Here is a 112,839-nt window from a genome sequence, read left to right as displayed (position 1 = left end):
ACCAGTTCCACGGCGATCAGCACAAAGAAGAACGGCACGGCCAGCAGTATCAGGTCCATGGGTACGGCCTCAGGCGTTATCCACCAAGATTAGGCTGCGCCCGCAGCAACCCCTATGGCGACATCTGCCAAACTAGAGGACATTTAGCGCCTCGACACTGGAGTAGTGAACATGACAAAAAATGTAGCGGTGATTCTTTCCGGCTGTGGCGTGTATGACGGCGCCGAAATCCACGAAAGCGTGATCACCCTGCTGCGCCTCGACCAGCGCGGTGCGCAGGTGCAGTGCTTCGCGCCGAACATTGCGCAGATGCATGTCATCAACCACCTGACCGGCGAGGAAATGCCGGAGTCGCGCAATGTGCTGGTGGAATCGGCGCGCATTGCCCGCGGCGAGGTCAAGGACATCCGCGAAGCCAAGGCAGAAGACTTCGATGCGTTGATCGTGCCGGGTGGTTTCGGGGCGGCGAAAAACCTGTCCAACTTTGCAGTGGAGGGCGCCAATTGCAGCGTCAACCCGGACGTACTGGCCCTGGCTGAAGCCTTTGCCGACGCCTGCAAGCCGGTGGGCCTGATTTGCATCTCGCCGGCGCTGGCGGCAAAGATCTACGGGCCGGGCGTGGTTTGCACCATCGGTAACGACGCAGGCACTGCAGCGGCTGTGGTGAAAATGGGTGGCACCCATGAAGAGTGCGATGTACACGACATTGTCGAAGACACCCAGCGCAAGCTGGTGACGACACCGGCGTACATGGAGGCCAAGTCGATCAGCGAGGCGGCTGGCGGGATCTACAAGCTGGTCGATCGGGTGCTGGAGCTGACCCACGAGTAAGGTTTCAGCCTTACACAACTACCTGACTCTGACGCGCCGCCCTGTGGGAGCGGCCTTGCGTCGCGATAGGGCCGCGAAGCGGCCCCGGGTTTTCAGCTACGCAGCATAAATTGCTGGGGCCGCTTTGCGGCCCTATCGCGACACAAGGCCGCTCCCACAAGTTCTGTGTCTCCTGCAAGGTCAGGGTTTTGACAGCCGGGCAATGATCCGGTCCAGCGCATTGGCAAACGCCTGCTTGTCGCGCTCGCCATAGGCCGCCTGCCCTCCCCCCACCTGGCCTTGCTCACGCAGCTCGGTGAACAGGTTGCGCGCCGCCAGGCGGTCGCCCATGTTGCGCTCGTCGAACTCGCGGCCGCGTGGGTCCAGTGCCGCCACGCCCTTTTTCACCAGCCGGTCAGCCAGCGGCACATCACTGCAGATCACCAGTTCGCCAGGCACGGCGTGTTCCACCAGGTAATCGTCAGCCGCATCCATGCCACTGGGCACAACGATCAGGCGCACAATCGCGAACGCCGGCTTGGCCACGGCCTGGCCCGCCACCATCACCACTTCGAACTTGCGCTTGAGGGCAAACTTGACGATCAGATCCTTGGCCGCCTTGGGACAGGCATCGGCATCGATCCATACACGCATCGGGTTATCTCTTGGTGAACTCAAGGCCCCATCATGCCTCAAGCCAGGTAAAAGCTGGAGCCACCAGGCAGCGCTGGTAAAATGGCGCCAATAATTCAATTACCGCTTATCCGACCCCGCCACTCAGGCTAAACTCGCCACAGCTTTACTGGCCTGCCCGAGCGCGCAATGAACCACCCCCACGAAATCCGCCCAGACCTGGAAGAAGGCATCGATCGCAAGGTGCTGTCGACACTGCGTGCGCGCTTCCTGCAGCTGAACCAAGGGCGACTGCAGCGGGCAATGGAAGGCCTGTCGACGCGCCAGCAACAGGTTCTGACGCTGCTGCCGCTGCTGTTCCACGTGAACCACCCGCTGTTGCCAGGTTACGTCTCGGGCAGCACCCCAGCCGGTGTATCGGGCTACGAGCCAAGTGCCGAGCTGGTTATCGAGGCCCAGCGCCTGGCCCGCTCGTTCACCTACAAGGCCCGCCACGGCAACCCACCGCGCCCGATCCACGGCCTGTTCCTGATGGGCAGCCTGGGTTCGCTGGCCCAGGCCGAGCACAGCGACATGGACCTGTGGGTGTGCCACGCGCCCGGCTTGCCTGAGTTGTTGCTGGACGAGCTGCGCCGCAAATGCCAATTGCTGGAGGACTGGGCGGCCAGCCTGGGTGCCGAGGCGCACTTCTTCCTGATCGACACGCAAGGTTTTGCCCAGGGCCATCGCGATGGCCAGCTGGGCTCCGACGACTGCGGCACCACCCAGCACTACCTGCTGCTGGACGAGTTCTACCGCACCACCCTCTGGCTGGCCGGACGCACCCCGCTCTGGTGGCTGGTCCCCGCCTACCAGGAACACAATTACCACGCCTACACCCAGACCCTGCTGACCAAACGCTTCATCCGCAGCCAGGACGCCCTCGACCTCGGCAACCTGGCGCACATACCGCCGGGCGAGTTCGTCGGTGCGGGCCTGTGGCAACTGTTCAAGGGCATCGATTCACCCTACAAATCGCTGCTCAAGCTGCTGCTGACCGAAGCCTACGCCAGCGAACACCCCGCCGTGCAGTGCCTGAGCCTGGACTACAAGCAGGCAGTGTTTGCCAACCAGCTCGACCTCGACGAGCTGGACCCGTATGTGATGGTGTACCGGCGCATCGAGCGCTACTTGCTGCAACGTGGTGAGCACGCGCGCCTTGAGCTGGTTCGGCGCAGCCTGTACCTGAAGGTGAACAAGAAACTCAGCGATCAGGGCCGTAATCAGGGCTGGCAGCGCCGCCTGTTGCAGCGCCTGGCTGACGAATGGGGCTGGGACGAACGTCAGCTGGCGCTGCTGGACAGCCGCAGCCAATGGAAAGTGCAGCAGGTGGCAGCCGAACGCCGCGAACTGGTGGCCGAGCTGAACCATAGCTACCGCTTCCTCTGCGAGTTTGCGCGCACCCAGAACGCCAGCAGCCGCGCCGACCAACGCGACCTCAATGTGTTGGGCCGGCGCCTGTATGCCGCCTTCGAGCGCCGTGCAGGCAAGGTCGAAGTGATCAACCCCGGCATTGCCCCGGACCTTGCCGAAGGCACCCTCACCCTGGTCCAGGCCCCCAACCGCAAGGAACCCGGCGGTTACCACTGGGAGCTCTACACCGGCAACCTGAATACCCACGAGGTGGACCACTTCAGCCCGGTCAAACGCTGCCGCGAGCTGCTCGAACTGCTGGCCTGGGCACATCGCAATGGCGTGATCGACAGCAGCACGCGCCTGGCGCTGCACCCGGGCATCAGCGACCTCACCGAGTACGAGCTGTTCAACCTGCTGGGCTGCCTGCAACAAAGCATCCCCCTGCCCTTGCCGATCGTCAGCGAAGTGCGCCTGCTGCAGCCCAGTGTTGCCGACGAGGTGCTGTTGCTGGTCAATGTCGCCGTCGACCCACTGCGCCACCACCGCGACCTGAACATCCTGATGACCACCGAGCGTACCGACGCGCTGAGCTATGCCGGCGTGCGCGATAACCTGGTGCTGACCCTGGACCAGGTCACGCTGAACAGTTGGAACGAGGTGCTGGTGCAGCGTTACGACGGCGAGCACGCGCTGCTGCGTTGCCTGCGCGACTTCCTCAACGGCCCGGTACTGCGCGGCCACCGCCCCCGGGTGCGGGTGAGTTGCTTCTGCCAGAGTCGCGCCCAGGCCATCGGCCAGCGCGTCGAGGAAATCTTCGACACCGTGCAGCTGCTGCTGGACCAGGGCCTGAACCACCGCTACCTGTTGCAGGTGGCCCAGCACACGCATGTGCTGGAGCTATTGGCCGGGCATGTCAGCCTGACCACCCTGGCCGACCATGACGCGCTGCTGGAGCACCTGGGCGAAGAGCGCATGGCCTATAGCCCACTTTACCTGGATGCCAACGCCCTGCTGGACCACGACCTGCGCCTGGTCCTGGAGCAAGGCCGCCCGGCGTGCATCCAGGTGTTCTATCGCCTGCAGGGTGGCTGGGCCGAACTGTATGTGCTGGATGAGTACAATGCCCTGTGGCAGCAGCGCCTGCCCCTGCATGACGAAGCGCACCTGCTGCTGCCGCTGCAGCGTTTCCTGCGCTCGGTGGTGATGCGCCGTGATGCCCGGTTGCCGCTGGACAACCAGCGCGCGGCCTCACTGGACATCCATTACGCGCAGCTGGTGCCATCCGGCCCTGGCAAGGCCCGCAGCATCGAGCCGTGCCTGGCCCCGGTCGAGGGTAGCAACCAGCCTTACTACGAGGTGCAGGCCATTGTTCAGGCCGGTGTGGCGGGTGCGGCACATGTGACGCTGTACTGCGACCAGCAGGAGTATTCCGAACTGGAGCATGGTGAGCAGCTGTACGCGGTGGTGGCCCGGCAGATCATCGGCCAGCGGCGTGGTGCCGGGCGGTACCGGTGCTACATCACCGACCTGGACTTGTCCGAACTGCTGGATGACCGGCTGGGGGCGACGCAGGTGTACCTGAGCTACAAGCGGGTGCTGGAACAGGCGTTGAATGAGGGGTTGCAGCAGGTTCTGGCGGAAGGGTCCTGAATTGCCGGAGGTGCTTTGCACCTCATCGCTGGCAAGCCAGCTCCCACATGGATTGCACAAGGCCCAAGGGCAACGCTGTACCTGTGGGAGCTGGCTTGCCGGCGATGGGCCGCAATGCGGCCCCAAAATTTTACAGGTCGAAATCGCCAGCGGCTTCCGGCTGGTATTCAACTTCCAGCAGCTTCAGCTTGAGGGTCTTGCCCCCCGGTGCCGGCCAGTCGATCTGCTCGCCCACCGACAGCCCCAACAGTGCACAACCAATCGGCGCCAAAATCGAAACCTTGCCTTCCGGCCCGGCATCCTTCGGGTACACCAACGTCAGGTGGTAGTCCTTGCCGCTGGCTTCCTCGCGGCAATGCACGCGCGAATTCATGGTCACCACGCCCGCTGGCACTTCCTCGTGACCCACTACCTGCCCGGCGCGGTCCAGCTCCTCCTGCAAGGCGAGCACACCCGGCGTACTCTCGTCGAGGCTGTCGATCAGACGCTCCAGACGCTGTACGTCCAATCGGGTGAGGATGAGGGAAGGCTTGGTGCTCATGATCCAGTCAGACTCCTTTGAACAGGCGGTTTTCGTCGTGCAGATAAAGCAAAACCCCGCCCAAGGGCGGGGTTTGTGAAGGCTTTGGCGTCACCGACGCAGAACCCGACACTACCACAGCCGGGCAAATACTCAAGCCCCTGCGCTTAGTGTGCCTTAGCCTGATCGCGCAGGGCCTGGGCCTCGCGGCAGATCTGCCGGCGCCGCTCGTCATCGGCCGACCGCCATTCGCGGATATGCTCCACATGCCGGTGGCAGCCGGTGCATACCCGCTGCTCGTCCAGCCGGCAAATGCTGATGCACGGCGATGGCACGGCTGGGCTGACATTGCTGTAGAGCGGCTTGGGTGGCCGGACCTGTGCGCTGCTCATGTCAGATGTCGTCGAAGTCCAGCTTCTCGCCGGCCCGCTCCCAGACGATGCGCTCAAGCATTTCGCCCAGCAGTTCTTCGCTCTTCTCGCACACCCACTTATTGATTTCTTCGTCGTAGTCGAAGTGGAAACCACCGGAACGGTCGGCCAGCCACAGTTGGCGCAGCGGCTCCTGACGGCTGAAGATCAGCTGGGCGCCGCCTTCGAACTTGACGGTGAGGACGCCGGCGGAGTTCTCCATGTCCAGGTCCAGGCCGCTCTCGTCGAACAGGTCTTCCAGGGCCTGTTGGGTCGCGTCGACCCGATCATGGAAACGCGCTTCACTCAAACTCATTGCAGGAACCTCGAAATTGGCTGCGTTACAGGCAAGCCGGGCAAGATACGGGCGCAAAGCGCCAGCCGCAAGCTGCTAGCTACAAGCCGCAAGAAAAAGCCCAGCCTACACCCGATAGCTTTTTCTTGCCGCTTGAAGCTTGAAGCTTGCCGCTTCTGCTGCCCCGCCCGGCGGACCGGCCGTTGCATAGGCAAGCCGCCGGTCGCTCGGTATACTCGGGCGCAATACTGCATTTTTCTAAGGATTTCACCCATGAAGCGCCTGATTTCCTCCTTCGCGGCGCTGGTCGCTGTTGCCTGCCTCGTTTCTGCCTGCGGCCAGAAAGGCCCGCTGTATCTGCCTGAAGACGGCGATAACGGTAAAGCGCACAAGGCTCACCAGCACCAGCCAAAAGCCAAGCCGGCCCCGGTACAAGAGCAGCAGCCCGAGCTGCAGACCGAGCCCGGGCAATCGCCTGCGCAGTAAGGAAACCAGATGAACGCTTTCAACTACCGCGACGGTGAGCTGTTCGCGGAGGGCGTGGCCCTGTCGGCTATCGCCGAACAGTTCGGCACCCCGACCTACGTGTACTCGCGCGCCCACATCGAGGCCCAGTACCGCAGCTATACCGACGCCCTGCAAGGCACCGAGCACCTGGTGTGCTTCGCGGTCAAGGCCAACTCCAACCTGGGTGTGCTGAACGTACTGGCACGCCTTGGCGCAGGCTTCGACATTGTCTCCGGCGGTGAGTTGGAGCGTGTGCTGGCCGCTGGCGGGCGCGCCGACCGCGTGGTGTTCTCCGGCGTCGGCAAAACCCGCGAAGACATGCGCCGCGCCCTGGAAGTGGGTGTGCACTGCTTCAACGTCGAATCCAGCGACGAACTGGAGCGCCTGCAAGTCGTGGCCGCCGAGATGGGCAAGGTGGCCCCGGTGTCACTGCGGGTCAACCCGGACGTTGACGCGGGTACCCACCCCTACATCTCCACCGGCCTTAAAGAAAACAAGTTCGGCATCGCCATCGCCGACGCCGAGGCCATCTACGTGCGCGCCGCGCAGTTGCCGAACCTGGAAGTGGTCGGCGTCGATTGCCACATCGGCTCGCAGCTGACCACCGTCGAGCCATTCCTCGATGCTCTCGACCGCCTGCTGGACCTGGTCGACCGCCTCGCCGACTGCGGCATCCACCTGCGCCACCTGGACCTGGGTGGCGGGGTTGGCGTGCGCTACCGCGATGAAGAACCACCGCTGGTGGCCGATTACATCAAGGCCATCCGCGAGCGGGTAGGCAAGCGCGACCTGGCCCTGGTGTTCGAGCCAGGCCGCTACATCGTGGCCAACGCCGGCGTGCTGCTGACCCGCGTGGAATACCTCAAGCACACCGAACACAAAGACTTCGCCATCATCGATGCGGCCATGAACGACCTGATCCGCCCGGCCCTGTACCAGGCCTGGATGGGTGTCAGCGCGGTAACGCCCCGCGAGGGCGAAGGCCGTGCCTACGACCTGGTCGGCCCCATCTGCGAGACCGGCGACTTCCTGGGCAAAGACCGCGTGCTGAACCTGGCCGAAGGTGATCTGCTGGCCGTAGCGTCTGCGGGCGCCTATGGTTTTGTCATGAGCTCCAACTACAACACCCGTGGCCGTTGCGCTGAAATCCTGGTCGACGGCGACCAGGCGTTCGAAGTACGCCGCCGCGAGACCATCGCCGAACTGTACGCTGGCGAAAGCCTGCTGCCGGAGTAAGCCCATGCTGCTGCGTTTTACCAAGATGCATGGGCTGGGCAACGACTTCATGGTCCTCGACCTGGTCAGCCAGCACGCGCACATCCAGCCTAAACACGCCAAGCAATGGGGTGACCGGCACACCGGTATCGGCTTCGACCAGTTGCTGATCGTCGAGGCGCCGAACAACCCGGAAGTGGACTTCCGCTACCGCATCTTCAACGCCGACGGCTCTGAAGTGGAGCAGTGCGGCAACGGTGCGCGCTGCTTCGCCCGCTTCGTGCTGGACAAACGCCTGACCGCGAAAAAGCGCATCCGCGTGGAAACCAAGAGCGGCATCATCGTGCTGGACGTGCAGAACGACGGCCAGGTGAGTGTCGACATGGGCCCACCGCGCTTCATTCCTGCCGAAATCCCCTTCATCGCTGACCAGCAGGCGCTGAACTACCCACTGGAAGTCGACGGCCAGCTGCATTCGATTGCCGCCGTGTCCATGGGTAACCCGCATGCCGTGCTGCGCGTCGACGATGTGCATACTGCACCCGTGCATGCGCTGGGCCCGAAGATCGAAAACCACCCACGTTTCCCGCAGCGGGTGAATGCCGGCTTCCTCCAGGTCATCGACCGCCACCGCGCCAACCTGCGGGTGTGGGAACGCGGCGCGGGCGAAACCCAGGCCTGCGGCACCGGCGCCTGCGCCGCGGCCGTGGCAGCGATCAGCCAGGGCTGGATGGATTCCCCGGTATCCCTCGACCTGCCCGGTGGCCGCCTGCACATCGAATGGGCCGGCCCCGGCAAGCCCGTGGTGATGACCGGCCCGGCCGTACGCGTCTATGAAGGACAGGTTCGTCTCTAAGCGAGTAACCGCCATGACCGATCAGCCCAAGGTTGTACCCCAGCAGTCTGCCGAGCTCGATGCCGAAGCGGTGGTCGCCTACCTGCGCGCCCACCCCACCTTCTTCGCCGAGCACGACGAGTTGCTGCTTGAACAGCGCATCCCGCATCAGCGTGGCGACAGCGTGTCGCTGGTGGAGCGCCAGCTCAAGCTGCTGCGGGACCGCAACATCGAGATGCGCCATCGCCTGTCGCAACTGATGGATGTGGCCCGCGACAACGACCGGCTGTTCGACAAGACCCGGCGGCTGATCCTCGACCTGCTCGATGCCGGCAGCCTGGAAGAGGTGGTGATGGCGGTCGAAGACAGCCTGCGCCAGGAATTCCAGGTGCCCTTCGTCAGCCTGATCCTGTTCGGCGACAACGTCGCACCGGTCGGGCGCTGGGTCAGCAACAGCGAGGCGCAACAAGCCATCGGTGCCCTGCTGGGTGGCGGCAAGACGGTCAGCGGCAACTTGCGCGAACACGAACTGGCCTTCCTGTTCGGTGAAGAACAACGCCGGGAAGTGGGCTCCAGCGCCGTGGCCACCCTTGAGTACCAAGGGCTGCATGGGGTACTGGCGATTGGCAGCCGCGACCCGCAACATTACAAGAGCAGCGTCGGCACCCTGTTCCTCGGCTACATCGCCGAAGTGCTCGGCCGCGTTGTGCCACGCGTTACCCAGACCCTGCGCTCGGTGCGCTGATGGAAGGCCAGCTGGAGGCTTATTGCGCGCACCTGCGCAACGAGCGCCAGGTGTCGGAGCACACCTTGCTGGGTTACCGTCGAGACCTGGACAAGGTCGTCGCCTACTGCAAGGAACACAATATCGCCAGTTGGCAGGCGCTGCAGATCCAGCAGCTGCGCCAGCTGATCGCCCGCCTGCACCACCACGGCCAGTCCTCCCGTAGCCTGGCAAGGCTGCTGTCGGCGGTGCGTGGCCTGTACCGTTACCTCGTCCGCGAAGGCCTGTGCCAACACGACCCGGCCAACGGCCTGAGTGCGCCCAAGGGCGAACGACGGCTGCCCAAGGTGCTGGACACAGACCGCGCCTTGCAGCTGCTCGATGGCGGCGTCGACGACGACTTCATCGCCCGCCGCGACCAGGCGATTCTGGAGCTGTTCTACTCCTCAGGCCTGCGCCTGTCCGAGCTGACCAACCTCGACCTCGATCACCTCGACCTCGCCGCCGGCCTGGTGCAGGTGCTGGGCAAAGGCGGCAAGGCACGCGTGCTGCCGGTTGGCCGCAAGGCCCGCGAGGCACTGCAGGCCTGGTACCGCTTGCGCGGCATCGGCAACCCGCGTGACCGTGCAGTGTTCATTACCCGCCAGGGCAACCGCATCAGCCCGCGGACCGTTCAGCAGCGGGTAAAGGCTGCCGGTGAGCGCGAGCTGGGCCAGCACCTGCACCCGCACATGCTTCGCCATTCCTTCGCCAGCCATGTGCTGGAATCGTCCCAGGACCTGCGCGCCGTGCAAGAGCTGCTCGGCCATGCCGACATCAGCACCACGCAGATCTACACCCACCTGGACTTCCAGCACCTGGCCGCGGTGTACGACAGCGCCCACCCCCGGGCCAAACGCAGCAAAGGCACAGACTCATGAGCATCAAGCTGATCACCTTCGACCTCGACGACACCCTGTGGGACACCGCGCCGGTCATTGCCAGCGCAGAAGTCGTGCTGCGCGACTGGCTCGAAGCCAACGCCCCGGTCCTCGGCGGCGTGCCGGTGGAGCACCTGTTCGCCATCCGCGAACGCCTGGTACAGGCCGAGCCCGGCCTCAAGCACCGCATCAGCGCCCTGCGCCGGCGCGTGCTGTTCCATGCCCTGGAAGAAGTGGGCTACAGCGAGAAACAAGCGCAGGACCTAGCCAACGAAGGTTTCGAGGTGTTCCTGCATGCCCGCCACCAGGTGGAGATCTTCCCCGAGGTACAGCCGGTGCTGGAGATCTTGCGCCATCACTACACCCTGGGTGTGGTCACCAATGGCAATGCCGACGTGAGCCGTCTGGGGCTGGCGGACTACTTCCGCTTTGCCCTGTGCGCCGAAGACCTCGGCATCGGCAAGCCGGACCCGGCCCCCTTCCTGGAAGCCCTGCGCCGCGGTGATGTGGACGCCAGCGCGGCGGTGCACATTGGTGACCACCCCGGCGACGACATTGCCGGCGCCCAGCGCGCCGGGTTGCGGGCCGTGTGGTTCAACCCGCAGGGCAAGCCCTGGGCGGGCGAACAGGCGCCGGATGCCGAGATCCAGCGCCTGTCGCAGCTGCCCGGCGTGCTCGCGCGCTGGCGCTGACAGGGCCGCTTCGCGGCCCATTCGCGGGCACGCCCGCTCCCACAGTGACCGTGCAGGGCTCAGGCCTGCGGTGATCCTGTGGGAGCGGGCATGCCCGCGAAGAGGCCGGCTAGAGCAACCTAAAGCAAACCCGCAGCGACGGGGTACTACTTTGCTTAGCCGCCAGCAAACCTGCGCTGCATGTTTTGACGACGCAGCAACCAAATCAATATGCCGCCTTTGATGAACTCTGAAATAACAATCAAACCGAGCATCAGCCAGGGATTGTAGTCAGGTACCAAGCTGGCCCATACCAACAGTACCGAGAACGACGGAGCAGCGAACAGCAGCCGCCAGGGTATTTGCGCTAATCCGAAATAAATTCCCGCCTTTCGAGCTCCTAGCAGAAGCGCCGCGCTGAAAATGATCGACGCCTGCATAACCAGGTTGATCACCATAAGTACCACAGTGAGCAAGCCTTGCTCGCTCCAAATGCCCAGCATGTTCTGCAGATCCGTAACTACCGGGAAATGCCCACGCCGAATGCTACCTACGACGTAGAGCAATAGATAAAGGGCGTCTAGCCCTCCCCAAAACCGCAATACCCACCCCTCTACTTTTCGTCCGGCGGGCATCATTTCTTTTCTCGGTGCTCATAGGTTTCAAACGGAAGAACTGGTTGCCAGTGCCAGGACTTTCCACTGATCTGCCACTTGTCTTCCCCTTCGAAGAACCGCTGGGTAATAGCACGCAACTCGCCATAGCGATGAATGACAGATCGCGATGCCAAATGATCATCGTGGCTATCAAGGGGAACCCACTGCAGGGTCACGACGCGCGAAGTGTTGTCATAGTCCTTGCCTTCCGAACCGAAAATACGACCCTCGTCACCTAGGGAGCCAAGGCGGTTCTGCAGCATCGCGAATGTATTTTTCAATCCGTCATAATCGATGTCGATGGTGCGCCACTTGCCGGGACCTTTTTCGTTTTCAGCCAGCCTATTGCTCTGGTCAGGCATAGGGAAGCATTGCGCCGCACCTAAGTGACCATCAAGCCTCATAGGCCTGGTTGGATCGTTGGTCAAAAACAGCCACCTGCCGTCTCTGATCTTTTTTGCTGCCCTTTCCAGATCTGGCTCAGAGAGCACTTCCCCGAGCGTGAAACCGCAATCCCTCAGGAAGTCTGTCTTACCCTGCAAGCATTCCCAGCCTCTGAGCGCACGCTTTACTTTCCCCTCAGCAAAGAAAGGGTCTTCTACCTTAGGCAAGTCTTCCTTGCGAAGCTCGCGACGACGAACCAATTTGTCCATAAGTCCTCCAGGCTTGAAGTGTGATGCTTGCCTGGCATCGCAAAAAAGGTCTATCAGATACACCCTTTGTGCCTGTGGGAAATTTCTCTGATTTCCTGGCGCCCACAAAAAAGCCCGCAGCGACGGCGGGCTTTTTTGCGTTCAGCCACTCAGATAGGGCGGCTGCCGTATTTGTTGTCCGGCTTCTTGGGCGGGTCGGCGACCACGTTGGCCTCGACTTCCTGCACCTTGCCACCGCGCGAAAGGAATTCTTCCATCGCCTTGGCCAGCGCATCACGCTCTTTCTGCTTGGCTTCCATGCTCGGCATCTCGTCTACCGAGACAGCCGCCTTGGATTTGCCCTTGGCCGCAGGTGCCGGGCTGCTGTCGTCATCGCCAGCGTCTTCAGCGCCGTCGTCAGCTGCCGCTTCGAGGCCTTCATCACCCTCGTCTTCGTCGCCTACTTCGAGGTCGTCGTTTTCCAGATCGTCGTCGCTCATGTTCTACCTCATGACTTGCGAAAAGCAGGTTAGTTATAGACCAGTGCAGCCGTAGACCGGCAGCCACCAGTGAAAATTCAACTGGCCGTGGGTTAGGCCACTGCCCTTGGGTCGGCGCTCCTGATGGGAGGCGGCACCCAGCAGGCCCTGCTCCTGGCAGGACCTGACAAATCCATTAGCCCCTGCTGGCCACACGCTATTGGCAAGCCTAGCAAAGGCTGGAGAAGTGTGTGGACTACTCATGAAACACCCTTCGGCGCGCATTCTAGCGCGCCCGTGGAAAAAGCAAAGCTCCATAAATGCCCCACGACTTGTAAGTTTTCTACCTACGTCGCGAACGTGCCGGATAAACCGTTTGCCGTGCGGGAAATGCTAAAAATCTGGCAAAAAAATGCCCGGCAAGCCGGGCAAGTTTTTACCGCGTCGCAGTTACAGGTTGTAGCCGCGTTCGTTGTGTTGAGCCAGGTCGAGGCCGACCGACTCTTCTTCTTCGTTGACCCGCAGGCCCATGACCACATCCAGCACCTTGAGGATCACGTAGGTGACGATGGCGGTGTAAACCACGGTGAAAATCACGCCCTTGGCCTGGATCCAGACCTGCATGCCGATGTCGGTGACAGCACCGAAACCGCCCAGCGCCGGGGCTGCGAATACACCGGTGAGGATGGCCCCGATGATGCCGCCAACACCGTGTACGCCGAAGGCGTCCAGCGAGTCGTCATAGCCCAGCTTGCGCTTGAGGGTGGTGGCGCAGAAGTAGCAGATCACACCCGAGGCCAGGCCGATTACCAGGGCGCCCATCGGGCCCACGGTGCCTGCTGCCGGGGTAATGGCGACCAGGCCGGCAACCACACCCGAGGCAATGCCCAGGGCACTCGGCTTACCGTGGCCGATCCACTCGGAGAACATCCAGCCCAGGGCTGCTGCTGCGGTGGCGATCTGGGTGACCAGCATGGCCATGCCGGCAGTGCCGTTGGCGGCAGCCGCAGAACCTGCGTTGAAGCCGAACCAGCCGATCCACAGCATGGCGGCGCCCATCAGGGTGTAGCCCAGGTTGTGCGGGGCCATCGGGGTGGTCGGGTAGCCCTTGCGCTTGCCCAGCACCAGGCAGCAGACCAGGCCTGCGATACCGGCATTGATGTGCACCACGGTACCGCCCGCGAAGTCCAGTACGCCCCAGTCCCACATCAGCGCACCGTCACCGCTCCACACCATGTGCGCGATCGGCGCATACACCAGGGTGAACCAGATGCCCATGAACACCAGCATCGCGGAGAACTTCATGCGCTCGGCGAAGGCACCCACGATCAGCGCCGGGGTGATGATGGCGAAGGTCATCTGGAAGGTGATGAACACCGCTTCAGGGAACAGCGCGGTAGCCGACGTCAGGTTCTCGGGCGTAACGCCGCTAAGGAAGGCCTTGGAGAAGCCACCGACGAAGGAATTGAAGTTGAGCACGCCCTTTTCCATACCGGTGGTATCGAAGGCCATGCTGTAGCCGTAGACGACCCAGAGAATGCTCATCAGGCCGGTGATTGCAAAGCACTGCATCATCACCGACAGCACGTTCTTGGAACGCACCATGCCGCCATAGAACAGGGCCAGGCCCGGGATAGTCATGAACAGCACCAGCGCCGTTGCGGTCAGCATCCAGGCGGTGTCGCCGGAGTTCAGCGCTGGGGCAGCTTCCTCTGCCAGGGCAAGCCCGGGCATTACGAGGGACAATAGGGCTCCTAGCCCTGCGATCTTACGCAGAGTCATGTTGTTTTCTCCTGGGGCGTTGGGTTTGGTGAGGCTTTTTTTGCTGCTTAGATCGCGTCGGTATCGGTTTCGCCGGTACGGATACGGATCGCCTGCTCCAGATTCACCACGAAAATCTTGCCGTCACCGATCTTGCCGGTGTTGGCTGCCTTGGTGATGGCTTCGATTACCCGATCAAGGTCCTTGTCATCGATGGCGACATCGATCTTCACCTTGGGCAGGAAATCGACCACATATTCAGCACCGCGATACAGCTCGGTGTGGCCCTTCTGCCGACCGAAGCCTTTCACTTCAGTGACGGTGATGCCCTGCACGCCGATTTCCGACAGCGACTCGCGCACGTCGTCCAGCTTGAACGGCTTGATGATGGCTGTGACTAGCTTCATGAAACTCTCTCCCGATTTGGTGGACTTGCCCCAGGAAAACAAACCCGTCTCAAGTCTAAGCGCAGCGCTTGGCTTTGTAACGCGTCGTCGGCATCCGGCTCCGCATGCGCACTGCCTGGTCACAAGGAACCGCATCAGTGCATGGCTCGTAGTGGTCTTTGCAGAAACCTTGCCAGTTACGGCAAAACGCCAAAAAACAGTGGGTTATGCGAAATACTCGGGATTGGCCAGTCGCCAGCATGGAAAACCTGCACAGTTTCGGTGCGCAACGGCAGGGCGCATTGCGCGAAAAATGTGCAATCACGCGCAGTCTTTGGGGGAACTCAAGCGTCAGGGTTGTGCGTGCTACACTGCCGGCCATTCTCAGTTTCATTGGACAGCCCCATGCTCGCGCCCAAAGCCCTTCTCGATGCCCTGAGCGACCAGGCCTCGCGCCTGTTCAGCAACGATACCGCCCAGCCCCGCGCAGAACTGGAAAGCCAGTTCAAGGTGTTGATGCAAGGTGCCTTCAGCAAGCTGGACCTGGTCAGCCGTGACGAATTCGACAGCCAGATGGTCGTGCTGGCGCGTACCCGTGCACGCCTCGAGGCCCTGGAACAACAAGTAGCCGAGCTGGAAGCACGGCTGGCTCCCACGCAGGAATAACAATCGACACACGGAGCGTTTCCCCATGAAAGTCAGCGCACGCAATGTTTTCGAAGGCAAAGTCAGCAACGTTCAACCCGGTGCGGTCAATGCCGAAGTCGAACTGACCCTGGGTGGCGGTGAAAAGCTGGTGGCAGTGGTCACCATGGCCAGCCTGCACAACCTCAACATCAATGTCGGCAAAGAGGCCGTGGCACTGGTGAAGGCGCCTTGGGTGGTGGTGCTGACTGACGCTGCCGGCTACAAGCTGTCGGCCCGTAACGCACTGGAAGGTGAGGTGGTACGGGTGGGCGACGGTGCCGTAAATGCCGAGGTGGTGCTGCAGCTGGCCGGCGGCACCGAAGTGTATGCCATCGTAACCCGCGAAGCTGTGCAGGAGCTGGGCCTGGCGCCAGGTGTGAAGGCCACTGCGCTGATCAAGGCCTCGCATATCATCCTCGGCGCCAAGCCCTGAGCTTGAAGGTTAACCTGTCGGAGCGGGCATGCCCGCGAACACCGGCGCAGCCGGTGCCATCCACCGCGTTGCCCGCTCCTACAGGGGTTCGCGCAAGCCTGCTAGCTCGCGCAGAGCTGTTTCGGCGGCAACTCGCTGGCATGCAAAGTGCCGCGAAACAGGGCTGCACCACACTGGGTAACCAAGGTTTTTACCCGATTGTGTGAGTTGAGGATTTCGGCCTGGATATCTTCGATAGCCGAATCCCCCGGCTGCAAGGCAACCGCGCGATTGGCCCATTCGATGGCCGCAAACCGGCTCTGCTTGCGGGTGCCGCGCCCCTGCATCCAGGCCAGCCCCAGTTCGGCGCTGGCTCGGGCGGCAATCCACGGGTCGGGGTGCTCGACCAGGCTCGACAGGTAAGCGACCGCCTCGGCCCGTTCCTGCGCTTCGCCAAACTGGCGCAACAGTATCCCCAGGTGCAGGCGCGCACGCGCATTGGTCTGCGCATTACCCAACGCATCGACCAGCAGGTGCCTGACGGCCAGCATGGCACTGCGCTCGCTCAAGTCCTCATCGCCATCCATGCGCAGGCAGGCCAGATTGTACTTGGCCTGTCGGCTGCCCGCTTCTACCGCACGCTGCAGCCAGTGCTCGGCCGCCTCGTCATCCAGGTAGTGCGCCGGGGTGTTGTCCAGGCCGCCGCTGTGCAGCTCGTACAGGCCAAGGGCAGCCCCCGGCAGGTTCAGCTCGGCACAACGCTCATACAGGTAACAGGTCACTTCATGCCGGTTGGCAACCCACAACAGCCGCGCCACCGCAAGCACCTCGAAGCCCGGTGCCTGGCCAGCGCGCTGGCGCGCTACCGCCGCCTGAGCCCATATCCTTGCCTGCTCGGCCGAGCGTGGCAGCCCCCACAGGCCGAAGCGATGGCCAACAGCGCGCATTGCACAGGCGCCAGCATGCGAGCGGCCATCACACAGGCCCTCAATGGCGCTACGCAAGAGCTGCTGCCCATCTGCCATGCCATCGCGCAGTATCAATTCAGCCAGACAACGAAATGGCACGCCCATGACACGGATGGCGCCGTGATCGGCGTTGCACGCCAAGCTCGCAGCGAAGTCGCGCATGGCGCCAGCATGGTCTTGCAAGGCACTGCTGCGCAGCGCACCGCGCCAGGCCAGCACAATGGCACTTTCCCTTGGCCTTAGCGGCCGTTTCAACCAGGCATCGAACAGCTGCTGCCAGTCGGCGACGGCCTGCAACTGGTCAGCGTGGGGCAGCTTCAGCCGGTCCTCGACGGCCATCCAGCGCAACGCATTGCGCAGCGTTTCATCCCAGGCCTCGCACAACGGCCCATTGGCCAACAGTTCCAGCGCATCGAAGCTGGCGCCCCAACGGGGTAGCAGGTAAACGGCCAGGGCCTGAATTGCTTCGAAGCAGCCAGGGCGGGCAACCAGTGCATGGCGCAACCAGTAATAGCGGGGTGCTTCGTTTTCATGGCCGGCCCGCCTGCTCAGGCACGCCGGCAACGCCTGTGGCAACTCGGCGAGGGGCAGCAGCCCATGCTTTACCAACAATGGCGCCGCAGCCTCCTGCACTTCCACATCGGCATGGGCACTGGGCCTGTAGCGTGCGGGCTGCCCCTGGAACAGTTCGGCCAACCAGCCGGGCTCGCGAAACTGCGCGCTGATACGCAGCATGCCAATGGCCGCGGCCACGGGCTGGGCAGAGCGGTCCATGGCGCGTAGCAGGTGCGCAGTGGCACTTTCGCAAATCTGCTCGACGGCCAGCGAGCGTGCAGCATTGCGTTGGCCGCCGCCCTGCACCTGACACGCCCGGTGGAAGCAGTGCAGGCCCATCACCACCTGCGGATGGTAGGCCTTGGGGCAGGCATCGATCCAGGCTTTGAGTACCTGGCTCAGGGCCCTGTCGCCCTGGCAATCCGGGTCGACCAGCAGGTGCCCTTCAATGGCCATCATGTAGGCGGGGAATTCGCCAGGCGGGGCCTGGTGCCATTGTGCCTGGAGGCTATCGAAAAAACGGGTGAGTTCAACGAATGAATTGGCCTGCACCAGTTCGCGGATGACCTGGCGCGTGCGGGCGAGCGTTTGCACGGAGCAATACCTCAAGTCCATTTGAAAGAAGACGCTGTGCCATTCCATGGCAACGGCAGTGGCCCGATAACACTAAGCCATGGCGGGCACCTGCGCAAAGCCAATTGGATCCATTTTTGCCGATTTGCGTGAAAAAGCAGGGAAATACCCTGCACTGAAAAACCCCGACGCATACTTGTTGCGTCTACCTCGCCCGCGCTGGCTATCCTTGGCCTGCCGCAGGAAGCGGCCTTTTTCAGCGACAACGGAGCGTCCATGTCCCTAGCCCTCGTCCATAGCCGCGCCCAGGTAGGCGTACAGGCACCGGCAGTCAGCGTTGAAACCCACCTGGCCAATGGCTTGCCCCACCTCACCCTGGTCGGCCTGCCGGAAACCACAGTCAAGGAAAGCAAGGACCGGGTGCGCAGTGCCATCGTCAACTCCGGGCTGAACTACCCGCAGCGGCGCATTACCCAGAACCTCGCCCCCGCCGACCTGCCCAAGGATGGCGGCCGTTATGACCTGGCCATTGCCTTGGGTATCCTTGCCGCCGACGGCCAGGTGCCCATGGCCACCCTCGCCGAGGTCGAATGCCTGGGCGAACTGGCGCTGTCTGGCAAACTGCGCCCAGTACAGGGGGTGCTGCCAGCGGCGCTGGCGGCGCGCGAGGCAGGCCGGGCGCTGGTGGTGCCACGGGAAAATGCCGAGGAAGCCAGCCTGGCAGGCGGGCTGGTGGTTTATGCGGTGGGGCACCTGCTGGAGCTGGTCGCCCACCTGAATGGCCAGGTACCGCTGCCGCCGTACGCTGCCAATGGCTTGATCCTGCATCAACGCCCGTACCCGGACCTGAGCGAGGTACAAGGCCAACTGGCAGCCAAGCGGGCCTTGTTGCTGGCCGCCGCCGGGGCACACAACCTGCTGTTCACTGGCCCCCCCGGCACCGGAAAGACCTTGCTCGCCAGCCGCCTGCCCGGGCTGCTGCCACCGCTGGACGAACATGAAGCACTGGAGGTGGCGGCCATCCAGTCAGTCAGCGGGCATGCACCCTTGAACAGTTGGCCGCAGCGGCCTTTTCGCCACCCTCACCATTCCGCCTCCGGCCCGGCGCTGGTCGGGGGCAGCAGCCGGCCGCAACCGGGCGAAATCACACTGGCCCACCATGGCGTACTGTTTCTGGATGAGCTGCCAGAGTTCGAACGGCGCGTGCTGGAGGTACTGCGCGAGCCGCTGGAGTCGGGCGAGATCGTGATTGCGCGGGCTCGCGACAAGGTACGCTTCCCGGCACGCTTTCAGCTGGTGGCGGCCATGAACCCCTGCCCCTGTGGCTACCTTGGCGACCCCACGGGCCGCTGCCGGTGCAGCACCGAGCAGATCGCACGCTACCGCAACAAGCTGTCCGGGCCCTTGCTGGACCGGATCGACCTGCACCTGACCGTGGCCCGTGAGAGCACCACGCTGAACAACCAGCCCTGCGGCGAGACCAGTGCCGATGTGGCAGTGCGGGTGGCTGAGGCACGGGAACTGCAACACCGGCGGCAAGGGTGCGCAAATGCGTTTCTCAACCTGGAGGGGTTGCGCCGCCATTGTCCATTGGCCCCGGCGGATCAGGCCTGGCTGGAGGGTGCCTGCGAGCGGCTGACCTTGTCATTGAGGGCAGCGCACCGGTTGTTGAAGGTGGCGCGGACGCTGGCGGACCTGGAAGGTTGTGAGGCCATTGGCCGACCACATCTGGCCGAGGCCCTGCAGTACCGGCCGGGGAGCAGTTAGATTGCCGGGGCTGCCTTGCAGCCCATCGCGACGCAAGGCCGCTCCTACAAGGAACGCGATCGCCTGTAGGAGCGGCCTTGCGTCGCGATGGGCCGCAAAGCGGCCCCCGGATCCATCAGGCAGCCTTGATTTGCCGGATAAGCGCAGACAGTGAATATGATCCCGGCCCGGTCAACGCCAATCCGCCATAAAGCGCCACCAGCAACCAGGCGAACTGCCCCTGCTCCAGCGTCCAGTCCGGGTGCACCACCACCAGCGCCACCAACAACACTGCCAGCACCGGCAGGCAAGCCAGGCGCGCGGCAACACCCAACAGCAGCAACAGCGGGCAAACTACCTCGGCAAAAACCGCCAGCCCCAAGGTCAGCGGTGCGCCCAACCCGAATGGGTCTTCGATGCGCTGCAATTCACCGCTCCAGTCCAGCAGCTTCGGTAGCCCGTGGATACACAGCAGCAGCACAGCTGCCATCACCCGCATGAACAGCAGGCCGGTGGCAGTCAGGTTAGGGGATTGCGGGTCGAGGAAGATTTTCAGGCGGGGCATGGCAAGGGGCTCACTAATCGGTCAACCCGGCGAGCATTGCCCAGCAGCAAACAGATTGATTGCGCAGGTGTGCTGAATTTGCTGTCAATGCTGCTGGCCTCTTCGCGGCGGTTCGACGCCTCGATAAACCCGCTGCTATTTTTAAAACTTGCGCAGGACCTGTGGGAGCGGGCATGCCCGCGAAGAATTCAGCGCGGTGCATGGCACCGGCTGCGCCGGTGTTCGCGGGCTTGCCCGCTCCCACAGCGTCCCTGCTGAATCAGTAACTGATGTGAAGTTCCATTGACAGCGGGTTTGCAAGCGAAAGGGCCAGCACAGGCCGCACATCACTGCCGGCCAGCCAAAGCCTCTTCAACCCCCCTCAACAGCACCTCTTCAGAAAAGGGCTTGCCCAGGCAGGCCAATGCCCCCAGGCTCATCGCAGCATGCACTGCGTCATCATCCCAATGCGCCGACATGCAGATCACCGGTATCAGCCACTGCTGCCGCGCCAGTTCACGTAGCACCGCCAACCCACTCACGCCCGGCATCTTCAGGTCGAGCAGCACACAGCCTGCCTGCCGCGCCAGCTCCGACGCCAGGAACACATCCCCGGCTGCGAACGACAACGTCTCGAACCCGGCCGAACGCAGCAGGTTGGCCAGGCTTTTGCGCACCGAAGCATCGTCGTCGACGATGCACACCCATCTGCTCATGCGCCGCCCAGGCCCTCTGACCGCGCCCCGATAACAGTGTGCATGGCCACCAACTCCACCAACGAGCGGGACTGCATCTTGTTCATGATGTTCTTCTTGTGCACCTTCGTGGTCACCTCGCTGGTGCCGATCTGCCTGGCGATCTGCTTGTGCGACAAGCCGTCAACCACCAGCGAAAACACCTGCCGCTCACGCTGGGTCAGGCGCTGGTACTTTTCCTCAACCTGCCGCGCATGGCGCCATTTGCGGCCATCCGCCACGGCCCGCATACGCACGGCCTGCAGCAGCGTCAGCAACTGGTCTTCATCGAATGGCTTGGTCAGGAACTCCACGGCACCGGCACGCATGGCCTGTACCGTCATCGGGATGGTGCCAAAGCCGGTCATGAACACGATGGGCCAGGGCAGGGCCAGGCGGCGCAGGGCGGCCTGTACCTCCAGGCCGGTGGTATCGGGCAGGTGCATGTCCAGCAGCAGGCAGGCGTAGGGGGTTTCCAGGCGCGCTGCGAACAATGCTTCAGCACTGGCAAACAACTGATGCGGGATATCCTGCGAGCACAGCAGGCGGCCCAACGCCGTGCGCACCGACGGGTCGTCGTCCACCACCAGTACCGGCACGTTCGTGCTGTCGTCCAGGGGCTCAAGGCTTTCGGCCATGGCGCACAGCGGCGAGGGGCCCAGGCAAGGGACATCAAGGCTGATCTCGGCGGCCAGGCGGTAACCCCGACGTGGCACGGTCTGTATCAGCCCCCGATCAGCAAAGGCCTTGCGCAGCAACGACACCTGCACCTGCAGGTTGTTGTCCTCGACCACCGTACCGGCCCATACCTGGCTGAACAGCTCGTCCTTGCCGACCACCCGGCCCTTGGCCTTGATCAGCGTGGCCAGCACCTCGAATGCGCGGCCGCCCAGCGGGATCGGCTTGCCGTCGAGAAACACTTCCCGCCGCTCCAGCGACACCTGGACATTGCCTATTCGGATCATGGCTTCCTCGCACGGGCACGGGCGTTTACGCAGCCCCGGGCAGCCTAGGCCAGCGCACGCGTTGAAACAATTATCCCGAGGGATAGGTTGCCCTGAGGACTATACAAAAGCCCGCCAGCCAGCAGGGTACGATAACGGACAACGGTGTGCCCGTTCCTGCCAACCAGCCTGCAACCCGCATCCTCACTGGGCTTGCTGCGTATACTCGCGCCTCTGGATGTCGCTAGCAGGGGGTGCTTTATGCTCGATGAACGCCTTGCCCACAGGCCCATCGACTTCGACCAGTCGGCCGACGAGGGCTGGCTGAACCGGTGTGACATCAGCGCGCTGGGCCAGGAAGGCGAACTCAGCTACTTCCGCCTGCGCGACCCTGCCACCGACCAGGCCTGGATCGCCGTGCGCGCGCCGCTCGAAGCCCCCGCTGCCTGCCAGCGCCTGGAGCGCGACTACCGCCTGCGACTGGACCCGCAGTGGGCGGTGATCCCCTCGGCGTTGGTACGTTCGGCCGACGGCCCGCTGCTGGTGTACCCGGCCGGCCACTCCATCGCCGACCTGATCGCCGAAGGCCGCGCATGCCTGGCGCCATTTCTCGACATCGCGGTCAACGCGGCCAATGCCCTGGCCCAGGCCCACGAACACAATGTGCTGCATGGCGCGCTGCAGCCCGAACATGTGTGCCTGTACGCCAACCAGCGGGTTCGGATAGGCTGCTTTCGCGCCGACCCCGCCGGACAGATCAGCGAACAGGGCACCCCACTCGGTAACTGGTCGTACCTGGCGCCTGAACAGGTCTGCCCGCATGGCAGCAACACTGACCGGCGCAGTGACGTCTATGCCCTGGGGGCGATCCTGTACCAGTTGCTGCTGGGTGAACTGCCTCTGGCCGGGCGCGACACTCAGCACTGGCGCCAGCTGCATGCCGGCGTGCAACCACGGGCAGCCTGCGAAGTGGACAACAACGTGCCGCAGCCGCTCAGCCGGGTACTGGCCAAAGTCCTGGCCAAGGAGCCCGACGCCCGCTACCAGAGCGCCCACGCCCTGGCAGTAGACCTTGCCCACTGCCAACGGCAATGGGCCGCCAGCAAGGCCATGCAAGCCTTCGAACCAGGCTGCGCCGACCCGGCCGCCCCCAGCCGCGTTCGCCTGTACGGGCGTACTGCCGAGCAAAAGGCCATTGCCTTGCTGCTCAAAGCGTTGCGCCGCGACAGCAAGCCCCAGGCCCTGCTCATCAACGGCGCCGCTGGCATGGGCAAATCGAGCCTCGTACAGGCTGCACTGAAGGCCAGCGCCGAAGGCTACTGGGCCGTCGGCAAGTGCAACAGCCTGGCCCAGCCCGTGCCTTATGCACCCTGGGTGGAAATCCTCGGCGCGCTTACCACCCAGCTGCTGGCCAAGAACAGCCAGGACCTCGACACGCTGCGACGGGAAATTCTGCGCCGCATCAAAGGTCACGGCCGGCTGCTAGGCAAGCTTGCGCCACAACTGCAACTCATCCTCGGCCCCTTGCCCGACCTGCCGGCAAAGCCCACACGGCTGGTATTGCAGAAAGAGCTACGGGCTGTGGTCGAATTTCTTCAGGTGTTCAGCCGCCCGGGGCACCCGTTGGTGCTGTTCCTTGATGACATGCAATGGGCTGACGACGCCACGCAGCACCTGTTGGCGCAACTGCTGGCCCAATCGCCCGACAATTTGCTGCTGATCATTGCCCGGCGCAACGGTGCGCAAACCGGCGGCCCTACGCTGGCCATACCCGCCAGTGTCCGCACGACCACACTGAACCTGCGTCCGCTGGCCGTTGCGGCCGTGACCGAACTGATCAGCGAGCGCTACCACGTCAGCCCCGACCAGGCATTGCCGGTGGCCGAGCTGGTGCATGACAAGACCGTGGGCAACCCGTTCTTCATCAACCAGATCCTCAGGGCCATGGTCGAAGACCAGTTGTTCACCTTCGACACCCAGGCCATGCGTTGGTCGTGGTGCCTGAAAGCCGTGGCCCGGCACCGCTATTCCGACAACGTCGCCGACCTGATGATCCACCGCCTGGCACGCCTGCCAGCCCCCCAGCGCGATGTGATGCGGGTCGCCAGCGCGGCGGGCAACCGCTGTGACGAGCACGTGCTACGCCAGGTGCTGGGCGCACCAGCGGACGATGCGCTGAGGGCCTTGGTTGCCGCGGGCTTCCTGCTGCAAACCGGCAAAGGCCTGGTGTTTGCCCATGGCCGGGTGATGGAGGCCGCTTACGAACTCACGCCCGTGCGCAACCGCACCCAGCTGCACGCGCAGATTGCCTTGGCCCTTTACCAGGCCTGGCAAGAGGACTTGCACGAGGTGACATTTGACGTTGCCAATCAACTGCAAAGCGCCACCCCATACGGGTTTGCAACGAATGACTGCGAACTGTTCCTGCCACTTTTACATGAAGCTGCAGTGCGCGCACGCGACAGCGGCGCCGTAGAGCAGGCCGCAGACTATCTGGAGACTGCCGAACACCTGCTGAGCCAATGTGAAACGCTTGAAAGCCACGCCACACATGGGTTTGCCATGAGTTGCATGGCGGCAGAATGTGCCATGCAACTGTCGCGCATGGCCGAGGCCGAAGCCTGGGTGGTTGCCAGCCGCCAGCGCGCATGCACGGCACTGGACCATGCGCAGGTGGGCAAGTTGCAGGCGCGCCTGCACACCTTGCACTGCGATTACCAGGCGGCCATCACTACCGCCCTGGCCGGCCTCGACCTGCTGGGCATCCGCCTGCCCCCCGGCGTTGACAGCCAGAAAGTCGAGGCCTGCTACGCCAATGTTCAGACGCTGATCGAGCAGAAAGGCCGCCACTGCCTGGAGTCTTTGCCACGCACCGACTCCGAAGAAGTGGCCATCGCCGTAGGGCTGCTGGCAACGCTGTCGTCAGCGTTTTATGTGCGCGACGACATTTGCTTCCTGCACCTGGCCAAGCTCGTGGAGCTGTCGCTGCTGCAGGGGGTCGCGCCGGGCAGTACCTATGGCCTGGCCTGGTTCGGGGTGATGATCGCCGAGCGTTTCGGCGCTTACCACGATGGCCATGCCTTTTGCCTGGCCGCACTGAAGCTGATCGAGCGGCACGGTTTCGAGGCCGACCTTACCAGCGCGCTGCTGGCCCTGGATCAGGTCAGCGCCTGGACCTCGCCGATGGAGTTCGCCCGCCGCACGGCGCTGGAGGCCGTCGACTCGGCACGCCTGAGCGGCGACCTGGCGATGAGCTGCCACGCCTGCAACCACCTGGTTTCCGACTCGCTGTTCATGGGCCGCTACCTCCCGGAGGTAGCCGGTGAAGTGGCACAGGGCCTTGCCACCGTGCGTAGCCATGGCTACAGCGATGTCGAACAGATCCTGCTGGCCCAGCGCGCATTCATCGCCAACGTGAGCGGCGCACCCGGCCCGGCGGCCGTGACCACCCCGGTGAACTCGCCCATCACACTGTTCTTCCGACATCTTTTCAGCGGCATGAGCGCGTTCTACCTGGGCGATATCCCGCAAGCCATGCGCAACCTGGCCCAGGCCGGTGACAACGCCTGGGCGGTACCCGCGCACATCAACCTGGCCGATTACCATCTGTTCCGCGGCCTGGCTTTGGGCAGCCCGGAGGCCACCGGCAGCCTGGCCGGCAAGCTGACCGAACTGCAAGCGCTGCGCGAGCGTTTCGGCCACTGGGCCAGCTTCAACCCCGCCACTTTCCGCAACAAGTTGCTGCTGATCGAAGGCGTCATCGCCAAGCTTGAAGGCGACGGCCTGGCTGCTATCCGCTGCTTCGACCAGGCGCAGATCGCCGCTGCGGCTGCCGGCTTCATCCACGAACAGGCGCTGGCCCACGAACAGCTGGCCGAGGTGTGCATCCCCAGCGGTCTTATCTCCGGGGCCAACCTGCACCTGCGCATTGCCCGCGACTGCTTCCATCTGTGGGGCGCGACCGGCAAGGTGCATCAGCTGGAGGCTTTGCACCCCTTCTTGCGCACCCAGCCCATCCAGGAAACCTGCCACGCCAACCAGCAGGCCAAGCTGGACCTGGAAGCCGGCATAGAAGCGGCGCGCGCATTGTCTGAGGAAGTGCTGCTCGAAGGGCTGATCGAAACCTTGATGGGCCATTTGACCCAGCATTCCGGTGCCGACCACGGCGCCCTGCTGATCGTCAGTGGTGCTGAATTCCAGATGGCCGCCCTCGCCTACATCGACGATGCAGGGCTGCACGTGAGCATGGACAACTGCCAGAAGTTCATGACCCAGGCGCCGCTGTCCGTCATCAACGCCACCATGCGAACCCGCAAGCCGCTGGTGCTCAACGACGCCCAAAGCGATTGCCCCGAAGCCTTCCGCCACGAGCTGCAGGCACGCAACGCCCGTTCGGTGCTGTGCCTGCCGCTGGTCATCCAGGGCGTGCTGATCGGCCTGGTGTACCTGGAAAACCGCCTGGTGCCCAACCTGTTTGGCAGCCAGCGCCTGGCCATGCTGGAAATCCTCGCCTCGCAGGCGGCGGTGTCGCTGCAAACCGCCAAGTTCTATACGCGCTTGGCCGAAGACAACCAGAGCCGCGCACAGATGGAGGCCGAACTGCGCGGCTCGCGTGCGGAGCTGGCGCGCAGTGCACACCTGCAAGTGATGAACGAGCTGTCGGCGTCCATCGCCCACGAGATCAGCCAGCCGCTGCTGGGCATTACCTCCAACGCTGCTGCCAGCCTGCGCTGGTTGAAGCGCGCCAAGCCCGACCTGGACGAGGCGATTGCCGGCCTGGAAGACATCCGCAACGACAGCGAACGTGCGGCCAATATCGTGCGCGCACTGCGTTCGCTGGCCAAGCAATCGCCGATGCAGCTCAAGGCCGTGAAGCTGGATGAACTGGTCCGCGAGGTCGTACGCCTGACCTCGGCCGATGCCGCCAAGGGCACGGTGGACGTGCAGACACGGTTGCAAGCTGGGGTGAGCGTGATGGCCGACCCGGTGCAGTTGCAGCAACTGGTGTTCAACCTGATTACCAATGGGCTGGAGGCGCTGGCGGGGTATCGCAACGACGGCGTACTGCGGATTGCTTCGGCAGTGGTCGGGGATGCGGTGGAAATCTGCGTGGACGACAACGGGCCGGGGATTGCGCCCGAGGAGCGGGAGCACGTGTTCGGGGCGTTCTACACCACCAAGCGGAGCGGGATGGGGATGGGGTTGGCGATCTGCAGTTCGGTGGTGCAAGCCCATGGCGGGCAGTTGCAGGCCCTGGTGTCGGAGCTGGGAGGGTGCCGGATTCGGTTCACCCTGCCTGTGAATCCTTCTTAGCCTGTACCGGCCTCTTCGCGGGCATGCCCGCTCCCACAGAGATAGTGCAAAGCCCATGGACTGCGCGGGCCCTGTGGGAGCGGGCGTGCCCGCGAAGAGGCCAGACAGGTTTACATCAACGTGAAGTCAACGCCGCATAGCTGTTCATCAGGTTGCGGTAGTTGGGAATACGCTGCGACAGCAGGTTACCCAACCCTTCAATATCGTTGCGCCAGTCACGGTGCAGCTCACAGGCCACCGAGAACCAGTTCATCATCTGCGCGCCTGCCTGGGTCATGCGCACCCACGCCGCCTGCTGCACGGTTTCGTTGAAGGTACCCGAGGCATCGGTCACCACGAACACTTCAAAGCCTTCAGCCAGCGCCGACAAGGTCGGGAATGCCACGCACACATCGGTTACCACGCCAGCAATGATCAGCTGCTTGCGGCCGGTGGCCTTGATTGCCTTGACGAAGTCTTCGTTGTCCCAGGCGTTGATCTGGCCTGGGCGGGCAATGTAGGGCGCGTCCGGGAACATTTCTTTCAGCTCGGGCACCAACGGGCCGTTCGGGCCTTGCTCGAAGCTGGTGGTGAGAATGGTCGGCAGGCCGAAGAACTTGGCCAGGTCACCCAGGGCCAACACATTGTTCTTGAACTCGTTGGGCGAAAAGTCCTGCACCAGCGAGATCAGGCCAGTCTGGTGATCCACCAGAAGAACCACGGCGTCGTCTTTGTTCAAGCGCTTGTAATCGGGTTGGCTCATGGGGTGACTCCTTGGGTTGGGAATACGGGCCGGCACTGTCCGCAAGGGCTTATACCGGTGGGTAGATTCGGCTTAAGCAATGGCCTGCGCCTGGCGCCAGGCCTTGGGTGGCTGGCCAACCAGGCGGCTGAAGGCGCGGGTGAAATGGGCCTGGTCGCAAAAGCCGCACTCCAGGCTCACGTGGGTGATCGGTGCTTCGGTGGCAAGCAGGCGCTTGGCCTTTTCCATGCGCGCCAGCAGGCGCCAGGCCTGGGGTGAAAGGCCGGTGTTGACCTTGAAGGCACGGGAGAAATGGCTGCGGGTGAGGTTGCACACGCTGGCGATCTCGATGATCGACAGCGAGCTGCGCAGCATCAGTTCCTTGGCCTGACGCAGCCGCGCGGGCGTCAACGCGCCGGGGGTTTGCAGCGGCTCTTGGGGGGTGCCGGAATGCATGGCGACTCTCCTGTTGAATGCAGAAAGTCTCGCCCCTGGCACATGACAAAGTCCTGAGCCAAACCTGAATTGTTCTTAATTGTGTGCAGCGGTATACCGTAAGATGCACGCTGTACTCAGCTACCGAGCGAAGAAGCATGCAGGTAAACGCTCACCGCACCGTGGCCATGGTGCTGTTCAACGATGTGCTGTTGCTGGACGTCACTGGCCCCATGGATGCATTCGCCATCGCCAACCGGTTTTTACCTGCCGAGCGGCAATACCGCCTGCTGACCCTGGCCGAAGGGCAAGCTGCGGTGCGCGGCTCGTGCGGGCTGAAAGTGGTGGCTGACCTGCGCCTGGAGGATTTGCCGGAGGCCGTCGACCTGTTGCTGGTGCCCGGCGGCCCTGGCGCGTATGACATCGCCGTACCAGCGCTGGAGCGCTGGTTGCCGCAAGCGGTGCGCAGTGCCAGGCGCTTTGGTGCCATTTGTACCGGGGTGTTCCTGCTGGGCCGGGCGGGGCTGCTGGATGGCTACCGCTGCACCACCCACTGGAACTACGTGGAGCGCCTGGCGCGAGCGTTTCCCGAGGCCAAGGTCGAGACCGAACAGATCTATGTGATCGACCGCTGCCTGATTACCTCGGGCGGGATTACTGCGGGTATCGACCTGGCACTGGCGGTGGTGGCCGAAGACCACGGCAAGGCGCTGGCCCTGGAAGTGGCCAAGGTGCTGCTGGTAGCCCGCCATCGCCAAGGTGGGCAGACGCCTTACGGGCCGTTGCTGGCGGCGGTGCCGCGTGATGATTCGCCGATTGCCCGGGTGCAGGCGTACATCGTGGACCATATCGAGCAGGCGTTCACCGTGCAGAAAATGGCCGACCTGGTGGCCATGAGCGGGCGTAATTTCGCCCGCACGTTTCAGCGCGAGGTGGGAGTAACGCCGTTGCAGTACCTGCAGAACGCGCGGATCGACCGGGCGCGCAAGCTGCTTGAATGTGGCGACCTGCCGCTGAAGGTGGTGGCGGCGCAGTGCGGGTTTGGCAGTGACCGGCATATGCGCAAGGTGTTCTGTGAGCGGATCGGCATGACCCCGGCGCAGTATCGGGCGCAGTTTGGCGGGGCCTGAGTCAGTGTTTTCCTGAGCTGGCCTCTTCGCGGCTAAAGCCGCTCCCACAGGGATTGCATAGGCCTGACAGGTCCCCTGTACCTGTGGGAGCGGATTTACCCGCGAAGAGGACAGCACGGTTTGTCTCATTTCCCAGGACAATCTTTCTCCCCGATGGCAGATTGTCTAACGCCACCCCGCCCGCCAGAATCGTCGGCCAAACTGTTCAAACGCTGCCCCGGCAGCTCATGGAGTACGAGCCAATGCCACACGAAGGCAGCCTTCTGCAAACCGCGGTGATTTTCCTGCTCGCCGCCGTCCTCGCCGTCCCGCTGGCCAAACGGCTGCAACTGGGTGCCGTGCTCGGTTACCTGCTGGCCGGCGTGGTCATCGGCCCGCAAGCGCTGGGCCTGATCCGCGACACCGAAAGCGTGGCGCACATTTCCGAGCTGGGCGTGGTGCTGCTGCTGTTCATCATCGGCCTGGAACTGTCACCCAAGCGCCTGTGGCTGATGCGCAAATCAGTGTTCGGCGTCGGCACCGCCCAGGTGCTGCTGACCGGTGCACTGATCGGCGCCATCGCCCTGTTCGGCTTCAGCCAGTCGCTACCGGCAGCCATCGTGCTCGGCCTGGGCCTGGCGTTGTCTTCCACCGCCCTTGGCCTGCAGAGCCTGGCCGAGAGCAAGCAGCTGAACGCCCCGCACGGCCGCCTGGCCTTTGCCATCCTGCTGTTCCAGGATATCGCCGCCATCCCGCTGATTGCCCTGGTGCCGTTGTTGGCCGCCAGTGGCCCGGACACCAGCCACGGTGACAGCCTGCAACACGGCCTGAAGGTATTTGCCAGCATTGCCGTGGTCATCATCGGCGGCCGCTACCTGTTACGCCCGGTATTCCGTACCGTGGCCCGCACCGGCCTGCCAGAAGTGTCCACCGCTACAGCATTGCTGGTGGTGATCGGCACCGCCTGGCTGATGGAAGAAGCCGGTGTGTCCATGGCCCTGGGCGCTTTCCTCGCCGGCCTGCTGCTGGCCGACTCGGAGTATCGGCATGAGCTGGAGTCGCAGATCGAACCGTTCAAGGGCCTGCTGCTAGGGCTGTTCTTCATCAGCGTCGGCATGGGCGCCAACCTGCGCCTGCTGCTGGAAATGCCGCTGGTGCTGCTGGGCCTGACCTTGCTGCTGGTGGCGGTGAAACTGGTGCTGCTGATTGGCGTTGGCCGCCTGGCCGGTGGCCTGAACAGCGCCAGCGCCCTGCGCCTGGGCATGGTATTGGCTGCCGGCGGCGAGTTCGCCTTCGTGGTGTTCAAGCTGGGCAAGGACCAGGGGCTGTTCGACACCCAGACCTACGACCTGTTGCTGATGACCATCACCCTGTCGATGGCCATCACCCCGCTGCTGATGATTGGCTGCGCGCGCGCCCTGAAACGCCCGCAAGCGGTGCGTGAAGTGCCCGAGCAGTACAAGCAGATCCAGACGGATACACCGCGGGTGGTGATCGTCGGCATGGGCCGCATGGGCCAGATCGTCGCGCGCATCCTGCGTGCGCAGAAGATCCCGTTCATTGCCCTGGAAACTTCGGTGGACACCATCGAGATGACCCGCATGTTCGAACAGGTACCGGTGTTCTACGGCGACCCGCTGCGCCCAGAAGTGCTGCATGCGGCCAAGGTAGGCGAAGCGGAGTATTTCATCATCACCATCGATGACCCTGAAGCCGCTATTCATACCGCTGAACGGGTGAAGCGCCTGTACCCGCACCTGAAAGTGCTGGCCCGCGCGCGTAACCGCCAGCATGTGCATAAGTTGGCGGATGTGGGTGCAGAGCCGATTCGCGAGACGTTCTACTCCAGCCTGGAGATGACCCGCCGTGCGCTGGTGGGGTTGGGCTTGAGCGATGAACAGGCGGCGGACCGGATTGCGCGGTTTACCCAGCATGATGAAGAGGTGCTGGTGGCCCAGGGGCAGGTGCGTGATGACCGGGCCAAGGTGATGCAGACGGCCAAGGAGGCGCGGGTGGAGTTGGAGCGGTTGTTTGATTCGGATGCGGATTAAGGCGCATGCCATTTGTCATAGGCGGCCTGTTCGGCCAGATATTGGCGAGCAGGCCCCAAGCCTGCAGCCTCCAGCTTTAGGGCCAGCTCAGATGAAATGGGGGCATGGCCGCCTAGCACAGCGGCTAATTTAGTCTGTGGGTAATCAAGGTTCCGGGCCAACTCCGAGACAGTCATTCCGATTGCTGGCAGCACATCGTCGCGCAGCGACTCTGCCGGATGTGGTGGGTTGTAGAGGGGCATTTGAAGTCTCCTGAATAGACACTATCAACCTTCTCCCCTTTCCTCACTGGCCATCAGATTGCAACGGCTGATCGCGTTGTCAGAATTGTCCTGTTCTACCTCCACCGGGGCTGCTATGCAGCCCTTCGCGGGCACGCCCGCTCCCACAAGTACTGTGCCGCCTGGCAGGTCTGCGCGTTTCCTGTGGGAGCGGGCGTGCCCGCGAAGGGCCGCGTAGCGGCCCCAACACATCGAATTCTCAGCAGCGTCCTACGTCGTTCTGGGCCATTTCTTACGTGAGCACATAGCCTGAAGAATTATCCTACACACCGTGTCGACGCCCGTCTGATTGTCCGGGGAAGGCCTGCTCTCTAGGCTGACCGGGTCGCTGTCGGTTCAGCGATCGGGTGTGGAAACCTGGCAGTTAATCGGAACGGCAGTTGTCATGGCAGCTGCACACGGGAGGCCTTATGGCCTGCCGGGGTTCCGATAGCCCGGCTTTCCACCCCGCGTGCAGCCGCCACCCTTCGCGTGGAAACGGATGGTGCCGGCCAACCTCTATCGGAGCTTGGCTATGAAAAGAATCGTCCCCGATCCACCCCTCCCAAACACCATCCAGCGCCCCTTCAGCCGCTGCGATGCCGGCCATCCCCCATTGTTCACCGTAAACCCAGGCATCTGCGCCCACGACGCCCTGGTACATGTCGCCCAGTACCTGCGCGGTGCCTACGACTGTGGCTACAAAGCGCTGGAGCATCTGGATGACACAGGCAAAAGCCTGTTCTGGAGCAACCTGAATGCACTCGAAATGGCAGAAGGGTTGGTTGAGGCATTGCTGGATGGGATTGAGTCACAGCCTATAAGTTAAAGCGCTTTGCATCTGACCTGAGCAGGCTGCGGTGGCTGGCCTGCTCAGCCTCAATATAGGAAACACCCTACAAAGCGCGTCCCTCCCCGTCTGATTGTTCAAGAAAACTCTGCTCTCTAGGCTCACTTGGCCGCCACCGCATCAGCGACATCCATCGCAGCCAGGTATCTCATTGAGCCCCAACCACCCCATCGCGAAAGTCGCCGAGAGCAAAGGCCAGAACAATTGGGTGGACGAGAAACTGCCGGACCTCAAAACGCTTGCGCGTGAACTGCGCGCCCAGGCTATCGAAGAACTCACTTCTGCCGACTCACATGACGCTGCAATTGAACTGGCTGCACAGCACCTGGGCTTGAGCAGAGAAGATGCCAGCCGGGTAATCGTCAAAAGCCCAATTGGCGATATCCTGATTCGGCGTAGCTGCATCCATCACATTGTTGAAAAGCGACAGGACGCCCGGGAACGCTATGTAAAAGTCGCCCTGGATACACTGATCGGACCGTTTGAAGTGTGGCAGGTGGCATACACCAATGACACCAGCAGGCTTGCCTTCATAGGGGTCTACGAGACCAAGCGGCAGATGCTGGTGGTCGTAACACTCGACAAAGGCAAAATGCTGTGGAATTTCATGCAGTGCGATGCAAAAGCTCTGAACAAGCATCGCCATGGGAAACTGCTCTACAAGCGGTATACATTTCTACCGAGCAAAGAAAAGGGCCACTGTTACCAGTGGCCCTGTAAGCATGCTTGATATTCATATACACACCCTCAAGCCGGGGTGTGGAGGTCTCACCCGACGCTGATGATTCAGCCATCGACGGGGTTCCTACGCCAACTTTTGCCGCTGAATGGCAGCTGGTTTCGCGCTCAACTCAAACGCTAACAACACTCTCGCATCAAGTCAACGATCGCTCTCAGTGGAAGTCGACCATCAGGTTACTTGGTGTTACTTACCCGCAGTCAACGCGTTATAGCTGGTCATCAAGTTACGATAATCCGGAATGTGGTTCGAGCACAGCGCCGCCAGCCCTTCCACATCGTTGCGCCAGTCACGGTGCAACTCACACGCCACGCCAAACCAGGTCATCATCTGCGCCCCTGCCTGGCTCATGCGGTCATGCGCCGCATCGCGGGTCATTTCATTGAAGGTGCCGGAAGCATCGGTCACCACAAACACATCAAACTCTTCCTCCAAAGCCGACAGCGCCGGGAACGCCACGCAAACCTCAGTCACCACACCGGCGATGATCAGCTGCTTCTTGCCAGTGGCCTTCACCGCCTTCACGAAGTCTTCGTTATCCCAGGCATTGATCTGGCCAGGGCGAGCGATGTACGGGGCGTCCGGGAACAGTTCTTTCAGTTCCGGCACCAGCGGGCCATTGGGGCCTTGTTCGAAGCTGGTGGTGAGAATGGTCGGCAGGTTGAAGAACTTGGCCAGATCAGCCAAGGCCAGCACGTTGTTCTTGAACTTGTCCGGCTCGATGTCACGCACCAGCGACAGCAGGCCAGCCTGGTGGTCGACCAGCAGTACGGCGGCGTCGTCTTTGTTCAGGCGGTTGTATTTGAAGTTGGTCATGGTCCGTGCTCCTAAGGGTTATGAATTTTTCAGCAATTCGGGGTGTTTCGCGTTGATGGGCACAGATTAAAATCATCACCTTTGCGGCGGTAGTTAGCAGAATCTGGCTTTAGCGTTCCGTTTTATGAACGATGGATTTGTAGGGGCTGTGCCGGCCTCATCGCCGGCAAGCCAGCTCCCACAGGTACTGCACAGGATTCGAAATCAGCGCGACACCTGTGGGAGCTGGCTTGCCGGCGATGAGGCCAGTACAGGCAACCCAATACCCGGAGACCGATCATTGGAAGACCTCAACTCCCTCTACTACTTCACCCAGGTAGTCGAGCACGGTGGTTTCGCCCCGGCAGGCCGGGCGCTGGACATGCCCAAGTCAAAGCTCAGCCGGCGCATCGCCGACCTTGAGGACCGCCTGGGCGTGCGCCTGCTGCACCGCACCAGCCGGCATTGCTCGCTGACCGAGATCGGCCAGGCCTACTACAACCGCTGCCTGGCCATGCGCGTGGAGGCCGAGGGCGCGGCGGAGATCATCGAGCGCAACCGCAGCGAGCCACGCGGGCTGGTGCGCATCAGCTGCCCGACCACCCTGCTCAACTCCTGGGTCGGGCCGATGCTGACCCGCTACATGCTCAAGTACCCGCAGGTAGAGCTGTTCATCGAAAGTACCAACCGCCGCGTCGACCTCCTGCACGAGGGCTTCGACATTGCGCTGCGGGTGCGCTTTCCGCCGTTGGAAAACACCGACATGGTGATGAAGGTGCTGAGCAACAGCACCCAGTGCCTGGTGGGCCAGCCGCAGTACCTGGAGCAACTGCCCGAGGGCTTCGATCCGCAACTGCTCGGCACGCTGCCAAGCCTGCACTGGGGCAGTGCCCAACGCGAGTACCAGTGGGAGCTGTTCCAGGGCGAGGACACCAGCCGTAGCATCGTCATCCCGCATACCCCGCGCATGGTCACCGACGATTTGTTTGCCTTGCGCCATTTCGTGGTGGCCGGGGTGGGGATTGCGCATTTGCCGCGGGTGGCGGTGCGCGAGGACCTGGCATCGGGGCGGTTGGTGGAGCTGATTCCGGACTGGCACCCGCGGTGTGGCATCGTGCATGCGATTTTCCCGTCGCGGCGTGGGTTGCTGCCGTCGGTGCGGGCGTTGATCGATCATCTGGCTGAGGAGTTTGCCATCAGCGACATGGCCTGACTCCGCTGCAGCCTGTGCTGGCCCTATCGCTGGCAAGCCAGCTCCCACAGGTACTGCACAGGTCTCATGGCCTGTGGTGATCCTGTGGGAGCTGGCTTGCCAGCGATAGGGCCAGCACAGGCAAAACAGATCCCCCAGCACACCCTTACAAGACCCCTGACCTACCCTTCATCCACAGTCCCGGATCATAACCCCCGGAGCCCCCATGATCCGCGCCACTCACGGACCAGGCCGCGCCCTGCTCGCCACCCTCGCCCTTTGCCCTGCGCTCAGCCAGGCCGAGGAACCCGGCTGGTCGCTGCTCAGCCGCAACTACTTCCTGCACAGCGACTTCCGCTCACCTTCCGCCAGCGGCCAGAACTACCGCCAGGAATGGGCCCAGGGCTTCATCGGCGAGGTGCGCTCAGGCTTTACCGAAGGCACCGTGGGCATAGGTATCGACGCCCATGGCTTTCTAGGCCTGAAGCTCGACGGCGGCCGAGGCCATGCCGGCACTGGCCTGCTGCCGCGCGACAGCGATGGCCGCGCCGAATCCGACTACTCAAGCGCTGGCGCCGCACTGAAACTGCGCCTGGGCAACACCCAACTGCGCTACGGCGAGATGATGGTGGAAACCCCGGTGTTCGACACCGGCGACAAACGCCTGCACCCGGAATACGCCACCGGCTGGTTCGTGGAGAACACCGACCTGCCCGACTGGCGCCTGCAAGCCGGGCGTTTCACCGCCTTCAACAACCAGGACAACAGCGCCACCCACGACGACTTCAGCGGCTACGGTGGCACCACCCGCAACCGGGCCATCAGCCTGGCCGGCGCCACCTTCGCGCCCGCTGGCCCGTTTGGCGGTGCGCTGTACGCCGGGCAACTGCAAGACACTTGGCGCCAGGCCTACCTGAACCTGAACCTGGCCGAAGGCAACTGGCGCCTGGACGGCAACCTGTACAGCACCCGCGACACCGGCAACGCCAGCGCCGGGGCAATCGACACCCTCGCCTACAGCCTGCTGGCCAAATACAGCTTCGGCGCCCAGGCGCTGAGCCTGGCCTACCAGAAAGTCGAGGGTGACACCCCGTTCGACTTCGTCGGCGGCGACTCCATCTACCTGGCCAACTCGATCAAGTACGCCGACTTCAACGGCCCCGGTGAGCGCTCGTGGCAACTGCGCTACGACCTCAACTTCGCCACCCTCGGCGTCCCCGGCCTGAGCCTGATGGGCCGCTACGTCAGTGGCCGCGGCATCGATGGCAGCCATGCCCCGGCAAACGGCGCCTATGTGAACCAGTACGGCAACGGCGGCAAACACTGGGAGCGCGACATCGACCTGAAATACGTGGTGCAGTCGGGTGCCGCCAAGGACCTGAGCCTGTCGTTCTCCCATGTAAGCCACCGCGCCAACCAGGCCCAGGCCGGCGATGACATCGACCGTATCTACCTGATCATCGAATACCCACTCAAAGGCAGCTTCTGACATGAGCACATCCCCTTCAGGCGCCTGGAGCCCGTTGCGCAACACAACCTTCCGCATGCTGTGGATCGCCACCATCGCCTCCAACATCGGCACCTGGATGCACGAGGTTGGCGCCGGCTGGCTGATGACCACGCTGTCGGCCAGCCCGCTGCACGTGGCGCTGATCCAGGTAGCCGGTTCGCTGCCGATGTTCTTCCTGGCCTTGCCGGCAGGTGCGGCGGCGGACATCGTCGACAAGCGCCGCTACCTGTTGCTGGTGCAGCTGTGGATGTCGACGGTGGCCGTGGTGCTGGCAGCGCTGACCCTGCTCGGGCTGATGAACGTGACCCTGCTGCTGGTCCTGACCCTGGCACTGGGCATTGGCACCGCGCTGATGATGCCGGCCTGGAGCGCATTGACGCCGGAGCTGGTGGGCAAGCAAGACCTGGCCAATGCAGTGGCAATTTCCAGCGTCGGCATCAACGTGTCGCGCGCCATCGGCCCGGCGCTGGCCGGCGTGGTGGTAAGCCTGGTCGGCCCGTGGCTGACCTTCGCCCTGAACGCCGTGTCGTTCGCCGGGGTGATCCTGGTGTTGCTGCTGTGGAAGCGCGAGGTGAAGGAGCCACTGCTGCCGGCAGAACGCTTTGTCGCCGCCATGCGCACCGGCCTGCGCTTTGCGCGCAGTGCCAAACCCTTGCAGGCTGTGCTGTTGCGGGCCTTGGCGTTCTTCTTCTGCGCCAGCGCCGGCACGTAGTTGCTGCCGTTGATCGTACGTGGCGAGATGCATGGCACTGCCGCCGACTTCGGCTTGCTGCTGGCTGCCATCGGCATCGGCGCGGTGGCCGGCGCGACCTTGCTGCCGCGCCTACGTGAACGCATCAGCCGCGACCGCCTGGTGATGCTGGCCAGCCTGCTGTATGCCCTGTTCCTGCTGGCCCTGGCGCTGGTGCGCAACTTCTATGTGCTGCTGCCGGCGATGCTGCTCAGCGGCGCGGCGTGGATTGCCGTGTTGTCCAATTTGCAGGTGGCGGCGCAAACCTCGGTGCCGGCCTGGGTAAGGGCACGGGCGTTGTCGGTGTACATCCTGATCTTCTTCGGCGCCATGGCCTGTGGCGGCTTGCTGTGGGGTACCGTTGCCAGCCATGTATCGATCACCGTCAGTCTGCTGTTTGCGGCAGGTGGGTTGGCATTGGGCACCTTGCTGACCTGCAAGGTGACGCTACCGGAAACCGAGGCTGAAGAGCTGACGCCGTCGCTGCACTGGCCGGTGCCGGTGTTGAGCGATGAGATGGACAAGGAAAGCGGACCGGTGATGGTGACCGTGGAGTACCACATCGACCCGGCCAAGGCTGCGGCATTCCAATTGGCGGCGCGGGAGCTGGAGGCCATGCGCAAGCGCAATGGCGCGTTGTCGTGGGGGTTGATGCGCGACAGTGCCGACCCGGCGGTGTGGCTGGAGTTCTTCTTTGAAGAGTCGTGGCTGGAGCATTTGCGCCATCACCATCGGGTGACGCGGGGGGAGCTGAAGATCGAGGCGCGGGTGCGGATGCTGCAGACGGATGGGGTTGCGGTGAAGATTCGGCATCTGTTGGCTGGGAGTGAGCACAAGGCTCATCATTGATGTAGGCCTCAGCGGCCCTATCGCCGGCAAGCCAGCTCCCACAGGAGCTCCACAACCCTCAAGGTCTGTGGAGATCCTGTGGGAGCTGGCTTGCCGGCGATAGGGCCAGAACAGCCGACACAAAAAAAGGGGCCAAAAAATGGCCCCTTCTTTGTATCAGCTCAGCTTAGAACGCAAAGCACGAGCAACCCAGCGACCCCCAGAAGCCCTGGAAGTCACTCACCGGCACACTCGATTTGCGCGCCTTGTCATGGCTGTGTGCATGCACCCCGCATGGGCCCGAGCACTGGTGCACGGCAGCAGCCAGCGACGGTGTACCCACACGCCAGTGCCCCGGAACCTTGGCAACCGGCGACCATTCCGGCAGCACTGGCACCTGCGGTGGGCCGAGGCGATCGAACTCGCCGGCACCGTACACAACCTTGCCATCGACAATGGTCAGCACCGACTCGATGCCCTTGATCGCCTCTTCATCAACGCTGAAGAAGTCCAGCGACAACGCCGCCAGGTCAGCCAGCTGGCCCACCTTGATCTGGCCTTTCTTGCCCTGCTCGCTGGAGAACCAGGCGCTGCCCTGGGTGAACAGTTGCAGCGCGGTATCGCGGTCAAGACCTTCTGGGTACAGTTCCATGCCGCCAACGGTCTTGCCACTCACCAGCCAGTACAGCGAGGTCCACGGGTTATAGCTGGACACACGGGTAGCATCGGTACCGGCACCGACCGGCACGCCCATGTCGAGCATGCGCTTGATCGGTGGGGTCTGCTCGGCAGCCTTGGCACCATAGCGGTCGACGAAGTACTCACCCTGGAAGGCCATGCGGTCCTGTACGGCGATACCACCGCCCAGGGCGCGCACGCGCTCGATGTTCTGCGGGGTGATGGTTTCGGCATGGTCGAAGAACCACGGCAGGCCGTTGAACGGGATGTCGCGGTTGACCTTCTCGAACACGTCGAGCATGCGCGTGATCGATTCGTTGTAGGTGGCGTGCAGGCGGAACGGCCAGCGCTGCTCGACCAGGTGGCGCACCACCGGCTCCAGCTCCTCTTCCATGGTCTGCGGCAGGTCCGGGCGCGGCTCGAGGAAGTCCTCGAAGTCGGCGGCGGAGAACACCAGCATTTCGCCGGCGCCGTTGTGGCGCAGGAAGTCGGTGCCGCTGTGCAGCTTGACGCTGGAGGTCCACTTCTTGAAGTCGTCCAGCTCTTCCTTGGGCTTCTGGGTGAACAGGTTGTAGGCAATGCGCACGGTCAGCTGGTTGTTGTCGGCCAGTTCCTGGATCACCGAGTAGTCGTCGGGGAAGTTCTGGTAGCCGCCGCCAGCGTCGATGGCACTGGTCAGGCCCAGGCGGTTCAGCTCACGCATGAACTGACGGGTCGAGTTGACCTGATACTCCAGCGGCAGCTTCGGCCCCTTGGCCAGGGTGGCGTAGAGGATCATCGCGTTCGGGCGGGCAATCAGCATGCCGGTCGGGTTGCCGAACTTGTCGCGCTGAATCTCGCCACCCGGCGGGTTCGGGGTGCTCTTGTCGTAGCCGACAGCCTTGAGCGCGGCGCGGTTGAGCAATGCGCGGTCGTAAAGGTGCAACAGGAACACCGGGGTATCGGGTGCAGCCTGGTTGATTTCTTCCAGGGTCGGCATGCGTTTTTCGGCGAACTGGAACTCGTTCCAGCCACCCACCACACGTACCCACTGCGGGGTAGGCGTGCGCGCAGCCTGGTCCTTGAGCATGCGCAGGGCATCGGCCACCGACGGCACGCCTTCCCAGCGCAGCTCCAGGTTGTAGTTCAGGCCACCACGGATCAGGTGCAGATGCGAGTCGTTCAGGCCGGGGATGACCGTGCGCTGCTTGAGGTCGACGATTTGCGTGGTGGCGCCCTTGTGGGCCATGGCCTCGGCGTCGTTGCCCACGGCGATGAAGCGGCCGTCCTTGATGGCGACGGCGCTAGCGGTGGGTTTTTCGCGGTCAACGGTGTGCAGTTTGCCGTTGAACAGAATCAGGTCGGCGGTCATGGAACCTCCTTGGGTGGATGCGTGAGCGGAACCGGCTTGGCCGGTGAAGGGCAATGCGGACCAGAGCGCGCCGGCGGCACCGAGGACGGTGCTGGTGGCGAGGAACTGGCGACGGGTCTTGTCGTTGCGGTCCTGGGACATGGGGTTCTCCGTCTCTGGGTGCGGCGGCGGCAGGCGCAACTGCGGAGCATGCCGGTTGGTGCAGTGCCAGGGCTTGGATGGATGTGCGGTGGGTTGTAGAAGGTTAGCCCTGATCAGGTTTTGTGCTGCCAGGGCCGGCCTCTTCGCGGGCTTGCCCGCTCCCACAGGGAAATCACAGGTTTCGAATGCTGTGCAGTACCTGTGGGAGCGGGCGAGCCCGCGAAGGCCTCCCACAACTACTGCTGGAGGAACGCCAGCAAGTCCTCATTCAGCTGCTGCGCATGGGTCACCGCAAACCCGTGCGGCGCCCCGGCGTACACCTTCAGCTCGGCCCCACGAATCAGTTCCGCCGCCTGCTTGCCAGTGGTCTCGAACGGCACGATCTGGTCGTCATCGCCATGAATCACCAGCGTCGGCACATCGACCTTGGCCATGTCCGGGCGGAAGTCGGTTTCGGAGAACGCCGTCACACAATCCAGGGTGCCCTTGATCGACGCCATCAGCGCAATGTTCAGGGTCTGGGCCTGCACGCCCTGGGATACCTGCTGCCCATGGTTGATGCCATAGAACGGCGCGGCAAAATCGGCGATGAACTGGGCGCGGTCGGCACGCAGGCCGGCGCGGATACCTTCGAACACCGACAGGTCGACACCCTCGGGGTTGTCGTCACGCTTGCCGAACACCGGCGTCACTGCCCCCAGCAGCACCAGGCCGGCCACCCGTTCGCTGCCGTGGCGAGCGATGTAGCGGCTGACGTCACCGCCACCCATGGAGAAGCCCACCAGGGTCACGTCGCGCAGGTCGAGGTGCTCGATCAGCTGGGCAATGTCATCGGCAAAGGTGTCGTAGTCGTAGCCGCTCCACGGCTGGCTCGACCGGCCAAAGCCACGGCGGTCGAAGGCGATGGCGCGGTAGCCACGGCTGGCCAGGAACTCCATCTGCGAATCCCACATGTCGGCATCCAGCGGCCAGCCGTGGCTGAACAGCACGGGCTTGCCGCTGCCCCAGTCCTTGAAGTAGATCGACGTGCCATCACGGGTAACGAAGGTGCTCATAACGGTATCTCCTTGAAAGTGTCGAGGTGAAGGCGTGGCTCAGCCGCGCAGCCAGTTGGCGCAGCGACGGGTTACCCAAGGCATGATGTAGAACACCACGGGCAGGATGACGAACAGGTTGACCATGAGGTTGCCGGTGATCGGGCCGCCCAACTGCGGGAAGCGGGCGAACAACGGCGCCAGCAGTTGCGGAATGACCATGGTCATCGGGCAGATCACCAGGTAGGTCAGCAGTGCCTGCTTCCAGCGCGGCGGTTGCGCGGCCGGGGTGCCCGGGGTGGTATCAAGAACCTGGTGTTGCAGGCATACGGTTACCACTTCGCGGTTGTCTTGGAGTGCGGTGTTCATCGGCGTTCCTTGGGATGAGCTTGCCCGCATCCACTGTGCAACGGTGAACGGGCGGAGGATTGGATGGGTGTGCTGCCCTTGGCGGGCACCGACTGGCGGCGCCCGCGGCGGTTGGGCTTACTTGTTGGCGTTGAAGGCGTTGTAGCTGGTCATCAGGTTGCGGTAGTCCGGAATGTGGTTGGAGCACAGTGCGGCCAGGCCTTCGATGTCGTTGCGCCAGTCGCGGTGCAGCTCACAGGCCACGCCGAACCAGGTCATCAGCTGTGCGCCGGCACGGCTCATGCGGTCATGGGCGGCGTCGCGGGTCATGGCGTTGAAAGTGCCGGAGGCATCGGTGACCACGAACACGTCGAATTCTTCTTCCAGGGCAGCCAGCGCCGGGAAGGCTACGCACACTTCGGTGACCACGCCGGCGATGATCAGCTGCTTCTTGCCGGTGGCCTTCACGGCCTTGACGAAGTCTTCGTTGTCCCAGGCGTTGATCTGGCCTGGACGGGCGATGTAGGGGGCGTCCGGGAACAGTGCTTTCAGTTCCGGTACCAGCGGGCCGTTGGGGCCTTGCTCGAAGCTGGTGGTGAGGATGGTTGGCAGGTTGAAGAACTTGGCCAGGTCGGCCAGGGCCAGCACGTTGTTCTTGAACGCGTCTGGTTCGATGTCCCGGACCAGGGACAGCAGGCCTGCCTGGTGGTCGACCAGCAGTACGGCGGCGTCGTCTTTGTTCAGGCGGTTGTATTTGAAGTTGGTCATGGGGGTAGCTCCTAAGGGTTTTGATTTTCAGTAAGTTGGGTGTTTCGCGTTGATGGGAGAAGATTAAAACCATCACCTTTGGAGCGGTAGATAGTGGTTTTTGGCTTTAGCGTTCTGTTTCAGGAACGATGGATTGGCGCTGGTTTTGCTGGCCTCTTCGCGGGCTTGCCCGCTCCCACAGGTACCGCGCTGGATTTGAATGCTGTGTAATCCCTGTGGGAGCGGGCGAGCCCGCGAAGAGGCCAGCACAGGCCCCATTGCCTGCAACGGCAACCTGCTCTATTACTACCCACAACCCTCCCCTCACACCCGAGACCACCATGCTGGCGTTCATCCAGTCGTCCCCGTTGTTGCTCGGTACCGCCCTGATCCTGCTCGACCTCGTGCTCTGGCAACTGATACCCATCCAGCACCGTGCCTGGCGCATCGGCACGCGGCTGGTGATATTCCTGCTGTTCAGCTCGGTGCTGGTAGCCGCAGGCATGAGCCCGCTGCAACCACCGCCCTGGCCCGACGATGTCTCGCGCAACCTGATGGCCACGGTGCTGAGCATCGGCTGGTGGCTGTTTGGCGCACGCACGGTCACGGTGGTATTCGGCCTGCTGCTGGTCGCCCGTGGCAGCCATGGCGGGCGGTTGCTGCAGGATGTGCTGGGGGCGTTGATCTTCCTGGTGGCCGTGGTGGCTGCCGCAGGCTATGTGCTGCAGTTGCCGGTGAAAGGCCTGCTGGCGACATCGGGGGTGATGGCCATCGTCATCGGCCTGGCGTTGCAGAGCACCCTGGCCGATGTGTTCAGCGGCATCATCCTGAACACCACGCGGCCGTACCAGATTGGCGATTCGATCTCTATCGACGGCACCGAAGGCAAGGTGCTGGAAATCGACTGGCGCGCCACGCGCCTGCTGACCGGCACCGGCAGCCTGGCGGTAATCCCCAACTCGGTGGCGGCCAAGGCCCGGCTGCTCAACCACAGTCGCCCGGCCGATGTGCATGGGGTGTCCATCAGCGTGGTGGTGCCGGCCAAGGTGCGGCCCAAGCGGGTATTCGATGCACTGGAAAAAGCCTTGCAGGGCGTGAGCGCCATTCTTGCCACGCCCAAACCGAAGGTGACGGTAAAGGCTTCAACGCTGGAATCCGTGGAGTACGAGGCCAGTGGCTTCGTAGCGGACGCAAGCGTCAAGGGCGATGCGCGCAACCAGCTGTTCGACCTGGCGCACCGGCACCTGGAGGCCAGCGGGGTAATGTGGAACATCGACCTGGCCATGCCGCCACGCAGCCGCCAGCGCGAGGTGCTGGACGAGGTGCGGGTGTTCCGCTCGTTGAGCGCCGAGGAACGCGATGCGCTCAGCCAGCGCATGACCGCCGTGGAGTACCTGGCGGATCAGGTGATTCTGGAGGTGGGCGAGCATTCCGAGCATTTGCTGGTGATTGGCAGCGGCGTGGTCTCGGCATCGGTGCGCGATGGCGACAAGCTGCTGGAAGCCGGGCGCATGGGGCCGGGCGAGGTGCTGGGGATCGAGGGGATCATCGATGAAGACGATTCGTTTGCCGAGTTCCGCACATTGACCAGTTGCGTGCTGTACCGTATCGACAAGGAGCAGGTGAAGAGTTGCCTGGTGCAGCGTGGCGATGTGCAGACGGCGCTGAGCAAGTTGCAGCGGTTCCGGCGCCAGAGCCGGGAGTCGTTGTTGCTGCAGAAGCCGGCCTTGATCAAGAAAGGCGGCTTCCTTAGCTGGTTGCACAAGTAACTTCAGAGCTGACACTGCCCTCTGTAGGAGCGGCCTTGTGTCGCGAAAGGGCCGCAAAGCGGCCCCGGCAATTTATGCGGCGAAGCTGAAATCCTGGGGGCGCTGCGCACCCCTTTCGCGACACAAGGCCGCTCCTACAAAAGCAGCGTAGGGCTTACAGGACAACCCGCAGGCACTGCCCCGCGTGGTACAGCGAGAACCCGGACTCATAGAACGCGGTGCGCAGCGATGGCGCACTCACACCATTCATCGGCGAGAACGGAATCGGCAAACTGTCCGCCTCGCCCTTCAGCAGGAATTCGGCAAACGCCCGGCCAATCACGGTACCGGTGGTATTGCCTCGCCCGTTATACCCAGTCACCGCCACCAGCCCCGGCGCCGGCTCGAACAGGCGCATCAGGTGGTCGGGGGTGAAGTCGATGCAGCCGGTCCAGTGCATCTCCCACTCGACCTTGCCCAGCTCCGGGTAGTAGTGGCTCTGGATCCGGTCGGCCCAGCTGCGCACGAACCACGCCGGCTTGTTGTCGACCCGGCCCAGGCTGCCGAGCAGCAGGCGGCCCTGGTCGTCGCGGCGGATGCTGCTGAGCACGGTGCGGGTGTCCCACGAGCCTTGGCCGTGTGGCAGCACCTTGTCGGCCGCAGCACCCTGTAGCGGCTTGGACGCCACCTGGTAGTAATAACCGCGGAAGAACTGCTTCTGCAGGTTGCTCCAGTCGCCTTCGGTGTAGGCGCCTGTGGAAATCACCACCTTGTCGGCGCGCACCGAGCCCCGTGCAGTTTTCACACGCCAGGCGTCGCCATCACGCTCCAGGCCTTCGACCGAAGACTGCTGAAACAGCTTGCCGCCCAGGCGTGCCACGGCAGCAGCCAGGCCCTGGGTGTAGCCCATGGGGTTGATGGTGCCGGCGCGGCGGTCGAGCAGCGCGGCGGAAATCTTGCTGGTACCGCAGTATTCCTGGCACTGGGCGCCCGTCAGCAACTCGACATCGGCACCACGGCGGCGCCATTGTTCGTGCCGGGCTTCAAGGTCGGCGATGCCGGTGGCGTTGTGCGCCATGTGCAGCGTGCCTTTGTGCTGGGCCTGGCAGTCGATGCCCAGCCGCTCGATCATGGCGAACACTTCAGCCGGGGCTTCGCCGAGCACCTTGTTCAGGCGGCTGCCCTGCTTCTGGCCGAGGGTGGCCTCGACGTCGTCGGGGCGGATCCAGGTGCCGGCATTGACCAGGCCGACGTTGCGCCCGGAACCGCCATGGCCGATCTTCCAGGCCTCCAGCAGGATCACCGACTTGCCCTGTTCGAGCAGGTGGATGGCCGCCGACAGGCCGGTAATACCGCCACCGATCACGCAGACATCGGCCTTGTGCTCACCGGCCAGGGCCTGGGCGGCAACGGTCGGTTTGCTGACGAATTCCCACAAGCATTCTTGACGCAGTTCGGACATGGCCCGGCTCCAGCAATTTGTTCTTGTTGGGGCTGCGTTGCAGCCCATTCGCGGGCACGCCCGCTCCCACAGGGACCACACAGACCTCAAAGGCAGTGGAGATCCTGTGGGAGCGGGCGTGCCCGCGAACCGGGGGCGAGGCCACCGGCCATGCAGCATCAATCGATCAGTCGAACACAATACCCTGCGCCAGCGGCAGCTCGCGCGAGTAGTTCACGGTGTTGGTCTGGCGACGCATGTAGCCTTTCCAGGCATCCGAACCCGACTCACGACCACCGCCAGTTTCCTTCTCGCCACCAAACGCACCGCCGATCTCGGCGCCGCTGGTGCCGATGTTGACGTTGGCGATGCCGCAGTCGCTGCCCGACGCACTCTGGAAGCGCTCGGCCTCACGAATATCGGTAGTGAAGATGCACGACGACAGGCCTTGTGGCACTTCGTTGTTCAGGCGCAGGGCCTCTTCGAAGTCGTCGTAGGCCAGCACGTACAGGATCGGGGCGAAGGTTTCGTGGCGCACCACGTCGCTCTGCGCCGGCATTTCGGCAATGGCTGGCGACACGTAGTAAGCGTTCGGGTACTGGTCATCCAGCTGACGCTCGCCACCAAACACCTGGCCACCTTCGTCGCGGGCCTTGGCCAGCGCGCCTTGCATGGCGTCGAACGACAGCTTGTCGATCAGCGGGCCTACCAGGTTGTCCTTGCGTGGGTCGCCGATACGCACTTTGCCGTAGGCCGCTTTGACGCGGGCAACCACTTCGTCCTTGATCGAGCGGTGCACGATCAGGCGACGCAGGGTGGTGCAACGCTGGCCAGCAGTCCCGACAGCCGAGAACAGGATGCCGCGCACGGCCAGGTCCAGGTCGGCGCTCGGCGCCAGGATCATGGCGTTGTTGCCGCCAAGTTCGAGGATGCTGCGGCCGAAACGGGCAGCCACACGTGGGCCTACTTCGCGGCCCATGCGGGTGCTGCCGGTGGCGCTGACCAGCGGCACGCGCGGGTCGTCGACCATGGCTTCGCCGGCTTCACGGCCGCCGATGACCAGCTGTGCCAGGCCAGCCGGGGCGTCGCCGAAGGCTTTCAGGGCTTTTTCGAACAGTGCCTGGCAAGCCAGTGCGGTCAGCGGGGTCTTTTCAGACGGCTTCCACACCACCGAGTTACCGGCGACCAGGGCCAGGGCGGTGTTCCAGGCCCAGACGGCGACCGGGAAGTTGAAGGCGCTGATCACGCCGACCACACCCAGCGGGTGCCAGGTTTCACGCATGTGGTGGCCCGGGCGCTCGGAGGCGATGGTCAGGCCGTACAGCTGGCGCGACAGGCCAACGGCGAAGTCGCAGATGTCGATCATTTCCTGCACTTCGCCCAGGCCTTCCTGGGTGATCTTGCCGGCTTCGATCGATACCAGCTCGCCGAGGTCTGCCTTGTGCTCACGCAGCACTTCGCCAAACAGGCGCACCAGCTCGCCACGGCGCGGGGCCGGTACAGTGCGCCAGGCTTCGAAGGCGCTTTGGGCCTGGTCGATACGGGCGATGGTCTCGGCCTTGCCGAGCAGTTTCACCGAGGCGATCTGGCTGCCGTCGATCGGCGTGTGAACAGGGTAGTCGCCCTGGGTGTAAGCCTCGGCGGCAACGCCAAGGCGCTCGAGCAATCCAGCAACCATTAGTGCATCTCCTACATCGGGTGATGGGGTGGAAAAATGATGTGGATCAGTATTAATCCGATCACATAGGTACAACAAACGACCTTTATTCCGCATATCATTCCGTCAGGTAATGATTTGAGCCGCAGAGACCGCTATGTCCAAACGCCTGGTGCCTTCCATGACCGCCCTGCAGTGCTTTGAGGCTGCAGCCCGCCATTTGAGCTTTACCCGTGCCGCCGAAGAACTGCACCTGACCCAGAGCGCAGTCAGCAAGCAGGTGGCGCAGCTGGAAGACATGCTGCGCCACCACCTGTTCCTGCGCATCCGCCGGCGCCTGCAACTGACGCCGGCCGGCAGCCTGTACCTGGCCGAGGTCAACAAGATCCTCACCCAGGTGGACATGTCCAGCCGCTACGTACTGACCTACGGCGAGCAGACCGAGATATTGAAGGTAGCCACTCAACCGAGTTTTGGCGTGCGTTGGTTGATTCCTCACCTCAAGGGTTTTGGCAAACGTCACACCAACATCCACCTGGACATCCGCAACGAGATGGAGCCGTTTGCCCTGTTGCAGGGCTCGGCGGACGTGGTGTTCTTCTATGGCCAGGGGACCTGGCCTGGGGCTACCTGCGTGGAGCTGTTCCGCGAAGAGGTGGTGCCAGTGTGCGCGCCGGAGCTGCTGGCCGGGCGTGAGCTGGGTGGTGCCGAGGAACTGGCCGATCTGGTGCTGCTGCAGAGCACGTCGCGGCCGGAGGCCTGGCATGAGTGGTTCCTGGAGCAGGACCTGCAGAGCGTCAGTGCTTACCACGGGCCACGCTTCGATACGTTCTATATGGCGTTGAGTGCGGCGCAGGCCGGGTGTGGGGTGGCGTTGGTGCCGCGTTACCTGGCGGCCAAAGAACTGGCTGAAGGTAGCCTGGTGGTGCCGTGGAACCATGCTATGCGCAGTGCTGGGGCGCATTACCTGGCGTATGCCGAGCATGCGGCGGAGGTGCCCAAGGTGAGGGCGTTGGTGGAATGGATTCACGAGCAGCTATCGGCTTGAAGGCCTCTTCGCGGGCACGCCCGCTCCCACAAGGGCGTCGCGCGGCCACTGTGGGAGCGGGCGTGCCCGCGAAAGGGCCCTTGAGGTCGATCAAAAAAGGAATGACACACTCACTTTTTTTCGCTTGTGAGCCAAGTGCATTCCCAGCTTTCATGTAAGCGTCCGAACCCAACCAGGAAGCTAGCGATGCCCGCCCACGATTTCGTCAGCCCAGACAGCATTCGCGCGCAGTTCTCTGCCGCCATGTCGCTCATGTACAAACAGGAAGTGCCGCTGTACGGCACGCTGCTGGAGCTGGTGAGCGAAATCAACCAGCAGGTCATGGCCCAGCAGCCCCAGGTTGCCGAGGCCCTGCGCTGGACCGGCGAAATCGAACGCCTGGACCACGAACGCCATGGCGCCATCCGCGTCGGCACTGCCGAAGAACTGGCCACCATCGCCCGCCTGTTCGCGGTCATGGGCATGCAGCCGGTCGGCTACTACGACCTAAGCTCCGCCGGGGTGCCGGTGCACTCCACCGCCTTCCGCGCCGTGCACGAGCAGTCGCTGCACGTCAGCCCGTTCCGGGTGTTCACCTCGCTGCTGCGCCTGGAACTGATCGATAACCCGCAGCTGCGTGAACTGGCCCAGAGCATCCTGGCCAAGCGCCAGATCTTCACCCCCCGCGCCCTCGAACTGATCGCCCAATGCGAGCGCGATGGCGGCCTGAACGCGGCAGATGCCGAGGCGTTCGTGCAGGAAGCGTTGCACACTTTCCGCTGGCACCATGACGCTACCGTCACCGCCGAGCAGTACCAACAGTTGCACGACCAGCACCGCCTGATCGCCGACGTGGTGGCCTTCAAGGGCCCGCACATCAACCACCTGACCCCACGCACCCTGGACATCGATGCAATCCAGCTCGGCATGCCGGCCAAGGGCATCCCGCCGAAGGCCGTAGTCGAAGGCCCGCCCACCCGCCGTCACCCGATATTGCTGCGCCAGACCAGCTTCAAGGCCTTGCAGGAGAAAGTCGCGTTCAGCGACCAGCAAGGCAGCGAAGGCAGCCATACCGCACGCTTCGGCGAGATCGAGCAGCGCGGCGCGGCGCTGACGCCCAAAGGCCGCCAGCTGTACGACAAACTGCTCGACGCCACCCGCGCTGCCTTGGGTGGCGCACCGGCCGAGGCAAATGCCGAGCGTTACATGGCACTGCTGAAAGACACCTTTGCCGAATTCCCGGATGACCTGGCGCAGATGCGTGAGCAGGGCCTGGCGTACTTCCGCTACTTCGCCACCGAAAAAGGCCTGGCTGCGCGTGACCAGGAAGGCCGTCCGGCTACCCTGCAAGGGCTGATCGAAGCTGGCCATGTGCACTTCGAGGCGTTGGTATATGAGGATTTCCTGCCGGTGAGCGCGGCGGGGATCTTCCAGTCCAACCTGGGGGACGATGCGCAGGCCGAGTACGGCAGCAATGCCAACCGCGATGCGTTTGAGGCGGCGCTGGGGCTGCAGGTGCAGGATGAGCTGGCGTTGTATGCGCAGAGCGAGCGGCGTTCGTTGCAGGCATGTGCCCAAGCGTTGAACCTGGGATCGATGTAAGGCTGGATATCGCCGGGGGCGCTTTGCGCCCCATTCGCGGGCACGCCCGCTCCCACAGGATCACCACAGGCCCAAGGCTTGCGCTGTCCCTGTGGGAGCGGGCGTGCCCGCGAATGGGCCGCAGAGCGGCCCACTGCGGTATCAGCGAAAACGATCGACTTCCTGCCGTAACTGCGCCGCCAGCCCTTCCAGCTCTCGCGCAGTAAAGGCCAGCTCATTGGCCACCTCGCGCTGCTCGCCGTTGGCCTGGGCAATGCTCTGCAAATTGCGGCTGAGCACTGTCGCAGTGCTGCTCTGCTCCTGAGTCGCCGTACTGATCACCGCAAACTGCTCACCCGCCGCTCGACTTTGCTCGTCGATACGCGCCAGCGCCTCTGCCACCTTGTCGTTACGCGCCAGGCCTTCCTGCATCAGCTGGTTACCTTGCTCCAGCGTAGTGATGGCGTGCCCGGTCTGCTGCTGGATGCTGGTGATCATGCCGGATATCTCATCCGTAGCCTGACGGGTTCGCGCCGCCAGCCCACGCACCTCATCAGCCACCACCGCAAAGCCCCGCCCCTGTTCACCGGCGCGGGCAGCCTCGATGGCAGCATTCAATGCCAGCAGGTTGGTCTGCTCGGCAATGGCTGTGATCACGCTAATAATTCCGCCGATTTCCTGAGACCGCGCGCCCAGGCTATCCATCACCGTAGCCGTGCCGCCGAGGGCATCGGCAATCTGCTTCAGCGAGCGCGATGCCTCGTCCATGGCGTTGCGGCCGATGCGGGTCTGCTGGGCGTTGTCACGGGCCATGCGCTCGGTGCCCGCCATGTTGTCGGCGATGTTCATCGAGGTGGCGCTGAACTCCTCCACCGCACCGGCCATGCTGGTGATTTCGCCGGACTGCTGGTCCATGCCCTCGCAGGCGCCAGCAGACAGGCCGGACAGCGAACGGGCGCGGGTGCTGACCTGCTCGGATGCGCTGCGGATGTGCTCGACCATGGTCGACAATGCCTCGCCCATCTTGTTGAAGCTGCGGGCCAGCTGGCCGATTTCATCATCGCTGGTCACGCTCAACCGCGCATTCAGGTCGCCAGCCCCCAGCGCTTCGGCCTGACGCACCAGGTCGTCCAGCGGGCGCAACTTGCGCCGCAGCAACCACAGGGTGGCCGCCACGGCCAGCAGCATGGCCAACACACTGCCGATGGCCAGGCGCAGGCCGACGCTCCAGGTCACCTCGCGAATTTCCGCCATCGGCATGCTCGCCACCACCGTCCAGGGGCCTTCGGCAAAGGGTGCGGTGGCGCTGTACAGCTGCTGCTCGGCATTGGCCGGCGGCACCAGCCATTGGCCCTTGTCATCCTGCAAGGCCAACGAGCCGGTCTGGCCGATACGGAAGCGCTTGAGGTTGGCGAACTGCGCGTTCTGCGCGTCGGTGTAGTCGAAGCCGACGAACAGCACGGCAATCACCCGGCCATTGCTGTCGCTTACAGGCACATAACGGGTCATGTAGTTGCGTTCGAACAGCACGGCACGGCCAACATACATCTGCCCGGCCAGCAGCTTGAGGTACGCCGGGTGCTGGCGATCGAGCTGGGTGCCGATGGCGCGGCTACCGTCCTGCTTCTTCAGGTTGGTGCTGATGCGCACGAAGTCGTCGCCGCTGCGCACGAACAACGTGGCGATGCCGGCGGTCATCTGCTGGAATTCGTCAACCAGCTGGAAGTCGTTGTTGAGCAAGTGCTCGCCCAGGTACAAGGCAGGCGTCGCCTGGCCGGCGACCTGCACGGTCTCGCCGGCATGCAGCGACAGGCCCGAAGCGAAGCGGCGCTCGAACAGGCCGCTGAGGCGCTGGGTATTGTCCTTGAGCGAGCCGTGGAAGGTGTCGAGCTGGTCCGCCAGCAAGCGCGCTTCACTGGCCAGGTGGGCCTGGCGGGTGGCGAGGTTGGCATCGTCCAGCGAACGCAGGGCGAACAGGGTACTGCCGGAAATGACCAACGCCAGCACGATGGCGAGGGCGACACCGAGCTGCGAGGCGATGCGGGCACGCGGTTGAGACATGGGGAAGCTCCAGGCAAGAGGCCGGGATCGTCCTGATCACGCTGACCGCCCGCTTTTGATCGACGGGAAGCGCGCCCTCTTCCGGGACGCTGGTGCCAGTGGATCGGCGTCGCTGGGGAATACTTGAGTGTCGGGCCGGGGTATACGCAAACGTTTTCTATCGCCTGTTCCGACCTCTTCGCGGGTAAACCCGCTCCCACAGTTCAATCGCGCAAAACCTGAATCATGCGCCGTACCTGTGGGAGCGGGTTCACCCGCGAATGGGCCGGAACAAGCGATCAAAGGGGCGGCAGGATTTCCACATCCGGCAGATCCATGGCCGCCACCTCCTGCTCAAGAAAGGCACTCAACCGCCGCAGCCGCTCCCCCCCGCGCCGAGTACGCGGCCACACCAGGTAGTAATCCATACCGCTGGGCACCGCCGTCGGCCAGGGCAGGCTCAGGCGCTTCTGCGCCACATCCTCGGCCACCATCAGCAAATCACCCATAGAAATCCCGTAGCCACGCGCCGCCGCAATCATGCCCAGCTCCAGGGTATCGAACACCTGCCCGCCCTTGAGCGACACCTTGTCACTCAGGCCCATGCGCTCCAGCCATTCGCGCCAGTCGCGCTTGTCCACGGTGGGGTGCAGCAGCTCGATGCCGGCCAGCCGGCACACGCCCCAGGGCTCTTCATCGAGCAGGTCCGGCGCACCGACCGGGATCAGCAGCTCCGGGAACAGCTTGCGCACCTCCCAGTCCGCCGGGAACACCCCGTCGCTGAGCAGCACCGCACAATCGAACGGCTCCTGGTTGAAGTCCACATGGTCGACGTCCATCCAGGCGCTGGTCAGTTGCACCTCGTTGCCCGGCTGCAAGTGGCGAAAGCGGCTAAGGCACGCCAGCAACCAGCGCATGGTCAGGGTCGAAGGCGCCTTCATGCGCAGGATGTCATCTTCGCCACACAAGGTCTCGCAGGCCCGCTCGAATGCGGCGAAGCCCTCACGCACCCCCGGCAGCAACACCCGACCGGCTTCGGTCAGTTGCAGGCTGCGCCCGCTGCGCACGAACAGGCGGCAGGCAAAATGCTCTTCCAGGGTGCGGATGTGCCGGCTGATCGCGCTTTGGGTGATCGACAGCTCTTCGCCGGCACGGGTGAAGGAGCTGAGCCGTGCGGCAGCTTCGAATGCGCGCAAGGCATACAGCGGTGGTAGCTGGCGTGGCATCAGGCACCTGCAATATGGGCGTGAGAGGCGAATCATCAAGAAGCATATATGCATGAGTTAAACTCATGCCAACTATCGCATTTATCCTTTTGTGCAAAGTTGACCGAGGCCTCAGAATCGCGCTTCGTTCATCAGCCCAGGAACAAGGACCGCCCATGCACGTCGCGCCCACTACCGAACTCAAGGCTTTGCTGCGCCTGGCCGGGCCGCTGATTGCCTCGCAGTTGGCGCACATGCTGATGGTGCTGACCGACACCCTGATGATGGCCCGCATCAGCCCTCAGGCCCTGGCCGGTGGCGGTTTGGGCGCGGCCAGCTATTCGTTCGTGTCGATCTTCTGCCTGGGCGTGATCGCCGCCGTCGGCACGCTGGTTGCCATTCGCAAGGGCGCCAACGACATCGAAGGGGCCACCCGCCTGGCCCAGAACGGCCTGTGGCTGGCCTGGGGCCTGGCGCTGTTCGCCGCGCTGGTGCTGTGGAACCTTGAACCGGTACTGCTGCTGTTCGGGCAACAGCCCGAAAACGTGGCCTCGGCTGCGCAGTTCCTGACCCTGCTGCCGCTGGCCCTGCCCGGCTACCTGACCTTCATGGCCTTGCGCGGCTTCACCAGCGCGCTGGGCCGCTCGACCCCGGTAATGGTTATCAGCCTGGTCGGCACGGTGCTCAACTATCTGTTCAACGTGGCGCTGATCGAAGGCATGTTCGGCCTGCCCAAGCTGGGCCTGATGGGCATCGGCCTGGTCACTGCGGTGGTGTCGATGGGCATGGCCGTCGCCCTGGCGCTGTATATCCGCTGGCACCCGGCTTATGCCGCCTACCCATTGCGCAAGGGCCTGTCGCGCCCATCGATGCCAGCCCTGCGCGAGCTGTGGCGGCTAGGCCTGCCGATTGGTGGCACCTACATGGTGGAAGTAGGCCTGTTCGCCTTTGCCGCGTTGTGCATGGGCGTGCTGGGCAGCACCGAGCTGGCGGCACACCAGATCGCTTTGCAGATCGTATCCACGGCGTTCATGGTACCGACGGGCTTGTCGTATGCGGTGACCATGCGCGTGGGCCTGTACTACGGCGCCGGCAACCTGCTGGCAGCGCGCAGCGCCGGGCGCGTGGGCATCGGCTTCGGGGCGATGATCATGTTTGCCTTTGCTGCGCTGTTCCTGCTGCTGCCTGAAGCGCTGGTGGGGCTGTTCATCGACCGTAATGACCCCGGCTTTGCAGCCATCTACCAACTGGCGGTGCAGTTGTTGATGGTGGCAGCCTGGTTCGAACTGTTCGATGGCATGCAGACCATTGCCATGGGCTCCATACGCGGGCTGAAGGATGCCAAGACCACTTTCCTGATCGGCCTGTGCTGCTACTGGCTGGTGGGGGCGCCGAGTGCCTGGTTGTTCGCGTTCAACCTGGGCGGTGGGGCAGTCGGGATCTGGTGGGGGCTGGCACTGGGGCTGGCGTGTGCGGCGGTGGCGCTGACCTTTGGCTTTGAGTGGCGGATGAAGCGGTTGATGAGGAAGGCTGGGGTGCCTGAAAGGTCTGCAGTTTCTGTGTGATTTCTGGGGCTGCTTTGCAGCCCATTCGCGGCGCAAGGCCGCTCCCACAGGGGCCTGTGTACGCAGGTCAATGTGGGAGCGGCCTTGTGTCGCGATCGGAGGGCGAAGCCCTCCCCTACGCTGTCACAGGCTAACCAGCTTCGGCCTGCTGCAATTGAGCAGGAACTCCATCAGTTCATCCACCGGCAACGGCTTGCTAACCAGGAACCCTTGCACCTGGTCGCACCCAAACCCGCGCAAAAGTTCCAGCTGCTCTTCACTCTCCACCCCTTCGGCCACCACCTCCAGGTTGAGGTTGTGCGCCAGGTTGATCATGGCGTGCACCAGCTTGCGGTTTTCCTCGCGCATTTCCATTTCGGCCACAAAGCTGCGGTCTACCTTGAGCAAGGTGATCGGCAGGCTGTTGAGGTGCACGAACGAGGAAAACCCGGTGCCGAAATCGTCAAGCGAGAAGCGCACGCCCAAGCGGCCCAGGGCGTCCATGGTCTGGCGCACCACCTCGTTGCGGCGCATTACTGCCGTTTCGGTCAGCTCGAACTCCAGCCAGCGGGCATCCACGCCATGCTCGAGGATCAGGCGGCTCAGGGTAGCCAGCAACTGGCTGTCCTGAAACTGACGGAAGCTCAGGTTGACGGCCATGTGCAGCGGCTCAAGGCCCCGCTCGCACAGCGCCTGCATGTCACGCAGGGCACGTGAGATGACCCAGTAACCCAGCGGCACGATCAAGCCGCTCTGCTCGGCCAGGGGCACGAACTCGCTGGGCGGCAACAGCCCGCGCTCGGCATGGCGCCAGCGCACCAGCGCCTCCAGGCCAACGATGCGCCCGTCGGCCAGGTCAAGCCGCGGCTGATAGTGCAGCTCCAGCTCGTCGCGGCGCAGGGCGCGGCGCAGCTCGCTTTCCAGGTCGGCCAGGCTGCGCGCGTTGCGGTTGATACGTTCATTGAACACATGGAAGGTGCAGCCCTGGCTGCCCTTGGCCTGGCGCATGGCGATATGCGCGTGCCACATCAGCGGGTCGGCACCACTCTGCGCGCGGGCATGGGCCAGGCCCAGGCTGCACCCCAGCAGCAGGCTTTCGCCGTCGATCCAGTAGGGCTCGGCCAGGGCCTCGACGATGCGCTCGGCAATCCATTCGGCACGGTTGGCGTCGCGACGGGTGTCGATCAACAGGGCAAACTCGTCGCTGCCCAGGCGCGCCAGCTGGTCGCCCGCCTCCAGCTGGTTCTGCAACCGCGACACAACTTGCAGGATCAGCCGGTCGCCGCTCTGGTGGCCGAGAGCATCGTTGACGTGACGGAAGTTGTCCAGGTCCAGGTGGCCCAGGGCAACACCACGGCCCTCGTTTTCGGCCAGGCGCGCAGTGAGCAAGGCCTGGAAGCCCTGGCGGTTGGCGATGCCGGTCAGTGGGTCCTGTTCGGCCAGGCGCTGCAAGGTGGCCACCAGCACACCACGCTCACGCACATGGCGCAGCGAGCGGCGCAAGGCATCGGCATTGAGCTGGTCGCGTACCAGCCAGTCGCTGACCGCGGTTGGCGCCACCTCGGGCTCGTGGTCGAGCAACAGGATGGTCGGCAAATCGCAGCGCCCCGGCACCGGCTGCCGGGCCGGCGTTGCCAGCACGACTGCCTGGCGGTCATGGCTGAACAGGCTGTCGACTGCGTCCCAGTTAGGCGCGGTCAGCAACACGGCGCTGCCGCTCAGGGCAGGCATGCAAGCGTGCAACAAGGCGGCCCATTCCGGCTCATCAGCCAACAGCAGCAAACGCAAAGGTTCGACAGGCGTGGACAAGCGGACTCCTTAGGGCTTCACGGTGCAACGATAACTGGCGGGTATGCTACTGCATTTAATGAAAATGATTTTCACTTTTATACATGTTTTTACGGGCGTAGCATCCCGACGTATTTTGTCGTGCATCCTGCTCGAAACGAGCCGAAGCGGCAAATATGATTTTTTCAGGTACTAGGATTAGTAACACTAATAGTAGGCCGGACAAAAGTCTGACTCAGACGTCAGACGGTCGCGCCACAACCGCCCCATGCCTGTTAGAATGCGCGGCTATTTTCTGGCGACCCCGGTTTCTAGCATGTCCCGACTCAATCCCCGGCAGCAGGAAGCCCGTGACTACGTCGGCGGCCCTCTTTTGGTGCTCGCTGGTGCAGGTTCGGGCAAGACCAGCGTGATCACGCGCAAGATTGCCCACCTGATCCAGAACTGCGGCATCCGTGCCCAGTACATCGTGGCGATGACCTTTACCAACAAGGCCGCGCGCGAGATGAAGGAACGGGTCGGCACGCTGCTGCGCCCGGGGGAGGGCCGCGGGCTTACGGTGTGCACCTTCCACAACCTGGGCCTGAACATCATCCGCAAGGAGCACGAGCGCCTGGGCTACAAGCCGGGCTTCTCGATCTTCGACGAGTCCGACATCAAGGCGTTGCTGTCGGACATCATGCAGAAGGAATACTCCGGCGACGACGGCATCGACGAGATCAAGAACATGATCGGTGCCTGGAAGAACGACCTGATCCTGCCGCCCGAGGCCTTGGAAAAGGCCCGCAACCCCCGCGAGCAGACCGCCGCCATCGTCTACACCCACTACCAGCGCACGCTCAAGGCGTTCAACGCAGTGGACTTCGACGACCTGATCCTGCAGCCGGTCAAGCTGTTCCAGGAGCACCCCGAGGTGCTGGAGCGCTGGCAGAACCGCGTGCGCTACCTGCTGGTGGACGAATACCAGGACACCAACGCCAGCCAGTACCTGCTGGTGAAGATGCTGATCGGCATGCGCAACCAGTTCACCGTGGTGGGCGACGACGACCAGTCGATCTACGCCTGGCGGGGTGCCCGGCCCGAGAACCTGATGCTGCTCAAGGAGGACTACCCCTCCCTGAAGATCGTCATGCTCGAGCAGAACTACCGCTCCACCAGCCGCATCCTGCGCTGCGCCAACGTACTGATCGCCAACAACCCGCACGCGTTCGAGAAACAGCTGTGGAGCGAGATGGGCGTGGGCGACGAGATTCGCGTCATCCGCTGCAAGAACGAGGAAGCCGAGGCCGAACGCGTGGCCATGGAAATCCTCACCTTGCACCTGCGCACCAACCGCCCGTACAGCGACTTTGCCATCCTTTACCGCGGCAACTACCAGGCCAAGCTGATCGAACTGAAGCTGCAGCACCACCAGGTGCCGTATCGCCTGTCAGGCGGCAACAGCTTCTTCGGCCGCCAGGAGGTCAAGGACCTGATGGCCTACCTGCGCCTGCTGGTGAACCCGGACGATGACAACGCCTACCTGCGGGTGATCAACGTACCGCGCCGCGAAATCGGCTCCACCACCCTGGAAAAGCTCGGCAACTATTCCACCGAGCGCGGCATCTCGATGTACGCCGCCAGCGAGGAGCTGGGCCTGGGCGAGCACCTGGACGCCCGCTATACCGAGCGTTTGCAGCGCTTCAAACACTGGCTGGACGGCGTGCGCCACAAGGTTGCCCTGGAAGACCCGATTGCCGCGCTGCACGAGATGATCCGCGACATCGACTACGAGAACTGGATTCGCCAGCAGACCGCCAGCGACAAGGCTGCCGAGTTCCGCATCAGCAACGTCTGGTTCCTGGTCGAAGCGCTGAAGAACACCCTCGAAAAGGATGAAGAGGGTGACATGACCATCGAGGACGCCATCGGCAAGCTGGTGCTGCGCGACATGCTCGAGCGCCAGCAGGAAGAGGAAGAAAACGCCGAAGGTGTGCAGATGATGACCCTGCACGCCTCCAAGGGCCTGGAATTCCCCTACGTGTTCATCATGGGCATGGAAGAGGAAATCCTCCCGCACCGCTCCAGCATCGAGGCCGACACCATCGAAGAAGAACGCCGCCTGGCTTACGTGGGCATCACCCGCGCGCGCCAGACCCTGGCCTTCACCTTCGCCGCCAAGCGCAAGCAGTACGGTGAAATCATCGACTGCACGCCCAGCCGGTTCCTCGACGAACTGCCACCGGATGACCTGGCCTGGGAGGGCCTGGACGATGCACCGGTCGAGGTAAAGGCCGCCCGCGGCAACAACGCCTTGGCCGATATCCGGGCAATGCTCAAACGCTGATCAACCATTACTCTTTAATTCTGCCGCTTTTAGCGGCCACCTTTGTTACATCGAGGAATACCACAGTGGAAGCACTGCATCAGAAGATTCGCGAAGAAGGCATCGTGCTTTCCGATCAGGTTCTCAAAGTCGACGCGTTTCTCAACCACCAGATCGACCCTGCGCTGATGCAGCTGATCGGTGACGAGTTCGCCCGCCTGTTCGCTGACGCGGGCGTGACCAAGATCGTCACCATCGAAGCCTCGGGCATTGCCCCGGCGGTGATGACGGGCCTGAAGCTGGGCGTGCCGGTGATTTTCGCCCGCAAGCACCAGTCGCTGACCCTGACCGAGAACCTGCTGACTGCCTCGGTGTATTCCTTCACCAAGCAGACCGAGAACACCGTGGCCATCTCGCCACGCCACCTCAACAGCAGCGACCGCGTGCTGGTTATCGACGACTTCCTGGCCAACGGCAAGGCGTCGCAAGCGCTGATCTCGATCATCAAGCAGGCCGGCGCTACCGTGGCTGGCCTGGGCATCGTCATCGAGAAGTCGTTCCAGGGCGGCCGTGCCGAGCTGGACAGCCAGGGCTACCGCGTTGAATCGCTGGCCCGGGTGAAGTCGCTGGAAGGTGGTGTGGTCAGCTTCATCGAGTAATCGCGGCGCCTGCTTCGCGGGCACGCCCGCTCCCACAGGGATATCACGGTATTCAAAACCTGTGGTATCCCTGCGGGAGCGGGCGTGCCCGCGAATGGCCTTAACCCTTTTTATCTGGTCGCTGCCAACCCCGCCAGCAACAACCGCTGGTACAGCTCTTCCTTCAACCCCTGCGGAGCATCCAACCCCATCCGCTCCAGATGCCGCTCATACCCCTCCGGCCCTGGCGCATCCAGCGCTGCCTTGCCCAGCTCCAGCACCTCGCTCAGCTTGAACTTGCTCTTCAACCAGTTCAGCGCCCGCAACAAGTCCCGTTCTTCAGCAGTAAAATCCGTGCCCATCGGATATTCCGGGAATAGCCGTGCATGCTGCGCCCTGACTGCCGCCAGCCGCTGGGGCGTATTGTCGGTAAAACGCGCATCCAGCTGAAAATCCCTGGCCAGCTTGCCGGCACTCTTGGCCTGCTCGATCAGCCCCTGCTGGAATCGCGAATCACACACCGCCAGCAACCGCGCAATCACCTCGCTGTCGGTCTGCCCGCGCAGGTCGGCTATACCGTACTCGGTCACCACGATATCGCGCAGGTGCCGGGGAATGGTGCAGTGGCCATAGCTCCAGAACAGGTTCGACGTAACCTCCCCGCCCGCCTCACGCCAGCTGCGCAACAGCAGGATCGAACGCCCGCCCTCCAGCGCATGGCCCTGGGCGACGAAGTTGTATTGCCCACCCACGCCGCTAAGCACCCGGCCGTCTTCCAGCTGGTCGGCCACCCCGGCACCCAGCAGGGTCATGCCGAACGCCGTGTTGATGAAGCGCGCATCGCGACGCTGGCGGCGCTTGAGTTCCTCTTGCCCGTAGAGTTCGTTGATAAAGCTGATACGGGTCATGACGAACTGCGCACGCTGCTCCAGCGGCATCTCGCGCAAGCGCTGGTAGAACGCCTGCGGGCCAAGGAAGAAGCCACCGTGCAACAGCGCGCCCTGCTCATCGGCCGGGCGTCGCAACAGACCTGCTTCCGCCAACACCAGTAGACCGTTGACGAACATCTCGCTGCAGCCATACAGGCCTTGAGCAAAGGTATCCAGCCCCCCTTCCCGCTCGATCAGCGCCTGCCAGGGGCCGACATCGAGTGCGTCGAGTACCGCACGGTAGCCCACATTGTCGCCCTGACGCGCCAGCAATGCCGCGGCAACCGCATCGCCCATGGCACCAATACCAATCTGCAACGTGCCGCCGTCACGCACCAGGCTGCTGGCGTGCAGGCCGATGCAGTGGTCCTGGATGCCGACCGGCATGTTCGGCGTGGAGAACAGCCGGCGCTGCTCGGCCTCATCGAGCAACAGGTCGAAGGCATCGATGGGCAGCTCGGCGTCGCCCGGCATGTAGGGCAGCTCGGCATGCACCTGGCCGAGCATGAGTATCGTTTCGCCAGCGGCGCGGCGCTTGGCGATCATCGGCAACAGGTCGAGGGTGATATCAGGGTTGCAGGCCAGGCTCAGGTGCACCGGTTTCTCGGGGGTGGCCGCCACCAGCTGGGCGATCAGGTTCAAGCCCTTGGCGTTGATATCGCGCGCGGCGTGGCTGTAATTACTGCTGACGTAGTCCTGCTGGGCAGATTCGCTGTGCAGCAGGCTGCCGGGCTGCATGAAGAACTGCTCGACGCGAATGTTCGGCGGCAGGCTGTCGTTGCGCAGGTCGGCGAGGTAGGCGAGTTCTTCGTAGTCGGCGAACACGCGCTCGACGAAGGGTTCGAGAAAGCGCCGTTGCAGGCCATCGCCCAGTGGCGGGCGGCCGAGGGACAGCGCCGTGTAGATGGTCAGCTGCCGTTCGGGGAGTTCGCGTACCCGGGCATAGAGCGCGTTGACGAAGGCGTTGGGCTTGCCCAGGCCCAGCGGCAGGCCCATGTGGATGTGGGCTGGCAGGCGGGTCAGGACTTGCTCGACAGCCTGGTCGATGGAGCAGAGGTGCATGGGGGGCCTCCTGAATCATCCTTGGGGTCGAGAATAGGACATGGATTCAAGCGGGTTGGTTGCCTGTTCCGGCCCTATCGCTGGCGAGCCAGCTCCCACAGGTACTGCACAGAGCCTAAGCCCTGTGCAGTACCTGTGGGAGCTGGCTTGCCAGCGATAGGGCCAGTGCAGGCAACCTAAAAACAAAACCCGCCAGAATAGGCGGGCCTCATGCAATTCAGCTGCTGCTCACAGCCCGGACATTTTCTTGATCGCCCCTTTCAGGTCGTCATCCGAGCAATCCGCGCAGGTGCCTTTGGGCGGCATGGCGTTGATGCCGGTAATGGCCTTGGCCAGGATGCCGTCCAGCCCGCCCTGGTGGTCGGCGCGCTCTTTCCACGCCGCGGTGTCGCCAATTTTCGGCGCGCCAAGCAGGCCGCTGCCGTGGCAGGCGTTACAGTGCTTGGCGATGATATCGTCCGGTGTTTTCGCGCCCCCGCCACCAGCAGCTACAGCCACTTCCATGCCTTTGCATTCCTGGCCCTGGACGCACACCTGGCCAACCGGCTCCAGGCGTTTGGCGATGTCGTCATTGGTCGCAGCGGTTGCGCTCATTGCCCAGAGGGCGAATACGGCTGCTGGTACGGCCAGCATCTTCTTGATTTGGTTCACGCGAACACCCTCATGGTGGCTAATCACGCTCGCGGCCACGGAACGGCGAGCGTTGAAAAGTATAGCGGGAACCCAGAGGCCGTGAAACGACCCTACAAGCGAAAGGGGTATTGCCGAATCAATGCACTGCGCTGGATCAAAAGTTTGATGGTGTTGCCGCGCTGATCAGCCGCGCAGGCTGGTTGAACGGGTTGCGAAAGCGGTGCGGGCGCGTGCTTTCGAAGTAGTAACTGTCACCTTCTTCGAGTATGAAGATCTCGTTACCCACCACCAGTTCCAGGCGGCCTTCCAGCAGGATGCCGGTTTCTTCACCGTCGTGGGTGAGCATCTCGGCACCGGTGTCGGCACCTGGCGGGTACACCTCGGTGAGGAAGGCGATGGCACGGTTGGGGTGCGACTTGCCAACCAGCTTCATGGTCACCGCACCGTCCGAGATATCAATCAGCTCGTGGGCCTTGTAAACGATTTGCGCAGGGCTTTCAGCCTCCAGCTCCACCGAAAAGAACTCGACCATGGACATGGGAATGCCGCTCAGCACCTTGCGCAGCGAGCTGATCGACGGGCTCACGCTGTTCTTCTCGATCATCGAGATGGTGCTGTTGGTCACCCCGGCGCGCTTGGCGAGTTCACGCTGGGACAGGCCCTTGAGCTTGCGGATGGCTTGCAGTCGTTCGCCGACGTCCAAAGCTGGAGCCTCCTGAAACGGTGGAAAGGGGGGTGGATGTGAACGATATCATGGCAATGCCGTTCAGTATTTACAACACACCGCCCTTCAACCTGTCCGCTTCAGCGTGTCATTCGCCGATGTAGTCCCGCGGCACCCGCTTCAGGTTGCAGAAAATCTGGTACGGAATGGTGCCAGCATGCGCGGCCACTTCGCTGGCCAGCACCTGCTTGCCCCACAGCTCCACCGGGCTGCCGACGGTGGCGTGCGGCACGTCAGTGAGGTCAATGCTGAGCATGTCCATCGATACACGGCCAATCAGCTGGGTGCGCTGGCCGGCAACCAGCACCGGGGTGCCGTTGGGCGCCTGCCGTGGGTAGCCATCGGCATAGCCCATGGCGACCACGCCTACGCGGGTTGGCCGCGGGCTGACAAACCTGGCGCCGTAGCCTACCGGCTCACCGGCTGGCAGCTCGCGTACGCTGATGACTCGCGATTGCAGGGTCATGACCGGTTGCAAGCGCTCGGCCTGGACCTGGGCCACCTCGAACGGCGATGCACCGTACAGCATCAGGCCTGGGCGTACCCAATCGCTTGGCGCTTGTGGCCAGCCCAGCACGCCGGGCGAGTTGCGCAGGCTGCACTCGGCGGCCAAGCCCTGGCGGGCGGCCTCGAACACGGCGATCTGCTGGGCGGTGGCGTCGGCATCCAGCTCGTCGGCGCGGGCGAAGTGGCTCATCAGTACGATGCGCGCCACCTTGCCGCTGGCCAGCAGGCGCTGGTAGGCCTCGTGATAATCCTTGGGGTGCAGGCCGACGCGGTGCATGCCGCTGTCGAGCTTCAACCAGACGGTGAGCGGCTTGTGTACATGGGTCTTTTCGATCGCTTCCAGCTGCCACAGCGAATGCACCACGCACCACAGGTCGTGCTCGGCGATCAGCGCCAGTTCGCTGGCTTCGAAAAAGCCTTCCAGCAGCAACACCGGGGCCTTGATGCCGGCAGCGCGCAGCTCCAGCGCCTCTTCGATGCAGGCCACGGCAAAGCCGTCGGCTTCGGCCTCCAGGGCCAGGGCGCAGCGCACGGCGCCGTGGCCATAGGCGTCGGCCTTGATCACGGCAAGGGCTTTGGCACCGGTCAGTTCACGGGCCAGACGGTAGTTGTGGCGCAGGGCCTGGAGGTCGATCAGGGCGCGGGCGGGACGCATGGCGGCTGCCTTATGGTGGTTCACAGGTTGAAAACAGTGTTGGGTTCTTCGCGGCTGAAGCCGCTCCCACAGGGGCCCGCAGAATGTCCGGGAACATGCGATCCCTGTGGGAGCGGCTTTAGCCGCGAAGAGGCCGGTACAGGCGATTACTGCTGGTGAGCCGGCGCAGTCTGCCCGTGCTTGGCCACTTCCGGGCTGTTGCCATAACGGGAAATGTCCAGGCCTTCGGCACTGATCTGCGGTTTCTTGCGCGCAATCAGGTCAGCCAGCAGGCGACCGGAGCCACACGCCATGGTCCAGCCCAACGTACCGTGACCAGTGTTCAGGAACAGGTTGCGGAACTTCGTGGCGCCCACGATCGGCGTACCGTCCGGGGTTGCCGGGCGCAGGCCGGTCCAGAAGCTGGCCTGGCTCAGGTCACCGCCTTGAGGATAAAGGTCGTTGACGATCATCTCCAGCGTTTCGCGCCGGCGCGGGTTCAGCGACAGGTCAAAACCGGCGATTTCAGCCATGCCGCCAACGCGGATGCGGTTGTCGAAACGGGTGATCGCGACCTTGTAGGTCTCGTCGAGAATGGTCGAGGTCGGGGCCATGTCGCCGTTGGTGATCGGCACGGTCAGCGAATAGCCTTTCAGCGGGTAGACCGGGGCCTTGATGCCCAACGGCTTGAGCATCTGTGGCGAATAGCTGCCCAGCGCCAGCACGTAGCGGTCGGCGGTTTCCAGCTTGCCGTCGATCCACACGCCATTGATGCGGTCGCCAGCGAAGTCCAGGCGCTGGATGTCCTGGCCGAAACGGAATTCCACGCCCAGCTTCAGGGCCATGTCGGCAAGCTTGGTGGTGAACAGCTGGCAGTCGCCGGTCTGGTCGTTGGGCAGGCGCAGGGCGCCGGCCAGGATGTCTTTCACGCCAGCCAGGGCCGGTTCGACGCGGGCAATGCCATCACGGTCGAGCAGCTCGTAAGGCACGCCGGACTGTTCGAGTACGACAATGTCCTTGGCCGCAGCGTCTACCTGGGCCTGGGTACGGAACAGCTGGGTAGTGCCCAGGCTGCGGTTTTCGTAATTGATGCCGGTTTCGGCGCGCAGTTCGTCGAGGCAGTCACGGCTGTACTCGGACAGGCGCACCATGCGCTCCTTGTTCACCGCGTAACGGCTGGCGGTGCAGTTGCGCAGCATCTGTGCCATCCACAGGTACTGGTCGACGTCGCCGGTGAGTTTGATGGCCAACGGGGCGTGGCGCTCAAGCAGCCATTTGACGGCCTTCAGTGGCACGCCTGGGGCGGCCCAGGGCGAGGCATAGCCGGGCGAGATCTGGCCGGCGTTGGCAAAACTGGTTTCCATGGCCACCGCCGGCTGGCGGTCGACCACCGTGACTTCGAAACCTTGCCGGGCCAGGTAGTAGGCACTGGCGGTTCCGATTACGCCGCTACCAAGTACCAGAACTCGCATCGTTATATCCCTCACACGCGGCACGCCGCAGACTTTTATTGAAATGGCATGAATGGGCGCAGTATAGGAATTTGAGACCAGTGCAATTCACTATATAAAAGCCTATTATTGGCGAGAATTCTCGGCAAAATCGCCTTTCACGGAGGGGCATCCCCTATGAGAACCCAGCACCAGAGCAAGCGTGAACTGGACAAGATCGACCGCAACATCCTGCGTATCCTGCAGAATGACGGGCGTATTTCCTTCACCGAACTGGGCGAGAAAGTTGGGCTGTCCACCACCCCTTGCACCGAGCGGGTTCGCCGCCTGGAGCGCGAGGGCATCATCATGGGCTACAACGCCCGCCTGAACCCGCAGCACCTCAAGGGCAGCCTGCTGGTATTCGTGGAAATCAGCCTGGACTACAAGTCGGGCGATACGTTCGAGGAGTTCCGCCGCGCGGTGCTGAAGCTGCCGCACGTGCTGGAGTGCCACCTGGTTTCCGGTGACTTCGACTACCTGGTAAAGGCGCGTATTTCGGAGATGGCGTCGTACCGCAAGCTGCTTGGCGACATCCTGCTGAAGCTGCCGCACGTGCGCGAATCGAAGAGCTACATCGTGATGGAAGAGGTAAAGGAGAGCCTCTGCCTGCCGATCCCGGACTGAAGTTAGACCAGCACCTGGCGGGTGCTGGCAATGAACTGGTGCACCAGTTGCTCGGCAGCAGGGTCGATCATCGGTTCAGGGCCACGGCCGCGTGGGCACGCCATGCGCGGCGTGGTGCCGAACAGGCGGCAGATCATCGGCCGCTCTTCGTACACCGTGCAGCCGTTGGGGCCCAGGTGCACGCAATCCAGCCGCTCGAGGGCGGCGTCCTGCTCGGCCTGTGACTTGCGTGGCAGGCGGGCCATTTCTTCCGCCGAGGTGGTGACCGGGCCGCAGCAGTCGTGGCAGCCGGGTACGCACTCGAAGGAAGGGATGAGTTCGCGCAGGAAGTGGATCTTGTGGCGGTTGCAGGACATGGCTAGGTACAAAGTTGAAAACCGAGGTTGGATTATAGGGCCAATCGCCGGCAAGCCAGCTCCCACAGGTACACCATTGGTCTCAGCCTTTGCGCAAATCCTGTGGGAGCTGGCTTGCCGGCGATGAGGCCGGTTGCCCACCCCAGAGCCCCGGCTTATCCTCCCCCTCCAGCCCACCAGCCTCAGGACCGAGCCCATGATCCACAGCGCGCAGCACGCCGCCTCCTATTACGCCGCCAGCAGCGCGCCACACCCCGACTACTCCTTCCTGCAAGGTGAACACAGCGCCGATGTATGCATCGTCGGCGGCGGCTACTCGGGCCTGAACACCGCCATCGAACTGGCCGAACGCGGCTTCTCGGTCATCCTGCTGGAAGCCCGCAAACTGGGCTGGGGCGCCAGTGGCCGCAATGGCGGGCAGTTGATCCGCGGCGTCGGCCATGGGCTTGAACAGTTCCTGCCGGTGATCGGCGAGGACGGCGTGCGCAGCCTGAAACTGATGGGCCTGGAGGCCGTGCAGATCGTCCGCGAGCGGGTCGAAAAGCACGCCATCGCCTGCGACCTGACCTGGGGCTACTGCGACCTGGCCAACAAACCCGCCGAATTGCAGGGTTTTGCCGAGGACGCGGAAGAACTGCGTAGCCTCGGTTACCAACACGAGCTGCGCCTGGTCGGCAAGGACGATATCCACAGCGTGGTCGGTGCCGACTGCTATGTGGGCGGGCTGGTCGACATGGGCTCCGGCCATCTGCACCCACTCAACCTCGCCCTGGGTGAAGCCGCTGTCGCCGCCCAGCTTGGGGTGAAGCTCTTCGAGCAGTCCGAAGTCACGCGCATCGACTACGGCCCTGAAGTGCAGGTGCATACCGCTCAAGGCCGGGTACGGGCAAAAACCCTGGTGCTTTGCTGCAACGCCTACCTCAATGGCCTCAACCGCGAGCTGGGCGGCAAGGTGCTGCCGGCCGGTAGCTACATCATTGCCACCGAGCCGCTGGGCGAAGAACGCGCTCGCGCATTGCTGCCACAGAACATGGCGGTGTGTGACCAGCGCGTAGCGCTGGATTACTACCGCCTGTCCGCCGACCACCGCCTGCTGTTCGGCGGTGCCTGCCACTACTCGGGCCGCGACCCTAAAGACATTGCCGCGTACATGCGGCCGAAGATGCTCAAGGTGTTCCCGCAGCTGGGCGACGTGCGCATCGACTTCCAGTGGGGCGGCATGATCGGCATCGGCGCCAACCGCTTGCCGCAGGTCGGCCGATTGGCCAGCCAGCCGAACGTGTATTACGCCCAGGCCTATTCGGGCCATGGGCTCAACGCCACACACCTGGCCGCGCGCCTGCTGGGCGAAGCCATCAGTGGCCAGGAAAGCGGGCGTTTCGATCTGTTCGCCAAGGTGCCGCACATCACCTTCCCCGGCGGCAAGCACCTGCGCTCGCCGCTGCTGGCGTTGGGGATGTTGTGGCACAGGCTTAAGGAACTCGCCTGACAGCTGACGCGGTCGATGTAGGAGCGGCCTTGTGTCGCGAAAGGGCCGCAGAGCGGCCCCAGCGATATTAGCGGCGAAGCTGAAAACCTGGGGGCGCTTCGCACCCCTTTCGCGACACAAGGCCGCTCCTACACTGACCGCGTAGCATCAACTTGATCAGTCTTTCCAGAAGGGTTTGCGCCCTTCTGTACGGGCCTGCTCCCAGCTCAACCCCACATCGCGCAACTCGTCATCCGTCAACTGCAGCAGCGCCCTGCGGGTGTGCCAGCGATGCAGCATCAGCCCCCAACGCCCCAGCCCCGCCGGCGCATTGAAAACCTTGGCCTGCTGCCCGGCGTCCAGTTCTTGGGCCATCAGTTGCAAACGCACATCGCTCATGCCACCCATCACTGCCATCTCCCACTCAGTTGATACCGTGGAGAAAGCATGCGCGTCGGCAACACCGGCAATACAGATCCAATACAGCCTTATTATTCCCATACAGAATTGGCTGAAGACTGACTGAATGCTGTATTTTCAACCAAACTGTACCGGTCGCTGTGCCAATGCAGCGCAGGAGTATGCCGTGACCCTCTACCTGAACCTCGCCGAACTGCTTGGCGCCCGCATCGAACAGGGCCTGTACCGCCCCGGCCAACGCCTGCCATCGGTACGCGCCCTTAGCGTGGAGCACGGTGTCAGCCTGAGCACCGTGCAGCAGGCCTACCGCATGCTGGAAGACAGCGGCATGGTCTCGCCACGGCCCAAGTCCGGCTACTTCGTCAGTGACCACCGGCACCTGCCAGCCCTGCCCGCCGTCAGCCGCCCGGCCCAGCGCCCGGTGGATATCTCACAGTGGGAGCAAGTGCTGGAGCTGGTCCGCAGCACCCCGCGCAAGGACGTAGTCCAACTCGGCCGCGGTATGCCCGACATCGACAGCCCTACCCTCAAGCCGCTGCTACGCAGCCTCGCCCAGTTGAGCCGGCGCCAGGACATGCCTGGCCTGTACTACGACAACATCCACGGCAACCAGGCCCTGCGCGAACAGGTGGCCCGGCTGGTGCTCGATTCCGGCTGCCGCCTGGGCCCGGCCGACCTGGTGATCACCACCGGCTGTCACGAGGCGTTGTCGTGCAGCATCCGGGCAGTGTGCGAGCCTGGCGACATCGTCGCCGTCGATTCCCCCAGCTTCCACGGTGCCATGCAAACCTTGAAGGGCCTGGGCATGAAAGCCCTGGAAATCCCCACCGACCCGGTTACCGGCATCAGCCTGGAAGCGCTGGAGCTGGCCCTGGAGCAGTGGCCGATCAAGCTCATCCAGATCACCCCCAGCTGCAACAACCCGCTCGGCTACATCATGCCCGAGGCACGCAAGAAAGCCTTGCTGAGCCTGGCCCAACGCTACGATGTGGCAATTCTGGAAGATGATGTGTATGGCGACCTGGCCTACACCTACCCGCGCCCGCGTACCCTGAAGTCGTTCGACAACGATGGCCGTGTGTTGCTGTGCAGCTCGTTCTCCAAAACCCTCGCCCCTGGCCTGCGGGTAGGCTGGGTGGCCCCTGGGCGCTATCTGGAGCGAGTGCTGCACATGAAATACATCAGCACCGGCAGCACTGCCTGCCAGCCGCAGTTGGCCATCGCCGACTTCATCGCCGCCGGGCACTACCAACCCCACGTGCGGCGCATGCGCAGCCAGTACCAGCGTGGCCGCGACCTGATGAGCGACTGGGTAACCCGTTACTTTCCGGCTGGCACCCGGGTCAGCCGCCCCCAGGGCGGCTTCATGCTATGGGTGGAATTACCCGAAAATTTCGACACGCTGCGCCTGAACCGGGCTTTACTGGAGCAGGGCGTGCAGGTTGCCGTGGGCAGCATCTTCTCGGCCTCGGGCAAGTTCCGCCACTGCCTGCGCATGAACTTCGCCGCGCGGCCTACGCCGCAGATCGAGGCCGCCGTGCGCAAGGTAGGTGAAACCGCCCTTCGTCTACTGGATGAAGAAAACGCCGACGCGTAACTTTGCGCCGCCTGCCACGGTCCAACCCCTTAAGCCTTCGCTGCACAGGACGATCCACCCTTGAGACTCCAGCGAGCCCTGCCTTTGCTGCTGGCGCTGCTCGGCCTTGCCGGCTGCGCCAGCGTCGACATGCCTCGTGTAACCAGCCAGGCGCTGCCTGCCAATGACTCGGCCTTCGGCCGCTCGGTACTGCGCCAGTCTGCCCCCTACGGTGGCCGTTCGGGCTTTCGTCTGCTGCCCAACAGCAACGAGGCATTCCGCGCCCGCGCCGAGCTGATACGCAACGCCCAGGCGAGCATCGACCTGCAGTACTACATCGTCCACGACGGCCTCAGCACCCGCGCCCTGGTGCACGAACTGCTGCGCGCCGCCGACCGCGGCGTGCGTGTGCGCATCCTGTTGGACGACACTACCAGCGATGGCCTGGACACCATCATGGGCACCCTCGATGCCCACCCGAACATCCAGATCCGGGTGTTCAACCCGCTGCATCTGGGGCGCAGCACAGGCGTGACGCGCGCCGTGGGCCGGCTGTTCAACCTGTCGCGCCAGCACCGGCGCATGCACAACAAGCTGTTCCTGGTGGACAACAGCGTGGCCATCGTCGGCGGGCGCAACCTGGGTGATGAATACTTCGATGCCGAGCCCAACCTCAACTTCACCGACATCGACCTGCTCGGTGTCGGCCCGATCGCCGAGCAGTTGGGGCACAGCTTCGACCAGTACTGGAACAGCGCCCTGAGCCGGCCGATCACCGACTTCCTCTGGCGTGACCCGGACGCCGACGACCTGCGCGCCAGCCGCCACCGCCTGGAGGTGTCGCTGGCTGAAGCCAGGACCCAGCGCAAGGCCCTGTTCGACCGCCTGATGGCCTACCAGTCGCAGCCGCGCCTGGACGTGTGGCGCAACGAGCTGATCTGGGCCCACGCCCAGGCGTTGTGGGATGCACCCAGCAAGGTACTGGCCGATGACGAGCCAGACCCGCAATTGCTGCTGAGCCAGCAACTGGCACCGGACCTGGCCAACGTGCATAGCGAGCTGATGCTGACATCGGCCTATTTCGTGCCGGGCGAGCCAGGCCTGCTGTACCTGACCGGCCGCGCTGACGCGGGCGTTTCGGTGAAACTGCTGACCAATTCGCTGGAAGCTACCGACGTGCCGGCGGTGCACGGTGGCTATGCGCCCTATCGCCGGGCCTTGCTTGAACACGGAGTGCAGCTTTACGAGCTGCGCCGCCAGCCAGGCGACCCCAGCGCGGGGCATTTGAGTTTCCGGGGCAGCTCGGATTCCAGCCTGCACACCAAGGCGATCGTGTTCGACCGGCGCAAGACCTTTATCGGCTCGTTCAACTTCGACCCGCGCTCGGTGCTGTGGAACACCGAGGTCGGGGTGCTGGTAGACAGCCCGGAGCTGGCCGAATACACCCGCGAACTGGCCCAGCAAGGGATGGCGCCGGCATTGAGTTACCAGGTGAAACTGGTGGGGGGCAAGCTGGTGTGGGCGACCGAGGACAATGGGCAGCGGCACGTGCTGACTTCCGAGCCGGGTGGGATGTGGCGCAGGTTCAATGCCTGGATCAGCAAGGCGGTTGGCCTGGAGAAAATGTTGTAGCGGCAATCTTGGGGCTGCTCTGCAGCCCATCGCGACACAAGGCCGCTCCCACAAGGGTGCGGCGTACACCGATCAATGTGGGAGCGGCCTTGCGTCGCGAAAGGGCCGCAGAGCGGCCCCAAAATCCATCAGGCAGAAACCGCTTCGAAAGCCCCACGCCGCTGGGTCAACACCACCAACCCCGCAGCCCCAACCGCCATCAGCAACAGCAACGCATGCCCACTGATCCACTGGCTCCCTGCCCCTGCCAACAAAGGCCCAAGCAGGCAACCAATACCCCACAGCTGCGCCACATGGGCATTGGCGCGCACCAGCTCATCGTCGCGGTAGCGCTCACCAATCAACACCAGCGACAAGGTAAACAGGCCACCGGCACTCGCCCCGAACAACACCCACAACGGCCAGATCACCGGCGTATGCAGTAACAGCGGAATCGCCAGGCTGGACACCAGCAGCGTCACTGCACAGCCGGTGAACAACGCCTTACGCGACATATGGTCGGCCAGCGCACCGATGGGCAGCTGCAACACAGCATCGCCGACCACTACGGTACTGACCATGAACAGGGCGATTTCCGTGGTAAAGCCTTGCTGCAGGCAATACACCGGCAACAGGGTAAGAATCATCGCCTCGAACGAGGCAAACAGGGCAATCGCCCAGGCAATCACCGGTAACCGTCGGCAGAAGGCAAACAGGTCGCGGAAGGTCACGCTGCAGGCTTCGGTACTCGGCGCCCCACCACGCCCCAGCAGCACCAGCGGGGCAAGCAGCAACAGGCCGGTCGCCGCCCAGAAGCCGAAGTCGTCATCGGAACCGAGAAAGCCCAGCACCAGCGGCCCGGCCAGCTGGCTCAAGGCGTAGCTACTGCCATACAACGCCACCAGGCGGCCGCGCCATTGCTCCACCACCAGTTGGTTGATCCAGCTTTCGCCGAGGATGAACACCACGGTCAGGGACATGCCGATCATCAGCCGCAGCAACAGCCACAATGGGTAGCTGGGCAATAGTGCGACCAGGCCGATCGACAGTGCCCCGCCCCACAGGCAGATACGCATGGCCGACGGCACGCCGACCCAGCCCGCCAGGCGGCTGGCCAGGCTGGCACCGGCCAGTACACCCAGCGCCGGCATCGCGGCCATTACGCCGATGGCGAAGCTGCCGTAGCCCCAGGCCTCCAGGCGCAGGGATACCAGCGGCATGCTCACACCCAGCGCCAGGCCGACACTGAGCACCGATGCCAGTACAGCGAAATAGGTACCCCAACGCATTGCAGCCTCCTGGGCCAACGATTTTCCATGACCCATTCGCGGGCACGCCCGCTCCCACAGGTACATCACAGTATTCAAGACTTGTGATGTACCTGTGGGAGCGGGCGTGCCCGCGAATGGGCCGCAAAGCGGCCCCTCCTGGAATTACAGCTTGATCCAGGTCGCCTTCAGCTCGGTGTACTTCTCCAGTGCATGCAGCGACTTGTCACGGCCGTTGCCCGACTGCTTGAAGCCACCGAACGGCGCGGTCATGTCGCCGCCGTCGTACTGGTTGACCCAGACGCTGCCAGCGCGCACGGCACGGGCGGTCTTGTGGGCCTTGGAAATGTCCGAGGTCCAGATGCCAGCAGCCAGGCCATACGGGGTGTCGTTGGCAATGGCGATGGCTTCTTCGGCGGTGTCGAAGGCGATCACCGACAGCACTGGGCCGAAGATCTCTTCCTGGGCAATCTTCATGGCGTTGGTCACGCCGTCGAAGATGGTCGGCTCGACGTAGGTACCGCCAGTCTCTTCCAGCGTGCGCTTGCCGCCGGCCAGCAGCTTGGCGCCGTCCTTGTGGCCGGCGTCGATGTACGACAGCACGGTGTTCATCTGCTGGGTGTCGACCAGGGCACCTACGGTGGTCTGCGGGTCCAGCGGGTTGCCTGGCTTCCAGCCTTTGAGGGCCTCGACCACCATCGGCAGGAACTTGTCCTTGATCGAACGCTCGACCAGCAGGCGCGAACCTGCGGTGCACACTTCGCCCTGGTTGAAGGCGATGGCGCTGGCAGCAGCTTCAGCTGCAGCTTGCAGGTCCGGCGCGTCGGCAAAGACGATGTTCGGGCTCTTGCCGCCGGCTTCCAGCCAGATGCGCTTCATGTTCGACTCGCCCGCGTAAACCATCAGCTGCTTGGCGATCTTGGTGGAACCTGTGAACACCAGGGTGTCGACGTCCATGTGCAGGGCCAGGGCCTTGCCCACGGTGTGGCCGTAGCCTGGCAGCACGTTCAGCACGCCAGCCGGGATACCGGCTTCGATCGCCAGCTGGGCGATGCGGATGGCAGTCAGCGGGGATTTTTCGGACGGCTTGAGCACCAGCGAGTTGCCGGTAGCCAGGGCCGGGGCGATTTTCCAGCAGGCCATCAGCAGCGGGAAGTTCCACGGCACGATGGCGCCGACCACGCCCACCGGCTCACGGGTAACCAGGCCAAGCTGGTCGTGTGGCGTCGGGGCGACTTCGTCGTAGACTTTGTCGATGGCTTCGGCGGTCCAGTGAATGGCTTGCGCCGCGCCCGGCACGTCGATGCTGGAGGAGTCACCGATCGGCTTGCCCATGTCCAGGGTTTCCAGCAGCGCCAGCTCTTCGACGTTCTTGCGCAGCAGGTCGGCGAAGCGGATCAGCTTGGCCTTGCGCTTGGCCGGGGCCAGTTGCGACCACACGCCGGAGTTGAAGGTGGCGCGGGCGTTTTCCACTGCGCGGTTGGCATCGGCCAGGTCGCAGCTGGCAACCTTGGCCAGGAAGCGTCCGTCGACCGGGCTCAGGCACTCGAAGGTTTCACCGGATGCGGCATCGGTGTATTCGCCGTTGATGAAGGCACGGCCTTCGATCTTCAGTTGCTGGGCACGTTGTTCCCAGTCCGCACGGGTCAGGGTGGTCATACGAAACTCCTCCTCTTGTTTAGGTGCAACGCCGCACTGAGGACTCACAAGCGTTGTCAGAATTCTGGCCGGGCGACGCGCGCACACGGGCAAGCGATACCCTAAACCAGCCGGGGTAAACTATCAATATATTTGACACGCAAGGCTTAAATGCCTACTGATGTTCATTTTATTAAACAACAACAGGAGCCGCACCATGAGAATAGACAGCATCATCGACTTCGCGCAGGTGATCACCGAAGCCGAACGCTACCGCCCGGCGGCGGAAAAGATCCTCAAGGGCGAGCCGGACCAGGCAGTCTACAACCACTATTCCAGCCCATGCGGGCAGTTTGCCGCTGGCGTCTGGGAAGGTGAAGTGGGCCAGTGGACAGTGAACTACACCGAGCACGAATACTGCGAGATCGTCCAGGGCGTTTCGGTACTGCGCGACCAGGAGGGCGGGGCCAAGACCCTGCGTGCCGGCGATCGGTTCGTCATTCCGGCCGGGTTCAAGGGCACCTGGGAGGTGCTGGAGCCTTGCCGCAAGATTTATGTGATGTTCGAGCAGAAATAATCAGTGGCTGTGCCGGCCTCTTCGCGGGCTTGCCCGCTCCCACAGGGATCTCACTGCCCTCAAGGGCTGTGATGTACTTGTGGGAGCGGGCAAGCCCGCGAAGAGGCCCTGGCAGGCATAAAAAAACCCGCGTCCTTTCGGATGCGGGTTTTTTTCAGGTCGCCGATCAATTACTTGATCTTGGCTTCCTTGTACACCACGTGCTTGCGAACAACCGGATCATATTTCTTGATCTCGATTTTGTCCGGGGTGGTGCGCTTGTTCTTGTCGGTGGTGTAGAAGTGGCCGGTACCGGCACTCGAAACCAGACGGATCAATTCACGCATGATGTTCTCCCTTAAACCTTGGCGCCAGCTTTACGGATGTCAACCAGAACGGCGTCGATGCCGCGCTTGTCGATGATACGCATGCCTTTGGCGGAAACGCGCAGACGCACGAAACGCTTCTCGGATTCAACCCAGAAACGGTGGTGCTGCAGGTTCGGCAGGAAACGACGACGGGTTTTGTTGTTTGCGTGGGAAATGTTGTTCCCGGTTACTGGACCCTTACCAGTAACTTGACAGACTCTCGACATGACTCAGCCCTCTAAAACCACATGCCCAACCCGGCATGGGTTGGCCGCTTAATCTCTCAGTCTTTGGCGCCTGGGCGCCGTGATTCTGGAGGTCTTATCGACCGGATCCGCTTATGCGACAGGCCGAGCCCCTAGAAAAGAGCGCTGCTTTATACCAGAAAGACTTTGCTGCAACAACTGCGGATGCACATTGCCGCAAGCCAGAACGCGCCGGGCCAGCATAGCGGCAGGCCCCGCCAGCCGTCGACCGCTCGTCGCCATATTTGTAAAAAAGGATGTGGTCATTTGCCTGCAGGCGCACTAGGGTAGGCCTTTTCCAGACTGCACTGGCAGATGGGCCACTGACAGCCAAGGAGCCACCATGCGTGTTGCCGCCCTTTCCTTATTGTTCAAATCCATGCTCGCTGCCGGCGCCCTGTTCGCTGCCGGCGTTGCCCAGGCGGCGCCGCTGAGCGTTTGCAGCGAAGCCAGCCCTGAAGGCTTCGACGTGGTGCAGTACAACTCGCTGACCACCACCAACGCCACGGCTGACGTGCTGATGAACCGGCTGGTGGAGTTCGACGCAGCGCAAGGCAAGGTGGTGCCGAGCCTGGCGGCCAGCTGGACGGTGTCGGTCGACGGCCTGGTGTATGACTTCACCCTGCGCGATGACGTGAAATTCCACACCACCGCCTACTTCAAGCCAAGCCGCGAGCTGAACGCTGACGATGTGCTGTTCAGCTTCCAGCGCATGCTCTACCCCGCCCATGCCTGGCACAAGACAGCACCGGGGGGCTACCCGCATGCCCAGTCGCTGCAACTGGGCAGCCTGATCAAGGCGATCGAGGCCCCGGCGCCAAACACCGTGCGTTTTACCCTCAGCCATCCGGACGCCACGTTCCTGGCCACCCTGAGCATGGGCTTCGCCTCGATCTACTCCGCCGAATATGCCGACAAGCTGCTGAAGGCCGGCACGCCCGAGAAGCTCAACAGCCAGCCGATCGGCACCGGGCCGTTCGTGTTCCAGCGTTTCCAGAAGGACGCCGTGGTGCGTTACCGCGCCAACCCGGACTACTTCGCCGGCAAGCCAGCGGTCGACCCGCTGATCTTCGCCATCACCACCGATGCCAACGTGCGCCTGCAGAAGCTCAAGCGTGGCGAGTGCCAGGTGGCCCTGTCGCCCAAGCCGCTGGATATTGCCGAAGCGGGCAAGGATGGCAACCTCAAGGTAGCGACTACCCCGGCCTTCATGACCGCCTTCGTCGCCATCAACAGTCAGCACCCGCCGCTGGACAAGCCGGAAGTGCGCCAGGCGATCAACCTGGCCTTCGACAAACAGGCCTACCTGAAGGCTGTGTTCGAAGACTCTGCAGTGGCCGCCAACGGCCCCTACCCGCCTAATACCTGGAGTTACGCCAAGGACCTGCCCGGCTACCCGCTGGACTTGAAGAAAGCCAAGGCGCTGCTGGCCAAGGCCGGTATGGCCGAGGGTTTCAGCACCACCATCTGGACCCGCCCGTCGGGCAGCCTGCTCAACCCCAACCCCAGCCTGGGTGCGCAGATGCTGCAGGCCGACCTGGCCAAGATCGGCATCAAGGCCGAGATTCGCGTGATCGAATGGGGCGAGCTGATCCGCCGCGCCAAGGCCGGCGAGCATGACCTGCTGTTCATGGGCTGGGCAGGCGACAACGGCGACCCGGACAACTTCCTGAGCCCGCAGTTTTCCTGTGCCGCAGTGGAGTCGGGGACCAACTTTGCACGCTTCTGCGACAACCGCCTGGACCAGCTGATCAGCGCCGGGCGCACCACCAACGACCAGAGCGTGCGCAGCCGGCTGTACCAGCAGGCGCAAGCGCTGATCCAGCAGCAGGCGCTGTGGGTGCCACTGGCGCACCCGACGGCGGCGACCCTGCTGCGCCAAGGGGTCGAGGGGTATCAGGTAAGCCCGTTCGGGCGGCTGGATTTCAGCAAGGTTTCGGTGACCAAGTGAGTTCGGGGCGCCTGCCTTGAGGGGTGTGGCGCCTGGGAGATCGAGCGCCGCCCGCGCGGCGCTTCGCGGGACAAGCCCGCTCCCACATCTGTTTCGGGCCAATCAGTCCTGCGAGATCACCGCTGTCCGCCTTGTTTGTCCCGTTCAATATCGGCTGCACCGCTGTTCTCCAGCCATACACCCAAGGTGCGCGCGCCTAAGGCACAGGAATCATTGGCCCGAAACAGATGTGGGAGCGGGCTTGTCCCGCGAAGCGCCGCGCGGGCGGCGCTCGATCTCCCAGGCGCCAGACCTCTCAAGACAGGCACCTGGCAGCCCTGACCCTATTGACCCGCCTCAGGCCACAATCCACCCCTGCTCAACCATCGACAACGGCTCCCCGTCACCAATGATGATGTGATCCAGCACCCGCACATCGATCAACGCCAAACCCCGCTTCAACGACACGGTCAGATGCACATCATCCTGGCTCGGCTCACTGTTGCCTGAGGGATGGTTGTGGCACAGGATCAACGCCGCCGCGTTATGCAGCAGTGCCCGCCGTACCACTTCCCGCGGGTAGACACTCGCCCGGTCGATGGTGCCCCTGAACAGGATCTCGAACGCCAACGGCCGATGCTTGGTGTCGAGAAACAGGCACCCGAACACTTCGCTGATCTCATGTCGCAGCATCGCTTTCAAGTAACGCCGCACCGTTTCCGGGCTGTCCATGGCTGATTCACGCTCAATCGAGGTTGCAAGATGCCTGCGCCCTATCTCCAGCAATGCCTGCAACTGGCTATACCTCACCGGGCCGAGCCCAAGCTCTCCGACAAAGGCCTCGCGGTCGGCCTCCAGCAACTGCCGCAAGCTGCCGAACTTCACCAGCAACCGTCGCGAAAGCTCCACGACATTACGCCCACGTACGCCTGAGCCGAGAAAAACAGCCAGCAGTTCCGTATCGGTCAGGCTCCCTGCCCCACGCTGCAACAACTTCTCCCTGGGCCGTTCTTGCGCCGGCCACTCCCTGATATTCATCCCGCCCCTCTGCCTTTGCTGCGGCCCATTTCGGCCCTGTGTTAATCTATTTCGCCTCGTACATGCGACGTTCTGCCGCAGGCATTTTCGAACGTCGCCGCCCGCTCTCACTGGAAAAAGGCAAGCCTATGCAGCGGCTGTATCGCAAGCGCATCGTTCTCGGCGTAGGGGGCGGCATTGCCGCCTACAAAAGCGCCGAGCTGATTCGCCGACTCCTGGAGCACGGCGCGCAGGTGCGCGTCGTCATGACCCGTGGTGGTGCCGAGTTCATCACCCCGCTGACCCTGCAGGCGCTGTCGGGCCACCCGGTGCACATGGACCTGCTCGACCCGGCCGCCGAAGCGGCCATGGGCCATATCGAACTGGCCAAGTGGGCCGACCTGGTGCTGATCGCACCGGCCACTGCCGACCTGATGGCACGCATGGCCCAAGGCATGGCCGATGACTTGCTGACCACCTTGGTACTGGCCACCGACGCCACCGTGGCCGTGGCCCCGGCCATGAACCAGGCCATGTGGCGCGACCCGGCCACCCAGGCCAACCTCGAACTGCTCAAGAGCCGCGGTATTCAGGTGTTCGGCCCGGCCTCCGGCAGCCAGGCCTGTGGCGACGTCGGCCTGGGCCGCATGCTAGAAGCCACCGACCTGGCCTGGTGCGCCGCAGAAAGCTTCAAGCGCCAGGCCCTGACCGGCAAGCACGTGCTGATCACCGCCGGCCCGACCCAGGAAAACATCGACCCGGTGCGCTACATCACCAATCATAGCTCCGGCAAGATGGGCTTTGCGCTGGCCGAAGCGGCCGCCGAAGCCGGGGCTCGGGTAACCCTCGTCACCGGCCCTGTGCACCTGCCAACCCCCGACCGGGTCAGCCGCATCGACGTGGTCAGTGCGCGGGACATGCTCGCGGCCTGTGAAGCAGCCATGCCGTGCGACCTGTTCATCGCCTCGGCGGCGGTTGCGGACTACCGCCCGGAAGTGGTTGCCGCGCAAAAACTGAAGAAAGATCCTACGACCGGCGACGGCATGCTGCTGCAGATGGTGCGCAATCCCGATATCCTTGCCACCATTGCTGGCCGCGCCGACCGCCCGTTCAGCGTCGGCTTTGCCGCCGAGACCGAACACTTGCTCGATTACGCCACGCGCAAGCTCAAGGACAAGAACCTCGACCTGATCGTCGCCAATGATGTGGCCAACCCCAGCATCGGCTTCAACAGCGAAGAAAACGCCTTGACCGTGATCGACCGCCAGCAGCACCAGACCCTCTTCGCGCAGACCAGCAAGGGCAAGATTGCCCGGCAACTGGTCGCCTTCATCGCCGAACGGCTCAACCAGGTTCAATAAGTTACATGCACGCTCTTCAAGCCAAGATCCTCGACCCACGCCTGGGCAGCGAATTCCCGCTGCCAACGTACGCCACCCCCGGCTCCGCCGGCCTCGACCTGCGCGCCCTGCTCAAGGAAGACACTATCCTTGAGCCAGGCCAAACCCTGCTGATCCCTACCGGCCTGTCGATCTACATCGGCGACCCGGGCCTTGCCGCAGTCATCCTGCCGCGCTCGGGCCTGGGCCATAAGCACGGCATCGTGCTGGGCAACCTGGTCGGCCTGATCGACTCGGACTACCAGGGCGAGCTGATGGTGTCGTGCTGGAACCGCGGCAATACCCCGTTCACCATCGCTGTTGGCGAGCGCATCGCCCAGTTGGTGCTGGTACCGGTAGTACAAGCCCATTTCGATATCGTCGAAGCATTCGATGAAAGCCAGCGTGGCGCTGGCGGCTTCGGTCACTCCGGCAGCCACTGAGCCGGCAAATGACCGTTCAGGCCAAGGATGGCGAACTCTCTGGCGAAACCACCGTCCAAGCGTTCAGTTTGCGCCTGCCCAGAAAGCCTTTGACTAATGGAGCTTCCAGAGATGAACGACATGGCCCACCTGGTCCCCGCCGCATTGCCAGACAGCATTTTCCGCGCGTATGACATCCGCGGCGTGGTCGGCAAGACCCTTCACGCCGAAACCGCCTACTGGATCGGCCGCGCCATCGGCGCGCAAAGCCTGGCCCAGGGCGAACCGCAGGTTTCGGTCGGCCGTGATGGCCGCCTGTCCGGCCCGATGCTGGTCGAGCAGCTGATCAAGGGCCTGGTCGATGCCGGCTGCCACGTCAGTGACGTCGGCCTGGTGCCCACCCCTGCCCTGTACTACGCCGCCAACGTATTGGCCGGCAAGTCGGGGGTGATGCTGACCGGCAGCCACAACCCATCGGACTACAACGGTTTCAAGATCGTCATCGCGGGCGACACCCTGGCCAACGAACAGATCCAGGCCCTGCTGACCCGCCTGAAAACCAACGACCTGACCCTGGCCGAAGGCCGTGTGGAAAAAGTCGAGATCCTGGACCGCTACTTCCAGCAGATCGTCAGCGACGTGAAGCTGGCCAAAAAACTAAAAGTGGTGGTGGACTGCGGCAACGGCGCTGCTGGCGTGATTGCGCCGCAACTGATCGAAGCCCTGGGCTGCGAAGTGATCCCGCTATTCTGCGAGGTCGACGGCAACTTCCCCAACCACCACCCGGACCCGGGCAAGCCGGAAAACCTCGAAGACCTGATCGCCAAGGTCAAGGAAACCGGCGCCGACATCGGCCTGGCTTTCGACGGTGACGGCGACCGCGTCGGCGTGGTGACCAACACCGGCAGTATCGTCTACCCCGACCGCCTGCTGATGCTGTTTGCCCAGGACGTACTGGCACGCAACCCGGGCGCCGAGATCATCTTCGATGTCAAATGCACCCGGCGCCTGACCCCGCTGATCGAACAGCACGGCGGCCGCGCACTGATGTGGAAGACCGGTCATTCGTTGATCAAGAAGAAGATGAAACAGACCGGTTCGCTGCTGGCCGGCGAGATGAGCGGTCACATCTTCATCAAGGAACGCTGGTACGGTTTTGACGATGGCATCTACAGTGCCGCGCGCCTGCTGGAGATCCTCAGCAAGGCCGGGCAAAGCGCCGAAAACCTGTTTGCCGCCTTCCCGAACGATATTTCCACGCCGGAAATCAATATTGATGTGACCGACGAGGGTAAATTCAGCATCATTGATGCACTGCAACGCGACGCCGACTGGGGCGAAGCCAACCTGACCACCATCGACGGTGTGCGGGTCGACTATGCCCACGGCTGGGGCCTGGTTCGCGCCTCCAACACCACGCCGGTGCTGGTGCTGCGCTTCGAGGCCGACAGCGAAGCCGAGTTGCAACGTATCAAGGATGTATTCCGTACCCAGTTGCTGCGGGTTGAGCCTGAGCTGCAACTGCCGTTCTGACCGACTATCTGTTCCTTACAGGAGCCCTGCATGACCCTCGATCGCGATGCCGCTTCCCATGTAGCCGAGGTTTTGTCCGAAGCACTGCCTTACATTCGCCGCTTTGTCGGCAAGACCCTGGTGATCAAGTACGGCGGCAACGCGATGGAAAGCGAGGAGCTGAAAACCGGCTTCGCCCGTGACATCGTGCTGATGAAGGCTGTGGGCATCAACCCGGTGGTGGTCCACGGTGGTGGCCCGCAAATCGGCGACCTGCTCAAGCGCCTGTCGATCGAAAGCCACTTCATCGACGGCATGCGCGTCACCGACTCGGCGACCATGGACGTGGTAGAGATGGTGCTGGGTGGCCAGGTCAACAAGGACATCGTCAACCTGATCAACCGCCACGGCGGCAGCGCCATCGGCCTGACCGGCAAGGACGCGGAGCTGATCCGCGCGCGCAAGCTGACCGTCAGCCGCCAGACGCCCGAGATGACCACCCCGGAAATCATCGACATCGGCCACGTTGGCGAAGTGGTGAGCGTGAACACCGACCTGCTGAACATGCTGGTGAAAGGCGACTTCATCCCGGTCATCGCGCCAATCGGCGTGGGTGCCAACGGTGAGTCGTACAACATCAACGCCGACCTGGTGGCGGGCAAGGTGGCCGAGGCGTTGAAGGCCGAGAAGCTGATGCTGCTGACCAACATCGCCGGCCTGATGGACAAGCAGGGCCAGGTCCTGACCGGCCTGACCACCGAGCAGGTCAACGAACTGATCGCCGACGGCACCATCTACGGTGGCATGCTGCCGAAGATCAAATGTGCGCTTGATGCAGTGCAGGGCGGCGTGAACAGCTCGCACATCATCGACGGCCGCGTGCCGAATGCCGTGCTGCTGGAGATCTTCACCGACAGCGGCGTGGGTACTCTGATTACCAACCGCAAGCCGCGCTGAGTAATTAGTTAACCTGTTCTGGCCTCTTCGCGGGCGCGCCCGCTCCCACAGGTTTGGCGCCATCCCTGTGGGAGCGGGCATGCCCGCGAAGAGGCCAGAACAGGCGACACAAAAAAAGGCGACCTTCACAAGAAGGTCGCCTTTTTCATTGCCAGGTCAGGATCAGATCCCGTACTGCGCCCGGTAAGCCTCGACAGCCGGCAGATGCTGCTTCAGCTGCGGGTCATCGGCCAGGAACTCCAGTACCTGGGTCAGCGAAACGATGCTGACTACCGGGATACCAAAGTCACGCTCCACTTCCTGGATTGCCGACAGCTCGCCATTGCCACGCTCTTCGCGGTTCAGCGCGATCAGCACACCGGCGGCCTTGGCCTGCTGGGCATTGATGATCTGCATGACCTCACGAATGGCGGTACCGGCAGTGATCACGTCGTCGATGATCAGCACCTCACCGGCCAGCGGCGCGCCAACCAGGCTGCCGCCTTCGCCGTGGTCCTTGGCTTCTTTGCGGTTGAAGCACCATGGCACGTCGAGCTGATGCTGGTCCGCCAAGGCCACGGCAGTAGTCGCCGCCAAAGGGATACCCTTGTAGGCCGGGCCAAACAGTACGTCGAACGGGATCTTGCTGTCGACGATGGCTGCAGCGTAGCAACGCCCCAGCTCGGCCAGAGCGGAACCGGTGTTGAACAGGCCGGCATTGAAGAAATACGGGCTGGTACGCCCCGATTTCAGGGTGAATTCACCGAAACGCAGTACCCCGCGATCGATGGCAAAACGGATAAAGTCGCGCTGATACGGCTGCATGAATAGTCCCGGACACCACGGATTTAGCTAAATGGGTTGAGCTCGGGTATCATACACGCACGAGATTTTTGGGGCCATTTATGCGGATCATCAGTGTGAACGTTAATGGCATTCAGGCTGCGGCCGAGCGTGGTTTGCTCAGCTGGCTACAAGCCCAGAATGCCGACGTCATCTGCCTTCAGGATACCCGCGCCTCGGCCTTTGAACTCGATGACCCAGCTTTCCAGCTCGATGGCTATTTCCTTTATGCCTGCGACGCGGAGGTGCCTGCCCAAGGTGGTGTGGCCCTTTACTCGCGCATGCAGCCCAAGGCAGTCATCACCGGCCTGGGCTTCGAGACAGCCGACCGCTACGGGCGTTACCTGCAAGCAGATTTCGACAAAGTCAGTATTGCCAGCCTGCTGTTGCCTTCGGGCATGAACGGCGACGAAGACTTGAACCAGAAGTTCAAGTTGATGGACGACTTCGCCAAGTACCTGGACAAGCAACGCCGCAAGCGTCGCGAGTACATCTACTGCGGCTCGTTCTACGTGGCGCAGCAGAAGCTCGACATCAAGAACTGGCGTGACAGCCAGCAGTCGCCGGGCTTCCTGGCGCCGGAGCGCGCCTGGATGGATGCGATCACGGGCGAGATGGGTTACGTGGATGCCCTGCGCGAAGTCAGCCGTGAAGGTGACCAGTACAGCTGGTGGCCGGACAACGAGCAGGCCGAAATGCTCAACCTGGGCTACCGGTTCGACTACCAGATCCTCACCCCGGGCCTGCGCCGCTTCGTGCGCAACGCCCGCCTGCCGCGTCAGCCGCGCTTCTCGCAGCATGCGCCGCTGATTGTCGACTATGACTGGACGTTGACCATCTAAAGCCGATTGGGGCTGCTTTGCAGCCCATTCGCGGGCACGCCCGCTCCCACAGGAATAGCGTCGCTTTCACTGACGGCGCCGTACCTGTGGGAGCGGGCGTGTCGATGCGTCGAACCGCCGCGAATGGGCCACAGAAAATCTATTTGATCGGCCGCCAGATCATCGGGTAACGATACGGCTTGCCCTCATTGGCCCGCACCGCGGCAATGATGATCAGGATCAGCACCGCCACTGTCAGCATGGCGAACAGCACCAGCCCGATGACCACGAACATCAGCAAGAAGCAGATGAACCCGGCAATGGTCACGCTGATCTGAAAGTTCAGCGCCTCTTTGCCCTGGGCGTCGATGAAAGGGTCTTGCTCGCGCTTGAGGTGCCACAGCACCAGCGGGCCCAGCAGGTGCCCGAGCGGCACCACCAGGCCCAGCAGCGCGGAGAGGTGGCAGAACATTGCCCATTGCCGGATCTCGGCATTGGGCGGGGTGATCGACAGGTTCGAATCGCTCATGCCCCGCTCCTCCCTGGCTGGCTTCAGTCGGCCAGTGCCGCCTGCTGCAGTTCGAAGATTTCAGTCATGCCCTTCTGCGCCAGCGCCAGCATGGCGTTGAAGTCTTCCGGCTGGAACGGCGCACCTTCGGCAGTGCCCTGCACTTCGATGAAGCCACCGGCGCTGGTCATGACCACGTTCAGGTCGGTTTCGGCGGCGGAGTCTTCGAGGTAGTCCAGGTCGAGCACAGCTTCGCCCTGGTACATGCCCACCGACACGGCAGCGATCATGTGCTTGAGCGGGTTGCCGCCCTTCAGGCCGCCGCGCTTCTTGATCACCGCCAGGGCGTCGCACAGGGCGACCATGGCACCGGTGATGGATGCGGTACGGGTGCCGCCATCGGCCTGGATCACGTCGCAGTCGACGTACAGGGTGATGTCGCCCAGCTTGCTCATGTCCAGCGCGGCGCGCAGCGAGCGGCCAATCAGGCGCTGGATTTCCAGGGTGCGGCCACCCTGCTTGCCACGGCTGGCTTCGCGCTGGTTACGCTCACCGGTGGAACGCGGCAGCATGCCGTATTCGGCGGTCAGCCAGCCTTGGCCCTGGCCTTTGAGGAAGCGCGGCACACCGTTTTCCACGCTGACCGTGCAGATGACCTTGGTGTCACCGAACTCGACCAGTACCGACCCTTCGGCGTGCTTGGTGTAGTTGCGGGTGATGCGGATCGAGCGGAGCTGATCGGCGGCGCGACCACTTGGACGTTTCATCTGGGATACCTGTACTGGGACTTTGAATCTGCCGAGCATTATAGAGCCCGAAGCGCGGGGAAGACATGCCTATTGTCGCGCCCGCCACAGCCCGTCGCCTTTTCCTACCCCGGCGTTCCCCCCTCTGTAACATAGGTGGATTGGGCGCCAAGGCGCCACTGCGCTACAATCCTGCGCCTTGAAGCCGAGAGGCTCCCAACGTTCATTCAACTACGCGAGGTACTCCCCATGGTGCACAGCATGACCGCTTTTGCTCGTGTCGAGCGCGCCGGCAGCCAAGGCACCCTGGTCTGGGAACTGCGCTCGGTCAACCACCGCTACCTGGAACCTCACCTGCGCTTGCCCGAGGCCCTGCGCGACCTTGAAGGCGGCGTCCGTGAAGGCCTGCGCCAGGGCCTGTCGCGGGGCAAGGTGGAATGCACCTTGCGCCTCAATGAAGACAGCAACGGCAAGCCGCTGAAGGTAGACCACGAGCGCGCCGCGCAACTGGTCGCAGCCGCCGAGGAAGTGGCCGGGCTGATCAAGCAGCCGGCACCCCTCAACCCGCTGGAGGTGCTGTCGTGGCCAGGCGTGCTGGTGGCCGACACCAGTGACCCGCAGGCGCTGAACGCCGAAGCCATGGCACTGTTCGACGAAGCCCTGGCCGAACTCAAGGCCGGGCGCCAGCGCGAAGGCCAGGAACTGGCCCGGCTGATCAACGATCGCCTGGACAACATGACCAGCGAAGTCACCACCCTGCGCGCCCTGGTGCCGCAGATGCTGGCCGCGCAGCGGCAGAAGATCCTCGACCGCTTCGGCGACATGCAGGCCGAACTCGACCCGCAGCGCCTGGAGCAGGAAATGGTGTTGCTTGCCCAGAAGAGCGACGTGGCCGAGGAACTCGACCGCCTCTGCACCCACGTTACCGAAGTGCGCCGGGTGCTCAAGGGTGGCGGAGCCGCCGGCCGGCGCCTGGACTTCCTGATGCAGGAACTCAACCGCGAGGCCAACACCCTCGGCTCCAAGGCCTTCGACCCACGCAGCACACAAGCGGCGGTCAACCTGAAGGTATTGATCGAACAGATGCGTGAACAAGTACAGAACATCGAGTAAGGCCACCCCGACCATGAACCACAGCAGCGGCACCCTCTACATCGTTTCGGCCCCTTCGGGCGCCGGCAAGACCAGCCTGGTAACGGCCCTGACCAAGGACGACCGGCAGATCCGCGTTTCGGTCTCGCACACCACCCGCGCCATGCGCCCGGGTGAGGAGCACGGGGTGAACTATCACTTCGTCGTCCACGAGGAATTCAAGGCGCTGATCGCGCAAGGCGACTTCCTGGAGCATGCCGAAGTGTTCGGCAACTTCTACGGCACTTCGCGCAGCGCGTTGCAGCAGACCCTGGACCAGGGTTATGACCTGATCCTGGAAATCGACTGGCAAGGCGCCCAGCAGGTGCGCAAGCTGATGCCGCAGGCATTGTCGGTGTTCATCCTGCCGCCAAGCCAGGAAGCGCTGCGCCACCGCCTGGACGGCCGTGGGCAGGACAGTGAAGAGATCATTGCCGGGCGCATGAAAGAAGCGGTCACCGAGATGGTGCACTACGACGAGTATGACTACGTGATCATCAATGATGATTTCGACGTGGCGCTGGAAGATTTGAAGGCGGTGTTCCGTTCGAATCGCCTGGTGTTGAAGAAGCAGCAGCAGCGCCACAGCGAGTTGCTGAAAGAGTTGCTCTCCTGAGGGACCGCATGGGGCTGCTTTGCAGCCCTTTCGCGACACAAGGCCGCTCCCACATTGGATGGCGTACGCCGTGCCTTTGTGGGAGCGGCCTTGTGTCGCGATAGGGGCGCAAAGCGCCCCCCGCTTTATTCCTGCAACGGCAAGGTAGCCTGCTGACGCAGGGTAGCCCCCAGGAAATACGCCGGCGCGCGCATGCGCGACAGCATCATCAGCCCGATGCCCAGCACCGAGATGATCGCGGCAATCACGAATACCAGCCCCAGCCCACCCACATGCGAGCCACTGCCGAAGTCCGGCGAGGCGCTGTCGATGGCGGTGCGCAAGAAGATCACCGACAAGATCACCCCTCCTACCAGCGGGCACAGGCCACGCATGATGAAGTGGCGCAGGCTGTCGAACAGGCTGTCGCGGAAGTACCAGACGCAAGCAAACGCAGTCAGCGAATAGTAGAAGCAGATCATCATGCCCAACGCGGTGATGGTATCCGCCAGCACGTTCTCGCTCAGGCTACGCATGGTCACGTAGAACAGGCCCGCTGCCACACCCGCACAGATGGTGGCATAACGTGGGGTTTGCGAACGCGGGCAGACAGTGGCGAACTTCTGCGGTACGGCGCCGTAGTAACCCATGGCCAACAAGGTGCGCGCCGGCGCCACGAAGGTCGACTGCAGCGATGCCGCCGTGCTGGCCAGCACGGCGATGGACATCAAAATCGCCAACGGCCCCATGACCGGGCCAGCCAGGTGGGCAAAGACGTTCTCCTGGATGCGCGGGTTGTTCAGGCCCAGGCCTGTTTCGCTGATACCTGCAAACTGCAAGGTAGCGATGGCGGTGAACAGGTACAGGCCGAGGATCAGCATCACGGTCCAGGTGGCGGCCTTGCCGGGCACCTCTTCGCTGCCCACCGACTCTTCGCTGACGGTCAGGCAGGTATCCCAACCCCAGAAGATGAAGATCGACAGCGACAACCCGGCGGCAAAGGCCGAGAACGACTCGACACCGAACGGGTTGAACCAGGCGAAATCGAACTCCAGTGGCGGCGTCGCGGCGGTGCCGCCGAATGCGGCGACCGCAAAGCCGATCAACACCACCAACTGCAAGGCCACCAGGCCGTACTGCACGGTCATGGTTGTGGCAATGCCGCGACAGCAGATCCACACCGCCAGCGCGATGAACACGCAGCAGGTGCTGATGTTGATCAGCAGGTTGTCGGCCAATGCCGCCAGCTCATGCTTGCCGGTGATCTGGCCCAGGAACAGGTAGAAGAAGTCGACCGCCACCCCCGCCAGGTTCGACAGCACGATGGTGGTGGCCACCACCAACCCCCAGCCGCCAATCCAGCCGATCATCGGGCCGAAGGCACGCGCCGACCAAGTGAACGACGTGCCGCTGTCCGGCTCTGCCGAGTTCAGTTCGCGGTAGCCCAGGGCCACCAGCAGCATCGGCAGGAAGCCGACGATGAACACGGCTGGCAAGTGGGCACCGACCTCGCGCACGGTCGGGCCGAGGGCGCCAGTGAGGGTGTAGACCGGGGCGATGGTGGAAATGCCCAACACCACGGTAGCCAGCAAGCCCAGCCGGCCTTTGGCCAGACCCTTGCTGCTCTGGGTGTTACCCGCGTCGGCCACCACGTCGGGTGGGCGGCCGGCTTCTGTGTAATTGCTCATGAGTATTTGCCGTAAATTTTGGAATTGTTTTCGCAGGCCTTGCGCACAAGGCCTGCTTTCACTCATTGAAAGCTTGCTGCCGGGGACAAGTCATCCGAGACCTTCGGGTGACGTCAGAATGCCTTCTGCCGTACATCCTCCCGTGCTGCGTAGGCAATGCATGCCTCGCGAAACGCCTGGAACAGGCGCAGCGAGACCGGGTTTTCGCTAAAGCGCCACTCCGGGTGTCACTGCACACCGAGCACAAAGCCCGGCGCAGCGGGCATGGACACCGCTTCGATCAGGCCATCCGGGGCCCGTGCCTCGACGCGCAGGCCAGGGGCCAGGCGGTCGATGCCCTGGCTGTGCAGCGAGTTGACCTCGAACTGCGCAGCCAGGCCCAGGCGCTCGAACAACCCGCCAGGCTCGATGCCGACCAGGTGACGAGGGCCGTATTGCACTTCCAGGGGTGCGTCCTCAGGTTCGCGGTGGTCGAGATAGCCGGGCAACTCCTGCACACGCTGATGCAGGCTGCCGCCAAGCGCCACGTTCAGTTCCTGGTAGCCACGGCAGATGCACAACACCGGCACACCGGCGGCAATGGCCGCCTGCAGCAGCGGCAGGGTCAGCCGGTCACGCGCCAGGTCGTGACGGGTACCCGCCACGCTGGGGGCGCCATTGTAATGATGCGGTTCGATATTTGAAGGCGAGCCGGTAAAAACAATGCCGTGCAGGCGGGCCAGCAGCGCTTGCGTGTCGCTGCCCCCGTCACGGGCCGGCAAGATCAGCGGCAAGCCGGCAAAGCCGGCCGCCTCGACATACTTGTCGCCTACCGTGTGCGACGAGTTCTTCCCTACCTGCTGACGGCAGGCGCTGACACCGATCAAGGGGACCGCAGTTGCGCTCATGGGCTTACACCGTGTGCAGGTACCAGTTGTACTCAAGGTCGGAGATCGACACTTCGAACTCGGCCAGTTCGCTTTCCTTGCAGGCCACGAAGATATCGATGTAGTCCGGGCTGATGTATTGGTTGAGGACTTCGCTGTCGTCCAGCGCGCGCAGGGCATCGCGCAGGTTGTTCGGCAGGCTTTGCTCCAGTTGTTCGTAGGAGTTGCCTTCGATCGGCGCATCCGGCTCGACCTTGTTGGTCAGGCCGTGATGCACGCCGGCCAGGATAGCCGCCAGCATCAGGTACGGGTTGGCGTCGGCACCGGCCACGCGGTGCTCCAGGCGCACGTTGTCGCTGCTGTCGGTGGGTACGCGCACGGCCACGGTGCGGTTGTCCAGGCCCCAGCTCGGCGCATTGGGCACGTAGAACTGCGCGCCGAAACGGCGGTAGGAGTTGATGTTCGGGCACAGGAAAGCCATCGACGCCGGCATGGTCTCGAGCACGCCACCGATGGCGTGGCGCAGCGTGTCGCTTTGCAGCGGGTCGTCACTGGTAAAGATGTTCTTGCCGGTTTTCTTGTCCAGCAACGAAATGTGCACGTGCAGGCCGTTGCCTGCCTGGCCCGGGTAGGGCTTGGCCATGAAGGTGGTGTCCATTTCATGGTCGTAGGCCACGTTCTTGATCAGGCGCTTGAGCAGGATTGCGTAGTCGCAGGCCTTCAGCGGGTCGGCCACGTGGTGCAGGTTGACCTCGAACTGCGCCGGAGCGCTTTCCTTGACGATGGCATCGGCCGGCAGGCCCTGCTCCTTGGCCGCCTCGAGCATGTCCTGCAGGCAGTCGGCATATTCGTCGAGGTCGTCGATCAGGTACACCTGGGTCGACTGCGGGCGCTTGCCGGAAATGGGCGAACGCGGCGGCTGCGGGCGGCCGTTGAGGTTGTCCTGGTCGATCAGGTAGAACTCCAGCTCGAACGCAGCGCAAATATCCAGGCCCAGGTCGTCGAACTTGCTCACGATCTGGCGCAGCACTTCACGCGGGTCGGCAAAGAACGGCTGGCCGTCCAGTTCATGCATGGTCATCAGCAGCTGGGCGGTCGGGCGCTTTTGCCACGGTTCATCCGACAGCGAGCCAGGGATCGGGAAGCAGATACGGTCGGCATCGCCGATGTCCAGGCCAAGGCCGGTGCTTTCCACGGTGGAGCCGTTGATGTCCAGGGCGAACAGCGATGCCGGCAGGTTGATGCCCTTTTCGTACACCTTGTGCAGGCTGGCCCGCTCGATGCGCTTGCCACGTACCACGCCATTCATGTCGGAGATCAGCAGATCGACGTACTGCGTGTCCGGATGGGCCTGGAGGAAGTCATTCATCTCGCTGGAAGAACTGGCGCACGGGGTTACCGACGTCATGGCTGTACATCCTTTGATTTGCTGCGGCGATGTGGGGATACGGCTGGCGCCTCACGGGCGACGATGGTTGCAGCTGTTGTTCTTTTCACTTTCCCATCGTGGGGATTGGTTACCCGACCGGGCGCATTGATTCCGGGGGGCCGTTTCACTATAAAATGGCCCTGACGCAACAGACATTGGCAATTCGGCAAGCAGAGCGTGCACCAATGCAATATCAGATTACCCACGCCGACCTCTCCCTGGTCCTGGCACTGGAGCGTGGCCGGTCGCTGGCCAAGGCCGCCGAGCTTCTGAAAGTCGACGTGTCGACGGTATTCCGCTCGATCCGTCGGCTCGAGTCAGCGCTGGGTACAGCCTTGTTCGTCAAGAGCCGCAAGGGTTACCTGCCGACCGATACCGCCCAGGCCCTGGCCGAACAGGCCGAGCGCGCCGAGCAGGCGCTGGAGGCGGCGCGCATCGCCATGACCAGCGGCGAGCAGGTGGTAAGCGGCACTGTGCGGCTGACCTGCACCGAGGCGGTGATGCACAGCCTGCTGCTGCCAGCGCTGGCCGAATTCATGCCCAACTATCCGGCCCTGTCGCTGGAAATGGGCACGTCCAACACCTTTGCCAACCTCAGCCGACGCGACGCCGATATTGCCCTGCGCCTGACCAACACGCCACCGGAGCACCTGGTAGGCCGCAACCTGGGGTCTACCTCCTACGTGGTGTGTGGCCAGCCACAGTGGCGTGATCGCCTGGCCGAGTCGCCCGTCAGCACGCCGTGGATCGCCCCTGACGACTCGATGCAGGACCACCCCACGGTGGTCTGGCGCAACCAGCAGCACCCTGGGCTGAGCCCGCGCTACCAGTGCAGCAGCATGTCGACCATCGCCCAGCTGGTGACCGCCGGGCTGGGCGTGGCGGCGCTGCCGGACTACATGGTGCATGCGCTACCCGGGGTGGATGCGCTGAGCGGGCCGCTGGCCGGCTGTGACACCCAGTTGTGGCTGCTGACCCGGCCGGATTGCCGGGCGTTGCGCTCGGTGCAGACATTGTTCGAAGAGCTGACCCCACGGTTGCGCGGCGCGATGCTCTGAGGTTATCGTCAGGTTCATGCAGTGAGGGTGTCTGTTCCGGCCCTTTCGCGGCTGAAGCCGCTCCCACAGGGTGCGGTGGCAGGCTGGGGGATGAAGCGCCCGACAAAACAGCGCTTCCCTATTGGCTGGTGATTTTTTAAACTATCGAGTCCGCCTGCCCATTACTGGGCTGCACGCCCACCGCATTTGCTACTGAGGAAGACCATGGCCCGCGTAACTGTTGAAGACTGCCTGGAACACGTGGATAACCGCTTTGAGCTGGTCATGCTCTCGACCAAGCGCGCTCGCCAGCTGGCGACCGGCGGCAAAGAGCCACGCGTTGCGTGGGAAAACGACAAGCCAACCGTTGTTGCCCTGCGTGAAATCGCCGAAGGCATCGTCACCAACGAGTTCATCGCTGCTGAAGAGATCGTCACCGAGGATCCGGTGTTCGCCGCGTTCGAGGACGAGTCCAACGAGGCTGTCTGATTGATGCCAGGTCGACGTCGCACGGCGCAAGGCCCTCTTCCTCCGCAGGAGGTGAACCCATGCCGGGTATAGAAGCCTTGGCCGAACGGCTGTCGACCTACCTTGGCCCCGAACAGGTCAACCTGGTCCGGCGCGCCTATTTCTACGCCGAACAGGCCCACGACGGGCAGCGCCGCCGCAGCGGCGAGCCCTACGTGACCCATCCGCTGGCCGTGGCCAGTATCCTCGCCGACATGCACATGGACCATCAGAGCCTGATGGCGGCCATGCTGCACGACGTGATCGAAGACACCGGCATCGCCAAGGAAGCCCTCAGCCAGCAATTTGGCGAGACCGTGGCCGAACTGGTCGATGGGGTCAGCAAGCTGACCCAGATGAACTTCGAGACCAAGGCCGAGGCGCAAGCCGAAAACTTCCAGAAGATGGCCATGGCCATGGCCCGCGATATCCGCGTGATCCTGGTCAAACTGGCCGACCGCCTGCACAACATGCGTACCCTGGAAGTGCTGTCTGGCGAAAAACGCCGGCGCATCGCCAAGGAAACCCTGGAAATCTACGCGCCCATTGCCAACCGCTTAGGCATGCACACCGTGCGCGTGGAGTTCGAGGACCTTGGCTTCAAGGCCATGCACCCGATGCGCTCGTCGCTGATTCACCGGGCGGTGAAAAGCGCACGCGGCAACCGCAAGGAGATCGTCGCCAAGATCGAGCAGTCGCTGGCCAACTGCCTGGCCGTCGACGGTATCCAGGGCGAGGTCAGCGGCCGGCAGAAACACCTCTATGGCATCTACAAGAAGATGCGCGGCAAGCGCCGTGCCTTCAACGAGATCATGGACGTGTACGCCTTCCGCATCATCGTCGACAAGGTCGACACCTGCTACCGCGTGCTCGGCGCCGTGCACAACCTGTACAAGCCGCTGCCCGGTCGCTTCAAGGACTACATCGCAATCCCCAAGGCCAACGGCTACCAGTCGTTGCACACCACGCTGTTCGGCATGCACGGCGTGCCCATCGAAATCCAGATCCGCACCCGCGAGATGGAAGAGATGGCCAACAACGGCATCGCCGCGCACTGGCTGTACAAGTCCAACGATGACGAGCAGCCCAAGGGCAGCCACGCCCGCGCACGCCAGTGGGTCAAGGGCATCCTTGAACTGCAGCAACGTGCCGGCAACTCGCTGGAATTCATCGAAAGCGTGAAGATCGACCTGTTCCCGGACGAGGTCTACGTGTTCACGCCCAAGGGCCGCATCATGGAGCTGCCCAAAGGCTCCACGGCCGTCGATTTTGCGTATGCGGTGCACACCGACGTGGGCAACAGCTGCATCGCCTGCCGCATCAACCGCCGTTTGGCGCCGCTGTCCGAACCGCTGCAAAGCGGCTCGACGGTGGAAATCGTCAGCGCCCCGGGCGCACGGCCAAACCCGGCCTGGCTGAACTTCGTGGTGACCGGCAAGGCACGCACGCACATCCGCCACGCACTCAAGCAGCAGCGTCGCTCCGAGTCCATCAGCCTGGGCGAACGCCTGCTGAACAAGGTGCTCACCGGTTTCGACAGCAGCCTGGAGAAAATCCCGCAGGAACGTATCCAGGCGATTCTTGCCGAGTACCGCCAGGAACTGATCGAAGACCTGCTCGAAGACATCGGCCTGGGCAACCGCATGGCGTACGTGGTCGCACGCCGCCTGTTGTCGGCCGACGGCGAGCAGTTGCCCGCGCCGGAAGGCCCGCTGGCGATCCGTGGTACCGAAGGCCTGGTGCTGAGCTACGCCAAGTGCTGTACGCCGATTCCGGGTGACCCGATCGTCGGCCACCTGTCGGCTGGCAAAGGCATGGTCGTGCACCTTGAGAATTGCCGCAACATCAGTGAAATCCGCCACAACCCGGAGAAATGCGTGCAGCTCTCCTGGGCCAAGGACATCACAGGTGAGTTCAATGTCGAACTGCGTGTCGAACTGGAGCACCAGCGCGGCCTGATCGCCCTGCTGGCCAGCAGCGTCAACGCCGCCGACGGCAACATCGAGAAAATCAGCATGGACGAACGCGACGGCCGTATCAGCGTGGTCCAACTGGTGGTCAGCGTGCACGACCGCGTGCACCTGGCGCGTGTGATCAAGAAGCTGCGTACCCTGACCGGTGTGGTCCGCATCACCCGCATGCGTACGTAGTCCGCCAACCGCAAGGAGTCATCATGAGCAAGACCGTCATTACCAGCGACAAGGCCCCAGCCGCTATCGGTACCTACTCGCAGGCGATCAAGGCCGGCAACACCGTGTACATGTCGGGCCAGATCCCGCTGGACCCGAAGACCATGGAACTGGTTGAAGGCTTCGAAGCCCAGACCGTGCAGGTGTTCGAGAACCTCAAGTCCGTGGCTGAAGCCGCTGGCGGTTCGTTAAAGGACATCGTCAAGCTGAACATCTTCCTCACCGACCTGAGCCACTTCGCCAAGGTCAACGAGGTCATGGGCCGCTACTTCGAGCAGCCATACCCGGCCCGCGCCGCCATCGGCGTTGCCGCGCTGCCGAAAGGCGCCCAGGTCGAGATGGACGCCATCCTGGTCATCGAATGATGCCCCGGTGACGGGCGCCCTGCCCGTCACCCCTCCTCTGCAAGGTTATCCCGTCATGCGTCAAGCATTGCCCCTCGTGCTGGCAGCCCTGCTACTGGGCGGCTGCGCCAGCCACAAACCTGAAGATTTCAACGGCACCTGGATCAACCAGGACGCCATCACTGCGGCCGTCAAAGGCGGCAGCTTGCGCCAGGCGCTGAACGAGCATGGCCCGGTGTTCGAGTGGAAGCTCGACGTCGCCAACCAGCAAGCCAGCTACAGCAATGGCTTCGAGGCCGCTGACGGCCAGCTGAGCGCCAATGAAAAGCAATGGCAAGCCAGCTTCGAGGGCGGCCAGACCGAACAGCTGTCGCTTGATGGTGACGAGCTGCTAACCGTCGATCAACGGGGTGCCAAGCAGGCTTTCGTACGCGCCAAAACGCCTGCGGCTGCCAATGCCCCGCTGGGTAGCAACTTCGAGAAGGCGTTGTACCAGGCTTACCTGGGTGGCAACTGGAAGATCACCGAAGGCCAAGGCAAAGGTGCCAGCGTGCGCTTCAGCGACACCGGCAACGTCACCGGCCTGCCCGGGCCAGACCGCTTCGCCCTGTGCCTGGCGGGCGACTGCGCGACCATGGGCGGCAGCAACGACAGCCTGTGGCTGGAGCGTAACCAGCGTGGTGCGCCATTCATCATCAAACGCGATGGCGACAGGCTGGAGATTTTCCAGGCCGTGAACCGTGCGCAGCCGGATGAAATGCCGGAGCTGGCGGCGGGTACGCTTCAGTGGGTGCTGGAGAAGGACTGAAAGCGGACTTCGAGCCAGGCACTACCCTTGTGGGAGCGGGCGTGCCCGCGAAACAGACGACGCGGTGGGTGGCACCGGCTTTGCCGGTGTTCGCGGGCACGCCCGCTCCCACAAGAGACCGCGCCCGGCTAATGAGTCAGTTTTTTCCTTTCAGGATGGCTGCATACCCTTCCTTGTAACTCGGATACTCCGGCACCCAGCCCAACGCCCGCGCCCGGGCATTGCTGCAGCGTTTGCTGCCCGTACGCCGCACCCGCTGCTCATCGGACCACTCGGTAACCCCCATGTACTCGCGTAGCCAGGCCACCACGTCGGCCAGTGGCGCCGGGTCGTCATCAACGCCAATATAGTAGTCGTCCAGCACCTTGCCATCGGCATCGGCCTGCAGCAGGTGCGCCAGCAGGCCGGCGGCATCCTCGGCATGAATGCGGTTGCCATACAGCGGCGGCTCCTCGGCCACGCGGTAACCCTGACGCACCTGGCTCAGCAGCCATTCACGACCAGGGCCATAGATACCGGTCAGGCGCACCACGCTCGCCGGGATGCCGCTGCCCAGCGCCAGCTGTTCAGCCTCCAGCATCACCCGCCCGGAATAGCCCTCGGGCTCGGTGGCTGCACCTTCTTCGATCCATTCACCGTCTTTTTGCGCATACACGCTACTGCTCGATACAAACAGCAGGCGACGCGGGCGCTGACCACGCTCGGCCAGCCAAGCCAGTACATGGCGCAGGCCTTCGACATAGGCAGCCTGGTAGCCCGCCTCGTCGTGCTGGCTGGCCGCCACGCAGTAGACCAGGTAGTCCAGCGAACCCTGTGGCCAGGCTTGCGGGATCGACGACTCGGCCAGATCGGCGGCAATCGGTGTAACGCCTGCAGGCAGATGCCCGACCGAACGGCGCAGGCCGCTTACCTGCCAGCCTTTGGCCAGCATCTGCTTGGCAAAGCGCCCACCTACATCACCACATCCCACCACCATCACGGAAAGGTCTGACATCACTAAACTCCCTAGACCAATTGATCAGCCCGCCACGCTACACGATGGGTGGCTAGACCATAGGCGAAAAAAGCAACAAGATTACTTTTGTTAACAAGAATTACTTGCAATAATGGCAGCCAATTTGTTCTCGGCCTACTTCGAGGCCTTGGAGAACGTTCACTTTTTTCTTCATCAGGTCCGGCCAGCATGACACGTACTCAACCTTCCGCTTCGCCAACCCCGTCGCGCGCCTGGCGCGCCATCGCCGCGCTGACACTCAGCCTGGTGCTGGCCCCGGTGGCCATGGCCGATGAGCCAACCACCCCGGCCGCCGCGCCAGCCGCTGCTGCTGCTCCGGCTGCTCCGGCTACCCCAGCGGCACCCGCCGTGGAAGGCCAGGCACCCGCTGGCGAAGCAAAGGCTGCCACCCCGGCAGATTCGCAGGTAGTGGTTGATCCCGCCACCGACGCGCTGGTTGAAGACACCTCGCTGGGCATGGCCCACGACCTGTCCCCATGGGGCATGTACAAGAACGCCGACATCGTGGTGAAGATCGTCATGATTGGCCTGGCGATCGCCTCTATCATCACCTGGACTATCTGGATCGCCAAAGGCTTCGAGCTGATGGGCGCCAAGCGTCGCCTGCGTGGTGAAATCGCCCAGCTGAAGAAATCCGCCAGCCTGAAAGAAGCCAGCGAAGTTTCCAGCAAAGAAGGCACCCTGGCCCACACCCTGGTCCACGACGCCCTCGAAGAAATGCGCCTGTCGGCCAACGCCCGCGAAAAAGAAGGCATCAAGGAACGCGTCAGCTTCCGCCTGGAGCGCCTGGTGCACGCCAGCGGCCGTAACATGAGCAACGGCACTGGCGTACTGGCCACCATCGGCTCCACCGCGCCGTTCGTCGGCCTGTTCGGTACCGTGTGGGGCATCATGAACAGCTTCATCGGCATCGCCAAGACCCAGACCACCAACCTGGCCGTGGTTGCCCCAGGTATCGCCGAAGCCTTGCTGGCCACCGCCCTGGGCCTGGTCGCTGCAATCCCGGCCGTGGTCATCTACAACGTCTTCGCCCGCTCCATCGCTGGCTACAAGGCTCAGGTGTCCGACGCCTCCGCCCAGGTACTGCTGCTGGTCAGCCGTGACCTGGACCACCAGGGCAGCGATCGCGCCGCCCCGCACATGGTGAAAGTGGGGTAAGCCATGGGCCTGCATCTCAACGAAGGTGGCGACGACCTCGCCGAAAACCACGAAATCAACGTTACGCCGTTTATCGACGTGATGCTGGTGCTGCTGATCATCTTCATGGTCGCGGCCCCCTTGGCCACGGTCGACATCAAGGTCGACCTGCCGGCCTCGACCGCCAAACCGGCGCCGAGGCCCGAGAAGCCGGTGTTCGTCAGCGTCAAGGCCGACCAGAAGCTGTACGTCGGCGACGATCAGGTTGCTGCGCCCGACCAGCTTGGCCCGATGCTCGACGCCAAGACCAAGGGTGACAAGGAAACCACCATCTTCTTCCAGGCTGACAAGGGCGTGGATTACGGCGACCTGATGGAAGTGATGAACAACATGCGCGCGGCCGGCTACCTCAAGGTCGGTCTGGTAGGTCTCGAGACGGCAGCCAAGAAATGACGAAAACGCGCTCAAACATGGCGCGCTACGGTGGCAGCCTGCTGATTGTGCTGGGCGTGCACGTGGTCGCCGTGCTGCTGACGCTCAACTGGTCGGTGCCACAGGCCATCGAGCTGCCCCCGGCAGCGATGATGGTCGAGCTGGCACCGTTGCCTGAGCCTGCGCCACCACCGCCACCGAAGGCGGCTCCACAGCCACCGGCACCGGTCGAAGAACTGCCGCTGCCAAAGCTGGTGGAAGCGCCCAAGCCCAAGATCGCCGTGCACAAGCCGCCCAAGCCGAAGGCCAAACCCCAGCCACCAAAGCCGGAGAAAAAGCCTGAGCCGCCGACGGAAGCACCGCCAACCGAGCAGACGGTAGACGCACCGCCCAGCAACACGCCACCGCAGAAGTCCGCGGCACCGGCGCCGAGCATTGCGTCCAACAGCAACGCCTTGCCAACCTGGCAGAGCGACCTGCTGCGCCACCTGGCCAAGTACAAGCGTTACCCGGAAGACGCGCGCCGTCGCGGCCTGCAAGGCATCAACCGCCTGCGCTTCGTGGTGGACGCCGAAGGCAAGGTCGTGTCGTACGCCATGGCCGGTGGTTCGGGCAGTGCTGCACTGGACCGGGCGACCCTGGAAATGATCCGTCGGGCCGGCACGGTACCCAAGCCGCCACCTGAGTTGCTGAACAATGGCACGATCGAAGTCGTGGCACCGTTCGTCTACTCGCTGGACCGCCGCTGAGACTTTTGTTTCTGTCACAAATCGGCAAGTCTGATAACGTGCGTCTATCGATTGCAGCCGCTATGCTGGGCCCGCAACTTCATGGACGCACGTTATGACCCTCACAGAATTACGCTACATCGTCACACTCGCCCAGGAACAGCATTTCGGCCATGCCGCCGAACGCTGCCACGTGAGCCAGCCGACCCTGTCGGTCGGTGTGAAGAAGCTCGAGGATGAGCTTGGCGTTCTGATCTTCGAACGCAGCAAAAGCGCGGTGCGCCTGACCCCGGTCGGCGAAAGCATCGTCGCCCAGGCGCAGAAGGTACTGGAGCAGGCCCAGGGCATTCGCGAACTGGCCCAGGCCGGCAAGAACCAGCTCACTGCCCCGCTCAAGGTTGGCGCCATCTATACCGTCGGCCCTTACCTGTTCCCGCACCTGATCCCGCAACTGCACCGCGTAGCGCCGCAGATGCCGCTGTACATCGAAGAAAACTTCACCCATGTACTGCGCGAAAAACTGCGCAACGGCGAACTGGATGCAGTCATCATCGCCCTGCCGTTCAACGAAGCCGATGTGCTGACCCTACCGCTGTACGATGAACCGTTCTGCGCCCTGATGCCGGCCGACCACCCGTGGACGGCGAAAAAGACCATCGATACCGCCATGCTCAACGACAAGAGCCTGTTGTTGCTGGGTGAAGGCCACTGCTTCCGCGACCAGGTACTGGAAGCCTGCCCGACCCTGAACAAGGGTGGCGAAGGCTCCAGGCACACCACGGTCGAATCCAGCTCGCTGGAAACCATTCGCCATATGGTGGCCTCCGGCCTTGGCGTATCGATCCTGCCGCTGTCTGCCGTGCACAGCCATCATTACGCCCCTGGCATCATCGAGGTTCGACCGCTCACCGCCCCAGCGCCGTTCCGCACCGTGGCCATTGCCTGGCGCGCCAGCTTCCCGCGGCCGAAGGCCATCGAGATCCTCGCCGACTCGATCCGCCTGTGCTCGGTCGCCAAAGCCCCTGCGGAACAACCGGCCTGAGCCATGAGTGAGCTGTCGAAGGTCCCGGTCACGGTACTCAAGGGCGTTGGCGAAGCCATGGCGGAGAAACTCGCCAAGGTAGGCCTGGAGAACCTGCAGGACGTGCTGTTCCACCTGCCCTTGCGCTACCAGGACCGCACCCGCGTGGTGCCGATTGGCCAATTGCGCCCAGGCCAGGATGCCGTGATCGAGGGTGTGGTCAGCGGTGCCGATGTGACCATGGGCAAGCGCCGCAGCCTGGTGGTACGCCTGGGTGACGGCACAGGTGTGCTGAGCCTGCGCTTCTATCACTTCAGCAACGCACAAAAAGAAGGCCTTAAACGTGGCACCCATCTGCGCTGCTACGGCGAAGCGCGCCCCGGCGCATCAGGCCTGGAAATCTACCACCCGGAATACCGTGCGCTGAATGGTGACGAGCCGCCGCCACCGGTCGAGCAGACCCTGACGCCGATCTACCCGTCCACCGAAGGCCTCACCCAGCAACGCCTGCGCCTGTTGTGCCAGCAGAGCCTGGGCCTGCTCGGCCCACGCAGTCTGCCCGACTGGCTGCCTGACGAACTGGCCCGGGACTATCAGCTGGCGCCGCTGGACGATGCCATCCGTTACCTGCACAACCCGCCGGCCGACGCCGACCTCGACGAGCTTGCCGAAGGCCAGCATTGGGCCCAGCACCGCCTGGCCTTCGAAGAGCTGCTGACCCATCAGCTGTCGCAGCAACGCCTGCGCGAAAGCCTGCGCAGCCTGCGCGCGCCAGTGCTGCCCAAGGCCACGCGGCTGCAGGCACAGTACCTGGCCAACCTGGGCTTCCAGCCGACCGGCGCGCAACAGCGGGTGGCCAACGAAATTGCCTACGACCTCAGCCAGCACGAGCCGATGATGCGCCTGGTGCAGGGCGATGTAGGGGCCGGCAAGACTGTGGTCGCCGCCCTGGCCGCGTTGCAGGCCCTGGAAGCGGGCTACCAGGTGGCGCTGATGGCACCCACCGAGATCCTCGCCGAACAGCACTACATCACCTTCAAGCGCTGGCTCGAGCCCTTGGGCATCGAAGTGGCCTGGCTGGCCGGCAAGCTCAAGGGCAAGGCACGGGCCGCTTCCCTGGAGCAGATCGCCAACGGCGCACCGATGGTGGTCGGTACCCATGCGCTGTTCCAGGAAGAGGTGAAGTTCAAGCACCTGGCCCTGGCGATCATCGACGAACAGCACCGTTTTGGCGTGCAGCAACGCCTGGCCCTGCGCAAGAAGGGCGTGGCCGGCGAGTTGTGCCCGCACCAGCTGATCATGACCGCCACGCCTATTCCGCGCACCCTGGCCATGAGCGCCTACGCCGACCTGGATACCTCGGTACTCGACGAACTGCCACCCGGGCGTACGCCGGTTAACACCGTGCTGGTGGCTGACAGCCGCCGCTTCGAAGTGGTCGAACGGGTTCGCGCCGCCTGCGCCGAGGGGCGTCAGGCTTACTGGGTGTGCACCCTGATCGAAGAGTCCGAAGAGCTGACCTGCCAGGCGGCCGAAAGCACGTACGAAGAGCTCGGCAGCGCCTTGGGCGAATTGCGTGTAGGCCTGATCCACGGCCGCATGAAGCCTGCGGAAAAAGCCGAGATCATGACGCAGTTCAAGGCCGGTGAATTGCAGCTGCTGGTCGCGACCACTGTCATCGAAGTAGGCGTGGACGTACCCAACGCAAGCCTGATGATCATCGAAAACCCCGAACGCCTGGGCCTGGCCCAGTTGCACCAGCTGCGGGGCCGGGTTGGCCGGGGCAGTGCCGTCAGCCATTGCGTGCTGCTGTACCACCCACCGCTGTCGCAGATCGGCCGCGAGCGCCTGGGGATCATGCGCGAGACCAACGACGGCTTCATCATCGCCGAAAAAGACCTGGAACTGCGCGGCCCGGGCGAGATGCTGGGGACTCGGCAGACCGGTCTGCTACAGTTCAAGGTCGCCGACCTGATGCGCGACGCCGACCTGCTGCCAGCCGTGCGCGACGCCGCCCAGGCCCTGATCGCGCGCTGGCCGGAGCACGTCAGCCCGTTGCTCGACCGCTGGCTGCGTCATGGCCAACAATACGGGCAAGTGTGACGCCAGTCCCAGAATGGATCCAGATTTGCTCGCAGGCTGGTTATACTTCGCGTTTAAAAGAATCAGTGGATACGGACCATGACTGAAGTTGCCCTGGACACCGCAACCCCACACGCCCCCTCTGTTATCAGGCAGCTGCTGGACAAGGTTGGCGTCGCCTACCGAGAGGTGGTCGAACACTCGGAGCTGCCGGCCGCCTCGCGGGTGCAGGCAATCCTGCTTGACGATGAGATCGGCGCATTGATGGTGCTGTTCCCTCAGAGCAAGATGCTGGACCTCAACCGCCTGAAAGAGCTGACCGGCCGCAAGCTCAAGGCGGTGCCGCTGGCGCGCTTGAAACAGATGCTCGACAAGCACCAGCTGAAGAACTTGCCGGGTATTCCGGCACTGACCAGCTCACCTTGCCTCTACGAAGACAAGCTGTTGGCTGCCGAAAAATTGTATATCCAGTCTGGCGAAGCCGGGCTGTTGCTGGAAATCGAGCAGGAAGACTTCAAGCGCATGCTGAAAAAAGCCAGCGCTGGCAGTTTCGGCCAACCGGTCCGGGAAATCCGCCCCAACCTCAACCGCCCCGATGACGACACCCGCGAAATCACCACTGCCGTGCAGGCCTTCACGGCCCGTCGCATCCAGAAGCGCCTGGAAGAAACCATCGAGATCCCGCCACTGGCCGACACCGCGCAGAAGATCATCAAGCTACGGGTAGACCCCAACGCCAGTATCGATGACATCACCGGGGTGGTCGAAACCGACCCGGCGCTGGCGGCACAGGTGGTGAGCTGGGCGGCATCGCCCTACTACGCTTCGCCGGGCAAGATCCGCTCGGTAGAGGATGCCATCGTGCGCGTGCTGGGCTTTGACCTGGTGATCAACCTGGCCCTGGGCCTGGCGCTGGGCAAGACGTTGAGCCTGCCGAAAGACCACCCGCAACAAGCCACGCCATACTGGCAGCAGTCGATCTACACCGCAGCGATCATCGAAGGCCTGACCCGCGCCATACCTCGGGCAGAACGCCCCGAGGCCGGGCTGACCTACCTGGCCGGGCTGCTGCACAACTTCGGCTACCTGCTGCTGGCGCACGTGTTCCCGCCACACTTCTCGCTGATTTGCCGCCACCTGGAGGTCAACCCGCACCTGAACCACACCTACGTGGAACAGCACCTGCTGGGCATCAGCCGCGAACAGATTGGCGCCTGGCTGATGAAGCTGTGGGACATGCCGGAAGAGCTCTCGACCGCACTGCGCTTCCAGCACGACCCGGCCTACGACGGCGAGTATTCGGCGTTCCCCAACCTGGTGTGCCTGGCTACCCGTTTGCTGCGTTCGCGGGGGATTGGTTCGGGGCCGCTGGAGGAGATTCCTGACGAGCTGCTGGAGCGCCTGGGCATTACCCGGGACAAGGCGGAGGATGTGGTGAACAAGGTGCTCGAGGCCGAGAACCTGTTGCGCGAACTGGCTTCGCAGTTCCACGCACCGCATTAGGCATCAACGCATAACCTGTGGGAGCGGGCAAGCCCGCGAACACCGGCGCAGCCGGTGCCAAGCACCGCGTCGCTTGATTCGCGGGCTTGCCCGCTCCCACAGGTTAAGCACCAGCACCTTTGCTGTTTTTCAGCCCTACTTCTTCTTAGGTTTCAGGTACTTCATCAACCCCTGGAACCACATCACCAACGCCGGATTGCCCTTGATCTGGATGTTCTTGTCCTGAATGCCCTGCATGAACGCCAGTTGCTTGTTGCCAGCCTGCATCGTGGCAAAGCCATAGGCTGCGTCCTTGAAGGCAATGGCGAAGGCCGGCTGTGGGTGCGCGCCGCCCTTGCTGCTGATGCGCTCGTTATTGACGATGAAGTGCCGGGCGACATTGCCGTCCAGGGTCTGCATCTGGAACACCAGGTCCTTGCCCTTGAGCTGCTGCTGGAATGCCGGGTTGTTGCGGCTGGCCCTGGCCATCAACAGCCCCATGGCCCAGAGAAGAAAGCGGAACTTCATCAACGCGCCTCGAATAAAAAGTGACTAAGCCGCGCAGTCTATACTTTTCCAGAACTATTTATGCAAGTTCGAAACATTTTGCCAGCAGAAAGCACAACGGGCGCCCTGAGGCGCCCGCTTGGCCGACACTGGGGTTGTCAGGTAGCGATCATTTGCCTTTCTTGGCCGGCTTGGCAGCTTTTTTGGCTTCGTTGACTTCGTCGCGCAGGTTCTTGCCTGGCTTGAAGGCCACCGTATTGCTGGCCTTGATCTTGACCGGCTCACCGGTTTGCGGGTTCTTGCCGGTACGCGCGCCGCGATGACGTTTTTCGAAGGTGCCGAAACCGACCAGGGTCACGGTGTCCTTGTCCAGGGCGCCGGTGATGATGTCGAGAATCGCGTTCAAAACCTGATTGGCCTTTTCCTTTTTCAGATCGGCCTTCTCGGCGATGACGGCGGCGAGTTCTGGTTTGCGCATAGTGAAGCCTCTTTGACGGAATTCTTGTTGTTATGCCGTGCTGCCTTTGGGAGCAGCGCTCAAGGCACCGCAGGCTCTAATCTGCGGCAGACGGAAGTGAGAATGGCACGTGCTCCGGGGCCGCGCCAGTATCAGGGCGGCCATTGTGCTGGCAACAACAGGATAAATCCGACAGAACGCCCTCTATTTAAGCCATTACCGCCGGTAACTGGCGATTCAGCGCCAGCTTCTCCATCACGGCGGCCCCGGTCAGGGCATAGCCGAGCAACTGGCCGTCAGCGCCTTGGCAGAGCACCTTCAGGTCACTACCCTGCCCCTCCACCTGCCACTGGCCTTCCTGGCCCAAGGGTGGCGGCGAAACCACCAGCGGGCAGGCCGGTGTTTTCACGGTGATCGGCATTGGCCCGTAGGCGACCGCGGTCGGCTTGCCGGCCAAGGTTTGCGCCAGCGCCCGGGCACAGCTCATCAGCGGCATCACGTAGAGCAGGTTGATGCCATCGACTTCGGCACAGTCGCCAAGGGCGAAGATGTTGGCGTGGGACGTACGCAGCTCGCGGTCTACGCTGACGCCACGGTTGGTCTGCAGGCCGGCTGCGGCGGCCAGGTCGATGCGTGGCCGCAGGCCGATGGCCGACACCACCAGGTCGCAGGCGATGACGCTGCCATCGGACAGGTGCGCCTCCAGGCCGTTGGCTACCTGCTGTACCCGGTTCAGCACCGGCCCCAGGTGGAAACGCACACCCAGGCCTTCCAGCCCGGCTTGCACGGCCGCCGCAGCGGCTTGGTGCAGCAGCGTCGGCATCACCTGTTCGCACGGCGCGACCACGTCGACCTGGAAGCCACCCACGCTCATGTCATTGGCAAATTCGCAACCGATAAGGCCCGCGCCAAGAATCAGCACGCGCTGTTTGCCAGCGGCGGCGGCACGGAAGCGGGCATAGTCTTCCAGATCGTTGATCGGGAATACCCACTCACCCGCATCGCCTTCAATCGGCACCTGCACGGTCTGGGCGCCCCAGGCCAGCACCAGGTCACGGTATTCAACGGCCTCTTCGCCGATCCACAGGCGTTTGTGGCCCGGGTCGATGCCGCTGATGCGGGTGTGGGTGCGGACCTCGGCGTTCAACTGCACGGCCATTGCGCCGGGTTCGGCCATGACCAGGCCATCGGCGCCTTTGTGCTTGGCAAAGCCCATGGAGAGCATGGGCTTGGAATAGGAACGACCGTCGTCGGCAGTGATCAGCAGCAGCGGCGTCTGCGCATCGAGCTTGCGAAATTCACGGGCCAGGTTGTAGCCCGCAAGGCCGGTACCGATGATTACCACAGGGGACGTCATGTCGTGCTTTCCTCGATTAACCGATGGAGATCATTTCAAAGTCGCTTTTGCCGACACCGCAGTCGGGGCACAGCCAGTCTTCAGGCACGTCTTCCCACCGCGTGCCGGGGGCGATGCCGTCGTCTGGCCAGCCTTCGGCTTCGTCGTAGATCAGGCCGCAGACAATACACTGCCACTTTTTCATCAGGTTTTTCCCTCGGGTCAGGCTGGGGCTGTATGTTGCTGCTGAGGGCCTCTTCGCGGGCTCGCCCGCTCCCACAGGCAAGGTGCATAACCTGTGGGAGCGGGCGAGCCCGCGAATGGGGCCGACGCGCAATTCGTGGGGGCTTTGTAGCGGCCCTGCCACCAGTATGCAAGCAGTCGGGGCAATCATGCTAAGCTCGCCGCCTCTCTGGTTGTAACAAGCAGACCGACGTGTCGTACGAATCCCCGCAAGCAGCCGCTGTCGCGTGGCTGCCGTATTCCCGGCTGGCGACCGACATCGACCAGCCCACCCTTGACTGGCTGTTCGACGAGGGCTCGCTGACCCGCCGCCTGACCCGCCTGTCCTTTGATCACTTCTCTGTGACCCCGCTGTTCGAGGGCTGGCAGCCGCTGCGCGATGATGAATGCCAGGCGCTGGGCATTGCTGCAGGGTCAGAAGGCTGGGTGCGCGAGGTGTACCTGCGCGGCCATGGCCAACCTTGGGTATTCGCCCGTAGCGTCGCCAGCCGCAGCGCCCTGGAACGCGGCGGGTTGGACCTGGAAACCCTCGGCAGCCGCTCGTTGGGCGAGTTGCTGTTCTGCGACCAGGCGTTCATTCGCCACCCGATTGAAGTGTGCAGTTATCCACAGGCCTGGCTGCCAACCGAGGCCGTTCATGACGCACTGTGGGGGCGCCGCTCGCGCTTCGAGCGTGGCGGCCTGGACCTGCTGGTGGCAGAAGTGTTCCTGCCGGCACTGTGGCAAGCGGCCAAGGAGGAGAACCGCTGATGTACCTGCAACTGCTCAAGTCGCTCAACCGCCTGCACCCGCGGGCCTGGGACTTCGTCCAGCTCAGCCGCATGGACCGGCCGATCGGTATCTACCTGCTGCTGTGGCCAACCTTGTCGGCGGTGTGGATTGCCGGCAACGGTTCACCGACCCTGGCCAATGTGCTGATCTTCGGCCTTGGCGTGGTGCTGATGCGCGCTGCCGGCTGCTGCATCAACGATTTTGCCGACCGCAAGGTGGACGGCCACGTCAAGCGCACCGCCGACCGCCCCTTGGCCAGTGGCCGGGTCCGGCCGCGCGAGGCACTGGCACTGTTCGCCATCCTGGTCGGGGTCAGCTTCCTGCTGGTGCTGTGCACCAACAGCCGCACGGTATGGCTGTCGTTTGGCGCGGTGGCGTTGGCGTTCTGCTACCCGTTCATGAAGCGCTATACCTATTACCCGCAGGTGGTGCTGGGTGCAGCGTATTCCTGGGGTATTCCCATGGCCTTCACGGCGGCGGGTGGCGAGCTGCCGGCCAGCGCCTGGCTGCTGTACATCGCCAACTTGCTGTGGACGGTGGGTTACGACACCTATTACGCCATGGTCGACCGCGATGACGACCTGAAGATTGGTGTGAAATCGACCGCGATCCTGTTCGGCGAGGCCGACCGCACCATCATCCTGACCTTGCAGCTGCTGTCACTGGGCTGCCTGCTGTTGGCGGGCAGCCGCTTCGAGCTGGGGGGCTGGTTCCACTTGGGGCTGCTGGGGGCGGCGGCGTGCTTTGCCTGGGAATACTGGTCGACCCGCAAGCTGGACCGGGAATCGTGCTTCAAGGCGTTTCTGCACAATCACTGGGCGGGGTTGCTGGTATTTATTGGGGTGGTGCTGGATTACGCATTGCGCTGAAGAGTCTGGGGCTGCTTTGCAGCCCTATCGCGACGCAAGGCCGCTCCCACATTGATCGGCGTATGCAGGACCCTGTGGGAGCGGCCTTGTGTCGCGAAAGGGCCGCACAGCGGCCCCGGCGGTCTCAAGGCTTGGCGACGTGCCAGACGTCTTTCAAGCCGTCACCGGTCTTGTCCCCGGCCTTCTTGTCCTTGATGAAGGTATACAGCGGCTTGCCGTCGTAGGCCCACTGCATCGAACCATCGTCACGGGTTACGTGGGTCCATTTGTCCTTGGGCGCTTCGTCTTCTTTCTTGACCATCAACGGCGGCCAATTGGTAGCGCATTCGCCATTGCACATCGACTTGCCACCCGCATCCTTGTCAAAGGTATACAGGGTCATGCCGGCATGATCGACCCACATGCCGTCCTTCTCCATGGCATGGTGGGCCGACGCCACCCCCGGGAGCGCCAGCGCAGCGAAAAGGGCCATCCAGCTCAGCGTTTGTCGTGTCATTGGATTCACCATTGTTTCGGGGGGAATTAGGTTCTGGTTGCCGCCGCTGCGGCCCTTTCAAGCCTAGTCCAGTCACGGAATGTCGCCAGAACGGCCAACACCCTGTCACACAGCTGCAATAATTCCGTTATCTAATGCGGGCCAAGACACCGAATCCAGGAGAGGTTTTGAGCATGGTTGGCAGAAACATTCTGATCGTCGACGACGAAGCGCCCATTCGCGAGATGATCGCCGTTGCCCTGGAAATGGCCGGCTATGACTGCCTGGAAGCGGAAAACTCCCAACAGGCCCACGCGATCATCGTCGACCGCAAACCGGACCTGATCCTGCTCGACTGGATGCTGCCAGGCACCTCCGGCATCGAGCTGGCCCGCCGCCTCAAGCGCGACGAGCTGACCGGTGACATCCCGATCATCATGCTCACCGCCAAGGGTGAAGAAGACAACAAGATCCAGGGCCTGGAAGTGGGCGCTGACGACTACATCACCAAGCCGTTCTCGCCGCGTGAGCTGGTGGCGCGCCTGAAAGCCGTGCTGCGCCGCACCGGCCCGAGCGACACCGAAGCACCGATCGAAGTCGGCGGCCTGCTGCTCGACCCGATCAGCCACCGCGTGACCATCGACGGCAAGCCGGCCGAGATGGGCCCTACCGAATACCGCCTGCTGCAGTTCTTCATGACCCACCAGGAGCGCGCCTACACCCGTGGCCAGCTGCTGGACCAGGTGTGGGGTGGCAACGTGTATGTCGAGGAACGCACGGTTGACGTGCACATCCGCCGCCTGCGCAAGGCGCTGGGTGAAGCCTATGAAAATCTGGTACAAACCGTCCGGGGCACTGGCTACCGCTTCTCGACCAAGAGCTAGCTGCAAGCTGCAAGCTGCAAGCTGCAAGAAACAGCGGCAGCGTAAGGCTCGAAAAGGACTATCAGCACCACGATCCGCTTCTTCTTGCAGCTTGAGGCTTGCAACTTGCAGCTGGATCCGAAGGATCCCGTCAATTGAACCAGAACTGGCACGCGACCCTGATTCGCCACCTGCTGTTGCTGATCACTGTCTGCCTGATCGGTGGGTTGGTCAGTGGCTACTATGGCTGGAGCCTGGCCATCGGCCTGGCGCTCTACCTGGGTTGGACCCTCAAGCAACTGCTGCGCCTGCACGACTGGCTGCGCAATCATCAACCTGATGAAGCACCACCCGATGGCTACGGCCTGTGGGGTGAGGTGTTCGACAGCATCTACCACCTGCAACGCCGCGACCAGCGAGTGCGTGGCCGCCTGCAGGCGGTGATCGACCGGGTGCAGGAGTCCACTGCCGCACTGCGTGACGCCGTGATCATGCTCGACAGCGACGGCAACCTGGAGTGGTGGAACCGTGCCGCCGAAACCCTGCTGGGCTTCAAGACCCCACAGGACGGCGGCCAGCAGGTCACCAACCTGGTGCGCCACCCACGCTTCAAGGAGTACTTCGAAGCGGAGAACTACCTCGAGCCGCTGGAAATTCCCTCGCCGATCAACGACCGCCTGCGTGTGCAACTGCACATCACCCGTTATGGCAACAACGAGCACTTGATGCTGGTGCGCGATGTCACGCGCATTCACCAGCTGGAGCAGATGCGCAAGGATTTCGTCGCCAACGTCTCGCACGAGCTGCGCACGCCGCTTACCGTGATCACCGGCTACCTGGAAACCCTGCTGGATAACGTCGAAGACGTGAACCCGCGCTGGAAGCGCGCGTTGCAGCAGATGAGCCAGCAAGGTTCGCGCATGCAGACGCTGCTCAACGACCTGCTGCTGCTGGCCAAGCTGGAAGCCACCGACTACCCGTCGGACAACCAGCCGGTGGCAGTCGATGCCTTGCTCACCGCCATCAAGAACGACGCCCAGGCGCTGTCCGGGCCACGCAACCAGCGCATCACCCTGGAAGCGGCGCCTGGCGTGAAGCTCAAGGGTAGCGAGTCTGAACTGCGCAGTGCCTTTTCCAACCTGGTGTTCAACGCGGTCAAGTACACCCAGGACGAAGGCAACATCCGTATCCGCTGGTGGGCCGATGCCCAGGGTGCACACTTGTCGGTACAGGACTCGGGGGTGGGCATCGACGCCAAGCACTTGCCGCGCCTGACCGAACGCTTCTACCGGGTTGATTCCAGCCGGGCGTCGAATACCGGTGGGACCGGGCTGGGGCTGGCGATCGTCAAGCATGTGCTGATGCGTCACCGCGGCAAGCTGGAAATCAGCAGTGTGCCGGGGCATGGCAGTACCTTTACCTGTCATTTTTTGCCGGCACAATTGGCCAACGGCAAAGGTTGAGGGCCCTGGGGCCGCTGCGCGGCCCATCGCGACACAAGGCAGCTCCTACAAGGGATCGCGCCCCCCCTTGGGGACCAAAGAATTCGCTGCCCTTTGCTTTTGCGGCCCCAGCCGCTACATTGGATCCCCTGTGCCAGCAAACGCTGGCACTTTTTTTCTCCTTATCTCAAAGACGGACCCCGTAAAAACTCCATCATGGACCCTTCCCCTGGTATCAGCCTCACCTCGTTATTCGCCGACTTCGGCATGATCATCTTTGCCTTGCTGCTGGTGCTGCTCAACGGATTCTTCGTTGCCGCCGAGTTCGCCATGGTCAAGCTGCGCGCCACCCGCGTGGAGTCCATCGCCGAACAGCATGGCTGGCGCGGCAATATCCTGCGCAAGGTACACAACCAGCTCGACGCCTACCTGTCAGCCTGCCAGCTGGGTATCACCCTCGCCTCCCTGGGCCTGGGCTGGGTCGGCGAACCGGCGTTTGCCCACCTGCTGGAGCCGCTGCTCGCCTACTTTGGCGTCGACTCGCCCGAGCTGATCAAGGCCATCTCGTTCTTCATCGCCTTCTTTGTCATCTCCTACCTGCACATCGTGGTCGGTGAGCTGGCACCCAAGTCCTGGGCCATCCGCAAACCCGAGCTGCTGTCGCTGTGGACGGCGGTACCGTTGTACCTGTTCTACTGGGCGATGTACCCGGCCATCTACCTGCTCAATGCCAGCGCCAACACCATCCTGCGCATCGCCGGCCAGGGCGAGCCTGGCCCGCACCACGAGCACCACTACAGCCGTGAAGAACTCAAGCTGATCCTGCACTCCAGCCGTGGCCAGGACCCAAGCGACCAAGGCATGCGCGTGTTGGCGTCGGCCGTGGAAATGGGCGAGCTGGAAGTGGTCGACTGGGCCAACTCGCGTGAGGACATGGTCAGCATCGACGCCCATGCGCCGCTGAAGCAGATCCTGGCCCTGGTGCGCCGTCACAAGTTCAGCCGCTACCCGGTGTATGACGCAGAGCGTGAAGAATTCACCGGCTTGCTGCACATCAAGGACCTGCTGCTGGAGTTGGCCGAGCTGGAGCACTTGCCCGAGACCATCGACCTGGACGACCTCGCCCGGCCGCTGGAGCGCGTATCGCGGCACATGCCGCTGTCGCAATTGCTGGAGCAGTTCCGCAAGGGCGGCGCGCACTTCGTGCTGGTGGAAGAAGCCGACGGCAAGGTAATCGGCTACCTGACCATGGAAGACGTGCTGGAAGTGCTGGTGGGCGACATCCAGGACGAGCACCGCAAGACCGAGCGCGGCATCCTCGCCTACCAGCCGGGCAAACTGCTGGTACGGGGTGATACGCCGCTGTTCAAGGTTGAGCGCCTGCTGGGCATCGACCTTGACCACATCGAGGCGGAAACCCTGGCAGGGTTGGTCTACGAAACACTCAAGCGCGTGCCTGAAGAAGAGGAAGTGCTGGAGGTCGAAGGGCTGCGCATCATCATCAAGAAGATGAAAGGGCCGAAGATTGTGCTGGCCAAGGTGCTGAAGCTGGATTGAGGGCCATGGGGCTGCTGCGCAGCCCATCGCGACACAAGGCCGCTCCTATGTATGGACTCGCCCACACTGTCTAATTGCTTTTGAACATAGGAACCCGGTTGCATCTATGTATCAGGCCTATCCGAGGAAGCTTT

101 protein-coding genes and 4 pseudogenes are annotated in these 112,839 nt (G+C 63.2%); 54 read left to right on the top strand and 51 right to left on the bottom strand.

What is annotated here, in order from left to right; translation table 11 throughout:
* Positions 1-171 precede the first annotated feature (171 nt).
* Positions 172-831, top strand: coding sequence for an isoprenoid biosynthesis glyoxalase ElbB (elbB, locus tag ACIQUI_RS03410; protein ID WP_403194953.1), 660 nt, complete (start codon positions 172-174; stop codon positions 829-831).
* Positions 832-1,011: 180 nt separating this feature from the next.
* Here elbB and ACIQUI_RS03405 read toward each other — a convergent pair whose 3' ends face one another.
* A complete protein-coding gene (locus tag ACIQUI_RS03405) occupies positions 1,012-1,464 on the bottom strand; it encodes a YaiI/YqxD family protein (RefSeq protein WP_201207503.1) in 453 nt (150 codons plus the stop codon).
* A 168-nt stretch (positions 1,465-1,632) separates the two neighbouring features.
* On the opposite strand from ACIQUI_RS03405, the gene ACIQUI_RS03400 reads away from it, so the two are divergent.
* Complete coding sequence (locus ACIQUI_RS03400) at positions 1,633-4,488, top strand: class I adenylate cyclase (RefSeq protein ID WP_403194950.1); 2,856 nt, start codon at positions 1,633-1,635, stop codon at positions 4,486-4,488.
* 130 nt (positions 4,489-4,618) lie between these two features.
* Here the strand turns inward: ACIQUI_RS03400 and rnk are convergent, their stop codons facing one another.
* The 3 genes from rnk to cyaY all read right to left on the bottom strand — a co-directional run bounded on the left by rnk (position 4,619) and on the right by cyaY (position 5,734).
* A complete protein-coding gene (rnk, locus tag ACIQUI_RS03395; RefSeq protein WP_391130657.1) occupies positions 4,619-5,029 on the bottom strand; it encodes a nucleoside diphosphate kinase regulator in 411 nt (136 codons plus the stop codon).
* Positions 5,030-5,175: 146 nt separating this feature from the next.
* Complete coding sequence (locus ACIQUI_RS03390) at positions 5,176-5,400, bottom strand: DUF1289 domain-containing protein (RefSeq protein ID WP_403194948.1); 225 nt, start codon at positions 5,398-5,400, stop codon at positions 5,176-5,178.
* A gap of 1 nt (position 5,401) precedes the next feature.
* Positions 5,402-5,734, bottom strand: a complete 333-nt coding sequence (cyaY, locus tag ACIQUI_RS03385; protein ID WP_403194946.1) for an iron donor protein CyaY — start codon at positions 5,732-5,734, stop codon at positions 5,402-5,404.
* Positions 5,735-5,986: 252 nt separating this feature from the next.
* Between cyaY and ACIQUI_RS03380 the strand changes: the two genes are divergently transcribed.
* From ACIQUI_RS03380 to ACIQUI_RS03355, 6 genes are read left to right on the top strand one after another with little or no spacing between them, the layout of a single operon-like run.
* Positions 5,987-6,199, top strand: a complete 213-nt coding sequence (locus ACIQUI_RS03380) for a lipoprotein (RefSeq protein WP_403194944.1) — start codon at positions 5,987-5,989, stop codon at positions 6,197-6,199.
* A 9-nt stretch (positions 6,200-6,208) separates the two neighbouring features.
* Positions 6,209-7,456, top strand: a complete 1,248-nt coding sequence (lysA, locus tag ACIQUI_RS03375; protein ID WP_391130666.1) for a diaminopimelate decarboxylase — start codon at positions 6,209-6,211, stop codon at positions 7,454-7,456.
* A gap of 4 nt (positions 7,457-7,460) precedes the next feature.
* On the top strand, positions 7,461-8,291 hold the full coding sequence (dapF, locus tag ACIQUI_RS03370; RefSeq protein WP_403194942.1) for a diaminopimelate epimerase: 831 nt from the start codon (positions 7,461-7,463) through the stop codon (positions 8,289-8,291).
* Positions 8,292-8,304: 13 nt separating this feature from the next.
* On the top strand, positions 8,305-9,015 hold the full coding sequence (locus tag ACIQUI_RS03365) for a DUF484 family protein (RefSeq protein WP_403194940.1): 711 nt from the start codon (positions 8,305-8,307) through the stop codon (positions 9,013-9,015).
* Entirely contained in the window at positions 9,015-9,914 is a 900-nt protein-coding gene (gene xerC, locus ACIQUI_RS03360; protein ID WP_403194938.1) for a tyrosine recombinase XerC, read from the top strand. The genes ACIQUI_RS03365 and xerC overlap by 1 nt, the downstream gene beginning before the upstream one ends.
* Entirely contained in the window at positions 9,911-10,606 is a 696-nt protein-coding gene (locus ACIQUI_RS03355; RefSeq protein WP_403194936.1) for an HAD family hydrolase, read from the top strand. Before xerC ends, ACIQUI_RS03355 begins: the two co-directional genes overlap by 4 nt.
* Positions 10,607-10,761: 155 nt before the next feature.
* Here ACIQUI_RS03355 and ACIQUI_RS03350 read toward each other — a convergent pair whose 3' ends face one another.
* From ACIQUI_RS03350 to glnK, 5 genes are all read right to left on the bottom strand, one after another.
* Positions 10,762-11,088, bottom strand: a complete 327-nt coding sequence (locus ACIQUI_RS03350; RefSeq protein ID WP_403194934.1) for a hypothetical protein — start codon at positions 11,086-11,088, stop codon at positions 10,762-10,764.
* A gap of 131 nt (positions 11,089-11,219) precedes the next feature.
* Positions 11,220-11,894, bottom strand: coding sequence for a hypothetical protein (locus tag ACIQUI_RS03345; protein WP_403194932.1), 675 nt, complete (start codon positions 11,892-11,894; stop codon positions 11,220-11,222).
* A gap of 149 nt (positions 11,895-12,043) precedes the next feature.
* The gene (gene sutA / locus ACIQUI_RS03340) at positions 12,044-12,373 is read right to left on the bottom strand and encodes a transcriptional regulator SutA (protein ID WP_201207493.1); all 330 of its coding nucleotides are present in this window, start codon (positions 12,371-12,373) and stop codon (positions 12,044-12,046) included.
* 429 nt (positions 12,374-12,802) lie between these two features.
* Complete coding sequence (locus tag ACIQUI_RS03335) at positions 12,803-14,134, bottom strand: ammonium transporter (RefSeq protein ID WP_403194930.1); 1,332 nt, start codon at positions 14,132-14,134, stop codon at positions 12,803-12,805.
* Between the two features lie 47 nt (positions 14,135-14,181).
* Positions 14,182-14,520, bottom strand: coding sequence for a P-II family nitrogen regulator (gene glnK, locus ACIQUI_RS03330; protein WP_002555808.1), 339 nt, complete (start codon positions 14,518-14,520; stop codon positions 14,182-14,184).
* 384 nt (positions 14,521-14,904) lie between these two features.
* Here glnK and ACIQUI_RS03325 point away from each other — a divergent pair, with 384 nt between their 5' ends.
* Both ACIQUI_RS03325 and ACIQUI_RS03320 read left to right on the top strand, forming a co-directional pair.
* On the top strand, positions 14,905-15,165 hold the full coding sequence (locus ACIQUI_RS03325) for an accessory factor UbiK family protein (protein ID WP_403194928.1): 261 nt from the start codon (positions 14,905-14,907) through the stop codon (positions 15,163-15,165).
* A gap of 25 nt (positions 15,166-15,190) precedes the next feature.
* On the top strand, positions 15,191-15,619 hold the full coding sequence (locus ACIQUI_RS03320; RefSeq protein WP_403194927.1) for a molybdopterin-binding protein: 429 nt from the start codon (positions 15,191-15,193) through the stop codon (positions 15,617-15,619).
* 101 nt (positions 15,620-15,720) lie between these two features.
* Here the strand turns inward: ACIQUI_RS03320 and ACIQUI_RS03315 are convergent, their stop codons facing one another.
* A complete protein-coding gene (locus ACIQUI_RS03315) occupies positions 15,721-17,715 on the bottom strand; it encodes a DUF4034 domain-containing protein (RefSeq protein WP_403194925.1) in 1,995 nt (664 codons plus the stop codon).
* A 255-nt stretch (positions 17,716-17,970) separates the two neighbouring features.
* Between ACIQUI_RS03315 and ACIQUI_RS03310 the strand changes: the two genes are divergently transcribed.
* Complete coding sequence (locus ACIQUI_RS03310) at positions 17,971-19,461, top strand: YifB family Mg chelatase-like AAA ATPase (protein WP_403194923.1); 1,491 nt, start codon at positions 17,971-17,973, stop codon at positions 19,459-19,461.
* 115 nt (positions 19,462-19,576) lie between these two features.
* On the opposite strand, the gene ACIQUI_RS03305 is transcribed toward ACIQUI_RS03310, so the two are convergent.
* The 3 genes from ACIQUI_RS03305 to ACIQUI_RS03295 all read right to left on the bottom strand — a co-directional run bounded on the left by ACIQUI_RS03305 (position 19,577) and on the right by ACIQUI_RS03295 (position 21,683).
* Positions 19,577-20,005, bottom strand: a complete 429-nt coding sequence (locus ACIQUI_RS03305) for a DoxX family protein (RefSeq protein ID WP_403194921.1) — start codon at positions 20,003-20,005, stop codon at positions 19,577-19,579.
* Between the two features lie 326 nt (positions 20,006-20,331).
* The gene (locus ACIQUI_RS03300; RefSeq protein ID WP_403194920.1) at positions 20,332-20,700 is read right to left on the bottom strand and encodes a response regulator transcription factor; all 369 of its coding nucleotides are present in this window, start codon (positions 20,698-20,700) and stop codon (positions 20,332-20,334) included.
* Positions 20,697-21,683, bottom strand: coding sequence for a response regulator (locus tag ACIQUI_RS03295; protein WP_403194919.1), 987 nt, complete (start codon positions 21,681-21,683; stop codon positions 20,697-20,699). The genes ACIQUI_RS03300 and ACIQUI_RS03295 overlap by 4 nt, the downstream gene beginning before the upstream one ends.
* A 240-nt stretch (positions 21,684-21,923) precedes the next feature.
* Between ACIQUI_RS03295 and ACIQUI_RS03290 the strand changes: the two genes are divergently transcribed.
* Positions 21,924-26,975: an AAA family ATPase gene (locus ACIQUI_RS03290; protein WP_403194918.1), complete on the top strand. Its 5,052-nt coding sequence runs from the start codon at positions 21,924-21,926 to the stop codon at positions 26,973-26,975.
* 115 nt (positions 26,976-27,090) lie between these two features.
* Here ACIQUI_RS03290 and ycaC (ACIQUI_RS03285) read toward each other — a convergent pair whose 3' ends face one another.
* On the bottom strand, positions 27,091-27,717 hold the full coding sequence (ycaC, locus tag ACIQUI_RS03285) for an isochorismate family cysteine hydrolase YcaC (protein WP_060498171.1): 627 nt from the start codon (positions 27,715-27,717) through the stop codon (positions 27,091-27,093).
* A 72-nt stretch (positions 27,718-27,789) separates the two neighbouring features.
* Positions 27,790-28,152: a helix-turn-helix domain-containing protein gene (locus tag ACIQUI_RS03280; RefSeq protein WP_403194917.1), complete on the bottom strand. Its 363-nt coding sequence runs from the start codon at positions 28,150-28,152 to the stop codon at positions 27,790-27,792.
* Between the two features lie 137 nt (positions 28,153-28,289).
* Between ACIQUI_RS03280 and ACIQUI_RS03275 the strand changes: the two genes are divergently transcribed.
* Positions 28,290-29,261: a GlxA family transcriptional regulator gene (locus ACIQUI_RS03275; protein WP_403194915.1), complete on the top strand. Its 972-nt coding sequence runs from the start codon at positions 28,290-28,292 to the stop codon at positions 29,259-29,261.
* Positions 29,262-29,503: 242 nt separating this feature from the next.
* Complete coding sequence (locus ACIQUI_RS03270; protein WP_403194914.1) at positions 29,504-31,291, top strand: monovalent cation:proton antiporter-2 (CPA2) family protein; 1,788 nt, start codon at positions 29,504-29,506, stop codon at positions 31,289-31,291.
* Here ACIQUI_RS03270 and ACIQUI_RS03265 read toward each other — a convergent pair.
* Positions 31,288-31,533: a HigA family addiction module antitoxin gene (locus tag ACIQUI_RS03265; RefSeq protein ID WP_403194912.1), complete on the bottom strand. Its 246-nt coding sequence runs from the start codon at positions 31,531-31,533 to the stop codon at positions 31,288-31,290. The genes ACIQUI_RS03270 and ACIQUI_RS03265 overlap by 4 nt on opposite strands.
* Before the next feature lie 553 nt (positions 31,534-32,086).
* On the opposite strand from ACIQUI_RS03265, the gene ACIQUI_RS03260 reads away from it, so the two are divergent.
* Positions 32,087-32,380, top strand: a complete 294-nt coding sequence (locus ACIQUI_RS03260) for a hypothetical protein (RefSeq protein ID WP_403194910.1) — start codon at positions 32,087-32,089, stop codon at positions 32,378-32,380.
* Between the two features lie 172 nt (positions 32,381-32,552).
* Entirely contained in the window at positions 32,553-33,131 is a 579-nt protein-coding gene (locus tag ACIQUI_RS03255) for a PBECR2 nuclease fold domain-containing protein (RefSeq protein ID WP_403194908.1), read from the top strand.
* A gap of 195 nt (positions 33,132-33,326) precedes the next feature.
* Here ACIQUI_RS03255 and ycaC (ACIQUI_RS03250) read toward each other — a convergent pair whose 3' ends face one another.
* On the bottom strand, positions 33,327-33,956 hold the full coding sequence (gene ycaC, locus ACIQUI_RS03250; RefSeq protein ID WP_403194906.1) for an isochorismate family cysteine hydrolase YcaC: 630 nt from the start codon (positions 33,954-33,956) through the stop codon (positions 33,327-33,329).
* A gap of 280 nt (positions 33,957-34,236) precedes the next feature.
* Here ycaC (ACIQUI_RS03250) and ACIQUI_RS03245 point away from each other — a divergent pair, with 280 nt between their 5' ends.
* From ACIQUI_RS03245 to ACIQUI_RS03235, 3 genes and pseudogenes are all read left to right on the top strand, one after another.
* A complete protein-coding gene (locus ACIQUI_RS03245; protein WP_403194904.1) occupies positions 34,237-35,148 on the top strand; it encodes a LysR substrate-binding domain-containing protein in 912 nt (303 codons plus the stop codon).
* Between the two features lie 205 nt (positions 35,149-35,353).
* On the top strand, positions 35,354-36,616 hold the full coding sequence (locus ACIQUI_RS03240) for an OprD family porin (RefSeq protein ID WP_403194902.1): 1,263 nt from the start codon (positions 35,354-35,356) through the stop codon (positions 36,614-36,616).
* A gap of 1 nt (position 36,617) precedes the next feature.
* Positions 36,618-38,216: pseudogene (locus ACIQUI_RS03235) on the top strand (MFS transporter).
* A gap of 166 nt (positions 38,217-38,382) precedes the next feature.
* On the opposite strand, the gene ACIQUI_RS03230 reads toward ACIQUI_RS03235, so the two are convergent.
* The 4 genes from ACIQUI_RS03230 to ycaC (ACIQUI_RS03215) all read right to left on the bottom strand — a co-directional run bounded on the left by ACIQUI_RS03230 (position 38,383) and on the right by ycaC (ACIQUI_RS03215) (position 42,515).
* A complete protein-coding gene (locus ACIQUI_RS03230) occupies positions 38,383-40,224 on the bottom strand; it encodes an amidohydrolase (RefSeq protein ID WP_403195179.1) in 1,842 nt (613 codons plus the stop codon).
* 377 nt (positions 40,225-40,601) lie between these two features.
* Complete coding sequence (locus tag ACIQUI_RS03225; RefSeq protein ID WP_403194900.1) at positions 40,602-41,420, bottom strand: alpha/beta fold hydrolase; 819 nt, start codon at positions 41,418-41,420, stop codon at positions 40,602-40,604.
* Between the two features lie 39 nt (positions 41,421-41,459).
* The gene (locus ACIQUI_RS03220) at positions 41,460-41,768 is read right to left on the bottom strand and encodes a hypothetical protein (protein WP_403194898.1); all 309 of its coding nucleotides are present in this window, start codon (positions 41,766-41,768) and stop codon (positions 41,460-41,462) included.
* A 117-nt stretch (positions 41,769-41,885) separates the two neighbouring features.
* Positions 41,886-42,515, bottom strand: a complete 630-nt coding sequence (ycaC, locus tag ACIQUI_RS03215; protein WP_009681621.1) for an isochorismate family cysteine hydrolase YcaC — start codon at positions 42,513-42,515, stop codon at positions 41,886-41,888.
* Positions 42,516-42,835: 320 nt separating this feature from the next.
* Between ycaC (ACIQUI_RS03215) and ACIQUI_RS03210 the strand changes: the two genes are divergently transcribed.
* The gene (locus ACIQUI_RS03210) at positions 42,836-44,263 is read left to right on the top strand and encodes a mechanosensitive ion channel domain-containing protein (protein WP_403194896.1); all 1,428 of its coding nucleotides are present in this window, start codon (positions 42,836-42,838) and stop codon (positions 44,261-44,263) included.
* Positions 44,264-44,417: 154 nt separating this feature from the next.
* Here ACIQUI_RS03210 and ACIQUI_RS03205 read toward each other — a convergent pair whose 3' ends face one another.
* Both ACIQUI_RS03205 and ACIQUI_RS03200 read right to left on the bottom strand, forming a co-directional pair.
* Positions 44,418-45,704: an NAD(P)/FAD-dependent oxidoreductase gene (locus tag ACIQUI_RS03205; RefSeq protein ID WP_403194894.1), complete on the bottom strand. Its 1,287-nt coding sequence runs from the start codon at positions 45,702-45,704 to the stop codon at positions 44,418-44,420.
* A gap of 166 nt (positions 45,705-45,870) precedes the next feature.
* On the bottom strand, positions 45,871-47,361 hold the full coding sequence (locus ACIQUI_RS03200; protein WP_403194892.1) for an aldehyde dehydrogenase family protein: 1,491 nt from the start codon (positions 47,359-47,361) through the stop codon (positions 45,871-45,873).
* Positions 47,362-47,497: 136 nt separating this feature from the next.
* Here ACIQUI_RS03200 and ACIQUI_RS03195 point away from each other — a divergent pair, with 136 nt between their 5' ends.
* Both ACIQUI_RS03195 and ACIQUI_RS03190 read left to right on the top strand, forming a co-directional pair.
* Complete coding sequence (locus tag ACIQUI_RS03195) at positions 47,498-48,388, top strand: LysR family transcriptional regulator (RefSeq protein WP_403194890.1); 891 nt, start codon at positions 47,498-47,500, stop codon at positions 48,386-48,388.
* Between the two features lie 186 nt (positions 48,389-48,574).
* Complete coding sequence (locus ACIQUI_RS03190) at positions 48,575-49,969, top strand: VOC family protein (protein ID WP_403194888.1); 1,395 nt, start codon at positions 48,575-48,577, stop codon at positions 49,967-49,969.
* A 141-nt stretch (positions 49,970-50,110) separates the two neighbouring features.
* Here ACIQUI_RS03190 and ACIQUI_RS03185 read toward each other — a convergent pair whose 3' ends face one another.
* The 3 genes and pseudogenes from ACIQUI_RS03185 to ACIQUI_RS03175 all read right to left on the bottom strand — a co-directional run bounded on the left by ACIQUI_RS03185 (position 50,111) and on the right by ACIQUI_RS03175 (position 53,214).
* Complete coding sequence (locus tag ACIQUI_RS03185) at positions 50,111-50,833, bottom strand: methyl-accepting chemotaxis protein (protein ID WP_403195177.1); 723 nt, start codon at positions 50,831-50,833, stop codon at positions 50,111-50,113.
* 132 nt (positions 50,834-50,965) lie between these two features.
* Positions 50,966-52,009: pseudogene (locus ACIQUI_RS03180) on the bottom strand (Cache 3/Cache 2 fusion domain-containing protein); the annotation flags it as partial.
* Between the two features lie 278 nt (positions 52,010-52,287).
* Positions 52,288-53,214, bottom strand: a complete 927-nt coding sequence (locus ACIQUI_RS03175; RefSeq protein WP_403194886.1) for a LysR substrate-binding domain-containing protein — start codon at positions 53,212-53,214, stop codon at positions 52,288-52,290.
* A 155-nt stretch (positions 53,215-53,369) separates the two neighbouring features.
* Here ACIQUI_RS03175 and ACIQUI_RS03170 point away from each other — a divergent pair, with 155 nt between their 5' ends.
* Complete coding sequence (locus ACIQUI_RS03170; protein ID WP_403194884.1) at positions 53,370-54,758, top strand: NorM family multidrug efflux MATE transporter; 1,389 nt, start codon at positions 53,370-53,372, stop codon at positions 54,756-54,758.
* 123 nt (positions 54,759-54,881) lie between these two features.
* Here ACIQUI_RS03170 and ACIQUI_RS03165 read toward each other — a convergent pair whose 3' ends face one another.
* A complete protein-coding gene (locus tag ACIQUI_RS03165) occupies positions 54,882-56,546 on the bottom strand; it encodes a putative bifunctional diguanylate cyclase/phosphodiesterase (protein WP_403194882.1) in 1,665 nt (554 codons plus the stop codon).
* Between the two features lie 295 nt (positions 56,547-56,841).
* Here ACIQUI_RS03165 and rep point away from each other — a divergent pair, with 295 nt between their 5' ends.
* Together rep and ACIQUI_RS03155 are read left to right on the top strand one after the other, a co-directional pair.
* The gene (rep, locus tag ACIQUI_RS03160) at positions 56,842-58,851 is read left to right on the top strand and encodes a DNA helicase Rep (protein ID WP_105947259.1); all 2,010 of its coding nucleotides are present in this window, start codon (positions 56,842-56,844) and stop codon (positions 58,849-58,851) included.
* A gap of 65 nt (positions 58,852-58,916) precedes the next feature.
* On the top strand, positions 58,917-59,489 hold the full coding sequence (locus tag ACIQUI_RS03155) for a xanthine phosphoribosyltransferase (RefSeq protein WP_003253535.1): 573 nt from the start codon (positions 58,917-58,919) through the stop codon (positions 59,487-59,489).
* A 110-nt stretch (positions 59,490-59,599) separates the two neighbouring features.
* On the opposite strand, the gene ACIQUI_RS03150 is transcribed toward ACIQUI_RS03155, so the two are convergent.
* The 5 genes from ACIQUI_RS03150 to dadA all read right to left on the bottom strand — a co-directional run bounded on the left by ACIQUI_RS03150 (position 59,600) and on the right by dadA (position 65,429).
* On the bottom strand, positions 59,600-61,459 hold the full coding sequence (locus ACIQUI_RS03150; protein ID WP_403194880.1) for an acetyl-CoA hydrolase/transferase C-terminal domain-containing protein: 1,860 nt from the start codon (positions 61,457-61,459) through the stop codon (positions 59,600-59,602).
* Positions 61,460-61,687: 228 nt separating this feature from the next.
* Positions 61,688-62,092 carry a c-type cytochrome gene (locus tag ACIQUI_RS03145; protein WP_403195175.1) on the bottom strand — a complete coding sequence of 135 codons (405 nt, stop codon included), beginning with the start codon at positions 62,090-62,092 and terminating at the stop codon, positions 61,688-61,690.
* A gap of 154 nt (positions 62,093-62,246) precedes the next feature.
* Positions 62,247-62,795 carry a cupin domain-containing protein gene (locus ACIQUI_RS03140; protein ID WP_391130767.1) on the bottom strand — a complete coding sequence of 183 codons (549 nt, stop codon included), beginning with the start codon at positions 62,793-62,795 and terminating at the stop codon, positions 62,247-62,249.
* Between the two features lie 109 nt (positions 62,796-62,904).
* Positions 62,905-63,978, bottom strand: a complete 1,074-nt coding sequence (gene alr, locus ACIQUI_RS03135) for an alanine racemase (RefSeq protein ID WP_403194878.1) — start codon at positions 63,976-63,978, stop codon at positions 62,905-62,907.
* A 146-nt stretch (positions 63,979-64,124) separates the two neighbouring features.
* Positions 64,125-65,429: a D-amino acid dehydrogenase gene (gene dadA / locus ACIQUI_RS03130; RefSeq protein ID WP_403194876.1), complete on the bottom strand. Its 1,305-nt coding sequence runs from the start codon at positions 65,427-65,429 to the stop codon at positions 64,125-64,127.
* A 156-nt stretch (positions 65,430-65,585) separates the two neighbouring features.
* Here dadA and dadR point away from each other — a divergent pair, with 156 nt between their 5' ends.
* Positions 65,586-66,074, top strand: coding sequence for a transcriptional regulator DadR (gene dadR / locus ACIQUI_RS03125; protein WP_003258963.1), 489 nt, complete (start codon positions 65,586-65,588; stop codon positions 66,072-66,074).
* A 2-nt stretch (positions 66,075-66,076) separates the two neighbouring features.
* Here dadR and ACIQUI_RS03120 read toward each other — a convergent pair whose 3' ends face one another.
* A complete protein-coding gene (locus tag ACIQUI_RS03120; protein WP_403194874.1) occupies positions 66,077-66,430 on the bottom strand; it encodes a YkgJ family cysteine cluster protein in 354 nt (117 codons plus the stop codon).
* Positions 66,431-66,626: 196 nt separating this feature from the next.
* On the opposite strand from ACIQUI_RS03120, the gene ACIQUI_RS03115 reads away from it, so the two are divergent.
* Positions 66,627-67,919: an NAD(P)/FAD-dependent oxidoreductase gene (locus tag ACIQUI_RS03115; protein WP_403194872.1), complete on the top strand. Its 1,293-nt coding sequence runs from the start codon at positions 66,627-66,629 to the stop codon at positions 67,917-67,919.
* 156 nt (positions 67,920-68,075) lie between these two features.
* Here the strand turns inward: ACIQUI_RS03115 and ACIQUI_RS03110 are convergent, their stop codons facing one another.
* Positions 68,076-68,306 carry a DUF1127 domain-containing protein gene (locus ACIQUI_RS03110; protein ID WP_403195173.1) on the bottom strand — a complete coding sequence of 77 codons (231 nt, stop codon included), beginning with the start codon at positions 68,304-68,306 and terminating at the stop codon, positions 68,076-68,078.
* Between the two features lie 178 nt (positions 68,307-68,484).
* Between ACIQUI_RS03110 and ACIQUI_RS03105 the strand changes: the two genes are divergently transcribed.
* Together ACIQUI_RS03105 and ACIQUI_RS03100 are read left to right on the top strand one after the other, a co-directional pair.
* The gene (locus ACIQUI_RS03105; RefSeq protein WP_403194869.1) at positions 68,485-69,915 is read left to right on the top strand and encodes a PLP-dependent aminotransferase family protein; all 1,431 of its coding nucleotides are present in this window, start codon (positions 68,485-68,487) and stop codon (positions 69,913-69,915) included.
* A gap of 60 nt (positions 69,916-69,975) precedes the next feature.
* The gene (locus tag ACIQUI_RS03100) at positions 69,976-71,526 is read left to right on the top strand and encodes a phospholipase D family protein (protein WP_403194867.1); all 1,551 of its coding nucleotides are present in this window, start codon (positions 69,976-69,978) and stop codon (positions 71,524-71,526) included.
* Between the two features lie 128 nt (positions 71,527-71,654).
* On the opposite strand, the gene ACIQUI_RS03095 is transcribed toward ACIQUI_RS03100, so the two are convergent.
* Together ACIQUI_RS03095 and ACIQUI_RS03090 are read right to left on the bottom strand one after the other, a co-directional pair.
* Positions 71,655-72,794, bottom strand: a complete 1,140-nt coding sequence (locus ACIQUI_RS03095) for an MFS transporter (RefSeq protein ID WP_403194865.1) — start codon at positions 72,792-72,794, stop codon at positions 71,655-71,657.
* A gap of 144 nt (positions 72,795-72,938) precedes the next feature.
* Positions 72,939-74,432, bottom strand: coding sequence for an aldehyde dehydrogenase (locus tag ACIQUI_RS03090; RefSeq protein WP_403194863.1), 1,494 nt, complete (start codon positions 74,430-74,432; stop codon positions 72,939-72,941).
* Positions 74,433-74,628: 196 nt separating this feature from the next.
* Between ACIQUI_RS03090 and ACIQUI_RS03085 the strand changes: the two genes are divergently transcribed.
* Positions 74,629-74,988 (top strand): cupin domain-containing protein, encoded by a 360-nt coding sequence (locus ACIQUI_RS03085; protein ID WP_060494039.1) that lies wholly within the window; start codon positions 74,629-74,631, stop codon positions 74,986-74,988.
* A 170-nt stretch (positions 74,989-75,158) separates the two neighbouring features.
* Here the strand turns inward: ACIQUI_RS03085 and rpmG are convergent, their stop codons facing one another.
* Both rpmG and rpmB read right to left on the bottom strand, forming a co-directional pair.
* Positions 75,159-75,314 (bottom strand): 50S ribosomal protein L33, encoded by a 156-nt coding sequence (gene rpmG / locus ACIQUI_RS03080; RefSeq protein ID WP_003253507.1) that lies wholly within the window; start codon positions 75,312-75,314, stop codon positions 75,159-75,161.
* A gap of 11 nt (positions 75,315-75,325) precedes the next feature.
* Positions 75,326-75,562, bottom strand: coding sequence for a 50S ribosomal protein L28 (gene rpmB, locus ACIQUI_RS03075; protein WP_003253504.1), 237 nt, complete (start codon positions 75,560-75,562; stop codon positions 75,326-75,328).
* Positions 75,563-75,923: 361 nt separating this feature from the next.
* On the opposite strand from rpmB, the gene ACIQUI_RS03070 reads away from it, so the two are divergent.
* A complete protein-coding gene (locus tag ACIQUI_RS03070) occupies positions 75,924-77,531 on the top strand; it encodes an ABC transporter substrate-binding protein (protein WP_403194861.1) in 1,608 nt (535 codons plus the stop codon).
* A gap of 336 nt (positions 77,532-77,867) precedes the next feature.
* On the opposite strand, the gene radC is transcribed toward ACIQUI_RS03070, so the two are convergent.
* Positions 77,868-78,548 (bottom strand): DNA repair protein RadC, encoded by a 681-nt coding sequence (radC, locus tag ACIQUI_RS03065; RefSeq protein ID WP_403194859.1) that lies wholly within the window; start codon positions 78,546-78,548, stop codon positions 77,868-77,870.
* 128 nt (positions 78,549-78,676) lie between these two features.
* On the opposite strand from radC, the gene coaBC reads away from it, so the two are divergent.
* From coaBC to argB, 4 genes and pseudogenes are all read left to right on the top strand, one after another.
* A complete protein-coding gene (gene coaBC, locus ACIQUI_RS03060) occupies positions 78,677-79,888 on the top strand; it encodes a bifunctional phosphopantothenoylcysteine decarboxylase/phosphopantothenate--cysteine ligase CoaBC (RefSeq protein WP_391131415.1) in 1,212 nt (403 codons plus the stop codon).
* Positions 79,889-79,893: 5 nt separating this feature from the next.
* Entirely contained in the window at positions 79,894-80,349 is a 456-nt protein-coding gene (dut, locus tag ACIQUI_RS03055; protein WP_112249414.1) for a dUTP diphosphatase, read from the top strand.
* A gap of 144 nt (positions 80,350-80,493) precedes the next feature.
* Positions 80,494-81,861: pseudogene (locus ACIQUI_RS03050) on the top strand (phosphomannomutase/phosphoglucomutase); the annotation flags it as partial.
* Between the two features lie 30 nt (positions 81,862-81,891).
* On the top strand, positions 81,892-82,797 hold the full coding sequence (argB, locus tag ACIQUI_RS03045) for an acetylglutamate kinase (RefSeq protein ID WP_004575216.1): 906 nt from the start codon (positions 81,892-81,894) through the stop codon (positions 82,795-82,797).
* A 162-nt stretch (positions 82,798-82,959) separates the two neighbouring features.
* Here argB and pyrE read toward each other — a convergent pair whose 3' ends face one another.
* Positions 82,960-83,601, bottom strand: coding sequence for an orotate phosphoribosyltransferase (gene pyrE / locus ACIQUI_RS03040; protein ID WP_014861506.1), 642 nt, complete (start codon positions 83,599-83,601; stop codon positions 82,960-82,962).
* An 80-nt stretch (positions 83,602-83,681) separates the two neighbouring features.
* On the opposite strand from pyrE, the gene ACIQUI_RS03035 reads away from it, so the two are divergent.
* On the top strand, positions 83,682-84,461 hold the full coding sequence (locus tag ACIQUI_RS03035; RefSeq protein WP_003253401.1) for an exodeoxyribonuclease III: 780 nt from the start codon (positions 83,682-83,684) through the stop codon (positions 84,459-84,461).
* A gap of 139 nt (positions 84,462-84,600) precedes the next feature.
* Here ACIQUI_RS03035 and ACIQUI_RS03030 read toward each other — a convergent pair whose 3' ends face one another.
* Positions 84,601-84,969: a DUF4870 domain-containing protein gene (locus tag ACIQUI_RS03030; RefSeq protein WP_403194856.1), complete on the bottom strand. Its 369-nt coding sequence runs from the start codon at positions 84,967-84,969 to the stop codon at positions 84,601-84,603.
* Between the two features lie 23 nt (positions 84,970-84,992).
* Positions 84,993-85,715 carry a ribonuclease PH gene (gene rph / locus ACIQUI_RS03025; protein WP_009681991.1) on the bottom strand — a complete coding sequence of 241 codons (723 nt, stop codon included), beginning with the start codon at positions 85,713-85,715 and terminating at the stop codon, positions 84,993-84,995.
* 228 nt (positions 85,716-85,943) lie between these two features.
* On the opposite strand from rph, the gene ACIQUI_RS03020 reads away from it, so the two are divergent.
* Both ACIQUI_RS03020 and gmk read left to right on the top strand, forming a co-directional pair.
* The gene (locus tag ACIQUI_RS03020; protein WP_403194853.1) at positions 85,944-86,807 is read left to right on the top strand and encodes a YicC/YloC family endoribonuclease; all 864 of its coding nucleotides are present in this window, start codon (positions 85,944-85,946) and stop codon (positions 86,805-86,807) included.
* Positions 86,808-86,820: 13 nt separating this feature from the next.
* Positions 86,821-87,441, top strand: a complete 621-nt coding sequence (gene gmk / locus ACIQUI_RS03015; protein ID WP_403194851.1) for a guanylate kinase — start codon at positions 86,821-86,823, stop codon at positions 87,439-87,441.
* A 125-nt stretch (positions 87,442-87,566) separates the two neighbouring features.
* Here the strand turns inward: gmk and ACIQUI_RS03010 are convergent, their stop codons facing one another.
* From ACIQUI_RS03010 to ACIQUI_RS03000, 3 genes and pseudogenes are all read right to left on the bottom strand, one after another.
* On the bottom strand, positions 87,567-89,108 hold the full coding sequence (locus ACIQUI_RS03010; RefSeq protein WP_403194850.1) for an APC family permease: 1,542 nt from the start codon (positions 89,106-89,108) through the stop codon (positions 87,567-87,569).
* A 113-nt stretch (positions 89,109-89,221) separates the two neighbouring features.
* Positions 89,222-89,995, bottom strand: a pseudogene (locus ACIQUI_RS03005) (gamma-glutamyl-gamma-aminobutyrate hydrolase family protein).
* A gap of 4 nt (positions 89,996-89,999) precedes the next feature.
* Positions 90,000-91,382 carry a glutamine synthetase family protein gene (locus tag ACIQUI_RS03000; RefSeq protein ID WP_403194848.1) on the bottom strand — a complete coding sequence of 461 codons (1,383 nt, stop codon included), beginning with the start codon at positions 91,380-91,382 and terminating at the stop codon, positions 90,000-90,002.
* A gap of 206 nt (positions 91,383-91,588) precedes the next feature.
* Here ACIQUI_RS03000 and ACIQUI_RS02995 point away from each other — a divergent pair, with 206 nt between their 5' ends.
* The 5 genes from ACIQUI_RS02995 (at position 91,589) to ACIQUI_RS02975 (ending at position 96,288) form a co-directional block, all read left to right on the top strand.
* Positions 91,589-92,461 (top strand): LysR family transcriptional regulator, encoded by an 873-nt coding sequence (locus ACIQUI_RS02995; protein ID WP_403194846.1) that lies wholly within the window; start codon positions 91,589-91,591, stop codon positions 92,459-92,461.
* Positions 92,462-92,665: 204 nt separating this feature from the next.
* Positions 92,666-92,929: a DNA-directed RNA polymerase subunit omega gene (rpoZ, locus tag ACIQUI_RS02990; protein WP_012312123.1), complete on the top strand. Its 264-nt coding sequence runs from the start codon at positions 92,666-92,668 to the stop codon at positions 92,927-92,929.
* Between the two features lie 59 nt (positions 92,930-92,988).
* Entirely contained in the window at positions 92,989-95,097 is a 2,109-nt protein-coding gene (gene spoT, locus ACIQUI_RS02985) for a bifunctional GTP diphosphokinase/guanosine-3',5'-bis pyrophosphate 3'-pyrophosphohydrolase (RefSeq protein ID WP_391131381.1), read from the top strand.
* A 23-nt stretch (positions 95,098-95,120) separates the two neighbouring features.
* On the top strand, positions 95,121-95,501 hold the full coding sequence (locus ACIQUI_RS02980; RefSeq protein ID WP_403194844.1) for a RidA family protein: 381 nt from the start codon (positions 95,121-95,123) through the stop codon (positions 95,499-95,501).
* Between the two features lie 55 nt (positions 95,502-95,556).
* Positions 95,557-96,288 (top strand): hypothetical protein, encoded by a 732-nt coding sequence (locus tag ACIQUI_RS02975; protein ID WP_403194843.1) that lies wholly within the window; start codon positions 95,557-95,559, stop codon positions 96,286-96,288.
* Between the two features lie 136 nt (positions 96,289-96,424).
* Here ACIQUI_RS02975 and ACIQUI_RS02970 read toward each other — a convergent pair whose 3' ends face one another.
* A complete protein-coding gene (locus ACIQUI_RS02970; protein ID WP_403194841.1) occupies positions 96,425-97,282 on the bottom strand; it encodes an SDR family oxidoreductase in 858 nt (285 codons plus the stop codon).
* Positions 97,283-97,471: 189 nt separating this feature from the next.
* On the opposite strand from ACIQUI_RS02970, the gene exbB reads away from it, so the two are divergent.
* The 6 genes from exbB (at position 97,472) to ACIQUI_RS02940 (ending at position 104,206) form a co-directional block, all read left to right on the top strand.
* Positions 97,472-98,461 carry a tonB-system energizer ExbB gene (exbB, locus tag ACIQUI_RS02965; protein ID WP_403194839.1) on the top strand — a complete coding sequence of 330 codons (990 nt, stop codon included), beginning with the start codon at positions 97,472-97,474 and terminating at the stop codon, positions 98,459-98,461.
* Between the two features lie 3 nt (positions 98,462-98,464).
* Complete coding sequence (gene exbD / locus ACIQUI_RS02960) at positions 98,465-98,893, top strand: TonB system transport protein ExbD (protein ID WP_003253367.1); 429 nt, start codon at positions 98,465-98,467, stop codon at positions 98,891-98,893.
* The gene (locus tag ACIQUI_RS02955) at positions 98,890-99,621 is read left to right on the top strand and encodes a TonB family protein (RefSeq protein ID WP_391131372.1); all 732 of its coding nucleotides are present in this window, start codon (positions 98,890-98,892) and stop codon (positions 99,619-99,621) included. Before exbD ends, ACIQUI_RS02955 begins: the two co-directional genes overlap by 4 nt.
* Before the next feature lie 94 nt (positions 99,622-99,715).
* Positions 99,716-100,642: a hydrogen peroxide-inducible genes activator gene (locus tag ACIQUI_RS02950; protein ID WP_286111794.1), complete on the top strand. Its 927-nt coding sequence runs from the start codon at positions 99,716-99,718 to the stop codon at positions 100,640-100,642.
* Positions 100,643-100,645: 3 nt separating this feature from the next.
* Entirely contained in the window at positions 100,646-102,724 is a 2,079-nt protein-coding gene (recG, locus tag ACIQUI_RS02945; protein ID WP_403194836.1) for an ATP-dependent DNA helicase RecG, read from the top strand.
* 78 nt (positions 102,725-102,802) lie between these two features.
* Positions 102,803-104,206, top strand: coding sequence for an HDOD domain-containing protein (locus ACIQUI_RS02940; RefSeq protein WP_403194834.1), 1,404 nt, complete (start codon positions 102,803-102,805; stop codon positions 104,204-104,206).
* 135 nt (positions 104,207-104,341) lie between these two features.
* Here the strand turns inward: ACIQUI_RS02940 and ACIQUI_RS02935 are convergent, their stop codons facing one another.
* The 4 genes from ACIQUI_RS02935 to ACIQUI_RS02920 all read right to left on the bottom strand — a co-directional run bounded on the left by ACIQUI_RS02935 (position 104,342) and on the right by ACIQUI_RS02920 (position 106,690).
* Positions 104,342-104,713, bottom strand: a complete 372-nt coding sequence (locus ACIQUI_RS02935; protein WP_391131365.1) for a helicase — start codon at positions 104,711-104,713, stop codon at positions 104,342-104,344.
* Positions 104,714-104,861: 148 nt separating this feature from the next.
* The gene (locus tag ACIQUI_RS02930; protein WP_403194832.1) at positions 104,862-105,170 is read right to left on the bottom strand and encodes an HU family DNA-binding protein; all 309 of its coding nucleotides are present in this window, start codon (positions 105,168-105,170) and stop codon (positions 104,862-104,864) included.
* A 187-nt stretch (positions 105,171-105,357) separates the two neighbouring features.
* Complete coding sequence (locus ACIQUI_RS02925) at positions 105,358-106,506, bottom strand: NAD(P)/FAD-dependent oxidoreductase (RefSeq protein ID WP_403194830.1); 1,149 nt, start codon at positions 106,504-106,506, stop codon at positions 105,358-105,360.
* Between the two features lie 16 nt (positions 106,507-106,522).
* Positions 106,523-106,690, bottom strand: coding sequence for a rubredoxin (locus ACIQUI_RS02920; RefSeq protein ID WP_003253349.1), 168 nt, complete (start codon positions 106,688-106,690; stop codon positions 106,523-106,525).
* A 230-nt stretch (positions 106,691-106,920) separates the two neighbouring features.
* On the opposite strand from ACIQUI_RS02920, the gene ACIQUI_RS02915 reads away from it, so the two are divergent.
* Positions 106,921-107,478, top strand: a complete 558-nt coding sequence (locus ACIQUI_RS02915; protein WP_403194829.1) for a chorismate--pyruvate lyase family protein — start codon at positions 106,921-106,923, stop codon at positions 107,476-107,478.
* Positions 107,478-108,368: a 4-hydroxybenzoate octaprenyltransferase gene (gene ubiA, locus ACIQUI_RS02910; protein ID WP_391131359.1), complete on the top strand. Its 891-nt coding sequence runs from the start codon at positions 107,478-107,480 to the stop codon at positions 108,366-108,368. Before ACIQUI_RS02915 ends, ubiA begins: the two co-directional genes overlap by 1 nt.
* A 124-nt stretch (positions 108,369-108,492) precedes the next feature.
* On the opposite strand, the gene ACIQUI_RS02905 is transcribed toward ubiA, so the two are convergent.
* Positions 108,493-108,864, bottom strand: a complete 372-nt coding sequence (locus ACIQUI_RS02905) for a hypothetical protein (protein ID WP_403194827.1) — start codon at positions 108,862-108,864, stop codon at positions 108,493-108,495.
* 173 nt (positions 108,865-109,037) lie between these two features.
* Between ACIQUI_RS02905 and phoB the strand changes: the two genes are divergently transcribed.
* The 3 genes from phoB to ACIQUI_RS02890 all read left to right on the top strand — a co-directional run bounded on the left by phoB (position 109,038) and on the right by ACIQUI_RS02890 (position 112,705).
* Positions 109,038-109,727 (top strand): phosphate regulon transcriptional regulator PhoB, encoded by a 690-nt coding sequence (phoB, locus tag ACIQUI_RS02900; protein WP_008091627.1) that lies wholly within the window; start codon positions 109,038-109,040, stop codon positions 109,725-109,727.
* Between the two features lie 134 nt (positions 109,728-109,861).
* Positions 109,862-111,169 (top strand): phosphate regulon sensor histidine kinase PhoR, encoded by a 1,308-nt coding sequence (phoR, locus tag ACIQUI_RS02895; protein ID WP_403194824.1) that lies wholly within the window; start codon positions 109,862-109,864, stop codon positions 111,167-111,169.
* Between the two features lie 195 nt (positions 111,170-111,364).
* Complete coding sequence (locus tag ACIQUI_RS02890) at positions 111,365-112,705, top strand: CNNM domain-containing protein (RefSeq protein WP_391131352.1); 1,341 nt, start codon at positions 111,365-111,367, stop codon at positions 112,703-112,705.
* Positions 112,706-112,839 lie beyond the last annotated feature (134 nt).

The sequence above is a fragment of the Pseudomonas sp. NPDC090592 genome (genome assembly GCF_044769185.1).
In the GTDB taxonomy this organism is placed as follows: Bacteria; Pseudomonadota; Gammaproteobacteria; order Pseudomonadales; family Pseudomonadaceae; genus Aquipseudomonas.
The sequence above is the reverse complement of the archived record's forward strand: the minus strand, read 5'-3'. Positions and strand labels throughout refer to the sequence as shown.

Bases quoted from the DNA above. Each gene is read 5' to 3' on its own strand.
- ACIQUI_RS03260 (WP_403194910.1), top strand. From the start codon at position 32,087: ATGAAAAGAATCGTCCCCGATCCACCCCTCCCAAACACCATCCAGCGC.
- elbB (WP_403194953.1), top strand. From the start codon at position 172: ATGACAAAAAATGTAGCGGTGATTCTTTCCGGCTGTGGCGTGTATGAC.
- ACIQUI_RS03265 (WP_403194912.1), bottom strand. From the start codon at position 31,533: ATGCCCCTCTACAACCCACCACATCCGGCAGAGTCGCTGCGCGACGAT.
- xerC (WP_403194938.1), top strand. From the start codon at position 9,015: ATGGAAGGCCAGCTGGAGGCTTATTGCGCGCACCTGCGCAACGAGCGC.
- ACIQUI_RS03010 (WP_403194850.1), bottom strand. From the start codon at position 89,108: ATGAGCAATTACACAGAAGCCGGCCGCCCACCCGACGTGGTGGCCGAC.
- ACIQUI_RS03175 (WP_403194886.1), bottom strand. From the start codon at position 53,214: ATGCCACGCCAGCTACCACCGCTGTATGCCTTGCGCGCATTCGAAGCT.
- dut (WP_112249414.1), top strand. From the start codon at position 79,894: ATGCACGCTCTTCAAGCCAAGATCCTCGACCCACGCCTGGGCAGCGAA.
- sutA (WP_201207493.1), bottom strand. From the start codon at position 12,373: ATGAGCGACGACGATCTGGAAAACGACGACCTCGAAGTAGGCGACGAA.
- ACIQUI_RS03185 (WP_403195177.1), bottom strand. From the start codon at position 50,833: ATGGCCGGTGCGGTGGAGGAGTTCAGCGCCACCTCGATGAACATCGCC.
- rph (WP_009681991.1), bottom strand. From the start codon at position 85,715: ATGAAACGTCCAAGTGGTCGCGCCGCCGATCAGCTCCGCTCGATCCGC.
- ACIQUI_RS03310 (WP_403194923.1), top strand. From the start codon at position 17,971: ATGTCCCTAGCCCTCGTCCATAGCCGCGCCCAGGTAGGCGTACAGGCA.
- ACIQUI_RS03280 (WP_403194917.1), bottom strand. From the start codon at position 28,152: ATGCATTCCGGCACCCCCCAAGAGCCGCTGCAAACCCCCGGCGCGTTG.
- rnk (WP_391130657.1), bottom strand. From the start codon at position 5,029: ATGAGCACCAAGCCTTCCCTCATCCTCACCCGATTGGACGTACAGCGT.
- alr (WP_403194878.1), bottom strand. From the start codon at position 63,978: ATGCGTCCCGCCCGCGCCCTGATCGACCTCCAGGCCCTGCGCCACAAC.
- argB (WP_004575216.1), top strand. From the start codon at position 81,892: ATGACCCTCGATCGCGATGCCGCTTCCCATGTAGCCGAGGTTTTGTCC.
- ACIQUI_RS03400 (WP_403194950.1), top strand. From the start codon at position 1,633: ATGAACCACCCCCACGAAATCCGCCCAGACCTGGAAGAAGGCATCGAT.
- ACIQUI_RS03350 (WP_403194934.1), bottom strand. From the start codon at position 11,088: ATGCTGGGCATTTGGAGCGAGCAAGGCTTGCTCACTGTGGTACTTATG.
- ACIQUI_RS03090 (WP_403194863.1), bottom strand. From the start codon at position 74,432: ATGACCACCCTGACCCGTGCGGACTGGGAACAACGTGCCCAGCAACTG.
- ACIQUI_RS02890 (WP_391131352.1), top strand. From the start codon at position 111,365: ATGGACCCTTCCCCTGGTATCAGCCTCACCTCGTTATTCGCCGACTTC.
- ACIQUI_RS02905 (WP_403194827.1), bottom strand. From the start codon at position 108,864: ATGACACGACAAACGCTGAGCTGGATGGCCCTTTTCGCTGCGCTGGCG.
- radC (WP_403194859.1), bottom strand. From the start codon at position 78,548: ATGAATATCAGGGAGTGGCCGGCGCAAGAACGGCCCAGGGAGAAGTTG.
- ACIQUI_RS03230 (WP_403195179.1), bottom strand. From the start codon at position 40,224: ATGACCGCCGACCTGATTCTGTTCAACGGCAAACTGCACACCGTTGAC.
- ACIQUI_RS03115 (WP_403194872.1), top strand. From the start codon at position 66,627: ATGATCCACAGCGCGCAGCACGCCGCCTCCTATTACGCCGCCAGCAGC.
- ycaC (WP_009681621.1), bottom strand. From the start codon at position 42,515: ATGACCAACTTCAAATACAACCGCCTGAACAAAGACGACGCCGCCGTA.
- ACIQUI_RS02920 (WP_003253349.1), bottom strand. From the start codon at position 106,690: ATGAAAAAGTGGCAGTGTATTGTCTGCGGCCTGATCTACGACGAAGCC.
- ACIQUI_RS03405 (WP_201207503.1), bottom strand. From the start codon at position 1,464: ATGCGTGTATGGATCGATGCCGATGCCTGTCCCAAGGCGGCCAAGGAT.
- exbD (WP_003253367.1), top strand. From the start codon at position 98,465: ATGGGCCTGCATCTCAACGAAGGTGGCGACGACCTCGCCGAAAACCAC.
- ACIQUI_RS03190 (WP_403194888.1), top strand. From the start codon at position 48,575: ATGCCCGCCCACGATTTCGTCAGCCCAGACAGCATTCGCGCGCAGTTC.
- ACIQUI_RS03275 (WP_403194915.1), top strand. From the start codon at position 28,290: ATGCAGGTAAACGCTCACCGCACCGTGGCCATGGTGCTGTTCAACGAT.
- ACIQUI_RS03035 (WP_003253401.1), top strand. From the start codon at position 83,682: ATGCGGATCATCAGTGTGAACGTTAATGGCATTCAGGCTGCGGCCGAG.
- ACIQUI_RS02970 (WP_403194841.1), bottom strand. From the start codon at position 97,282: ATGTCAGACCTTTCCGTGATGGTGGTGGGATGTGGTGATGTAGGTGGG.
- rpmG (WP_003253507.1), bottom strand. From the start codon at position 75,314: ATGCGTGAATTGATCCGTCTGGTTTCGAGTGCCGGTACCGGCCACTTC.
- rpmB (WP_003253504.1), bottom strand. From the start codon at position 75,562: ATGTCGAGAGTCTGTCAAGTTACTGGTAAGGGTCCAGTAACCGGGAAC.
- ACIQUI_RS03150 (WP_403194880.1), bottom strand. From the start codon at position 61,459: ATGCACCTCTGCTCCATCGACCAGGCTGTCGAGCAAGTCCTGACCCGC.
- phoB (WP_008091627.1), top strand. From the start codon at position 109,038: ATGGTTGGCAGAAACATTCTGATCGTCGACGACGAAGCGCCCATTCGC.
- ACIQUI_RS02995 (WP_403194846.1), top strand. From the start codon at position 91,589: ATGCAATATCAGATTACCCACGCCGACCTCTCCCTGGTCCTGGCACTG.
- ACIQUI_RS02950 (WP_286111794.1), top strand. From the start codon at position 99,716: ATGACCCTCACAGAATTACGCTACATCGTCACACTCGCCCAGGAACAG.
- ACIQUI_RS03095 (WP_403194865.1), bottom strand. From the start codon at position 72,794: ATGCGTTGGGGTACCTATTTCGCTGTACTGGCATCGGTGCTCAGTGTC.
- ACIQUI_RS03110 (WP_403195173.1), bottom strand. From the start codon at position 68,306: ATGGGTGGCATGAGCGATGTGCGTTTGCAACTGATGGCCCAAGAACTG.
- ycaC (WP_060498171.1), bottom strand. From the start codon at position 27,717: ATGAGCCAACCCGATTACAAGCGCTTGAACAAAGACGACGCCGTGGTT.
- ACIQUI_RS03220 (WP_403194898.1), bottom strand. From the start codon at position 41,768: ATGAACACCGCACTCCAAGACAACCGCGAAGTGGTAACCGTATGCCTG.
- glnK (WP_002555808.1), bottom strand. From the start codon at position 14,520: ATGAAGCTAGTCACAGCCATCATCAAGCCGTTCAAGCTGGACGACGTG.
- ACIQUI_RS03355 (WP_403194936.1), top strand. From the start codon at position 9,911: ATGAGCATCAAGCTGATCACCTTCGACCTCGACGACACCCTGTGGGAC.
- lysA (WP_391130666.1), top strand. From the start codon at position 6,209: ATGAACGCTTTCAACTACCGCGACGGTGAGCTGTTCGCGGAGGGCGTG.
- ACIQUI_RS03270 (WP_403194914.1), top strand. From the start codon at position 29,504: ATGCCACACGAAGGCAGCCTTCTGCAAACCGCGGTGATTTTCCTGCTC.
- ACIQUI_RS03085 (WP_060494039.1), top strand. From the start codon at position 74,629: ATGAGAATAGACAGCATCATCGACTTCGCGCAGGTGATCACCGAAGCC.
- ACIQUI_RS02955 (WP_391131372.1), top strand. From the start codon at position 98,890: ATGACGAAAACGCGCTCAAACATGGCGCGCTACGGTGGCAGCCTGCTG.
- pyrE (WP_014861506.1), bottom strand. From the start codon at position 83,601: ATGCAGCCGTATCAGCGCGACTTTATCCGTTTTGCCATCGATCGCGGG.
- ACIQUI_RS03120 (WP_403194874.1), bottom strand. From the start codon at position 66,430: ATGTCCTGCAACCGCCACAAGATCCACTTCCTGCGCGAACTCATCCCT.
- ACIQUI_RS02935 (WP_391131365.1), bottom strand. From the start codon at position 104,713: ATGAAGTTCCGCTTTCTTCTCTGGGCCATGGGGCTGTTGATGGCCAGG.
- spoT (WP_391131381.1), top strand. From the start codon at position 92,989: ATGCCGGGTATAGAAGCCTTGGCCGAACGGCTGTCGACCTACCTTGGC.
- gmk (WP_403194851.1), top strand. From the start codon at position 86,821: ATGAACCACAGCAGCGGCACCCTCTACATCGTTTCGGCCCCTTCGGGC.
- ACIQUI_RS03365 (WP_403194940.1), top strand. From the start codon at position 8,305: ATGACCGATCAGCCCAAGGTTGTACCCCAGCAGTCTGCCGAGCTCGAT.
- rpoZ (WP_012312123.1), top strand. From the start codon at position 92,666: ATGGCCCGCGTAACTGTTGAAGACTGCCTGGAACACGTGGATAACCGC.
- recG (WP_403194836.1), top strand. From the start codon at position 100,646: ATGAGTGAGCTGTCGAAGGTCCCGGTCACGGTACTCAAGGGCGTTGGC.
- rep (WP_105947259.1), top strand. From the start codon at position 56,842: ATGTCCCGACTCAATCCCCGGCAGCAGGAAGCCCGTGACTACGTCGGC.
- ACIQUI_RS03300 (WP_403194920.1), bottom strand. From the start codon at position 20,700: ATGAGCAGATGGGTGTGCATCGTCGACGACGATGCTTCGGTGCGCAAA.
- ACIQUI_RS03195 (WP_403194890.1), top strand. From the start codon at position 47,498: ATGTCCAAACGCCTGGTGCCTTCCATGACCGCCCTGCAGTGCTTTGAG.
- ACIQUI_RS03020 (WP_403194853.1), top strand. From the start codon at position 85,944: ATGGTGCACAGCATGACCGCTTTTGCTCGTGTCGAGCGCGCCGGCAGC.
- ACIQUI_RS03345 (WP_403194932.1), bottom strand. From the start codon at position 11,894: ATGGACAAATTGGTTCGTCGTCGCGAGCTTCGCAAGGAAGACTTGCCT.
- ACIQUI_RS03225 (WP_403194900.1), bottom strand. From the start codon at position 41,420: ATGAGCACCTTCGTTACCCGTGATGGCACGTCGATCTACTTCAAGGAC.
- ACIQUI_RS02975 (WP_403194843.1), top strand. From the start codon at position 95,557: ATGCGTCAAGCATTGCCCCTCGTGCTGGCAGCCCTGCTACTGGGCGGC.
- ACIQUI_RS03305 (WP_403194921.1), bottom strand. From the start codon at position 20,005: ATGCCCCGCCTGAAAATCTTCCTCGACCCGCAATCCCCTAACCTGACT.
- ACIQUI_RS03070 (WP_403194861.1), top strand. From the start codon at position 75,924: ATGCGTGTTGCCGCCCTTTCCTTATTGTTCAAATCCATGCTCGCTGCC.
- ACIQUI_RS03320 (WP_403194927.1), top strand. From the start codon at position 15,191: ATGAAAGTCAGCGCACGCAATGTTTTCGAAGGCAAAGTCAGCAACGTT.
- dadR (WP_003258963.1), top strand. From the start codon at position 65,586: ATGAGAACCCAGCACCAGAGCAAGCGTGAACTGGACAAGATCGACCGC.
- ACIQUI_RS03335 (WP_403194930.1), bottom strand. From the start codon at position 14,134: ATGACTCTGCGTAAGATCGCAGGGCTAGGAGCCCTATTGTCCCTCGTA.
- ACIQUI_RS03295 (WP_403194919.1), bottom strand. From the start codon at position 21,683: ATGATCCGAATAGGCAATGTCCAGGTGTCGCTGGAGCGGCGGGAAGTG.
- ACIQUI_RS03390 (WP_403194948.1), bottom strand. From the start codon at position 5,400: ATGAGCAGCGCACAGGTCCGGCCACCCAAGCCGCTCTACAGCAATGTC.
- ACIQUI_RS03210 (WP_403194896.1), top strand. From the start codon at position 42,836: ATGCTGGCGTTCATCCAGTCGTCCCCGTTGTTGCTCGGTACCGCCCTG.
- dapF (WP_403194942.1), top strand. From the start codon at position 7,461: ATGCTGCTGCGTTTTACCAAGATGCATGGGCTGGGCAACGACTTCATG.
- ACIQUI_RS02930 (WP_403194832.1), bottom strand. From the start codon at position 105,170: ATGCGCAAACCAGAACTCGCCGCCGTCATCGCCGAGAAGGCCGATCTG.
- ACIQUI_RS02940 (WP_403194834.1), top strand. From the start codon at position 102,803: ATGACTGAAGTTGCCCTGGACACCGCAACCCCACACGCCCCCTCTGTT.
- ACIQUI_RS03290 (WP_403194918.1), top strand. From the start codon at position 21,924: ATGCTCGATGAACGCCTTGCCCACAGGCCCATCGACTTCGACCAGTCG.
- ACIQUI_RS02980 (WP_403194844.1), top strand. From the start codon at position 95,121: ATGAGCAAGACCGTCATTACCAGCGACAAGGCCCCAGCCGCTATCGGT.
- ycaC (WP_403194906.1), bottom strand. From the start codon at position 33,956: ATGACCAACTTCAAATACAACCGCCTGAACAAAGACGACGCCGCCGTA.
- dadA (WP_403194876.1), bottom strand. From the start codon at position 65,429: ATGCGAGTTCTGGTACTTGGTAGCGGCGTAATCGGAACCGCCAGTGCC.
- ACIQUI_RS03145 (WP_403195175.1), bottom strand. From the start codon at position 62,092: ATGCTGGCCGTACCAGCAGCCGTATTCGCCCTCTGGGCAATGAGCGCA.
- ACIQUI_RS03380 (WP_403194944.1), top strand. From the start codon at position 5,987: ATGAAGCGCCTGATTTCCTCCTTCGCGGCGCTGGTCGCTGTTGCCTGC.
- ACIQUI_RS03325 (WP_403194928.1), top strand. From the start codon at position 14,905: ATGCTCGCGCCCAAAGCCCTTCTCGATGCCCTGAGCGACCAGGCCTCG.
- ACIQUI_RS03240 (WP_403194902.1), top strand. From the start codon at position 35,354: ATGATCCGCGCCACTCACGGACCAGGCCGCGCCCTGCTCGCCACCCTC.
- ACIQUI_RS03030 (WP_403194856.1), bottom strand. From the start codon at position 84,969: ATGAGCGATTCGAACCTGTCGATCACCCCGCCCAATGCCGAGATCCGG.
- ACIQUI_RS03000 (WP_403194848.1), bottom strand. From the start codon at position 91,382: ATGACGTCGGTAACCCCGTGCGCCAGTTCTTCCAGCGAGATGAATGAC.
- ACIQUI_RS03200 (WP_403194892.1), bottom strand. From the start codon at position 47,361: ATGGTTGCTGGATTGCTCGAGCGCCTTGGCGTTGCCGCCGAGGCTTAC.
- ACIQUI_RS02925 (WP_403194830.1), bottom strand. From the start codon at position 106,506: ATGACGTCCCCTGTGGTAATCATCGGTACCGGCCTTGCGGGCTACAAC.
- cyaY (WP_403194946.1), bottom strand. From the start codon at position 5,734: ATGAGTTTGAGTGAAGCGCGTTTCCATGATCGGGTCGACGCGACCCAA.
- coaBC (WP_391131415.1), top strand. From the start codon at position 78,677: ATGCAGCGGCTGTATCGCAAGCGCATCGTTCTCGGCGTAGGGGGCGGC.
- ubiA (WP_391131359.1), top strand. From the start codon at position 107,478: ATGTACCTGCAACTGCTCAAGTCGCTCAACCGCCTGCACCCGCGGGCC.
- ACIQUI_RS03205 (WP_403194894.1), bottom strand. From the start codon at position 45,704: ATGTCCGAACTGCGTCAAGAATGCTTGTGGGAATTCGTCAGCAAACCG.
- exbB (WP_403194839.1), top strand. From the start codon at position 97,472: ATGACACGTACTCAACCTTCCGCTTCGCCAACCCCGTCGCGCGCCTGG.
- ACIQUI_RS03170 (WP_403194884.1), top strand. From the start codon at position 53,370: ATGCACGTCGCGCCCACTACCGAACTCAAGGCTTTGCTGCGCCTGGCC.